At 60.0% G+C, this 110,407-nt stretch carries 116 protein-coding genes, 3 pseudogenes and 1 riboswitch; of the genes and pseudogenes, 51 read left to right on the forward strand and 68 right to left on the reverse strand.

Going from position 1 to position 110,407, the window contains the following annotated elements; genetic code table 11:
- A pseudogene (locus G0Q00_RS14685) lies at window positions 1–97 on the forward strand (electron transfer flavoprotein subunit alpha/FixB family protein); the annotation flags it as partial.
- Window positions 98–151: 54 nt separating this feature from the next.
- On the opposite strand, the gene G0Q00_RS14690 reads toward G0Q00_RS14685, so the two are convergent.
- A complete protein-coding gene (locus tag G0Q00_RS14690) occupies window positions 152–979 on the reverse strand; it encodes a DUF6473 family protein (protein ID WP_163040710.1) in 828 nt (275 codons plus the stop codon).
- A 194-nt stretch (window positions 980–1,173) separates the two neighbouring features.
- On the opposite strand from G0Q00_RS14690, the gene G0Q00_RS14695 reads away from it, so the two are divergent.
- Window positions 1,174–2,049: a 3-hydroxybutyryl-CoA dehydrogenase gene (locus G0Q00_RS14695; RefSeq protein WP_163040712.1), complete on the forward strand. Its 876-nt coding sequence runs from the start codon at window positions 1,174–1,176 to the stop codon at window positions 2,047–2,049.
- A 41-nt stretch (window positions 2,050–2,090) separates the two neighbouring features.
- Here G0Q00_RS14695 and G0Q00_RS14700 read toward each other — a convergent pair whose 3' ends face one another.
- The 7 genes from G0Q00_RS14700 to G0Q00_RS14730 all read right to left on the reverse strand — a co-directional run bounded on the left by G0Q00_RS14700 (window position 2,091) and on the right by G0Q00_RS14730 (window position 7,647).
- Entirely contained in the window at window positions 2,091–2,948 is an 858-nt protein-coding gene (locus G0Q00_RS14700) for a lysophospholipid acyltransferase family protein (RefSeq protein ID WP_163040898.1), read from the reverse strand.
- A 53-nt stretch (window positions 2,949–3,001) separates the two neighbouring features.
- On the reverse strand, window positions 3,002–3,274 hold the full coding sequence (locus tag G0Q00_RS14705) for an HPr family phosphocarrier protein (RefSeq protein ID WP_108857598.1): 273 nt from the start codon (window positions 3,272–3,274) through the stop codon (window positions 3,002–3,004).
- 6 nt (window positions 3,275–3,280) lie between these two features.
- The gene (locus tag G0Q00_RS14710; protein ID WP_163040714.1) at window positions 3,281–3,673 is read right to left on the reverse strand and encodes a PTS fructose transporter subunit IIA; all 393 of its coding nucleotides are present in this window, start codon (window positions 3,671–3,673) and stop codon (window positions 3,281–3,283) included.
- A gap of 1 nt (window position 3,674) precedes the next feature.
- Window positions 3,675–4,583, reverse strand: coding sequence for an RNase adapter RapZ (gene rapZ / locus G0Q00_RS14715; protein ID WP_163040716.1), 909 nt, complete (start codon window positions 4,581–4,583; stop codon window positions 3,675–3,677).
- Window positions 4,584–4,664: 81 nt separating this feature from the next.
- The gene (locus G0Q00_RS14720; RefSeq protein WP_163040718.1) at window positions 4,665–5,108 is read right to left on the reverse strand and encodes an HPr kinase/phosphorylase; all 444 of its coding nucleotides are present in this window, start codon (window positions 5,106–5,108) and stop codon (window positions 4,665–4,667) included.
- On the reverse strand, window positions 5,105–6,937 hold the full coding sequence (locus G0Q00_RS14725) for a sensor histidine kinase (RefSeq protein ID WP_163040900.1): 1,833 nt from the start codon (window positions 6,935–6,937) through the stop codon (window positions 5,105–5,107). Before G0Q00_RS14725 ends, G0Q00_RS14720 begins: the two co-directional genes overlap by 4 nt.
- Window positions 6,938–6,942: 5 nt before the next feature.
- The gene (locus G0Q00_RS14730; protein ID WP_163040720.1) at window positions 6,943–7,647 is read right to left on the reverse strand and encodes a response regulator transcription factor; all 705 of its coding nucleotides are present in this window, start codon (window positions 7,645–7,647) and stop codon (window positions 6,943–6,945) included.
- A 372-nt stretch (window positions 7,648–8,019) separates the two neighbouring features.
- Here G0Q00_RS14730 and G0Q00_RS14735 point away from each other — a divergent pair, with 372 nt between their 5' ends.
- Both G0Q00_RS14735 and G0Q00_RS14740 read left to right on the forward strand, forming a co-directional pair.
- Window positions 8,020–9,618 (forward strand): phosphoenolpyruvate carboxykinase, encoded by a 1,599-nt coding sequence (locus G0Q00_RS14735; RefSeq protein ID WP_163040722.1) that lies wholly within the window; start codon window positions 8,020–8,022, stop codon window positions 9,616–9,618.
- A gap of 126 nt (window positions 9,619–9,744) precedes the next feature.
- Entirely contained in the window at window positions 9,745–10,569 is an 825-nt protein-coding gene (locus G0Q00_RS14740) for an alpha/beta fold hydrolase (protein WP_163040724.1), read from the forward strand.
- Here the strand turns inward: G0Q00_RS14740 and G0Q00_RS14745 are convergent.
- A complete protein-coding gene (locus tag G0Q00_RS14745; protein ID WP_163040726.1) occupies window positions 10,566–11,333 on the reverse strand; it encodes a sulfite exporter TauE/SafE family protein in 768 nt (255 codons plus the stop codon). The genes G0Q00_RS14740 and G0Q00_RS14745 overlap by 4 nt on opposite strands.
- Before the next feature lie 189 nt (window positions 11,334–11,522).
- On the opposite strand from G0Q00_RS14745, the gene G0Q00_RS14750 reads away from it, so the two are divergent.
- Window positions 11,523–13,172: an acyl-CoA dehydrogenase family protein gene (locus tag G0Q00_RS14750; RefSeq protein WP_163040728.1), complete on the forward strand. Its 1,650-nt coding sequence runs from the start codon at window positions 11,523–11,525 to the stop codon at window positions 13,170–13,172.
- Here G0Q00_RS14750 and G0Q00_RS14755 read toward each other — a convergent pair.
- Window positions 13,169–13,591, reverse strand: coding sequence for a DUF3995 domain-containing protein (locus tag G0Q00_RS14755; RefSeq protein WP_163040730.1), 423 nt, complete (start codon window positions 13,589–13,591; stop codon window positions 13,169–13,171). The genes G0Q00_RS14750 and G0Q00_RS14755 overlap by 4 nt on opposite strands.
- Window positions 13,592–13,677: 86 nt before the next feature.
- Here G0Q00_RS14755 and G0Q00_RS14760 point away from each other — a divergent pair, with 86 nt between their 5' ends.
- A complete protein-coding gene (locus G0Q00_RS14760) occupies window positions 13,678–14,238 on the forward strand; it encodes a TetR/AcrR family transcriptional regulator (protein ID WP_163040732.1) in 561 nt (186 codons plus the stop codon).
- A gap of 38 nt (window positions 14,239–14,276) precedes the next feature.
- Window positions 14,277–14,672, forward strand: a complete 396-nt coding sequence (locus G0Q00_RS14765; RefSeq protein WP_163040734.1) for an META domain-containing protein — start codon at window positions 14,277–14,279, stop codon at window positions 14,670–14,672.
- Here the strand turns inward: G0Q00_RS14765 and recO are convergent.
- The 12 genes from recO to folK form a co-directional block, all read right to left on the reverse strand.
- Complete coding sequence (gene recO, locus G0Q00_RS14770; protein ID WP_163040736.1) at window positions 14,653–15,393, reverse strand: DNA repair protein RecO; 741 nt, start codon at window positions 15,391–15,393, stop codon at window positions 14,653–14,655. The genes G0Q00_RS14765 and recO overlap by 20 nt on opposite strands.
- Window positions 15,394–15,429: 36 nt before the next feature.
- Window positions 15,430–15,759: a DUF1491 family protein gene (locus G0Q00_RS14775; RefSeq protein WP_163040738.1), complete on the reverse strand. Its 330-nt coding sequence runs from the start codon at window positions 15,757–15,759 to the stop codon at window positions 15,430–15,432.
- On the reverse strand, window positions 15,759–16,676 hold the full coding sequence (era, locus tag G0Q00_RS14780) for a GTPase Era (RefSeq protein ID WP_163040740.1): 918 nt from the start codon (window positions 16,674–16,676) through the stop codon (window positions 15,759–15,761). Before era ends, G0Q00_RS14775 begins: the two co-directional genes overlap by 1 nt.
- A 3-nt stretch (window positions 16,677–16,679) precedes the next feature.
- Window positions 16,680–17,360: a ribonuclease III gene (gene rnc / locus G0Q00_RS14785; RefSeq protein WP_163040742.1), complete on the reverse strand. Its 681-nt coding sequence runs from the start codon at window positions 17,358–17,360 to the stop codon at window positions 16,680–16,682.
- Window positions 17,357–18,136 carry a signal peptidase I gene (gene lepB / locus G0Q00_RS14790; RefSeq protein ID WP_163040744.1) on the reverse strand — a complete coding sequence of 260 codons (780 nt, stop codon included), beginning with the start codon at window positions 18,134–18,136 and terminating at the stop codon, window positions 17,357–17,359. Before lepB ends, rnc begins: the two co-directional genes overlap by 4 nt.
- A gap of 115 nt (window positions 18,137–18,251) precedes the next feature.
- Window positions 18,252–18,650: a holo-ACP synthase gene (acpS, locus tag G0Q00_RS14795; protein WP_163040746.1), complete on the reverse strand. Its 399-nt coding sequence runs from the start codon at window positions 18,648–18,650 to the stop codon at window positions 18,252–18,254.
- Window positions 18,647–19,090 carry an ABZJ_00895 family protein gene (locus tag G0Q00_RS14800; protein ID WP_163040748.1) on the reverse strand — a complete coding sequence of 148 codons (444 nt, stop codon included), beginning with the start codon at window positions 19,088–19,090 and terminating at the stop codon, window positions 18,647–18,649. The genes acpS and G0Q00_RS14800 overlap by 4 nt, the downstream gene beginning before the upstream one ends.
- Window positions 19,087–19,839, reverse strand: a complete 753-nt coding sequence (locus G0Q00_RS14805; protein ID WP_163040750.1) for a pyridoxine 5'-phosphate synthase — start codon at window positions 19,837–19,839, stop codon at window positions 19,087–19,089. Before G0Q00_RS14805 ends, G0Q00_RS14800 begins: the two co-directional genes overlap by 4 nt.
- A gap of 36 nt (window positions 19,840–19,875) precedes the next feature.
- Complete coding sequence (locus G0Q00_RS14810; RefSeq protein WP_163040752.1) at window positions 19,876–20,523, reverse strand: DUF2062 domain-containing protein; 648 nt, start codon at window positions 20,521–20,523, stop codon at window positions 19,876–19,878.
- Between the two features lie 35 nt (window positions 20,524–20,558).
- Window positions 20,559–22,667 (reverse strand): bifunctional (p)ppGpp synthetase/guanosine-3',5'-bis(diphosphate) 3'-pyrophosphohydrolase, encoded by a 2,109-nt coding sequence (locus G0Q00_RS14815; protein ID WP_370458591.1) that lies wholly within the window; start codon window positions 22,665–22,667, stop codon window positions 20,559–20,561.
- A 61-nt stretch (window positions 22,668–22,728) separates the two neighbouring features.
- The gene (gene rpoZ / locus G0Q00_RS14820; RefSeq protein WP_163040754.1) at window positions 22,729–23,085 is read right to left on the reverse strand and encodes a DNA-directed RNA polymerase subunit omega; all 357 of its coding nucleotides are present in this window, start codon (window positions 23,083–23,085) and stop codon (window positions 22,729–22,731) included.
- An 80-nt stretch (window positions 23,086–23,165) separates the two neighbouring features.
- Window positions 23,166–23,762, reverse strand: a complete 597-nt coding sequence (gene folK, locus G0Q00_RS14825) for a 2-amino-4-hydroxy-6-hydroxymethyldihydropteridine diphosphokinase (RefSeq protein WP_370458585.1) — start codon at window positions 23,760–23,762, stop codon at window positions 23,166–23,168.
- 102 nt (window positions 23,763–23,864) lie between these two features.
- Between folK and G0Q00_RS14830 the strand changes: the two genes are divergently transcribed.
- The 4 genes from G0Q00_RS14830 (at window position 23,865) to rnhA (ending at window position 26,544) form a co-directional block, all read left to right on the forward strand.
- Window positions 23,865–24,422, forward strand: coding sequence for an NYN domain-containing protein (locus G0Q00_RS14830; RefSeq protein ID WP_163040756.1), 558 nt, complete (start codon window positions 23,865–23,867; stop codon window positions 24,420–24,422).
- Between the two features lie 106 nt (window positions 24,423–24,528).
- The gene (gene ispH, locus G0Q00_RS14835; RefSeq protein WP_163040757.1) at window positions 24,529–25,479 is read left to right on the forward strand and encodes a 4-hydroxy-3-methylbut-2-enyl diphosphate reductase; all 951 of its coding nucleotides are present in this window, start codon (window positions 24,529–24,531) and stop codon (window positions 25,477–25,479) included.
- A 6-nt stretch (window positions 25,480–25,485) separates the two neighbouring features.
- Window positions 25,486–26,073: a class I SAM-dependent methyltransferase gene (locus G0Q00_RS14840; RefSeq protein WP_163040759.1), complete on the forward strand. Its 588-nt coding sequence runs from the start codon at window positions 25,486–25,488 to the stop codon at window positions 26,071–26,073.
- 18 nt (window positions 26,074–26,091) lie between these two features.
- Window positions 26,092–26,544 (forward strand): ribonuclease HI, encoded by a 453-nt coding sequence (gene rnhA / locus G0Q00_RS14845; protein WP_163040761.1) that lies wholly within the window; start codon window positions 26,092–26,094, stop codon window positions 26,542–26,544.
- A gap of 10 nt (window positions 26,545–26,554) precedes the next feature.
- Here the strand turns inward: rnhA and G0Q00_RS14850 are convergent, their stop codons facing one another.
- Genes G0Q00_RS14850 through def (G0Q00_RS14865) form a run of 4 tightly spaced genes read right to left on the reverse strand, consistent with a single transcriptional unit; the run spans window position 26,555 to window position 28,762 of the window.
- Complete coding sequence (locus G0Q00_RS14850) at window positions 26,555–26,794, reverse strand: GlsB/YeaQ/YmgE family stress response membrane protein (RefSeq protein ID WP_163040763.1); 240 nt, start codon at window positions 26,792–26,794, stop codon at window positions 26,555–26,557.
- 38 nt (window positions 26,795–26,832) lie between these two features.
- Window positions 26,833–27,732 (reverse strand): methionyl-tRNA formyltransferase, encoded by a 900-nt coding sequence (fmt, locus tag G0Q00_RS14855; protein ID WP_163040765.1) that lies wholly within the window; start codon window positions 27,730–27,732, stop codon window positions 26,833–26,835.
- Window positions 27,729–28,226: a peptide deformylase gene (gene def / locus G0Q00_RS14860; protein WP_163040767.1), complete on the reverse strand. Its 498-nt coding sequence runs from the start codon at window positions 28,224–28,226 to the stop codon at window positions 27,729–27,731. The genes fmt and def (G0Q00_RS14860) overlap by 4 nt, the downstream gene beginning before the upstream one ends.
- Window positions 28,223–28,762, reverse strand: a complete 540-nt coding sequence (gene def, locus G0Q00_RS14865) for a peptide deformylase (protein ID WP_239058476.1) — start codon at window positions 28,760–28,762, stop codon at window positions 28,223–28,225. The genes def (G0Q00_RS14860) and def (G0Q00_RS14865) overlap by 4 nt, the downstream gene beginning before the upstream one ends.
- An 83-nt stretch (window positions 28,763–28,845) precedes the next feature.
- Between def (G0Q00_RS14865) and G0Q00_RS14870 the strand changes: the two genes are divergently transcribed.
- A complete protein-coding gene (locus G0Q00_RS14870) occupies window positions 28,846–30,018 on the forward strand; it encodes a MalY/PatB family protein (protein WP_163040769.1) in 1,173 nt (390 codons plus the stop codon).
- A gap of 59 nt (window positions 30,019–30,077) precedes the next feature.
- Here G0Q00_RS14870 and G0Q00_RS14875 read toward each other — a convergent pair whose 3' ends face one another.
- The 10 genes from G0Q00_RS14875 to G0Q00_RS14920 form a co-directional block, all read right to left on the reverse strand.
- Window positions 30,078–30,425 carry a hypothetical protein gene (locus tag G0Q00_RS14875; protein WP_370458586.1) on the reverse strand — a complete coding sequence of 116 codons (348 nt, stop codon included), beginning with the start codon at window positions 30,423–30,425 and terminating at the stop codon, window positions 30,078–30,080.
- An 85-nt stretch (window positions 30,426–30,510) separates the two neighbouring features.
- Window positions 30,511–31,956, reverse strand: a complete 1,446-nt coding sequence (locus tag G0Q00_RS14880; protein ID WP_163040773.1) for a deoxyribodipyrimidine photo-lyase — start codon at window positions 31,954–31,956, stop codon at window positions 30,511–30,513.
- A 65-nt stretch (window positions 31,957–32,021) separates the two neighbouring features.
- On the reverse strand, window positions 32,022–32,813 hold the full coding sequence (gene cobM / locus G0Q00_RS14885) for a precorrin-4 C(11)-methyltransferase (RefSeq protein WP_163040776.1): 792 nt from the start codon (window positions 32,811–32,813) through the stop codon (window positions 32,022–32,024).
- Window positions 32,810–34,609, reverse strand: coding sequence for a precorrin-3B C(17)-methyltransferase (gene cobJ, locus G0Q00_RS14890; RefSeq protein WP_163040778.1), 1,800 nt, complete (start codon window positions 34,607–34,609; stop codon window positions 32,810–32,812). The genes cobM and cobJ overlap by 4 nt, the downstream gene beginning before the upstream one ends.
- Window positions 34,600–35,301: a precorrin-2 C(20)-methyltransferase gene (gene cobI / locus G0Q00_RS14895; RefSeq protein WP_163040780.1), complete on the reverse strand. Its 702-nt coding sequence runs from the start codon at window positions 35,299–35,301 to the stop codon at window positions 34,600–34,602. The genes cobJ and cobI overlap by 10 nt, the downstream gene beginning before the upstream one ends.
- Window positions 35,298–36,497 (reverse strand): precorrin-6y C5,15-methyltransferase (decarboxylating) subunit CbiE, encoded by a 1,200-nt coding sequence (gene cbiE / locus G0Q00_RS14900; protein ID WP_163040782.1) that lies wholly within the window; start codon window positions 36,495–36,497, stop codon window positions 35,298–35,300. Before cbiE ends, cobI begins: the two co-directional genes overlap by 4 nt.
- Window positions 36,494–37,150: a precorrin-8X methylmutase gene (locus G0Q00_RS14905; protein WP_163040784.1), complete on the reverse strand. Its 657-nt coding sequence runs from the start codon at window positions 37,148–37,150 to the stop codon at window positions 36,494–36,496. The genes cbiE and G0Q00_RS14905 overlap by 4 nt, the downstream gene beginning before the upstream one ends.
- The gene (locus G0Q00_RS14910; RefSeq protein WP_163040907.1) at window positions 37,147–38,376 is read right to left on the reverse strand and encodes a sirohydrochlorin chelatase; all 1,230 of its coding nucleotides are present in this window, start codon (window positions 38,374–38,376) and stop codon (window positions 37,147–37,149) included. The genes G0Q00_RS14905 and G0Q00_RS14910 overlap by 4 nt, the downstream gene beginning before the upstream one ends.
- A gap of 21 nt (window positions 38,377–38,397) precedes the next feature.
- Window positions 38,398–38,625 carry a DUF6732 family protein gene (locus tag G0Q00_RS14915; protein WP_163040786.1) on the reverse strand — a complete coding sequence of 76 codons (228 nt, stop codon included), beginning with the start codon at window positions 38,623–38,625 and terminating at the stop codon, window positions 38,398–38,400.
- Window positions 38,626–38,852: 227 nt separating this feature from the next.
- Entirely contained in the window at window positions 38,853–39,674 is an 822-nt protein-coding gene (locus G0Q00_RS14920) for a protein-disulfide reductase DsbD domain-containing protein (RefSeq protein WP_163040788.1), read from the reverse strand.
- Between the two features lie 109 nt (window positions 39,675–39,783).
- Between G0Q00_RS14920 and G0Q00_RS14925 the strand changes: the two genes are divergently transcribed.
- Window positions 39,784–40,362 (forward strand): YqgE/AlgH family protein, encoded by a 579-nt coding sequence (locus G0Q00_RS14925; protein ID WP_239058478.1) that lies wholly within the window; start codon window positions 39,784–39,786, stop codon window positions 40,360–40,362.
- Here the strand turns inward: G0Q00_RS14925 and G0Q00_RS14930 are convergent.
- Window positions 40,359–41,315 (reverse strand): L-threonylcarbamoyladenylate synthase, encoded by a 957-nt coding sequence (locus G0Q00_RS14930; protein WP_163040790.1) that lies wholly within the window; start codon window positions 41,313–41,315, stop codon window positions 40,359–40,361. The genes G0Q00_RS14925 and G0Q00_RS14930 overlap by 4 nt on opposite strands.
- A 94-nt stretch (window positions 41,316–41,409) precedes the next feature.
- Between G0Q00_RS14930 and G0Q00_RS14935 the strand changes: the two genes are divergently transcribed.
- Entirely contained in the window at window positions 41,410–43,131 is a 1,722-nt protein-coding gene (locus G0Q00_RS14935) for an acyl-CoA dehydrogenase (protein ID WP_163040792.1), read from the forward strand.
- Entirely contained in the window at window positions 43,128–44,171 is a 1,044-nt protein-coding gene (locus tag G0Q00_RS14940) for an MBL fold metallo-hydrolase (RefSeq protein ID WP_370458587.1), read from the forward strand. Before G0Q00_RS14935 ends, G0Q00_RS14940 begins: the two co-directional genes overlap by 4 nt.
- 79 nt (window positions 44,172–44,250) lie before the next feature.
- On the opposite strand, the gene G0Q00_RS14945 is transcribed toward G0Q00_RS14940, so the two are convergent.
- Complete coding sequence (locus G0Q00_RS14945) at window positions 44,251–45,204, reverse strand: NAD(P)-dependent oxidoreductase (protein ID WP_163040794.1); 954 nt, start codon at window positions 45,202–45,204, stop codon at window positions 44,251–44,253.
- Between the two features lie 163 nt (window positions 45,205–45,367).
- Here G0Q00_RS14945 and G0Q00_RS14950 point away from each other — a divergent pair, with 163 nt between their 5' ends.
- The 3 genes from G0Q00_RS14950 to G0Q00_RS14960 all read left to right on the forward strand — a co-directional run bounded on the left by G0Q00_RS14950 (window position 45,368) and on the right by G0Q00_RS14960 (window position 46,677).
- Window positions 45,368–45,814: a DUF6173 family protein gene (locus G0Q00_RS14950; protein WP_239058480.1), complete on the forward strand. Its 447-nt coding sequence runs from the start codon at window positions 45,368–45,370 to the stop codon at window positions 45,812–45,814.
- A gap of 95 nt (window positions 45,815–45,909) precedes the next feature.
- The gene (locus G0Q00_RS14955; protein ID WP_163040796.1) at window positions 45,910–46,044 is read left to right on the forward strand and encodes an aa3-type cytochrome c oxidase subunit IV; all 135 of its coding nucleotides are present in this window, start codon (window positions 45,910–45,912) and stop codon (window positions 46,042–46,044) included.
- 36 nt (window positions 46,045–46,080) lie between these two features.
- Window positions 46,081–46,677, forward strand: coding sequence for a hypothetical protein (locus tag G0Q00_RS14960; RefSeq protein ID WP_203565023.1), 597 nt, complete (start codon window positions 46,081–46,083; stop codon window positions 46,675–46,677).
- Between the two features lie 8 nt (window positions 46,678–46,685).
- Here the strand turns inward: G0Q00_RS14960 and G0Q00_RS14965 are convergent, their stop codons facing one another.
- Window positions 46,686–47,018: an AzlD domain-containing protein gene (locus G0Q00_RS14965; protein WP_163040797.1), complete on the reverse strand. Its 333-nt coding sequence runs from the start codon at window positions 47,016–47,018 to the stop codon at window positions 46,686–46,688.
- Window positions 47,018–47,728 (reverse strand): AzlC family ABC transporter permease, encoded by a 711-nt coding sequence (locus G0Q00_RS14970; RefSeq protein WP_163040799.1) that lies wholly within the window; start codon window positions 47,726–47,728, stop codon window positions 47,018–47,020. Before G0Q00_RS14970 ends, G0Q00_RS14965 begins: the two co-directional genes overlap by 1 nt.
- A 47-nt stretch (window positions 47,729–47,775) precedes the next feature.
- Here G0Q00_RS14970 and G0Q00_RS14975 point away from each other — a divergent pair, with 47 nt between their 5' ends.
- Genes G0Q00_RS14975 through G0Q00_RS14985 form a run of 3 tightly spaced genes read left to right on the forward strand, consistent with a single transcriptional unit; the run spans window position 47,776 to window position 51,040 of the window.
- Window positions 47,776–48,666, forward strand: coding sequence for a formate dehydrogenase accessory sulfurtransferase FdhD (locus tag G0Q00_RS14975; protein WP_163040801.1), 891 nt, complete (start codon window positions 47,776–47,778; stop codon window positions 48,664–48,666).
- A complete protein-coding gene (gene mobA / locus G0Q00_RS14980) occupies window positions 48,663–49,283 on the forward strand; it encodes a molybdenum cofactor guanylyltransferase MobA (protein WP_163040802.1) in 621 nt (206 codons plus the stop codon). The genes G0Q00_RS14975 and mobA overlap by 4 nt, the downstream gene beginning before the upstream one ends.
- Window positions 49,280–51,040: a bifunctional molybdopterin-guanine dinucleotide biosynthesis adaptor protein MobB/molybdopterin molybdotransferase MoeA gene (locus G0Q00_RS14985; RefSeq protein WP_163040804.1), complete on the forward strand. Its 1,761-nt coding sequence runs from the start codon at window positions 49,280–49,282 to the stop codon at window positions 51,038–51,040. The genes mobA and G0Q00_RS14985 overlap by 4 nt, the downstream gene beginning before the upstream one ends.
- Before the next feature lie 91 nt (window positions 51,041–51,131).
- On the opposite strand, the gene smpB is transcribed toward G0Q00_RS14985, so the two are convergent.
- The 3 genes from smpB to dapA are packed head-to-tail and all read right to left on the reverse strand — an operon-like array spanning window position 51,132 to window position 53,016.
- Complete coding sequence (gene smpB / locus G0Q00_RS14990; protein WP_163040806.1) at window positions 51,132–51,614, reverse strand: SsrA-binding protein SmpB; 483 nt, start codon at window positions 51,612–51,614, stop codon at window positions 51,132–51,134.
- Between the two features lie 41 nt (window positions 51,615–51,655).
- The gene (gene tsaA / locus G0Q00_RS14995) at window positions 51,656–52,141 is read right to left on the reverse strand and encodes a tRNA (N6-threonylcarbamoyladenosine(37)-N6)-methyltransferase TrmO (protein ID WP_163040808.1); all 486 of its coding nucleotides are present in this window, start codon (window positions 52,139–52,141) and stop codon (window positions 51,656–51,658) included.
- On the reverse strand, window positions 52,141–53,016 hold the full coding sequence (gene dapA, locus G0Q00_RS15000) for a 4-hydroxy-tetrahydrodipicolinate synthase (RefSeq protein WP_163040810.1): 876 nt from the start codon (window positions 53,014–53,016) through the stop codon (window positions 52,141–52,143). Before dapA ends, tsaA begins: the two co-directional genes overlap by 1 nt.
- A gap of 146 nt (window positions 53,017–53,162) precedes the next feature.
- Here dapA and G0Q00_RS15005 point away from each other — a divergent pair, with 146 nt between their 5' ends.
- Window positions 53,163–55,124: a lytic transglycosylase domain-containing protein gene (locus tag G0Q00_RS15005; RefSeq protein WP_163040812.1), complete on the forward strand. Its 1,962-nt coding sequence runs from the start codon at window positions 53,163–53,165 to the stop codon at window positions 55,122–55,124.
- Here the strand turns inward: G0Q00_RS15005 and G0Q00_RS15010 are convergent.
- Both G0Q00_RS15010 and mnmD read right to left on the reverse strand, forming a co-directional pair.
- Window positions 55,114–55,977: a DMT family transporter gene (locus G0Q00_RS15010; protein WP_163040814.1), complete on the reverse strand. Its 864-nt coding sequence runs from the start codon at window positions 55,975–55,977 to the stop codon at window positions 55,114–55,116. The two genes, G0Q00_RS15005 and G0Q00_RS15010, sit on opposite strands and share 11 nt — an antisense overlap.
- A 9-nt stretch (window positions 55,978–55,986) precedes the next feature.
- Window positions 55,987–56,676 carry a tRNA (5-methylaminomethyl-2-thiouridine)(34)-methyltransferase MnmD gene (mnmD, locus tag G0Q00_RS15015; RefSeq protein ID WP_163040816.1) on the reverse strand — a complete coding sequence of 230 codons (690 nt, stop codon included), beginning with the start codon at window positions 56,674–56,676 and terminating at the stop codon, window positions 55,987–55,989.
- Window positions 56,677–56,731: 55 nt separating this feature from the next.
- Here mnmD and G0Q00_RS15020 point away from each other — a divergent pair, with 55 nt between their 5' ends.
- Together G0Q00_RS15020 and G0Q00_RS15025 are read left to right on the forward strand one after the other, a co-directional pair.
- Window positions 56,732–57,772 carry an FAD-binding oxidoreductase gene (locus tag G0Q00_RS15020; RefSeq protein ID WP_163040818.1) on the forward strand — a complete coding sequence of 347 codons (1,041 nt, stop codon included), beginning with the start codon at window positions 56,732–56,734 and terminating at the stop codon, window positions 57,770–57,772.
- A gap of 14 nt (window positions 57,773–57,786) precedes the next feature.
- Window positions 57,787–58,191, forward strand: coding sequence for a VOC family protein (locus G0Q00_RS15025; protein WP_163040819.1), 405 nt, complete (start codon window positions 57,787–57,789; stop codon window positions 58,189–58,191).
- Here the strand turns inward: G0Q00_RS15025 and G0Q00_RS15030 are convergent.
- On the reverse strand, window positions 58,182–58,727 hold the full coding sequence (locus G0Q00_RS15030) for an NADPH-dependent FMN reductase (RefSeq protein ID WP_203565024.1): 546 nt from the start codon (window positions 58,725–58,727) through the stop codon (window positions 58,182–58,184). The two genes, G0Q00_RS15025 and G0Q00_RS15030, sit on opposite strands and share 10 nt — an antisense overlap.
- Window positions 58,728–58,801: 74 nt before the next feature.
- Here G0Q00_RS15030 and G0Q00_RS15035 point away from each other — a divergent pair, with 74 nt between their 5' ends.
- Window positions 58,802–60,457 (forward strand): thiamine pyrophosphate-binding protein, encoded by a 1,656-nt coding sequence (locus G0Q00_RS15035; RefSeq protein ID WP_163040823.1) that lies wholly within the window; start codon window positions 58,802–58,804, stop codon window positions 60,455–60,457.
- A gap of 23 nt (window positions 60,458–60,480) precedes the next feature.
- Here G0Q00_RS15035 and G0Q00_RS15040 read toward each other — a convergent pair whose 3' ends face one another.
- The 3 genes from G0Q00_RS15040 to G0Q00_RS15050 form a co-directional block, all read right to left on the reverse strand.
- Complete coding sequence (locus G0Q00_RS15040) at window positions 60,481–60,792, reverse strand: YciI family protein (RefSeq protein ID WP_108857652.1); 312 nt, start codon at window positions 60,790–60,792, stop codon at window positions 60,481–60,483.
- Window positions 60,793–60,815: 23 nt separating this feature from the next.
- Window positions 60,816–61,424 carry a cob(I)yrinic acid a,c-diamide adenosyltransferase gene (gene cobO, locus G0Q00_RS15045; RefSeq protein WP_163040825.1) on the reverse strand — a complete coding sequence of 203 codons (609 nt, stop codon included), beginning with the start codon at window positions 61,422–61,424 and terminating at the stop codon, window positions 60,816–60,818.
- A 113-nt stretch (window positions 61,425–61,537) separates the two neighbouring features.
- A complete protein-coding gene (locus G0Q00_RS15050; protein ID WP_163040827.1) occupies window positions 61,538–62,743 on the reverse strand; it encodes a hypothetical protein in 1,206 nt (401 codons plus the stop codon).
- 162 nt (window positions 62,744–62,905) lie between these two features.
- On the opposite strand from G0Q00_RS15050, the gene G0Q00_RS15055 reads away from it, so the two are divergent.
- The gene (locus G0Q00_RS15055) at window positions 62,906–63,235 is read left to right on the forward strand and encodes a hypothetical protein (protein WP_163040829.1); all 330 of its coding nucleotides are present in this window, start codon (window positions 62,906–62,908) and stop codon (window positions 63,233–63,235) included.
- Here G0Q00_RS15055 and G0Q00_RS15060 read toward each other — a convergent pair.
- Window positions 63,211–63,675, reverse strand: coding sequence for a GNAT family N-acetyltransferase (locus G0Q00_RS15060; RefSeq protein ID WP_370458589.1), 465 nt, complete (start codon window positions 63,673–63,675; stop codon window positions 63,211–63,213). The genes G0Q00_RS15055 and G0Q00_RS15060 overlap by 25 nt on opposite strands.
- Window positions 63,672–67,373 (reverse strand): cobaltochelatase subunit CobN, encoded by a 3,702-nt coding sequence (gene cobN / locus G0Q00_RS15065; protein ID WP_163040831.1) that lies wholly within the window; start codon window positions 67,371–67,373, stop codon window positions 63,672–63,674. The genes G0Q00_RS15060 and cobN overlap by 4 nt, the downstream gene beginning before the upstream one ends.
- Window positions 67,374–67,436: 63 nt before the next feature.
- On the opposite strand from cobN, the gene G0Q00_RS15815 reads away from it, so the two are divergent.
- A complete protein-coding gene (locus G0Q00_RS15815) occupies window positions 67,437–67,601 on the forward strand; it encodes a hypothetical protein (RefSeq protein ID WP_203565025.1) in 165 nt (54 codons plus the stop codon).
- Window positions 67,602–67,608: 7 nt separating this feature from the next.
- Here the strand turns inward: G0Q00_RS15815 and G0Q00_RS15070 are convergent, their stop codons facing one another.
- Both G0Q00_RS15070 and cobW read right to left on the reverse strand, forming a co-directional pair.
- A complete protein-coding gene (locus G0Q00_RS15070; protein ID WP_163040833.1) occupies window positions 67,609–68,061 on the reverse strand; it encodes a GNAT family N-acetyltransferase in 453 nt (150 codons plus the stop codon).
- Window positions 68,058–69,170, reverse strand: coding sequence for a cobalamin biosynthesis protein CobW (gene cobW, locus G0Q00_RS15075; RefSeq protein WP_163040835.1), 1,113 nt, complete (start codon window positions 69,168–69,170; stop codon window positions 68,058–68,060). The genes G0Q00_RS15070 and cobW overlap by 4 nt, the downstream gene beginning before the upstream one ends.
- A gap of 31 nt (window positions 69,171–69,201) precedes the next feature.
- Window positions 69,202–69,402, reverse strand: a riboswitch (cobalamin riboswitch).
- Between the two features lie 202 nt (window positions 69,403–69,604).
- Here cobW and smc point away from each other — a divergent pair.
- A complete protein-coding gene (gene smc / locus G0Q00_RS15080) occupies window positions 69,605–73,060 on the forward strand; it encodes a chromosome segregation protein SMC (protein WP_163040837.1) in 3,456 nt (1,151 codons plus the stop codon).
- Between the two features lie 69 nt (window positions 73,061–73,129).
- Window positions 73,130–73,597, forward strand: a complete 468-nt coding sequence (locus G0Q00_RS15085; RefSeq protein ID WP_163040839.1) for a YbjN domain-containing protein — start codon at window positions 73,130–73,132, stop codon at window positions 73,595–73,597.
- Between the two features lie 39 nt (window positions 73,598–73,636).
- Here G0Q00_RS15085 and G0Q00_RS15090 read toward each other — a convergent pair whose 3' ends face one another.
- Genes G0Q00_RS15090 through G0Q00_RS15105 form a run of 4 tightly spaced genes read right to left on the reverse strand, consistent with a single transcriptional unit; the run spans window position 73,637 to window position 77,086 of the window.
- On the reverse strand, window positions 73,637–74,818 hold the full coding sequence (locus G0Q00_RS15090; RefSeq protein ID WP_163040841.1) for a lytic murein transglycosylase: 1,182 nt from the start codon (window positions 74,816–74,818) through the stop codon (window positions 73,637–73,639).
- Between the two features lie 44 nt (window positions 74,819–74,862).
- On the reverse strand, window positions 74,863–75,780 hold the full coding sequence (cbiB, locus tag G0Q00_RS15095) for an adenosylcobinamide-phosphate synthase CbiB (protein ID WP_163040843.1): 918 nt from the start codon (window positions 75,778–75,780) through the stop codon (window positions 74,863–74,865).
- Window positions 75,777–76,718, reverse strand: coding sequence for a threonine-phosphate decarboxylase (locus G0Q00_RS15100; protein ID WP_163040845.1), 942 nt, complete (start codon window positions 76,716–76,718; stop codon window positions 75,777–75,779). The genes cbiB and G0Q00_RS15100 overlap by 4 nt, the downstream gene beginning before the upstream one ends.
- Entirely contained in the window at window positions 76,715–77,086 is a 372-nt protein-coding gene (locus G0Q00_RS15105; protein WP_163040846.1) for a DUF1636 domain-containing protein, read from the reverse strand. The genes G0Q00_RS15100 and G0Q00_RS15105 overlap by 4 nt, the downstream gene beginning before the upstream one ends.
- Before the next feature lie 159 nt (window positions 77,087–77,245).
- Here G0Q00_RS15105 and G0Q00_RS15110 point away from each other — a divergent pair, with 159 nt between their 5' ends.
- From G0Q00_RS15110 to G0Q00_RS15125, 4 genes are read left to right on the forward strand one after another with little or no spacing between them, the layout of a single operon-like run.
- Window positions 77,246–77,653, forward strand: a complete 408-nt coding sequence (locus G0Q00_RS15110; RefSeq protein ID WP_163040848.1) for a response regulator — start codon at window positions 77,246–77,248, stop codon at window positions 77,651–77,653.
- A gap of 55 nt (window positions 77,654–77,708) precedes the next feature.
- On the forward strand, window positions 77,709–78,338 hold the full coding sequence (locus G0Q00_RS15115; protein WP_163040850.1) for an HAD family phosphatase: 630 nt from the start codon (window positions 77,709–77,711) through the stop codon (window positions 78,336–78,338).
- On the forward strand, window positions 78,335–79,249 hold the full coding sequence (locus tag G0Q00_RS15120; protein WP_163040852.1) for an ornithine cyclodeaminase: 915 nt from the start codon (window positions 78,335–78,337) through the stop codon (window positions 79,247–79,249). Before G0Q00_RS15115 ends, G0Q00_RS15120 begins: the two co-directional genes overlap by 4 nt.
- The gene (locus tag G0Q00_RS15125; RefSeq protein WP_163040854.1) at window positions 79,246–80,034 is read left to right on the forward strand and encodes a phytanoyl-CoA dioxygenase family protein; all 789 of its coding nucleotides are present in this window, start codon (window positions 79,246–79,248) and stop codon (window positions 80,032–80,034) included. Before G0Q00_RS15120 ends, G0Q00_RS15125 begins: the two co-directional genes overlap by 4 nt.
- 90 nt (window positions 80,035–80,124) lie before the next feature.
- Here G0Q00_RS15125 and rpsU read toward each other — a convergent pair whose 3' ends face one another.
- Window positions 80,125–80,331, reverse strand: a complete 207-nt coding sequence (gene rpsU / locus G0Q00_RS15130) for a 30S ribosomal protein S21 (RefSeq protein WP_007255353.1) — start codon at window positions 80,329–80,331, stop codon at window positions 80,125–80,127.
- Window positions 80,332–80,442: 111 nt separating this feature from the next.
- Between rpsU and G0Q00_RS15135 the strand changes: the two genes are divergently transcribed.
- The 3 genes from G0Q00_RS15135 to G0Q00_RS15930 are packed head-to-tail and all read left to right on the forward strand — an operon-like array spanning window position 80,443 to window position 82,753.
- Window positions 80,443–81,126 carry a COQ9 family protein gene (locus tag G0Q00_RS15135; protein ID WP_163040855.1) on the forward strand — a complete coding sequence of 228 codons (684 nt, stop codon included), beginning with the start codon at window positions 80,443–80,445 and terminating at the stop codon, window positions 81,124–81,126.
- Entirely contained in the window at window positions 81,123–82,106 is a 984-nt protein-coding gene (locus G0Q00_RS15925) for an NAD(P)H-quinone oxidoreductase (protein ID WP_163040857.1), read from the forward strand. Before G0Q00_RS15135 ends, G0Q00_RS15925 begins: the two co-directional genes overlap by 4 nt.
- Window positions 82,107–82,135: 29 nt before the next feature.
- Window positions 82,136–82,753 (forward strand): sulfotransferase family 2 domain-containing protein, encoded by a 618-nt coding sequence (locus tag G0Q00_RS15930; RefSeq protein ID WP_370458592.1) that lies wholly within the window; start codon window positions 82,136–82,138, stop codon window positions 82,751–82,753.
- Here G0Q00_RS15930 and G0Q00_RS15150 read toward each other — a convergent pair whose 3' ends face one another.
- Complete coding sequence (locus G0Q00_RS15150) at window positions 82,754–83,395, reverse strand: ribonuclease T2 (RefSeq protein WP_163040861.1); 642 nt, start codon at window positions 83,393–83,395, stop codon at window positions 82,754–82,756. It lies immediately after the preceding gene.
- Window positions 83,396–83,542: 147 nt separating this feature from the next.
- Between G0Q00_RS15150 and G0Q00_RS15155 the strand changes: the two genes are divergently transcribed.
- Together G0Q00_RS15155 and G0Q00_RS15160 are read left to right on the forward strand one after the other, a co-directional pair.
- Window positions 83,543–84,280: a DUF1013 domain-containing protein gene (locus tag G0Q00_RS15155; RefSeq protein ID WP_163040863.1), complete on the forward strand. Its 738-nt coding sequence runs from the start codon at window positions 83,543–83,545 to the stop codon at window positions 84,278–84,280.
- Between the two features lie 139 nt (window positions 84,281–84,419).
- On the forward strand, window positions 84,420–86,639 hold the full coding sequence (locus G0Q00_RS15160; protein WP_163040865.1) for an ATP-binding protein: 2,220 nt from the start codon (window positions 84,420–84,422) through the stop codon (window positions 86,637–86,639).
- Here G0Q00_RS15160 and yaaA read toward each other — a convergent pair whose 3' ends face one another.
- The 3 genes from yaaA to G0Q00_RS15175 are packed head-to-tail and all read right to left on the reverse strand — an operon-like array spanning window position 86,640 to window position 89,796.
- On the reverse strand, window positions 86,640–87,401 hold the full coding sequence (gene yaaA, locus G0Q00_RS15165; protein ID WP_163040867.1) for a peroxide stress protein YaaA: 762 nt from the start codon (window positions 87,399–87,401) through the stop codon (window positions 86,640–86,642).
- A gap of 1 nt (window position 87,402) precedes the next feature.
- Entirely contained in the window at window positions 87,403–89,445 is a 2,043-nt protein-coding gene (recQ, locus tag G0Q00_RS15170) for a DNA helicase RecQ (protein ID WP_163040868.1), read from the reverse strand.
- 60 nt (window positions 89,446–89,505) lie between these two features.
- On the reverse strand, window positions 89,506–89,796 hold the full coding sequence (locus tag G0Q00_RS15175; RefSeq protein ID WP_163040870.1) for a YggT family protein: 291 nt from the start codon (window positions 89,794–89,796) through the stop codon (window positions 89,506–89,508).
- 126 nt (window positions 89,797–89,922) lie between these two features.
- On the opposite strand from G0Q00_RS15175, the gene G0Q00_RS15180 reads away from it, so the two are divergent.
- From G0Q00_RS15180 to G0Q00_RS15220, 9 genes are all read left to right on the forward strand, one after another.
- A complete protein-coding gene (locus G0Q00_RS15180) occupies window positions 89,923–90,453 on the forward strand; it encodes an acyl-CoA thioesterase (RefSeq protein WP_163040872.1) in 531 nt (176 codons plus the stop codon).
- 69 nt (window positions 90,454–90,522) lie between these two features.
- Window positions 90,523–91,854, forward strand: coding sequence for an MFS transporter (locus tag G0Q00_RS15185; protein WP_163040874.1), 1,332 nt, complete (start codon window positions 90,523–90,525; stop codon window positions 91,852–91,854).
- A gap of 8 nt (window positions 91,855–91,862) precedes the next feature.
- Window positions 91,863–92,729 (forward strand): penicillin-insensitive murein endopeptidase, encoded by an 867-nt coding sequence (gene mepA / locus G0Q00_RS15190; protein WP_163040876.1) that lies wholly within the window; start codon window positions 91,863–91,865, stop codon window positions 92,727–92,729.
- The gene (locus G0Q00_RS15195; protein WP_163040878.1) at window positions 92,702–93,628 is read left to right on the forward strand and encodes an esterase-like activity of phytase family protein; all 927 of its coding nucleotides are present in this window, start codon (window positions 92,702–92,704) and stop codon (window positions 93,626–93,628) included. The genes mepA and G0Q00_RS15195 overlap by 28 nt, the downstream gene beginning before the upstream one ends.
- A gap of 116 nt (window positions 93,629–93,744) precedes the next feature.
- Window positions 93,745–94,365, forward strand: coding sequence for a queuosine precursor transporter (locus G0Q00_RS15200; protein ID WP_163040880.1), 621 nt, complete (start codon window positions 93,745–93,747; stop codon window positions 94,363–94,365).
- A 271-nt stretch (window positions 94,366–94,636) separates the two neighbouring features.
- Entirely contained in the window at window positions 94,637–95,056 is a 420-nt protein-coding gene (gene arfB / locus G0Q00_RS15205; protein WP_163040882.1) for an alternative ribosome rescue aminoacyl-tRNA hydrolase ArfB, read from the forward strand.
- 101 nt (window positions 95,057–95,157) lie between these two features.
- Window positions 95,158–96,435, forward strand: a complete 1,278-nt coding sequence (locus G0Q00_RS15210; RefSeq protein ID WP_163040883.1) for an aspartate aminotransferase family protein — start codon at window positions 95,158–95,160, stop codon at window positions 96,433–96,435.
- The gene (locus tag G0Q00_RS15215; RefSeq protein WP_163040885.1) at window positions 96,432–97,376 is read left to right on the forward strand and encodes a phosphotransferase enzyme family protein; all 945 of its coding nucleotides are present in this window, start codon (window positions 96,432–96,434) and stop codon (window positions 97,374–97,376) included. Before G0Q00_RS15210 ends, G0Q00_RS15215 begins: the two co-directional genes overlap by 4 nt.
- A 214-nt stretch (window positions 97,377–97,590) precedes the next feature.
- Window positions 97,591–99,231, forward strand: coding sequence for a TIGR04141 family sporadically distributed protein (locus tag G0Q00_RS15220; RefSeq protein ID WP_163040887.1), 1,641 nt, complete (start codon window positions 97,591–97,593; stop codon window positions 99,229–99,231).
- On the opposite strand, the gene pncB is transcribed toward G0Q00_RS15220, so the two are convergent.
- The 3 genes from pncB to G0Q00_RS15235 form a co-directional block, all read right to left on the reverse strand.
- Window positions 99,228–100,520: a nicotinate phosphoribosyltransferase gene (pncB, locus tag G0Q00_RS15225; protein ID WP_163040889.1), complete on the reverse strand. Its 1,293-nt coding sequence runs from the start codon at window positions 100,518–100,520 to the stop codon at window positions 99,228–99,230. The two genes, G0Q00_RS15220 and pncB, sit on opposite strands and share 4 nt — an antisense overlap.
- On the reverse strand, window positions 100,521–101,129 hold the full coding sequence (pncA, locus tag G0Q00_RS15230; RefSeq protein ID WP_163040891.1) for a bifunctional nicotinamidase/pyrazinamidase: 609 nt from the start codon (window positions 101,127–101,129) through the stop codon (window positions 100,521–100,523). It abuts the gene before it with no gap.
- 137 nt (window positions 101,130–101,266) lie between these two features.
- Window positions 101,267–102,355, reverse strand: coding sequence for a polysaccharide biosynthesis/export family protein (locus tag G0Q00_RS15235; protein WP_163040892.1), 1,089 nt, complete (start codon window positions 102,353–102,355; stop codon window positions 101,267–101,269).
- A 110-nt stretch (window positions 102,356–102,465) separates the two neighbouring features.
- On the opposite strand from G0Q00_RS15235, the pseudogene G0Q00_RS15935 reads away from it, so the two are divergent.
- Window positions 102,466–102,713: pseudogene (locus tag G0Q00_RS15935) on the forward strand (transposase); the annotation flags it as partial.
- Between the two features lie 78 nt (window positions 102,714–102,791).
- Here the strand turns inward: G0Q00_RS15935 and glf are convergent.
- Window positions 102,792–103,937: pseudogene (gene glf, locus G0Q00_RS15245) on the reverse strand (UDP-galactopyranose mutase).
- A gap of 356 nt (window positions 103,938–104,293) precedes the next feature.
- On the opposite strand from glf, the gene G0Q00_RS15250 reads away from it, so the two are divergent.
- Together G0Q00_RS15250 and G0Q00_RS15255 are read left to right on the forward strand one after the other, a co-directional pair.
- On the forward strand, window positions 104,294–106,354 hold the full coding sequence (locus G0Q00_RS15250; protein WP_163040894.1) for a calcium-binding protein: 2,061 nt from the start codon (window positions 104,294–104,296) through the stop codon (window positions 106,352–106,354).
- A 107-nt stretch (window positions 106,355–106,461) separates the two neighbouring features.
- Window positions 106,462–107,283: a DUF2793 domain-containing protein gene (locus G0Q00_RS15255; protein ID WP_163040895.1), complete on the forward strand. Its 822-nt coding sequence runs from the start codon at window positions 106,462–106,464 to the stop codon at window positions 107,281–107,283.
- Window positions 107,284–107,302: 19 nt separating this feature from the next.
- On the opposite strand, the gene G0Q00_RS15260 is transcribed toward G0Q00_RS15255, so the two are convergent.
- Both G0Q00_RS15260 and G0Q00_RS15265 read right to left on the reverse strand, forming a co-directional pair.
- Entirely contained in the window at window positions 107,303–107,941 is a 639-nt protein-coding gene (locus tag G0Q00_RS15260; RefSeq protein ID WP_239058481.1) for a sugar transferase, read from the reverse strand.
- A 47-nt stretch (window positions 107,942–107,988) separates the two neighbouring features.
- A complete protein-coding gene (locus G0Q00_RS15265) occupies window positions 107,989–109,323 on the reverse strand; it encodes a UDP-glucose/GDP-mannose dehydrogenase family protein (RefSeq protein WP_163040896.1) in 1,335 nt (444 codons plus the stop codon).
- 316 nt (window positions 109,324–109,639) lie between these two features.
- Between G0Q00_RS15265 and G0Q00_RS15270 the strand changes: the two genes are divergently transcribed.
- A complete protein-coding gene (locus tag G0Q00_RS15270) occupies window positions 109,640–110,131 on the forward strand; it encodes a CAP domain-containing protein (RefSeq protein WP_163040897.1) in 492 nt (163 codons plus the stop codon).
- The last annotated feature ends 276 nt before the right edge of the window (window positions 110,132–110,407 follow it).

Genomic DNA, 110,407 nt, shown 5'->3' on the forward strand with positions numbered 1-110,407 from the left:
CAACAAAGACGAAGAAGCACCGATCTTCCAGGTCGCCGATTTCGGTCTGGTTGCCGACCTCTTCGAAGCTGTGCCGGCACTGACCGACGCCGTCTAATCATACATCGCATAAGATACGAAAGGCCCGCCCCTCCGGCGGGCCTTTTTATTTTCACAGCTTTTGCGCCGACAAGCTTTCCATAAGTTTATTGGCTGCCCGCTTATGCGCCAGCGTACCCAGCATCATTTGGGCGGCGGCGGCGTCCATCTCGGAATGGACAAGCCCCTGCTGCCCGGTCGCGATCTCGTCCTGCGTCGGCACGACCTTGACCAAATCCCGCACGAAGGGGCGGACATTTTCGATCATCGCCCGATCCACAAACAGCGGGTCTGATCCAAGCGCATCATCTGCCACGCGCCCGATCACGTGGTCCGCCATCCAAACCAGCGTCACACGTTTATCCAGCCGCGCCAACAATCCCTTCAGCCGCCCAACCCACACCTGTTTTAGCTCGTTTCGCACCACCTCAAACCGCTGCGCACAGGCCGATTGCATCGCCCCCAGCAAATGTCCTGTGAAGTGGTAATCGGTGAAGTCCAGTTCGGGATAAAGGTACTTCAACATGCTCGAGGCCCGCAGGAACCGGTCGTTGCGGCGCGGGTGGACCGCATAGAACCGATTGCACAGATTGGGCGCACCGGGCAGTTGGATCACGATGTCCGTGGCGTTGTTACACATCTTCAGCAGCGCCGGATCGTGCAAGAACACGTCCAGTCCCGCATTCGGGCAGCCGAAATTCACCACCGTACGCCCCAGCTGAGCCTCTAACAGTTCGGGATAGGGATGCGCCATGAACCGACCATAGGTTTCAGTCCCCCCCAGAACCGCCACATAAGGCCCGCTTAGGTCGCGTTTTGGTCCCCGAAACAGCAATTTCGACATCTTATATCGACACGGAAAATAGTCCAACGTCCCTTTCCCAAGGATATCATAGGCCACGCTACCCACTCCTTCATATTCACCCAGGAAGCAGTTTCGGACCGAAGCCTTGTTAAATTGCTAATCTTAAAATGCGCGATGTTTCCTTCAGGCCCGCTTAACCCTTGCGCCTGCAACCGCGCGGCGCATAGTCTGTGCATAACCAAACGCAACGCGGGTTCCCGCCTGTGCGGCGTGACCAGAAGGAAATATATATGAGCATCGAGACAGTTGGCGTAATTGGCGCCGGGCAAATGGGTAACGGCATTGCACATGTTCTGGCCCTTGCCGGATACGAAGTTCGCCTGAACGACATTAGCCAAGACAGTCTGGATGCCGCCGTTGCTCGCATCACCAAGAACATGGATCGCCAAGTCTCGCGCGATTTGATCTCGGCGCAAGAGATGTCAGATGCGATGGGGCGGATCAGCACCACGTTGAAGCTGCCCGATCTAGGCCCGACCGATCTTGTGATCGAAGCGGCCACCGAGAACGAAGCGCTTAAGAAACAGATCTTCGACACGTTGTTGCCGCATCTGTCGCCTGACACCATTTTGACCTCGAACACCTCGTCGATTTCGATCACCCGTCTTGCCAGTGGCACTGACCGCCCCGAGCGTTTCATGGGGTTCCACTTCATGAACCCGGTGCCTTTGATGAAACTGGTTGAGCTGATCCGCGGCATTGCCACGGACGAACCCACCTATAAAGCCTGTCTGGCCGTGGTTGAAAAGCTGGGCAAAACCGCCGCCAGCGCCGAGGATTACCCTGCCTTTATCGTAAACCGCATTCTGATCCCGATGATCAATGAAGCCTGCTATGCGCTGTATGAAGGCGTCGGATCTGTCTCGTCCATTGATGCGTCGATGAAACTGGGTGCGAACCACCCGATGGGCCCGCTTGAGCTGGGCGACTTCATCGGCCTGGACACCTGTCTGGCGATCATGAACGTATTGCATGACGGGCTGGCGGACACCAAATACCGCCCCTGCCCGCTTCTGGTGAAATATGTCGAGGCCGGATGGGTTGGACGCAAAGCCGGGCGCGGCTTTTACGACTATCGTGGGGAAACACCGGTTCCCACGCGCTAAGCCCCCGAAAGACAAAAGGCCCCGCTGGGGCCTTTTTCATGTCACTTGCTAGACAACGCCAGGGTGTGTGCGCGAAGCCACGCCATGAACCCGCGCGGGTCGGATTGCAGCTTCTCCATCTCTTCGTCGTTCAGAACCTCGCCAACGACAGGCGATATCTGGCGATTACAGCTTTTGACAATCTCGTGCAGCAAAAGACCCTGACGCATGGTGGCCGACAGGCGGTTGGCGATTTGGTACCAACGCGTGTTCGCACCGGGAAAAAAGATAGGAACAACGCGGGCGCCGGAACGGCGGATCATCTGCGCGGTGAACACGTTCCATTCCCGTTCGATGGCCGGTCCCATCAAAGTATCGGACGACGCCACGACACCTGACGGAAACAGCGTGATTAGCCCGCCTTGCTTCAAAAACGTCATCGCCTCGGCGCGCATCTCGACCATCTTCTTCTGCGCTTCGGGATCGTGCGGGAAAGGCACCGGGATCATGTAGGACGATGCGACCTCGTCCAGCCCATCCAATACTGAGCGTGACAGGATACGATAATCGTCACGACGACGGCCAATCATCTCGGCCAAGACCATGCCATCCGTCAGGCCGTGCGGGTGGTTGGCGACGACCACCACGGGGCCCTCGGCGGGGATATTGGCAAGCTGGTCGTCCGGAGTCTTCACCTGCACACCCATCACATCCAGACACGCCCCCCAAAAGGCCTGCCCCTTGGGCGCGCCGCGGCGTTCCAACTTGCGCACCATGCGCAGGATAGACAGCTTCCCGGTCATCCACTCCATCACACGAATGATCAATCCCTGCACAGGATTATTGAACGAATTGGAATAGGTCAGGGTGCGCCGGTCATACTGCTGCGGGACCGGAGCCGTCGAATTGGCCTGCGCCATAGGAGTTTCCGCGTCATGCGTCACGTTCGTTCACCTTTGCCCTGTGTCAGAGCTTACATGCCTTCGCCGAACTTGTCGGCGACCAGCGCTTCCAACGCGTTCATCAGCTCGACCGCTTGTGGTCCAGATGTTTCGACTTGAATGCTTGTTCCCTGCGAGGCCGCCAGCATCAACAAACCCATGATCGAATCTCCGTCCGCGTCCAGTCCATCCTTAGACACGCGCGCACGGGCGTCGTGGTTCTCGACCGTGTCGACAAACTTTGCCGAGGCCCGCGCATGCAGACCCTTCACATTGATAATCTCAAGCTCTCGGTTCGTACTCATGGCGTGTCAATCCTCGCTCACGTCAATGCAGTCAATATACTTTCGACCCGCGGCCAGTGCTTTTTGTGTTGAAGCTTCGACCGACAGATGGCGGGTTTTTGCCAGCTTGAGCAACATGGGAAGGTTCGCGCCGTACAGGATCTTACGGTCGGATTTACAACAGGCGGGAAGTGACAGATTGGCCGGAGATCCACCGAACATGTCCACGACAATCACAACGCCATCGCCCTGATCGACGCTGTTGGCAGCGGCCGCAATCTCGGCCCGTTTGTCATCCCGATCACATTCAGCGGCCGTCGAAATAGCACGCATACCCGGCTGCTTGCCGACCACGTGTTCGACTGCCGCCAGATATTCGTTTGCAAGCCCGCCATGCGCGACGATCACGATACCGATCACGCTAAATCCTCGATGTTGATGCCGCAGCTGTCCCGGCGCGGCGTTCCATTTCCCGATGCCTAATTGACACCTGCCATCCCTTGGTTGCAAGCGACTTTGCCAAGTTTTCCGCCAAGGCAACCGACCGATGTTGGCCGCCTGTACAGCCAAACCCAATCGAAAGGTGCGCTTTACCTTCTTCCCCGAAGGCCGGGATCAAAAACTCAACCAGATTTTGCACCTGCTGAAAGAACTGATCAAAGCGCGGGTCTTGCGCGACATAGTCCGCGACCTCGCTGCTACGCCCATCCAACGCGCGCAGGGCGGGCTCCCAATGGGGGTTGCGCAGGAAACGGGCGTCGAACACCATGTCCAATCCCTGCGGCACCCCGCGTTTATATGAAAACGAGTGGACCGACACCGCCAGCTCTTCCGCGCCCGACACCGATAGCCAGCGCATGATTTCGTCTTTCAGATCGTGTGGCGACAGGTCGGAGGTATCGATCAACACATCCGCACGGCCCCGGATCGGAACCAGCAATTCAATCTCGCGGGTGATGCCCAGCTCGGGTGCTTCATCGGGGGCAAGGGGGTGGCGGCGGCGGGTTTCCGAATACCGTCGCACCAGCACATCCTGCGAGCAATCCATATACAGGACCTCGACCTCGAAACCATCATCCTCGCGCAGGTCTTCGATCACCTGCAGCAGCATCTCGGTCGAAAAGTCGCGGTTGCGCACATCCACGCCCAGCGCCAAGGGCTGGGTCAGCGCGGGGCCAGACAGGACACGGTCAATCAGCGACAGCGGAAGGTTGTCGATGACCTCGTATCCGATGTCTTCTAACACGCGAATTGCAGTGGTGCGCCCAGCCCCGGACGGGCCAGTGACCAGCACAATCTTTTGTCCAGTTTTCGTTTTACTATCCGTCATTGCCAATCCTTTAGAACAGGCGTCCCGCCGCTCGTGCGAGGCATATAACGCAATTCAGACCCGGACCAAAGTCCGACCAATCTATTCTGCAACGGCATGGCGTCCGTGACGCAACATGTTGAAGACTGCTATTGCGAAATAAGGTGCATCGACGCGGAACAGGCATTCAATCGCGCAACCGTTAACTTCTGTGATCGTAGGTGAGGCCGGCAGACGCGACATTTCGATCTGCCCCATATCGACCACCAGCCGCAACTGGGCCTTGGCGCAATGCGGTACGTTGATCAGACCGACGCCGCGCGCTTCAATGATACCGGGCAACGCGGGCGGCGCAATCACGAAAGGCGCCCCGTCCTGCAGCACAATCTGGCTTAGGTCGTCGGCCACAAGCTGCGCGCCCAGCCCGATCAGTTCCAACGCCAGCGCGGATTTTCCCGATCCTGACGGGCCGGTAATCATCACCGCCGCATCCCCAACAGCCACCGTTGTCGCATGATAGCGGTCGGTGACGGGTGTGTCGCTCATACCGGCAGTCCGACCACAAAGCGCGCGCCCAGGGGGTCCGAGGTCAGATCCGCATCGGTGGGCCGGATATTCTCGGCCCAGATCACCCCGCCATGTGCCTCGACTATCTGTTTCGAGATCGCCAGCCCCAGACCCGAGTTGTTGCCGAACTGGTTCTGCGGACGTTCGGAATAGAAACGATCAAAGATCTTGCCCAGCGCCTGATCGGGAATGCCGGGGCCCGTGTCCTCGACCACCACCAGCACCCGGTTTTCGCGGCGGCGGGTCCAGACGCGGATGGCATCTCCACTTTCACAGAAGCTGAGCGCGTTGGTGATCAGGTTCACGAAGACCTGCGCCAGACGTGCTTCCAGCCCGCTGATCATGATCGGGTTCTTGGGCAGATCGGTGATGAAATCGACGCCCTTGTTCTGCGCCTCGCCGCCCAGATAGTCCGACAGGCTGCGCAGCATCCGCAGCAGATCGAACTCTTCCTCGTCCTCGCGGACCAGCTCGCTGTCCAGACGCGAGGCGTTCGAGATATCGCTGACCAGTCGGTCCAAGCGCCGCGTGTCATGTTCGATCACATCCAAAAGCCGCTCGCGCTGCTCGTCCTTATTGGCCAGACGCAATGTGCCCACGGCCGACCGCAAACTGGCGAGCGGGTTCTTGATCTCATGGGCCACGTCAGCAGCGAACTGCTCGTTGGCATCAATGCGATCGTAGAGCGCTGTGACCATGCCGCGCAGCGCACCGGACAGGCGCCCGATTTCGTCTGGGCGGCCGGTCATGTCAGGAATGCGAACGCGACGGGTTTTGACGTTCCGCGGGTCATTCTCACCGCTCAGCTCGGCAGCGGTCGCCAGATCGGACAAGGGGTTCGCGATGGTCGAGGCCAGTACAAGGCTTAGGCCGATCGACACCAGAATGGCGATCACGAACATCTGCAGAAGCTGCTCACGTTCGGCGCGGACAAGCAGATCAAGCTCACCCGCTGCGCTGGTAATCGCAACCACCCCTTTGGGCGCGCCATCCAGTAAGATCGGCGTTGCCACGGAAAAGACAGTGCCACTGTTCTTGTCTACGCCGTTCGCGACCTGCGTGGCCCCCAGCATGGCGCGGAAATACAGGCTGCGCGCCATGCTTTCCGTATCCAAAGGCTGCTCCAACCCACGTTGGGTGTCCGCAAAGCCCGACGTGGCCTCCCAAATCGAGTTCAACAGGTCGGTAATCACCGTCGAACCGATGTCGCGTTGCAGCCCATCGACCGGCGTGGGTTCGCCCCGGTCCCGCCCAACGGATGTCGCCACAAGGTTCTCGGCATCATCAAAAACGAACACCTCAAGCCCGACAGGCAAGTGCAGGTTCGACAAAGTCTTTGCGAAATCGGACGGCGCGGATTCGGCCAGATCGGTTTCCAGCGTGTCGATCGTCTCTTGTTCGACCTCAACATCCCCGGTGACACTGTCCGTCGCTTCAGAAAGGGTTTCCTCGACGATACGTGCGGCTTCTTCGCCTTGCGAAAGCTGGGCCTCAAACACATCGGCGATCAGCTCGGCTTCGACCACCAGTCCGCGTTCGCGCTGGAACAGAAGGCTGTCCCGAAACGGGTTCAGGTACAGAACACCCGCCACAAGGATCACCAAGCCCAGAAGGTTAAAGGTGATGATCTTGCGCGCCAACGGTGAGCGGTTGATTGAAATCAGCCGACGATCAGCTTTGGTGTCCGGGAAAATGTCGTCATAGTCTTCCTGAGACGACATCCAGTCTTCACTCAGTTCGACGTCACCTTCAGGTGGGGTGCTTTGGGCCTTGTCGCGCTTTTGCTTCCGGCCAGATGCAAAAAGCATGCGGGTCATTCTTCGTTGTAACGGTATCCGATGCCGTAAAGCGTTTCGATGGCCGAGAAGTCTGGATCGGCCGTGCGCATTTTCTTGCGAAGTCGTTTGATGTGGCTGTCGATGGTCCGGTCATCCACGTAGACCTGATCGTCATAGGCCACATCCATCAGCTGGTCGCGGCTTTTCACGAAACCGGGGCGTTGTGCCAGGGCTTGTAGCAACAGGAATTCGGTGACCGTCAGGGACACATCCCGACCTTTCCACGTCACAGCATGGCGCAGCGGGTCCATACGCAGCTCGCCACGCTCCATCACGCGACCGTCTTGGACCTCGCCGGCGTCATCGCTGGCGATCACCTCTTGCCGGCGCAGCAGCGCGCGGATGCGTTCGACCAGCAGGCGCTGGCTGAAGGGCTTAGTGACATAATCATCCGCGCCCATGCGCAGGCCAAGCACTTCGTCAATTTCATCGTCTTTCGAGGTCAGAAAAATCACTGGCAGGGTAGAGGTTTTCTGGCGCACCCGTTGCAGCAGATCCATCCCGTCCATGCGCGGCATCTTGATGTCAAAGACCGCAAGGTCCGGCAAGCGTTTCGCAAAAGCGTCAAGCGCGCTTTGGCCGTCATTATATGTCTCTACTTCGAACCCTTCTGCTTCAAGCGTAATGGATACTGAAGTCAGAATGTTTCTGTCGTCATCGACCAAGGCAATCCTGGACATTGGGTTTCCTCGCACTGCTCGAGCCACGTTCATTCATGAACTCTTCTTAACATATTCTCGCGTTCCTAGTGCCGAATCAACTGAGAATTGCGATTCGACACCGAGGAGCGCAGCTTTCTTACGTCGCCGCCCGGAAATCAACGTGAATGTATCCGGCGATTATTTCGCATACGAAACTTTTTGATTGCGCAAACACAGGCTTGCTTGCGCTAACGCGACAATGCGTGCTGTTCCATCAGAAAGCAGTCGTGCTATAGGCCGGTCACCGGCCCTCGTTCACATGAGGGTTGGCGTGCAGGTGTTTTCCCTGCGCTCTCATGTGAAACAGATACGCCGGGGACTTACAGACGGACCGGCGACAGGAGCAAATAAATGACCACTGGACGGGTAAACCCAGCACGCCGCTTGGAAGATCAAGGCATCACCGGGCTGGGCAATGTCTATTACAACCTGATGGAGCCAGCTCTAGTCGAAGCCGCACTGGGCCGCGGCGAGGGCAAGCTTGGACAAGGCGGGACCTTCCTGGTCGAGACCGGCAAGCACACGGGCCGTTCTCCCAAGGATAAATTCGTCGTCAAGACACCCAGCGTCGAGCCGCACATCTGGTGGGAAAACAACCCGCCGATGGATCCGGCCAAATTCGACGTCCTGTACGAGGACATGCTGGAGCACATGAAGGGTAACGACTATTACGTTCAGGATCTGTATGGCGGCGCCGACCCGGCACACCGTCTGGATGTGCGCGTGGTGTCCGAACTTGCTTGGCACAACCTGTTCATCCGTCACCTGCTGCGCCGCCCCGACCGCGACGAGCTGGACGAGTTCGAACCCGAATTCACCATCATCAACTGCCCGACCTTCAACGCTGACGCCCAGCGTCACGGCTGTCGTTCGGAAACAGTGATTGCACTAAACTTCGACCGCAAGCTGATCCTGATCGGCGGCACCGAGTACGCGGGCGAGAACAAGAAGTCGGTCTTCTCGCTTCTGAACTACATGCTGCCCGAAAAAGGCATCATGCCGATGCACTGCTCGGCAAACCACGCCAAGGGCAACCCGGTCGACACCGCCATCTTCTTCGGCCTGTCGGGCACTGGCAAAACCACCCTGTCGGCAGACCCCGAGCGCACGCTGATCGGTGATGACGAGCACGGCTGGTCGGACACCGGCACCTTCAACTTCGAAGGTGGCTGCTATGCCAAGACGATCAACCTGTCGGCCGAAGCCGAGCCGGAAATCTACGCCACGACCCAGAAGTTCGCGACTGTAATCGAGAACATGGTCTATGACGAAGAGACCAAAGAGCTGGACTTTGAAGATGACAGCCTGACGGCCAACATGCGTTGCGCCTATCCGCTGCACTACATCGCCAACGCTTCGGACACCGCCATCGGTGGTCACCCCAAGAACATCATCATGCTGACCTGTGATGCGTTCGGTGTTCTGCCTCCGATCGCGCGTCTGACGCCGGCGCAGGCCATGTATCACTTCCTGTCGGGCTTCACCTCGAAAGTGGCGGGCACCGAAAAAGGTGTGACCGAGCCCGAGCCGACCTTCTCGACCTGCTTTGGTGCGCCCTTCATGCCGCGCCGTCCGGCCGAGTATGGCGCGCTGCTGCGTGACAAGATCGCAAAGCACGGCGCAACCTGCTGGCTGGTGAACACCGGCTGGACCGGTGGTGCTTACGGCACTGGCTCGCGTATGCCGATCCGCGCCACCCGCGCCCTGCTGACCGCCGCTCTGGACGGATCGCTGGCCGAAGCCAAGTTCCGCAAGGATGAAAACTTTGGCTTCGAGGTTCCGGTTAAAGTAGAAGGCGTTGCCGACCTGCTTCTGGATCCGCGCCGCACATGGCAGGACGCTGCGGCTTATGATGCGCAGGCTGCAAAGCTGGTGAAGATGTTCTCGGACAACTTCGTTCAGTACGAAGGCGACATTGATGACGACGTGAAGGCCGTCGCCATCGGCTAAGCCGCACAACAGACTCAGACAAACGCCCCGGTCCAGCGCCGGGGCGTTTTCTTTTGGGTTGACGCTCCGTGACCTAACGCAAAGTCACGCTTTACGCGAACGTAAGCTTTGCGCTTGCATGCACGTATGACCCAGACTGTCACCATAGATGGCCCTGCGCCGCTGACCGGCACGTTCTTCGCCGCCGACGCCCCGCGCGCGGTTGCGGTTCTGAACGGAGCGACAGGTGTCCCCCACCGCTTCTATCGCCATTTTGCTGCGTGGCTGGCCGAGACACAGAACGTCTCGTGTCTGACATATGACTACAGCGATTTCGGAGCCTCATCGCGCGGGCCGGTTCGGGATGTGACAGCGTCGATGCTGGATTGGGGACTACGTGACACCCAAACAGCACGAGATTGGCTTGAAGCACGCGCAGAGGGTTTGCCGCTTTGGCTCATGGGGCACTCATTGGGCGGGCTCATGCTGGCACGCCAACAACGCACCAAGGATATCGCGCGGGTGATCACTGTGTGCACGGGCCCGGTACACACCACGGACCATCCTTGGCCCTTTCAGGCCACGGTGCGCGCTTTATGGTTTGTGGTCGGGCCACTTTCGGCAGCAACCTTCGGCTATGTGCCAAGACAGGTCTCTGGCCTTGGCAGCGACATCCCCGGCCCTGTCTTCAAACAATGGAAGCGCTGGTGCACCACACGGGGATATCCGGCCAAAGATCCATGCGTTCCCGCAGCCCCAATGGCCGCATTTTCATGCCCTATACGTACGGTATCGCTGTCAGATGACACATCCGTCCCACCGATTGCCGTCGCGCGAATGACCGAGCTTTATCCCGGAGCCGACACCGAACATCTTGCGCTTACGCCACAACAGTTTGGCTTGAAGAAGGTTGGGCATATCGACGCCTTCCGACGTGAAAATGCCAAGCTCTGGCCCGCGCTGATCGCTTAACCCATCAGCCCGCGCCGGATCAGGTTCAGCCCGGCCACCGTCAACACGATCAGGGTTGCGCGCTTAAAGGTCTTCTGCGGCATCCGATCGTGCAGGCGATAGCCCAGCGCCATCCCCAGAAAGGCCGGAATCAACATGGCTGCGGATAAGGGCGCCGTATGGGCATTAAAGACACCCGACTGCATATGCGCCCCCACCAGCACCATCGCGCCGAACCCATAGACAACGCCCTGCGCCAGCATCTGTTCGGTCTTCGGAGTATTCGTCGCGGTCAGATAAGCCACAAGCGGCGGCCCCCACACCCCCGAAATCCCACCAACAAGCCCCGAGATGGACGCGATGACGCTTTCATCCCGCACCCGGTTCTCTGGGCGAAGGGTCGGCACCCAGCCCCGTAACTGCATAAGGCAGAACAGCACGACAGGGACCCCGATCAGGATAAACAGCAGCCGCTGCGGCATAAACAGAACCAGTTGCGCGCTGAAGACCAACGTCACGAACAGCGCCAGAAGATAGATGTGATATTTCCGCACAACCTCCCACGCGGGGCGCGCGCCCTGCCGAAGCGCTTGCCGAATGTTGGTGCTGGCGGTTGGCAGAATCAAAGCAGCCAAGGCGACCTCAGCCGGCAAAAAGGTCGCAAGCCCCGAGATCATGATCAGTGGCAGCCCAAATCCCACCACGCCTTTCACCACGCCAGCAAATACCGTGATTGCGACGGCTAGACCAAGCATCGACAGAGTAAAATCAGCCAGAATTCCCATGTGCGCCCTCCAGTTCACCCCCTTCTAACGGATTAAAATCCTTGCGGCACAAAAATCTCCCCTGCGTTATATATGTTCGCAATTGAGGTTTCTGGCGTATTTTTATTGCGCTGCACCTGCAAAAGGATTATCTCTCTGCAGACGCGAAATAAGCAGCCGAATCCCGGCCGTATGTGACAGGAGTTTTCCATGACCAGCGCCCTGATCGACAACCTTCTTGACCTGACCGGCGCGGCCCTTGCCCCGGTTGAAGCAACTTTTGACGCCGCCAAAGAAAATGTCCGCGCGCTGGTGTCCGAAGGCGACCGCGTGTCGGGCGCGAAATTGGAAGAACACCAAGCCGCCGCGCACGCCCTGTCGTGGCTGGCCACCTATGCCGAAAGCCTGCGCCAGATGAACGCTTGGGCTGGACGCCTGTCGGAAGACGGCAAGCTGGGCGAAATGGAAAAGCTGATCCTGCAAATCGCCTTTGGCGAATACCTCGCCCAGATGAAGGGCGGCATGATGATGAGCCAGAACGAAATGGCGCGTCTGGCCGACATGGGTGTTGATGGCACGGCTTTGGACACCGACGCGATCAATGCCCTGATCGCAAACGGCAACAATCAGGCTGCCCGCACCCGTCTGGTCGAGCTGATGCAAGACAACGCAGGCCATGCGACCTTCGGCGCCACCGGCTTGGATGACGAGTTGGAGATGATCCGCGAGCAGTTCCGCCGCTATGCGGATGAACGCGTGGTACCGAACGCCCATGAATGGCATCTGAAGGATGACTACATCCCGCTGGAAATTCTGGAAGAACTGGCCGAGATGGGCGTCTTTGGCCTGACCATCCCCGAAGAGTACGGCGGGCTGGGTCTGACGAAAGCTTCGATGGTTGTGGTTTCGGAAGAGCTATCGCGCGGCTATATCGGCGTCGGCTCGCTGGGTACCCGCTCGGAAATCGCCGCCGAGCTGATCTTGGCTGGCGGCACCGACGAACAGAAAGAACAGTGGCTACCCAAAATCTCGTCCGCCGAGATCCTGCCGACCGCCGTGTTCACCGAACCCAACACCGGCTCGGACCTTGGTTCGCTGCGCACTCGCGCGGTGAAGAACGCTGACGGCGACTATGAAGTGACTGGCAACAAAACCTGGATCACCCACGCCGCACGGACCCACGTGATGACCCTGCTGGCGCGCACCGATCCGGACAGCAAAGACCACCGCGGTCTGTCGATGTTCCTGGCCGAGAAAACCCCCGGCGACGACGAAAACCCGTTCCCGACCGAAGGCATGACCGGCGGCGAGATCGAGGTTCTGGGCTATCGCGGCATGAAGGAATTCGAGCTGGGCTTTGACGGGTTCAAAGTGAAGGGCGAGAACCTGCTGGGTGGCGTTGAAGGTCAGGGCTTCAAACAGCTTATGAAAACATTCGAGGCAGCCCGTATCCAGACCGCCGCCCGCGCAATCGGTGTCGCACAGAACGCGCTGGAGATCGGCATGCAATATGCCGAGGACCGCAAGCAGTTCGGCAAATCGCTGATCAACTTCCCCCGCGTGGCCAACAAGCTGGCCATGATGGCCGTGGAAATCATGGTCGCACGTCAGCTGACCTATTTCTCGGCTTGGGAAAAGGACCACGACCAGCGTTGTGACCTTGAAGCTGGCATGGCCAAGCTGCTGGGGGCGCGTATCGCATGGGCCTGTGCGGATAACGCGCTGCAGATCCACGGCGGCAACGGCTTTGCGCTGGAATACCAGATCAGCCGCGTGCTGTGCGACGCGCGCATCCTGAACATCTTTGAAGGTGCTGCTGAGATTCAGGCACAGGTTATTGCCCGCCGCCTGCTGGGCTAAAGCGCCGACCAAAAGCCTGCCGCCAAAATCAGGCAGAGCGGGCCATAGAACATCAGGTTGAGCCGTGCGAACGGCTCTTCCATCCTCACGCTGAACAGCGGCAGGACATAGCTGGCAAGCCCGCGCAGGCCAAAGACTGCGACCAAGGCCCAGCCTGCCCAGACCAGCAAACGGTCGGGAATGACAGCTATGCCCTGCGTAAGCCCAATCAGCACGATCCCCGAAATGCCCAAGGCAGCAGCCACGAGAGCCGCGGCCCAACCGGGCGGCATTCTGGTGATCCCGGGCGCCCCGACCACCGTGCGCGCCAGTCTTTTCTCGTCCCAAACGGGCCACCAAACGCCCAAGGCCCACAGCACATGTGCCAAAGCCATCCCCAACAGGATCAGATACGTAATCCCCAAGATAAACACCTGCATAGTACCCTCCATCACCTCAATACGCTTGCGTATGGTGCATAGGATGGATAGCCTGTCAATACGCTAGCGTATGGAGCGCTGAAACCATGGTTAAAACCAAAGAACGACTAAGCACAGAAAGCTGGCTAATGGCGGGGTTTCGCGCCCTTGCGCGGTCGGGCCCGCAAGCGCTAAAGGCAGAACCATTGGCGCGCGAGCTTGGGACGACCAAGGGATCTTTCTACTGGCATTTCAAAGATGTAGCGAGCTTTCAATCGCAGATGCTGGAGCTGTGGGAGACCCGCGCAGTTGACGATATCACGCGATATCTTGACCACGAAGCGGACCCCGTGCGTAAGCTGTACATGCTGGGTGAGATCTCGACATCTTCGAATCCGGACCATGGCGGGGACGCGGTTGAACCTGCGATAAGAGCATGGGCACAAAGCAACCATACTGCTGCGTATGTTGTTGAGCGTGTAGATCAAAAGCGTCTGGAGTATCTGCACGGCATTCTGACTGAACTTGACCTCAGCAACCCTGATTTTGCCCGCCTGATCTATGGCGCCTATATTGGCATGGGAACGCTGTCGGCGAAGGATGGGAACGACAACAAGGACGCCATGAGCACGCTTTTGGCCGCTCTACTGGCCCTGCGTGACGCCTAAGACTGGCATTCTCGGCCCGGCACCCCCATCTTGCTGCCATGAGACTTTTGCTTCTGATTCCTACCGCCGCCGTTCTTCTCTCCGCCTGCAAGGACGAAACGATCTCGGGCTACGCGGACTCAGGTGCAATCTGGTCGCTGGTCGAGCTTGATGGTGTTGCGTTTCCAGCAGAAGCAACACTCAGCTTTCCCGAAAAAGGTCGGATTGCGGGTCAAGCCCCGTGCAACAGTTACTCCGGATCCCAATCCGCGCCCTATCCGTGGTTTGAAACAGGGCCCATCCTGTCGACCAAACGGGCGTGTGCAGACATGAACGCCGAAGCCACATTCTTCACCGCACTCAGCGTTATGCGCATCGCCGAAGTGTCGGGCAGCACCTTGATCCTATCCAACGAAGATGGACGCGAGATGGTGTTTACAAGCCTGCCGCGTTAACGGCGTCGCGCTTCAGCCGATCCAGAAGCCGCGCCCGTGCCTCGGGCAGAGGTTTGTCACCAAGTGCGTGCGCAATGCCGTGGGTCAAGAAATGCCCCGTGGTCACCAACCCGTCCAGTACATTGGACAGCGATCCATCACCGACGCCCAGAAGCTCGGGTGGCAAGGGCAGCAATCGATCCGCCCACTCCCCTGCCCCTTCGGCAGACACCGCCCGACCGGTTTTGGGCGAGACATAGGCCAAATCGTCCCGCGCACCCGTCACCGCGCATTCGGTCAGGTCTAGGCCAAAGCCCAGCTCCTCCAATAGCGCCAGTTCCCATTTCAGATAGGCGGTCGGCCACGCTGCGTTGACACCCAGAAGATCCAGCATGGATTGGGTCCTGTCATAGAGCACCGGATGCGGTTCGCGTTCCGGCAACGCGTACGCCAACAGTGCGGTGATCGCATTCAGCCCAGCCAGCGCAGTACGGTCTGACAAGACCAGCGCACGACTACGCAGGGGTTCGACCGCATAGCTGCCGATATGCTCTTCCAGCCGCGCGCGCCAGGTGACATCCAACTGCGCGCCGGGTTGCAGGGTTGGGGCGATCTTTCGGCTGACGCCCCCGCGTACCACACCCGCGTGGCGGCCGTGTTCGGCGGTAAAAACGTCAATGATGACAGAGGTTTCGCCATGCTTGCGCACGGACAGCAACGCCCCCTGATCTCGCCAATCCATCGCGACCCTCCTGCGTGCAGCCTAGCGGGGTCTGTGTCAGTCGGAAAGCCCCGGTTCGTCCAGAAGATGGCGGCCCTGTTTGTCCTCGACTTCGATGATCCAAAGGTCCGGGTCAAAGCCCTTTTGGCGGGTCAGGGCGGCGTCGACGTCCGTTTCAACGCCCTCAGACAACACCATCCAACAGCGCTCGCCCGTCATCAGGTCAAAGCTACGTTGATAGGCCGTGGCCTGGCCGTCCAGCGTGTTCATTTTGACCAGAACGGCACCCGCCGTCGCGTCACCCTTCTGGGTCACGAAGGCGGGAATGTCAGACAGGCGCAACCGTGTCAGATAGGCCGAAACCCAGACATCCGCCGTCAGGCGCATCACTTATTCCCGTCGCGGAAATCGAGCCCCATTTCCGAGTAGCGCTCTTTTTCTTCAAGCCAGTTCGGGCGCACTTTCACCTGCAGGAACAGGTGGATTTTGCGGCCCATGAACTCTTCTAGCTCGGCGCGGGCCGATTGGCTGACGGCTTTGATCGTCTCGCCGCGTTTGCCCAGAATGATGCCTTTATGGCCGTCACGCGCGACATAGATGATCTGGTCTACGCGGGCCGAACCATCTTTGCGCTCTTCCCAGTTCTCGGTCTCGACCGTCAGCTGATAGGGCAGCTCCTGATGCAAGCGCAGGGTCAGTTTTTCGCGGGTCATCTCGGCAGCGATCATGCGCATGGGCAGATCGGCGATCTGGTCTTCAGGGTACAGCCACGGACCTTCCGGCAGATGCCCTGCCAGCCATGTGCGCAGATCCTTTACGCCATGGCCCTTCTCGGCCGAAATCATGAAGGTTTCGGCAAACTCATAACGTGCGTTCAGGTCCTTGGTCAGCGCCAAAAGCACCTCGGATTGCACACGGTCGATCTTGTTGATGGCCAGAGCAACCGTACGGCCCTGTCCGATCTCTTTCAGACCTTCCAGAATGCGCTCAACACCTTCGGTGACACCGCGATGTGCTTCGACAAGAAGCACGATCACATCGGCGTCCGAGGCACCGCCCCAGGCAGCTGCGACCATCGCGCGGTCCAGTCGGCGGCGCGGCTGGAACAGGCCGGGCGTGTCCACGAACACAATCTGCGCATCACCTTCAATCGCCACGCCACGAATGCGCGCGCGTGTGGTCTGCACCTTGTGCGTCACGATCGAAACCTTGGCCCCGACCATACGGTTCGTCAGCGTCGACTTGCCCGCATTGGGTTCGCCAATCAGGGCGACAAAGCCCGCGCGTGTGTTCGCATCCGACATCTTTTATCCTTCAACCTGCGCCAGAAGCGCTTTGGCCGCAGCTTGTTCGGCGGCCCGTTTTGAGTTGGCTTTCGCCTGCGCCGCACGACCATCGGGCAACTGCACTTCGATGGTGAAGACCGGAGCATGATCCGGGCCTTCGCGACTTGTTTCGATATATTTCGGTACAGCCATCTTACGCGCCTGCGCCCATTCTTGCAGCGCTGTTTTTGCATCGCGGGCGTCGGCCTCGACCTTGTGGATGCGATCGCCCCACAGACGAAGGATCATATCCCGCGCCGGATCCAGCCCGCCATCCAGATAGACAGCGGCGATGACCGCCTCCATCGCGTCGCCCAAAAGTGCCAGCTTACGGCGCCCGCCGGTCTTCATCTCAGACCGGCCCAGCTTCAGGACCGCACCCAGATCAATCTGCGTGGCCACATCGGCGCAGGTTTCCTTGCGCACCAGCGCGTTATAACGCGGAGCCAGCGTACCTTCGGGCGCGTTGGGATCATCAGCCAAAAGCTTTTCGGACATGACCAGCCCAAGCACCCGGTCGCCCAGAAACTCCAGCCGCTGATTGTCGGGCCGGGTGGCGGACGAGATCGACCCATGCGTTAGCGCGCGGATCAGCAGGTCGGGCTGCGAAAACTCGTACCCGATACGTGCCGTGAAGGCGATGAGATCAGCAGACAACTTCACTCGATTTCCTTGAAGAAGCGATCCGAGCGCCAGGTCCAGAAATAGAACAGACGCTTGCCAGCCGCCGAGAACATGATGCGGTCCGCACGGCCCAGCAGGTATTCAGCAGGTACGAAGCCAACGCCGCCAGCGTTCGGGCTGACACGGCTGTCGATCGAGTTATCGCGGTTGTCACCCATGAAGAAGTAATGACCTACAGGCACGGTGAACACGTTGGTGTTGTCGACGCTACGGTTCGCGAAGTTCAAGATCGAATGCGACACGCCACCGGGCAGAGTTTCAACGAACTTTTCTTTCAGGCACTCACCACCTTCACCAACCGGACGGTTGATACATTGCGGAATGGTGCGGAAACGTCCCTGCGGCAGCTTGATTTCCGAGAACATGCCATCCGGCACCTGTTTGGCCTCTTCACCGTTGATCCAAAGCACGCTGTTTTTGACCTGGATCTTGTCGCCCGGCAGGCCAACCAGACGTTTTACATAGTCGGTGCCAAGAGTCGGGTGGCGGAACACGACGACATCACCACGCTCTGGCTCTGAACCCAGAATCCGTCCCGAGATCGGGCAGCTTGAGAACGGGCAGGAGTGTTTGGAATAGCCATAGGCCATCTTGTTCACGAACAGAAAGTCACCGATCAGAAGCGTGTCTTTCATCGACCCTGTGGGGATCCAGAAGGGCTGAAAGAACAGGGTGCGGAAGATCCCGGCGATGATCAGCGCCCAGAAGATCGTTTTGACGTTCTCCCACAGGCCATCTTTCTGCTTCTCGGTCATGTAACTGCCTTTTATCTGTCAGGCCGCAATGGCCGAAATCTGTTGTGGGCGATATGGGCGGATGGGGGGCCGGAGTCAAGTTTAGCGCCGGGTTTCGGTGGGTTTGACCGGGGATTTAGACGGGCCGCGCCTCAATCACCACAAATGCCTGCGCCCAAGGGTGATCATCTGTCAGGGTGACGTGGATCACGGCCTGATGCCCGGCAGGGGTCAATTCGTCCAAACGGTCCTTGGCCCAGCCCGTGACCTCCATCACCGGTTGTCCCGTGCGCAGGTTCGATACCGCCATATCGCGCCAGCTGATCCCCATCGCAAGCCCGGTGCCCAAGGCTTTCGAGCACGCCTCTTTCGCGGCCCAGCGCTTAGCCAGCGTACCCGCTTCATCCTTGCGCCGCGCGGCCTTGGCCAGCTCACGATCCGTGAAGACGCGGGCACGGAACCGGTCTCCGAACCGATCCAACGTGCCTTGAATACGCTCGATATTCGCAAGGTCCGTGCCGATACCAAGGATCATTTGCCCGCCTTTTTGTCCAAGGCTTTGCGCTGGTTCTTATACCCCATCGTCAGGAAGAAGCGGTTGACCAGAAGGGTCAGCCCCATGATCCCGGCAAAAACCAGCACCCACGTCATCATCGAGATAGACGAGAACATCTCGCGCATCAGAGGCATCAGGATCAGCAGTCCGGCAAGCACGGCCACGGTGATGACGCCAACAACCATGGTCGCCAGCGAGGCAGCAGACCACGCTTCGGTGTTTTCATACTGGCCCAACCCGGCATCAGCGCGTTTCTGGCCTTCAATCATCGCCGCCATCATCGGAGGCAGCACCGTGGACAGGCCCGTCGGCAGCGAAAAGCCAAACAACCTTTGGAGCAGCAACCCAATGATCATCAGGCCAATCATGCTTAGGATATAAACGCCTGCATAGCGCTTCCAATTCAATGCTCCGTTCATCCTCGTGCCTCATCCATTAGGCGACGCATCTCGGCGATGGCGTCAGGCATGCCGCGGAAGATCGACTCACCAATCAGGAAGTGGCCTATGTTCAGCTCGACCACTTCAGGCATGGCCGCAATTGGGGCGACGGTGTCATAGGTCAGGCCATGCCCCGCGTGTACTTCGAGCCCCAGCGAATGGGCGAATGCCGCGCCTTCGCGCAGCCGTTCCAGTTCGGCATCGCGTTTGTCGAATTCGCCCTCAGCGTGGAAGTCGCAGTAAGCGCCGGTGTGCAGTTCGACCACCGCTGCGCCAATCCGCGCCGAGGCCTTGATCTGCTCGGCATCCGCATCGATGAACATCGATACGCGGCACCCGGCATCGCGCAAGGGCAGGATGTAATCGCCCAGACGATTGTCATTACGGGCAACATCCAAGCCGCCCTCGGTCGTCAGTTCCTCGCGCTTTTCAGGTACCAGACAGACCGCGTGGGGTTTGTGGCGCAGAGCGATCGCCTGCATTTCCTCGGTTGCGGCGCATTCGAAGTTCAACGGCGTGGTCAAAGCCGCCATCAACCCGTCGATGTCCTCGTCCCGGATATGGCGGCGATCTTCGCGCAAATGCGCGGTAATGCCATCGGCCCCGGCCTCTTCCGCCAGCTTTGCCGCCCGCACCGGATCAGGATAAGCTGACCCACGCGCGTTGCGCACTGTTGCCACGTGGTCAATGTTCACGCCAAGCCGAAGCTTGCCTGCGGTCTGGGTCATATTCGCGCTCCTGCAGCGGTTCCGTTTGGGAAAGTGTTACTTGTTTTTGTCGTGGCCGCCACCCTGAGAAAACCGTTCGGATATACGTTTTTCATACCGCGACTTCAGCTTGTTGATCCGGCGGCGCTGATAGGCGTGGATCACTGGGTTCGCCAGCACATAGGCAGCAATGCCCGCAATGATGCCGGGAATCAGACAGCCCACCAGATAGGGCAGAAACACGCGATCATAGAAGCTGTTGATCTTTGACCACTCTGCCACGTCATTGGTGAAGATCGACTTCAGGTTCGACCAAATGTCATTAGTGGCCGAGGCGAAACTTGCAACAATTTCAGGCAGATGGACCGTCACGTCCTGCCCCAGCATGGCGTGTCCCAGATTGACCGAAAGCTCGGCAATCAAAGGGAAAGTCAGCGGATTGCCCACGAAGGTCGCCAAAAGCGACGCCAACACGTTCCCGCGCATGAGCCAGGACAAAATGGCAGCGGTCAGAAAGTGCAGTCCGTAAAAGGGTGTGAAGGACGCAAACACCCCGGCTGCAATACCGCGCGAAATCCGATGTGCTGGATCAGGCAGACGGCGTAGGCGATGCACAACGTATTGCGCCGCGCGGTACCAACCGCCGCGCGGGTAAAAGAACTCCGCTACGATTCGCAGATACGATCGCGGATTTCGTTTAAACACCTGTACGTCCTTCCGCCTGCCCGGTCGGGGGTGGGTTATGGTTTGCGGCTCAAATCCCGATGCCGATGTACCGCTGCCACGTCGCTGTCAGCTTCAAGCGCCAGCATGATAGTATGCAGATGTTCGACATCCCTTAGCTGAACATCAACAATCAATCGGTAAAAATCCGGTTTCCGATCCACGAATCTTAGATCCGAGATATTGGCCTTCTGTTCCCCGATCAAGGTGCAGATACGCCCTAAGACACCAGCATCATTGGAAATCGTCAACTCTATGCTGACCACATGGATGGCCGGATGCTTGCCTGAATGCCAATGCAAATCGACCCAGCGCGAGCTGTCATCGTTCAGATCAGCCAGTGCATCACAGTCAATGGTGTGCACAATCACGCCTTTGCCGCGATAGGAAATCCCGACGATCCGTTCACCCGGCACAGGTTGGCAGCATTGCGCCGGAGCGAAATCCTGCCCGGCCTCCAACCCGATCACGGACGCATCAAGATCGACCTCATCGCCATGCGGATCAGCCTCGGGATAAAGAATGCCCACCACGTCGCGCGCCTGAAGTTCGGCCGATCCAAGGCGCGCCAAAAGCTCGTCCGTGTCCTTCAGCCGCATTTGTTTGGCCGCCGTCGCCAGCGCTTTGTCGCTGACTTTCCGTCCGACATGTTCGAACGCGAGGCGTGCAAGCTCGCGCCCCAGACGCACATAGCGTTCCCGGTCATCGTTGCGCAGTTTCTTGCGAATGGCGGCCTTGGCGCGGCCAGTCACGACGATGTCGATCCAAGTGGCCTGCGGGCTTTGACCTTCGGCGGTCATGATTTCGACCGACTGGCCATTTTTCACGCGCGTCCACAGGGGTACGCGGATGCCGTCGACCTTGGCACCAACACAGCTGTCACCAATCCGCGTGTGGATCGCATAGGCGAAATCCAAGGGCGTCGCGCCACGTGGCAGTTTGACGACCTCGCCCTTCGGGGTGAAACAGAACACTTGGTCCTGATACATCTCAAGCTTCACATGCTCGAGGAATTCATCGTGATCATCCGCCGTTTCGAACCGTTCGGTTAACGAGGCAATCCACTTGGCGGGATCGACCGCAAAGGGGTTCTCAACGCGGATCCCGTCGCGATACGACCAATGCGCCGCCACGCCGGTTTCGGCCACTTCATGCATCTCGCGCGAGCGGATCTGAACCTCGACCCGCTTGCCATCGCGCCCCGACACCGTGGTGTGGATCGATCGGTAACCATTTGATTTTGGTTGACTAATGTAATCTTTGAAGCGACCCGGAACCGCGCGCCAACGCTGATGGATCGCGCCCAGAACCCGATAGCAATCCGTATCACTTTCAGTGATCACCCGGAAGCCGTAGGTGTCTGACAGACGCGAGAAGCTTTGTCCCTTCTCTTCCATCTTACGCCAGATGGAATAGGGCTTTTTCGCACGCCCGAACACTTTGGCTTCGATGCTTGCCTTGTCCAGTTCCAAGCGGATGTCACTGGTAATCTTCTCGATCACATCGCCGCTTTCCTTCTGAAGCCGCAGGAACCGCCGCATGATCGAGCTGCGCCCCTCGGGGTTCAGCACGTGGAAGGCAAGATCTTCCAGCTCTTCCCGCATCCACTGCATCCCCATGCGACCTGCAAGAGGAGCGTAGATATCCATCGTCTCGCGCGATTTTTGGATCTGCTTGTCCGGGCGCATGGCTTTGATCGTGCGCATATTGTGCAGACGGTCAGCGAGCTTCACCAGAATGACCCGCATGTCCTTGGACATGGCCATGAACAGTTTTCGGAAGTTCTCCGCCTGTTTGGTCTCGGACGAGGACAGCTGCAGATTGGTCAGTTTGGTGACACCATCCACCAGCTCGGCAATCTCTTTGCCGAACAGTTCAGCGACCTCGCCATAGGTCGATCCGGTGTCTTCGATTGTGTCGTGTAGAAACGCCGTGACGATGGTGGCATCGTCCAGCTGCATATCCGCCAGAATGTCAGCCACGGCGAAGGGATGCATGTAGTAGGGGTCGCCCGAATGGCGATACTGCCCAAAATGCATTTGGCCGCCATATTCAAAGGCGGCCATAAGCAGGTCCGAATTGGACTTAGGATTGTACGTCGAAATGCGTTCGATCAGACCGTCGATATCGAGATCAACAAGCTCGTCTTTCCAGCTCGTCACTCGTGACGCCTCCGTTCGCTTTCGATCAGCCTTGGCCTTGCGCTTCCATCAGCGCGCGCAGCAGCTTTTCTTCCGACATGTCGTCGTCAGCGGGCTTGTCAGCGGCCTCGGCTCCCATCAACAGCGCCATGCTGTCTTCTTCGGGCTCGTCCACCTCGATCTGAGTCTGGTGGTCTTCGATCATGCGCTCGCGCAGTTCGTCCGCCGTCTGGGTTTCGTCCGCAATTTCGCGCAGAGCCACAACGGGGTTTTTGTCGTTGTCGCGATCCACAGTAATCTCGGCACCTGCCGAAATTTCACGCGCGCGATGCGATGCCAGCATCACCAGATCAAACCGGTTCGGCACTTTATCTACGCAATCTTCAACCGTCACACGGGCCATGTCAGTCCATTCCTTGCAAGGGGATGTGAAACGCCTATCTATGCGTCTGAACGGGCAATGACAAGCAGAAACGCCCTATATCAGCCCATTTCAAAGGGCGAAACCTCGTTTTTTGCCTCTTCCGACAGGGCGTCTGCCATCTCTTTGATGGTTTTACCTAAAATCGGATGGCGCCAGTTCGGCGCAACATCAGCCAGAGGAATCAACGCAAACCCGCGATCCTGTACCCGTGGATGCGGTAAAATCAGCTGATCCGGCGCCTGTTTCATCTGTTCTTCCAGCGGCAGGTTCATCCAATGCTCGAACGTTTCGCGATCCGGCGCGACACAATCCCCATAGGCGATCAGGTCAATATCCAGCGTGCGCTGCGCCCAACGCGAAGGCCGCTCGCGGCCAAATTCGTCTTCCACATCATGCAATTTTTGCAGCACAATCTCGGCAGGCTCATCCACCTCCAACGCTGCGGCAACGTTGATGAAATCCGGCCCGGCACCCGCCGGAAAGCAAGCTGTGCTATAATAGCGACTTAAGGAGGTGATTCTAACTCCACGCTCAGAAAGACAATTCAGCGCATCGCGTACCAGCTGCGCCGAATCTTCCAGCGCGAAAGTAATGTTACTTCCTAACAGTACTAATGCTTTAGTATGGGCATTTTGATGATTTTTAGCTTGCGGCACCGCGTGTGTTCCCTAGATTACGTCACATGTTTCTTCGTTAAGTGATTTTGACCCTACCACTCACGGAATTGCTCGGCGAAGTTAATTGGAAAGGAATAATTAATGTTCTATCGCGACGAGCGACTCGCACTCTTTATCGATGGCTCCAACCTTTATGCAGCGGCAAAGTCGCTTGGGTTTGACATCGATTACAAGCTGCTCAGACAAGAATTCATGCGCCGCGGCAAGCTGCTGCGTGCATTCTACTACACAGCACTTCTGGAAAACGACGAATACTCGCCCATTCGCCCTCTGGTGGACTGGCTCCACTATAATGGTTTCTCGATGGTGACAAAGCCAGCCAAGGAATACACCGATTCCATGGGCCGCCGGAAAGTCAAAGGCAACATGGATATCGAACTGACGGTCGATGCACTTGAGCTTGCCGACCACATCGACCACGCGGTTCTGTTCTCGGGCGACGGCGATTTCCGCCCGCTGGTGGCCGCACTTCAGCGTAAAGGCGTGCGTGTGTCGGTGGTTTCGACCATCCGCAGCCAGCCGCCAATGATCGCCGATGAACTGCGTCGCCAGGCTGACAATTTCATCGAGCTGGAAGAGCTGAAAGACGTGATTGGTCGGCCTCCGCGCGAATTTGACGGTCCCGAAGACCGCGATTGATCGAAACAGACAGGCCGGGGCAAACGCTCCGGCCTGTTTCCTTTTGGGGGCGGCTCTGGACGACCCGCGCGAAAACCCTTACCTCTGACCCAGATCGGAGGACGCCATGACCAGACCCGCCCTGACCCTATATCTTGCAGCCCCCAACGGCTTTTGCGCTGGCGTGGATCGCGCCATCAAGATCGTCGAAATGGCGATCGAGAAATGGGGTGCGCCGATCTATGTCCGCCATGAAATCGTGCACAACAAATTCGTTGTGGACGGGCTGCGCGCAAAGGGTGCCGTGTTCGTTGAAGAGCTGGACGAATGCCCCACTGATCGCCCGGTCATCTTCTCGGCCCACGGCGTTGCGAAATCCGTTCCCGCCGAGGCCTCACGCCGCGAGATGGTTTATGTCGACGCCACCTGCCCGCTCGTCTCGAAAGTCCATATCGAGGCCGAGCGCCACCACGACAACGGTCTTCAGATGGTCATGATCGGCCATGAGGGTCACCCGGAAACGGTCGGCACGATGGGCCAACTGCCCGAAGGCGAAGTCCTGTTGGTCGAAACCGCCGAGGATGTCGCCACGCTGGCCCCCCGCGACCCCGAGCAACTGGCCTATATCACCCAGACCACCCTGTCCGTGGACGACACCGCTGGGATCGTCGCCGCCCTTCGCGACCGCTTCCCCGCCATTGTCGGCCCGCACAAAGAAGACATCTGCTATGCCACCACCAACCGTCAGCACGCGGTCAAAGCGATCGCGCCGCAATCGGACGCTCTGCTAGTAATCGGAGCGCCCAACAGCTCGAACTCGCGCCGCTTGGTCGAGGTCGCGCGCGCCAATGGCTGCGACTATTCCATGCTGGTGCAGCGCGCGTCCGAAATTGATTGGCGCGCGCTTGAAGGCATCCGCACGGTCGGTCTGACCGCAGGCGCATCCGCCCCGCAAGTGCTGGTGGACGAGGTGATCGACGCCTTCCGCGACCGCTATGATATGACCGTGGAACTGGTCGAAACCGCGCAGGAAAACATCGAATTCAAAGTCCCGCGCGTGCTGCGCGTACCTGCCTGACCCGGCATGTCCGAGGATCGCCAGACCCTAGACGTCTATGACGCCCAAGCCGCGGAATACGAGGCGCGGGTGGCGGTCAAGGACACCCCGGGGTTGGACGATTTCATCGCGGCCCTGCCTGAAAACGCGCATGTTCTGGATCTGGGCTGCGGCCCCGGCCTGACGGCCAAGCAGATGATCAATCACGGCATAACGGTGGATGCCACGGATGGCTCTGACGCGATGGTGAAACGCGCCCGCGGTCACGGAGTGACCGCGCGACAGGCCTTGTTTCACCAGATTGATGGTCAAGCTCTCTATGAGGGGATCTTTGCCAATTTCAGCCTGCTCCACCTGCCCAGGTCCGAGATGCCCGCGATGCTGGCCCGACTGCACAAGGCGTTGAGATCACAGGGTGTTCTGCACATCGGTGTCAAGCTGGGCACGGGCGACGCACGCGATGATCTGGGGCGGTTTTACACCTATTACCAACAGGACGAATTGGAAGAGCTGTTGACCTTGGCGGGCTTTACAATCATCACCCGCATTCTGGGCAGCGGCACCGGGCTGGATGGCCATTCATCCGACTGGATTGTCCTGCACGCGCGCAGCTAAGGCGAAAGGAACACACTCATGGCTGAATTTTTCGCCTATACCGATGGCGCCTGTTCCGGCAATCCCGGCCCCGGCGGCTGGGGCACGCTTTTGCAGGCCAAGGAAGGCAACGCTGTCGTCAAGGAACGCGAGTTGAAGGGCGGTGAGGCGCTGACCACCAACAACCAGATGGAACTTATGGCTGCCATCATGGCGCTTGAGACTTTGGGAAAGCCCTGTGCGATCACCGTCGTCACCGACAGCCAGTATGTGAAGAACGGCGTGACCGGCTGGATCCACGGCTGGAAGCGCAACGGGTGGAAGACTTCGGCCAAGAAGCCCGTGAAAAACGCCGAGCTATGGCAGCGTCTGGACGCCGCCCAAGCGCGTCATCACGTGACGTGGGAATGGGTGAAAGGCCACGCAGGCCACCCCGAAAACGAGCGTGCGGACGAACTGGCACGGGCCGGTATGGCGCCATTCAAGAGCTAAGACTTTCTGCCTAGCTGCGGCCCGAGTATTTCTGCCACAGCCAGATCAGCAGAATGGCCCCCAACACGGCTCCGATTGCTCCGAAGGCAATACTGCCCACCATCATCAACGCACGCATCAGAAGACCACTGATCAACGCGCCACCGACACCAATGGCAATCGTGGTGGGCACATCGGTGCGCACATCCATAATGCGCGTGGCCAGAAAGCCCGCTGCTGCACCAACGATGATCAAAAATATAATCGACATGCGATCAATATGGGGTCAGTACCCGCGAATTGAAAGGTTCAACCGACCTGATCTGGCATGTCAAAACCGCGCAGGAAGTCTTCGGCCTCCATCGCGCGTTTGCCGGGGCGTTGGGCGCGTAGAACTTCGACCGCGCCGTCACCGCACGCGATGGTCAGCCCGTCCAGAACCTGTCCGGCCGCACCGCTTCCATCGGCCAAACGCGAGGCCAGAAGCTTCACTTGCTCACCCGCCATATCGCATTTCGCACCGGGGAACGGAGACAAACCGCGGATCAGGCGATCCACATCGACTGCAGGTCTAGCCCAATCCACCCGCGCCTCGGCCTTGTCGATCTTGGTCGCATAGGTAACACCGTCCTCGGACTGCACCTCGGGAGTCAGGTCCGTTAAACGCGCCAGAGCGTCAACGATCATCCGCGACCCCATGGCCGCAAGACGGTCATGGAGCAGCGCAGTGGTTTCCTCGGCCCCGATGGGGGTGGCTTCGCGCAGCAGGACGGGTCCGGTGTCCAGACCGGCCTCCATCTGCATGATGCAAATGCCGGTCTCGGCGTCGCCCGCCATGATCGCGCGATGAATAGGCGCGGCCCCGCGCCAGCGAGGCAGAAGCGAGGCGTGGATGTTCAGGCAGCCATGTGTGGGCGCATCCAGAATGGCTTGCGGCAGGATCAGACCATAGGCGACGACAACCGCAGCATCCGCGTTCAGATCGGCAAAGGCTTGCTGTTCCTCGGCACTCTTCAGAGATACCGGGTGACGCACTTCCAAACCCAGTTCCAACGCGCGCGCGTGAACCGGACCGGGACGGTCTTTCTTGCCGCGCCCCGCAGGACGTGGCGGTTGGCAATAAACGGCTGCAATCTCATGCCCAGCCTCGACCAGAGCCTCCAGCACCGGAACGGAAAAGTCGGGCGACCCCATGAAGACCAGTCTCATCGCGCCAGCTTCCTTGCCTTTTTCACCAGCATGTCGCGCTTCACCTTCGACAGGTGATCCACATACATCTTGCCGTTCAGGTGGTCGATCTGGTGCTGAACAGACGTGGCCCAGATGTTCACGAAATCACGTTCCTCGACCTCGCCTGCTTCGTTCAGAAACCGCACGGTCACAGCGCGCGGACGGCTGATCACGGCAGAGACGCCGGGCAGGTTTGGGCTGGCTTCTTCGTGCTCGCGATACTGGGTCGAGGCATGCAGGATTTCCGGGTTGGCCATGCGCACAGCCTGCCCGCGTTCATCGGACGCATCCACAACCGCCAAGCGCAGCATGATCCCCAACTGAGGGGCCGCAAGCCCGACACCGGGCATCGAGTCCATCGCAAAGATCATTTCGTCCCAGATGGCACGGGTCTCGTCCGTCACGGCCTCGATCGGCTCGGCGGCCGTGCGCAGACATTTATGCGGGTATTTCACATAGGGACGGTGGGTCACGACCGGGCCAGCTCGCGCTTCAGTTTCTGCATCTTGCGGGTGATCATCTGGCGCTTCAGCGGCTTCAGATAATCAATGAACAGCTTGCCGTTCAGGTGGTCAATCTCGTGCTGCACACAGGTCGCCCACAGCCCGTCGAAATCGCGCTCTTGCAGGTTGCCATCGCGGTCCAGCCACTGCACGCGCACCTCTTTCGGGCGAGTAACTTCTGCGAACTGATCCGGGATCGACAGGCAGCCTTCCTCGTACACGTTCAACTCGTCCGAGGACTGAATGACCTCGGGGTTGAACATGATCAGGGGCTGCGGAGCCTCGTCTTCGTCCCGCACACAATCCAGCACGATCAGACGCTTCAGAATGCCAATCTGCGGGGCGGCCAGCCCGATGCCCGGCGCGTCATACATGGTTTCCAGCATGTCGTCGGCCAACGTCCGCAAGTCATCGGACAGGTCCGGCACGGCATCGGCCACCTTTTTCAGGCGCGGGTCGGGGTGGATGAGGATCGGTTTGATGGTCATAAGCAGCATGTAGGACATGCGCCGCGTTGGTGCAATGGCTGGCTTGCGCCTGCCGTCAAAGCCGCTAACGTGCCCCCAAACGCCATCCCGAAGGAGACACCATGAATTTCGACAAGATGACCGAGCGCCGGGGCACGCACTCCTCGAAATGGGACAAGATGGAGCAGCTGTTCGGCGTGTCGCCGGAAGACGGGCTGGCGATGTGGACGGCGGACAGCGATTATGAAACCGCGCCCTGCGTGATCGAAGCGGCCCGCAAAGCTGTCGAGCATGGCGTGTTTGGCTATTCGTGGGAATATGATGCCTATAAAGAGGCCGTCGCCTGGTGGATGCGCACCCGCCACAACTGGGACGTGAACCCGGATTCGGTTCTGTCCAGCCAAGGGCTTGGCAACGCGATCGCCCTGTGCCTGCAAACATTTACGCAACCCGGCGACGGCATCATCATCTTCACCCCGGTCTACCACGAGTTTGCCCTGAAGATCGGCAAGAATGGGCGAAAAGTTGTGGAATGCCCGCTGAAACGTGTTGGTGACCGCTATGAGCTGGATCTGGAAGACGCGCAGTCGCGCCTGACGGGCAACGAGAAGATGATCCTGTGGTGTTCGCCGCAGAACCCCTCGGGCCGGGTCTGGACCGAAGCCGAGCTGAAAGCAGTCGCCGCGTTTGCCGAGAAAAATGACCTGATGCTTGTGTCGGACGAGATCCATCAGGATTTGGTCTATCCGGATCACAAGTTCGTCCCGACAGCCGTCGCCGCACCCGAGGTGATCTCGCGTCTGATTACGCTGACGGCTGCCTCGAAGACCTTCAACATTGCAGGCCAGCGCACCGGCAACATGATCATCCCCGATGATGACCTGCGTAACGCCATGCGCGGAAAACTCTATCAGTTGGACTACGCGCCCGGCATGCTGGCCGTGTCAATGATCACCGCGGCGTATTCACCCGAGGGTGCAGAATGGGCGGATGCCCAGATCGCGCATCTGGAACGCAACCGCAAAATGTTCGACGAAGCGATCAACGCCATCCCCGGTGTGAAATCCATGCCGCTTGAGGCGACCTATCTGGCGTGGGTCGATTTCTCGGACACTGGCATGACCCATGACGAAGTGATTGCCCGCATCCGGGACGACGCCAAAATCGCGGTCAGCCCCGGCCCATCCTTCGGCATCGGCGGAGATGGCTTCCAGCGCTTCAACCTGGCCACCCAGGGCGCGCGGGTCGAGGACGCCATCGAGCGCATGCAGCGCGCCTTCGCAGATTTGCAGTAACAAATACAAAAGGCCCGCGCAGATCTGATCCGCGCGGGCCTTTTGTTTCTATCTCGGTGTCACATGCCTTCGATCAGGGCGACCGGCGCATTGTCTTCACGCGCATAGTCACGCGGCACCGCATCATGGGCTTCGGCCTTGCGTTTGAATTCGTATTTCATCTGACCGTCTTCCTCTTCCGAGGCAATGATCAGGCACTGATACAGATGCCGTGATCCGTCATAGAGATCCACCAACCCGCGCAAATGCGGGGCGCGTTCGGCGTCCAAGGCAAATCCAGTCTCCCAGAACTTGAGCACCGGAAACACCTCTTCGTTCACGCGAATGCGCAAACGGCTCTTTTTCTTGAGATCTTTCTTGCGCGCAGCTTCCAGCCCTTCGCGCACCTCTTTCGGCAGATATTCCACGGTTCGTCCCCTCCCAACGCAGATGACTATCATGGCACAAGATATGTCTCGGTCAAGTAAACGGAGTGTTAACCATGAGTTACATTCAAGACTTTAGCGAAAGCCCGCCAAACGCATCAAGTGCGGCCGAGCGGGCGTTGGCATGGTCCACGATCGGGTGAGGATAGGACGCCCCCAAGCGCACGCACGCCCCGTGCAGCGCTGCCTCGGGTGCCTGCCACGGGGCGCCAAGATAGCGGTCTGGCAGGGCCGAAAGCTCTGGCACCCACTGTCGTATATACGCACCGCTTGGGTCAAATTTCGCGGCCTGCGTGATTGGATTGAAAATGCGGAAATAGGGCGCAGCATCCGCCCTGCAGCCCGCCACCCACTGCCAACTGGCCGCGTTCGACGCCACATCTGCATCCAGCAGCGTGTCATGGAACCACACCAGCCCCGTGCGCCAATCGATGCGTAGGTGCTTGGTCAGGAACGAAGCCACGATCATCCGCACACGGTTGTGCATCGTGCCGGTCTGCCACAGCTCGCGCATGCCGGCATCGACAATGGGGTATCCGGTTTGTCCGTGCTGCCACGCGATCAGATCATCGGGCGCGTCGCGCCACGGGAAGGGGGCGAATTTCGGCTGGAACTCTACATCCGGCAAGCTGGGCGTGTGATAGAGCAGATAGGCCGCGAATTCGCGCCAGCCGAGTTCGGCGAGGAATTTGGTCGCGTCCCGTTCGCCAATGTCTCCGGTCGCCTCGGCACGGCGTAGACTGGCCAAGATCTGGCGCGGTGTGACCTCTCCCATCTGCAAATGCGGGGACAGGTACGACACACGGGCTTCTGCTGGGAAATCCCGCCCCTCGGCATAGCCATGCGCCCGCGAACTCAGGAAGTGACCCAACCGCGCAAACGCCCCGGCCTCGCCCGGTGTCCACAGCGGGCCAAACCCTGCGGCCCAATTGGGGCGGGTTGGCAGCAGCCCCCAATCCGGCAGATCTTCACTCGGCAGTTGGCGATATAATTTCAAATCGGCAGGGATCGGCAAGGCAGGCGACACCTGATCCAACTGGGCCAGACAGGCGCGCCAAAACGGGGTGAACACACGGAAGTGTGTGCCGGATTTGGTTGCCACCTGCCATGGCTCGAACAGATACCGCCCCGCGTGGCTTTCCGCCCGAATGCCCTGCGCCTTCAACTGCGTCTTCAGGTCCGTGTCTGCGGCGACCGCCTTGGGGGTGTAGCGACGCGACCAGTGCACCTCGTCCGCGCCAGTTTCCGCGATCACCTGCGACAGCACCGTCTGCGTCGGACCCGAACGCAACACCAACTGCCCACCCAACTGCGCGATCTGCGCTGCCATGGCGCTCAACGCGTGATGCAACCACCACCGTTGCGCCCCACCCATCGGGTCGGCGGGATGGGGATCATTCACATAGAGACAGATAACGGAGCGACCGGCAGCGCAGGCAGCGGTCAGGGCAGCATGATCTGACAGGCGCAGATCATTGCGAAACAGAAGGATGGTGGGGCGGGACGTGCTCATGAAATCCTCGTGTGTTGGATCTAGAGTATACGTCCCGCCACCGTGTTTAGATCAGTGCTTTTAGATCACGTATTATGATCCTCGACCAGATCGACACCCACCACTGGACGCAACACGTGGGGCTTCTCAGGATCGTAAAGAGCCGAATCCTTGAAGTCCCGACCACGATCCAGCGCAGGACCGACCAGAATCAACGCGGTGCGTGTGATCTTTTCGGCGCGGACTTTCTTGCGGATGTCGGCGATGGTGCCACGAATGAACATCTCGTCCGGCCAGCCGACGCGATAGGCGACGACCACCGGGCAATCCTCACCGTAATACGGGGTTAGAACGCGCTCGATCTCGCGCATGTTGCGCACGGCAAGGTGAATGGCGAGCGTGGCACCGGTCTTCGCAAAGTTCTCCAGCGTTTCGCCTTCGGGCATCGAGGTCGACTGCATCGACATCCGGGTCAGAACGATCGACTGGGCGATTTCCGGGATGGTCAGTTCCTGCCCCAAAGCGGCCGCGGCGGCGGCATAGGCGGGCACGCCGGGGATGACCTGATAGTCGATGCCGTCCGCGTTCAGACGGCGGATCTGTTCAGCAATCGCGCCGTACAGAGACGGGTCGCCGGAATGTACGCGGGCCACATCTTCGCCGCGCGCGTGGGCGGCTTTGATTTCCGCGTGGGTGTCGTCCAGCGTCATCGCAGCGGTATCCATGACTTTCGCATCGTCAGGGGCACAGGCGACAACCTGCGGCGGGACCAGAGACCCGGCGTACAGACACACCGGACACTCGCCAATGACGCGCTGCGCTTTCAGGGTCAGAAGTTCGGGATCACCGGGGCCGGCACCAATGAAATAGACGGTCATGACAGATCTCCATCAATGCGGCGGGCATAGCCGCGCGGGGTAAACATACGGGGGCCTTCGCCCAGTTGCGCCAGACGCGAGTTCGACGACCCCACCAGCACCACGGTCAGCATGTCGACCTCGTCCACCTGCAATTCGTCCAGACGGCGATAGCGGATGTTTTCGGTCGGGCGGCCCAAGTTCGAGGCCAGCATGACGGGCGTATCGGCAGGGCGGTGCTTCAACAGAATATCGCGGGCTTCGGCCAGCAGGGTGCGGCGCTTCATCGACACGGGGTTATAGAATGCGATCACGAAATCGCCCTCGGCGGCGGCATGCAGACGCTTCACGATATCCTCGCGGTGGGTCAGAAGATCCGACAGCGAAATGGCACAGAAATCGTGGCCCAACGGTGCGCCTGCACGGGCGGCTGCCCCTTGCAGCGCGGACACGCCGGGTGTGGAAACAACTTCGACCCGACGCGCTGCATCGGTCACGCCCTTTTCCTCGGCGGTACGGTCCAGAAGTTCGTACACCAGAGCGCCCATAGCGTAGATGCCTGCATCACCCGAACAGACCAGAGCCACGTTCTTGCCCTTACCCGCCTGTTCCAGCGCGTAACGGCAGCGGTCTTCTTCGCCGCCCAGCGGAAAGTCGGACCGGGTTTTGCCAGCGGCCAGCGGGCCGATCAGGTCAATGTAGAGCCCATAGCCCACCAGTTCCTCAGCCTCTTGCAACAGGTGGCTGGCTTCCGGCGTGCGCCATGTGTGCTGGCCCGGCCCGATCGAGACGATGGACAGCTTGCCACGGGTGCGGCCGCGCATCTCGGTGATCGGTTCGGGTGCACGCGCGATAGCGCAGGTGGTGTTGGCGGTTTTGACTTTGGGGGCGACCAGTTCGGCGTCCGGTCCAGCCGCAGCCAGAGCCGCGCCTTCGGACACGCCGTGACAGCCAACTTCCTCGAACACGACGTCCGAAGGGTTCGCCAGACGCCCGGTTTCGGCTTCCAGTTCTTCCGCCGTGAACACGCGGAACGGCACGTCCAGACGGCGCGCCAATTCATTCATCGCGCGCTCGTCGGCTTTCAGGTCCAGAGAGGTCACACAGGCGATGGCCTCGGGCGCGATGTTGGCAGCGACCAGTTGCTCGGACACATTCTGCCACAGCTCTTCGGGGTCCGCATTGCGCGCACAACCCACACCCAGCGCGAAGCGTTGCGGGTGATAGGCCAGACGGTTCGGGCCGGTCTCGACCGGAGCCTCGGTCACAACCAGTTCGACCGAGCCGCCCGCGTCTTCGATGTCAAAAATGTTCTCGCCCACGATGGACACGCCAGCGCCCGACAGCAGTTCTGCCATGGCCTCTTTCGCGTCCTTCTGGTTGGCCAGACGATAGCCCACCGGCGGCTCGTCCAGCGCCACGCCCATCGACACGTCGCCTGCGGTGGTGACGGCAGCGGTTGCACCAATGTCGGCTGCGATTTGAGTTGCCAGACGATTGGCCCCGCGATGCCCGCCCAGCAACGGCAGCACGGCGGATCCATCATCGGCGACGGCCACAACGGGCGGTTCGGCCAGTTTGTTGGCGAGGATCGGCGCCACCGCGCGGATCAGAATACCCGCAGCGCAGACGCCCACAATCGGCGTGCCTGCGGCAAACAGCATCCGCACGTGATCCAGCGCGTTGGGGAAGAATGCATCGGCTTTTTCGACACGGCCTTCACGGCCATGCACCTGTGCGCCCAACAGGGCAGCGACCTTATGGGCCAGAGGTTCGCCTGAAGCATTCAAGCAGATAACAACAGGCGTTACAGCCATGGGTCGGTTCCTTTCGCAAGCAGGATCATCGAGAAATAGGGGGCCTTTTCAGGGGCTTCGGACAGGGGCAGCACGACCTCTTCCGGCAGGCTGGCGCGTTCCACGTAAGTGGCTTTCGCCGTCAGGCCGAGGTCATCAATCACGCTGCGGATCTTGGGCAGGTGACGGCCAACTTTCATGATCGCCACCGACTCTGCGCCTTCGATCCGCGACCGAAGCTCGGCCTCGTCCAGCGGGCCGGGCAGCACGGTCAGGCGTTCATTGCGCGCAACCAAGGGCTTCTGCGCCCGTGCGGCAACCGTGGTGATCGAGGTCACACCGGGGATGATGTCGCAGTCGAACCGGTCCGACAGGCGCGCAAAGAGATACATGAACGAGCCATAGAAGAACGGATCGCCCTCGCACAGCACGACCACATCGTCACCAGCAGCCAGACGCTCGGCGATCTGAGCCGCGCCCGCGTCATAGGCGGCTTGTGCAGGCGCACGTTCGACGCTCATCGGGACGGGGATGCGGATCTCAATCGCGTCTTCGGCAATCAGATCGGCGGCGATCGAGCGGGCAAAACTGTCGCCACGCTCGAGCGCCGGATAGGCCACAACCTTGGCCGCAGCAATCAGGCGCGCAGCCTTCAGCGTCATCAGCTCGGGGTCTCCCGGGCCAAGGCCAATCCCGTATAGGGTTCCGTTCATCGTTTAATCAGGCTCCATTGGGTGACAGGGCGCAGGGGTTTCCAGCCGGACAGCGATCCCAGCGCTTCCGCGCGTTCCACAGACAGTTTCACCAATTGGCCGCCGTGTTTCTTGTGCAGCGCAGTCAGGCACATCTCGCTTTCGATGGTGACCGCGTTGGCGACCAACCGACCAAGCGGGCGCAGGGCGGCCCATGCGGCGTCGAAAGTTTCTTCGGTCAGGCCACCACCGATGAATACCGCATCGGGGGCATCCAGTCCGTCGAGCGCCGCAGGGACCATGCCGTCGACAAGCTCCAGACGTGGCACGCCCAGCGCCAGCGCGTTCGCAGCCGCCATGGCGCGGCGTTCGGGTTTCGGTTCAATCCCGATGGCACGGGCATAGCGCGCCCCGCGCATCCATTCGACAGCGACCGAGCCGCAGCCGGTCCCGATATCCCACAAAAGCGCGCCGCGCATCGGCATCAGCTTCGCCAGCGTGATCGCGCGGACCTCTTGCTTGGTCATGGTGCCGTCGGATTGAAACAGCTCGTCCGCCAGACCCGGCACACGCGGCAAAAGGGCGGCGTCAGGGGCGGCGATACAGTCCACCGCCAGCGTGTTGAACTCGGGCACCTGATGGTCCCAGCTTTCCGCCAGCCCATCAAACCGCGCTTCCTTGTCGCCGCCCATATGGGCCAGCACCGTCATGCGCGATTTGCCAAAGCCGCGCTCGGTCAGGAAGGTCGCGATCTGGCCGGGGGTCTCGGCCCCGGTGGTCAGAACCAAAAGCCGCGCGTCGGGCTGAATGAAGGCAATCATCTGCTCGACCGGGCGACCATGCACGGTCAGGGTTTCCAGATCTGCCATCGACCAGCCCATCCGGGCAGCGGCCAGTTGGAACGCGCCGACTTGCGGATGGAAAACGATCTGAGACGCATCGAAGTGACGTCCAATCTTCGCGCCGACCGAGAACCACAAAGGGTCGCCCGTCGCCAACACCGCCACACGTTTGCCTCGGCGGGCTTCCAGCTCAGCAATCAAACTGTCAAACGGCGAGGGCCACGCAAGGCGTTCCGCCTCGGTGTCCATCATCTCGTGATGACGTTTTCCGCCCACGATGACCTCGGCCGCATCCAGAACCGCGCGGGTTGCCGGGGCCAGCCCGTCCACACCGTCTTCGCCGATGCCGATGATATGCAGCCAAGGTTGGGTCATGCGTTTTCCTCCGGTAGCCCCGCTGCCAAAGCGTTCACGGCGGCTGATGCAATTGCCGATCCACCGCGTCGTCCGCGCAGGGCAACGAACTCGCAGCCGCGTGGGTTATTTGCCAGTTCCGCTTTGCTTTCAGCTGCACCCACAAAGCCCACAGGGAAGCCAAGGATCACGGCAGGTTTCGGGCCACCCGCGTCGATCAGCTCCAACAGATGGAACAGCGCGGTGGGGGCGTTACCCACGGCAACAACTGCACCCTCCAACTTGTCGGTCCACAACTCGACCGCAGCGGCAGAGCGCGTGTTGCCAATCTCTTTCGCAAGCGGAGGTGTACGCGGGTCGTTCAGGGTGACAATCACCTCGTTCTCGGCGGGCAGATAGCGGCGGATGATCCCCGCGCCCACCATCTCGCAATCGCAAAAGATCGGCGCGCCAGATTTCAGCGCTTCGTGGCCGACCTCATAGGCGTCTTCCGAGAAAGCCAGACGATCCGCGACTTCGACCATGCCACAGGCGTGGATCACACGGGTCGCAAGCGCCGCCATGCCACCGGGGAAACGGTCCAGCCGGGCTTCGCGGCGCAGGGTCGCGAAGCTTTCGGCATAGATCGCCATTGGGTCACGCTCGTAGCGCAGAGGGGGACGGCCCGAGCTCATTTCGAGCGTGCCGATTCTGGGCCATGCGGGTGTTTCGCATGGGGGTATTCCGCGTGCACGTGGTCATGATCGTGGTGGTGGTGATGGTCATGGCCGTGATCATGGTGATGATGGTGGTGCCCATGGTCATGATGGTGGTCGTGATCATGGTTGTCGTGGTGGTGATGCCCGATATACAGACGGCATTCGCCGGTGCAGAACGTGTCACACATCTTACAATCCGCCACATTCGACCCCGGTGCCGATGCCCCCTGCCCTTCAACGTGGTGGTGGTGGCTTTCCTGAACGGCGCCGACTTCAGCCTCGAAGCCCAGAACCTCGACGCGGTATTTGCACATCACGCAGGTGGGCGGCGGGACGTCTGCGAAGGCCGGGTGCTTCTCGCGATCCTCGACAGAAATGGTTTTCTCTTCGCCGCCATCCATTGCCAAAACCTGCGTGCGATAGCCACAGGTGCCGCAGTTTGGTGGGCGCACATCGCCCAGTTGTTCGGTCACACGCTCGGCGAAGGTTTCCAGCACCTTGGGGTGGTCGTTCAGATAGCCCGCTTTGACGAAATGGATGTCCGGGTTTTCTGCCGCAACCTTGTCGGTGAAGCCGAAAATCCGGTCTACGAGGATACCCGTAAACAGGAAATAGGGGAACACGATGACGCGCTTGTAGCCCAGCTTGGTCACGTGGTTCAGACAGGGTTCGACCAGAGGGAATGTCACGCCGGAATAGCCCACTTCCAGCCAGCCAAAGCCCATACCTTCCTGCAAGAGACGCGCCACCTTGGCGACGTTGCCGTTGGCGTCAGGGTCCGAGGCACCACGGCCGATGACCACAAGGCAGGTTTCTTCCAACGGCACTTCGCCCTTCTCGGCGTTGGCGGCGTCGACGGCTTCTTGAATACGCGCCCCAGCGGCGGCGATCATTTTGGGGTCCACGCCCAGCTCGCGGCCATAGGTCACGTCGACCCCGTGCTTTTCAGCATACGAGTTCAGAACCGTCGGAATGTCGTTCTTGGTGTGCATCGCGGCAAACAGCATGCCCGGGACGGCCAGAATGCGGTCACAACCGGCGTCACGCAGACGATCCAGACCGTCGCGGATCACCGGGTTTGCGAACTCCAGATAGCCATAATCGGTCATCCAGTCGTCCGGGAAATACGCCGGAAGCTTTTCGGCCAGGACCGCGAACTCGTCGACGGCTTCCTGGCTGCGCGAGCCGTGCCCGCAGATCATCACACCAATTTTAGACACGGATCAGGCCTCCTGCGGCTCTTCGTCTACACCTTCTGCCGCTTGCTCTTCAGCGTCGGCATCTTTCCCTTTTTGACCTTTCAGCGCCGCCCACAGGCCAATGCCTGCTGCCAGACCAATCAGGATAATCGCCCCGATATGGTCATGTCCTGCGACGTCTCCGATATGGCTGGGGTGGGCAATGGCCGGGCCGGCCAGAAGGCCAAGAACAACAAGAGCAAAACGGGTCATGCGGCATCCTTTCACGCATAAAGCGGGCGCAAAGAGGTTGCCTCTTTCGTTCAACGACGCTGTGTCTGATCCCCTATCTGGGTCGATCGCCGACAGCCAACCTCTCTGGCCCATAAGGGCTTCGTTGAGGTTTCTATAGAAAGCGAGTGGGATGGACGCAATGGGAAAGACGGCACGGGAAGGCCGTTTGGCGACATTCGGTGGTAGGTTTTGTGGAGAATGGTGCCTTATCCGCCCGTGCAGCCGCGAATGTCCACACCACGCCCAGCCGCTAGAACGGTCAGGCGCACGTCCGAACGATTCAGCAAGAAGGGCTTTCCCGAGGTCGGTACAAGTTCAGCCACCGTGGTCAGAACACGGCCATCGCGCTTGGTCGACAAAGTGTTCACCCAAAGCGACGGGTCCGCGGTTTCCACCACGACGACCTCGCCCTTGCCAACGCGCGGCATGTCGATCTTTGCAGTCAGGCGTAGCCCGTCTTTGATGGGTTCGACCTGACAGATGGCTTTGCGCAACCCGGCTTCGGCAGCCGTATCAGGTCGTGCATTTAGCGCGCGTTTGATGGGCCGCACGGCCTTGGTGGCTTGGGCGGGCAGTGTGACCGAGATCTCGGCGTCCATCGGCATGCACACATCTTTGCACACGCCAAGGTTCACGCTGCCTTTCAACGTGATGGGCTTGCCCGTTTCACTGGGCGTCAGGCTCATCGGCAGGATCAGGTCCTGCGCATAGCCGATGGTCTGCATTCCGGAGGTATCGAACACCTCGGGCACCGGCCAATGAAAGGTCACGCCCGCAAGATTGCCCGACCCGCGCCAATCGAGGCTTGGGGGAATGCCGGCCTCTCCGGGGCTACGCCAATAGGTCTTCCACCCATCCGCCAGCCGCACGCGCAGCGCCGCCATGTGGTTGCCCGACGCATCACGCCACCCCGGCAGGACGTCGATCTGCGCCACATCTTCAAGCGCAGGCGGCATCTCTGATTGGGCCGTAGCCGGAGACACCAGCGATAGGGTCCCAAGGAAGGCGGCAAGAAAGGCGTGTTTCATCGTCATGCCTAAATACATAGGCAGCAAATCACACATGTAAAATCACAAATGCTGGATAAGTTGTGACGAGCCCTTGCAAAGCAACCGCTGGACCGCTTTTCTATTAAGTATGAGCGACACCGATAACACCGAAATGAACCTCAGCGGAAAGCTGTTGATTGCGATGCCTGGGATGGGGGATCCACGGTTTGAAAAGTCCGTGGTTTTCATGTGCGCCCATTCGCCAGAAGGAGCGATGGGGCTGATCGTGAACAAACCCTCTGCCGAGCTGTCTTTGGGCGATGTGCTGGCGCAGCTCGACATCGACGCAAGCTCGATCACCAAGGCAGGAAAGGTGTTTTTCGGCGGCCCTGTGGAAGGCGGGCGTGGGTTCGTGTTGCACTCGGGTGAATACAACAACGACGATTCGACCTTGAAGGTGGATGAAGTGTTCTCGATGACAGCCACGCGCGACATTCTTGAGGCGATGGCCCATGGCGAAGGCCCAGAAGAGGCATTGGCCGCACTGGGTTATGCGGGCTGGTCACCGGGACAGATCGAAGACGAGATCCAGCAAAACGCGTGGCTGACATGCGACGCCGAGAAAGCGATCGTCTTTGCCGCTGACGACGACAGCAAATGGACCGCTGCGCTGGCCCAACTTGGCATTGATCCGTTGTTGCTGTCAGCCGAGGGCGGGCACGCTTAATCGCGTGGAGCCGCCGCACGGCGCAAACGATCATTGATCGCACGACCAAGCCCATGATCCGGAATGGGTGACACCGCTATCGGCGCGTCACCGTCCGCATCCAGTTTGTGCAGATAGCCAAACAAGTTCGCTGCAGCCTCGACCAGATCACCCGAGGGCGACAGGTTCAGTTCTGCATCCACATGGCCAAATCCCAACAGACGTTCACCCGGCGCAACAGTGTCCGCATTCAACCGCATCCGCGCATTCGGTGCATAGTGCGATTGAAGCTGACCCGGCGCGTTGATCGCCTCATCTTGACCACGCGCAGCCATCGGACCGCCCAGTGCGGCCTCAAGCGCTTCAACCGGCAGACCGCCGGGGCGCAGCAGTGTGGGTTCAGGATCCCAACCAACAATGGTGCTTTCCAGCCCAACGCCACAGGGACCTCCGTCCAACACGGCCTCGATCCGACCCGACAACCCGTCCAGCACATGCTGTGCGGTCGAGGGGCTGATCCGTCCAGAAGGGTTGGCCGAGGGCGCGGCGACGGGAACACCCGCGGCCTCCAAAAGTTGTTGTGCCAGTGGGTGCGCGGGCACGCGGATCGCAACAGTCGGCAACCCGGCAGACACCAGCGCCGACAGCGGCCCATCCGGTTTCAACGGCAGCACAAGCGTCAGCGGCCCGGGCCAGAACGCCATCGCCAAATCATGTGCGATGCCAGACAGCTCGGCATACTCCGATACCGCATCGACCGATGGCAAATGCACGATCAACGGGTTGAAATGCGGGCGGCCCTTGGCTTCAAAGATGCGTGCAACCGCCCGGTCGTCCGTTGCGTTGGCTCCAAGTCCATAAACCGTCTCGGTCGGGAAAGACACCAACGCACCTGCGCGCAAAAGCTCAGCCGCGCGGGCAATCCCGTCTGCGTCGTCCTGCAAATGCTCGGTTTTCAACTCGCGTTCGGCCATGACGCTGCGTTTTCCTTTGCCCTTCAAATGACCTTCGGTAAGGGATCATCAAAGCCCTGTTAAGGGCCAATGTCCACGAAGCCAAGGATCGAACATGACTTATCGCGCCACAACTGATGACTTTCAATTCCTGTTCGACCACATCATTGGCTATGACGACATCGCCGCGACCGAGCTTTTTGCCGAAGCGCCGGGCGATATGGCGACCGCCGTTCTGACGGAAGCGGGCAAGATGTGCGAAGACAAGCTGGCGCCCTCGCACCGTGATGGTGACCTGACCCCGGCAGTGCTGGAAAACGGCGTCGTGCGCACCTCTCCCGGTTTTGCCGACAGCTACGCCGCGATTGCCGAAGGCGGCTGGATTGGCATGGCTGCGGACCCTGAGTATGGCGGCATGGGCCTGCCGTTGACCCTGCAAACCGCCGTGAATGATATGATGTCAGCCGCGAACTTGTCACTGCAGCTTTGCCCGCTGATGACCCAAGGCCAGATCGAAGCGTTGGAACATCATGCCTCGGACGAGCTGAAAGCGCTGTACCTGCCCAAGCTGATTTCCGGCGAATGGGCCGGCACCATGAACCTGACCGAGGCACAGGCCGGGTCGGACGTGGGCGCGCTGACTTCAAAAGCCAGCGACAATGGCGACGGCACCTATGCGGTCTCGGGCCAGAAGATCTTCATCAGCTGGGGTGACAACGACATCACCGAAAACGTCTGCCATCTGGTTCTAGCGCGTCTGCCTGATGGTGCTGCGGGCACCAAGGGCATCTCGCTATTCCTTGTTCCGAAATTCATCCCCGATGCCGACGGCAACCCGGGCGAAAAGAACGACCTGCGCGTCGTCAGCCTTGAGCACAAGATGGGCCTGCACGGCAGCCCGACGGCTGTTATGTCTTTTGAAGGTGCGCGCGGTTGGATGATCGGCGAGCCGCACAAAGGCATGGCCGCCATGTTCACCATGATGAACAACGCCCGTCTGGGTGTGGGCGTGCAGGGTCTGGGTGCTGGCGAAGGTGCCTATCAGAAAGCGCTGGAATACGCGCTGGAGCGCAAGCAGGGCCGTACGCCGCTGGGCGAAAACGGCACCGGCATGATCGTTGATTTCGCCGATGTGCGCAGGATGCTGACGCAGATGCGCTGCGAGTTGTTCGCCGCGCGCGCCATGGCACTGTCGCTGTCCAAAGCCATCGACATGGCCACCGCCACAGGGGATGACAGCTGGAAAGCCCGCGCCGCCCTGCTGACCCCGATCGTCAAAGCCTACGGGACCGAGACCGGCATTCTGGTCAGCCATCTGGGCGTGCAGGTTCATGGCGGCATGGGCTTCATCGAAGAAACCGGCGCCGCGCAATACTGCCGCGACGTGCGCGTGACCGCAATCTACGAAGGAACCAACGGCATTCAGGCGATGGACCTTGTGGGTCGTAAGATGATGGACGGGGGCGAGGCGGCCTTCCGTCTGCTGGAAGAAATCGAAACCCAGGCCGAAGGCGCCCGCGCCATGTTCCCCAATATGTCCGAAGCCGTCTGGTCGGCTGCTGAAGACCTTCGCGAAACTGTCGAGTGGATGGTCGAACAGGGCGACATGCAGGACCGCTTCGCCGGTGCTGTGCCCTTCCTGATGGGCTTTGCCCGCGTGTTGGGGGCGCATATGCATCTGAAAGCAGCGATTGCAGAAGGCGGCAACGGTCCACGCACGGAACTGGCTCGTTTCCACATCAACCGCCTGCTGCCCGAACACGTCGCCCAGTTCGCCCAAGCCCGCGCAGGTGCGGCGGGTCTCTATGCGCTTAGCCCGGAAGATCTAGCATCGTGAGCGACGTAACGACCGGAAAGCTGGACTTTCCTTTCCCCGACGCGCCCGGTGAGGGCGAGGTGATCGAGGTGGCAAAAGGAGTGCTTTGGGCGCGCTTGCCGCTGCCGATGGCCTTGGACCACGTGAACGTTTTCGCCTTCGAGGACCCCGAAGGCTGGACCATCGTCGACACCGGCTTTGACACCGGCAAGACCCGCCGCATTTGGGAAAAGCTGCTAGCGGGCCCCTTGGGTGGCAAGCCGGTGGTGCGCGTGATCGTCACCCATCACCACCCCGACCACGTAGGCCTCGCCGGTTGGTTCCAGCGCGATCATGGCGCGGAACTAGTTACGACGCGCACCGCGTGGCTCTTTGCTCGGATGCTACTGCTCGATGAACAGATGGAACCGGTGGACGAAACGCTCGCCTATTGGCGTGCGGCAGGAATGGACCGCGAGGTGTACGAGAAACGCCTGACCGAGCGCCCCTTCAACTATGCCGACATCGTCGCTGACATGCCCCTTGGCTTCAAACGCATCAAGGAAGGCCGCCGCATTCATTTCGGCGGGCGCGATTGGGACGTTCGTATCGGCAATGGTCACGCACCGGAACACGCCACACTCTGGTCGACAGATGGGGAACTGGTGATTGGCGGCGATCAACTCCTCGCCACGATCAGCCCGAACCTTGGCGTCTATGCGACCGAACCCGATGCCGATCCCGTGGGCGACTGGCTGGAAGCCAATGAACGCCTGAAGCAATACGCTACACCCGGTCAATTGGTCCTGCCCGGCCACAAGCTGCCCTTCACAGGCTTGCCCACACGGATGCGGCAACTGATCGACAACCACCACAGCGCGCTGCGCCGGTTGGAAGAGTTCCTGTCAGAACCCCACACCGCAGGCGAATGCTTCCCGCCGCTCTTCAAACGCGAGATCAAGGGCGGGGAATACGGGCTGGCACTGGTCGAGGCCGTGGGCCACCTGAACCACCTTCTGCACGAAGGCCGCGCCACCCGCACCAAACGAGAAGATGGCGCGTGGCTGTGGAAGGCCGTCTGACCTCCACGCGCTTTTTCTTGTCGAAAATATCCTGAGGGAGCGTGAAACCCACACGGGTTTCGCGCGGGGGCAAAGCCCCTTAACCCCGACCGCGCGCAGGCACCACCTCGTATCCCGGCTCTTCCGGTTCGTCATCCACCATCTCGGCCGGGAACCCGGGCGCGGTGATGTCCAGACCCGTGGCCTCTTCCAAACGGCGAATGATGTCGTCTGACTGCGCACGCTCGCCGTAACGCGCAATCCCGTCCTTGAAAATCTCGATCATCAGGGGCGAGATTTCCAACGGTACGCCGGTGCGCTCGGCAATCTCTTGAAAAAGGCCAATGTCCTTTTTCACAAGGTCCATCGTGAAGGAAATGTCGCGCGATCCGTTCAGGATCACCTGACTTTCAGTCTCGTGCACAAAGGACGTGCCGGATGAAATCTTGATCGCCTCATAGGTGGTCGCCAGATCCAACCCGGCAGCCTTCATCGTCACCAGCGCCTCGCAACAGGTCAGCAGGTTCGCGGTCGCCAGATAGTTGGTCATCACCTTCAGGACCGAGGCCGAGCCCAGCTCTCCGGTATGCAGCACGCGACGTCCCAGCACCGTTAAGATTGGCAGCACGCGCTCGAACGTCGCCCGGTCACAGCCCGCGAAGATCGAGATATTGCCCGTATCCGCCCGGTGGCACCCGCCCGAGACTGGGCAGTCCACCGCCGCGCCACCACGCGCGATAACCTCGGCACCTAGTCGTTTCACTTCGGCCTCGTCCGTGGTGGACATTTCAAGCCAGATCTTGCCCTCTCGCACCTCGCCCAGCATCTCGCTGACCACAGCGTTACAAGCCGCAGGCGAAGGAAGGCAGGTGATCACCACGTCGCAGTCCCGCATCAGGGCTGCTGGACTGTCTGCCGCCTTTGCTCCGCGTGACACGAACCCAGCGACGAACTCGGAATTCAGGTCCAGCACCGTCAGGTCCTTGCTATTTCGCAACAGGCTTCCCGCCAGTTTGCCACCAACATTCCCTAGCCCTACAAATCCGATCTTCATGCAAATCCTCCTGATTTCCGGTCAGGCTTTCAGCGACACCCCCACCTTTCTGTCCTGTTTCCGACATCGCGCCGGATTTGTGATCCTCATCATTTCGTGACGTGACGCGCGGCGCTCGCTGTGTAATCTTCGCATTGTGTAACTTTTGAAGAATGGTGCCTGAATGTCCGACGACGCCCCCAAAAACCCAGTACGCCAACCACGCGCGCACACAATTGATTGCAGCGAATCCGGGCCTGTCGCGGTCGAAGACAAACCGCTGCCCGCCAAGGTGGCAGAAACGCCGGTCGAGCAGAAAAGCCCCGCCCAATGGGCCTATGAGCGCCTGATTCTCTACATCAAGAACTTCGAAGAGCAGCTGGACAACGAACACGAGGTCGCCATGGGCTTTGCCGGCGGCGATGCGGGCGTTCTGCGGATCGAGGGGATCGGCTATTTCGACCCGGACATCATTACCTATTACGGATCCGACGGCGAAGGCACAAAAACCCAACTGGTACAGCATGTCAGCCAGTTGTCGGTCATGTTGCGTGCTCTGCCCAAACAGATCGAAAGCGCCGAACCGAATCGCATCGGGTTTCGCTTGGCCGCCCAACTGGAAGAAGAATAGACGCAAACTGTATGCCGAGGGGAATCCGGGCCGTGACAGAGGCCCGGAAATCCGTTATTCGGTGCAAAACGCAAACTCAGAACAGGATTTGAACAATGTCTGATCACGTGCATGGCACCATGGATACCAGCGCCCAGGAAAAAACCTATGCGGGCTTCATCAATGTAACCAAATGGTCGGTCATCGTTATTCTGGCCGTTCTGGTGTTCATGGCTCTGGTTGGCGCCTAAAACCACCCCCCATCATAGTTCAGGTTCGAGGGTTTCATGGTACGATTGCTTGCAGCGCTTTCGTTGATTGTCGCGCTTGCCGGTTGCGGTGGCGCAGACAACATCTGGGCCAGCGATCAGACTGTGGCGGATGCCGTGTATCGGCATGACGGTCCGCCGACCCTCACCCTGTTTACTGTGATCTCGAAGGCATCCGGGTCGGGCGCGCATTCGGCGCTGATGATCAATGGATCGCAGCGCCTGATTTTTGATCCGGCCGGCACGTTCCACCACCCCAATCTGCCTGAACGCCATGACGTGATTTATGGCATGACGGACCCGGCGGTGGATTTTTACATCGATTACCATGCCCGCGTGACCTATGACGTGGTCCGGCAGGACATCGTGGTGTCGCCGCAGGTGGCTGAAATGGCCAAACGTGCGGTTGAACAATATGGCGCGGTCCCCAAGGCGCATTGCGGCCAGTCCGTCAGCGCCATCCTGCGCAGCCTTCCGGGGTTCGAAACGATCCCGCAAAGCTATTATCCGAAGAAGATCATGAACGCGTTTGGCGCGCGCCCCGGAGTACGGACGAAAACCTTCAGCGACGACGACCCGCATAAAGGTGGTCAGATCAGAACGCGCAACATCTAAGCCCCGCGTTATCCCAGCAGAAACAGCAGCCCGTACAGCGTCGCGGCCCCTGACAGGATCGCGGCCAGAACGTTTTTGCTGAAATACCCCACCGCCAATGTCACCAATGCGGCCCCCAAGCGTGCGGGATCAGGGTTGCCCCCTGTCGCAGCAGGCCAAAAGACCAGCGGCGCGACCAACCCCGGCAGCACCGCTACGGGCGTATAACGCAGGTGCCGCAGCACCCATTCAGGCATTTGTCGATCACCGATTATTCCCAGAAAGCTGAAGCGGATCAGGAAGCTACCAATTGCCATCGCGAAGATGACAAACCAGACGGTGGTGTGGTTCAGTTCTTCCATCAGGCAGCCCTCCGTTCCATGTATAGCTCGATCTGCGCGCCCACGACCATCGCTCCGATCGCCGCCACCAACAGGCCCGAGCCATAGGGCATCCACGCCATCAGAAGCGCCAAGACAACCGAGGTCAGTGCCGAGGCCACATGCGCCATCGTGCGCAGCGCGGGCGCAATCATGGCCAGGAAAGTAATCGGCAAGGCGAAATCCAATGCGAACTCAGGAGGCACCTGCGCCCCGGCGACTGCACCAAGGTATGATGCGCCGTACCAGAACGGCGCCAGAGGGGCGACCGTTCCAACGTAATAGGCAAACCGCTCGGACACGGTCAGCTCGCGCTCCATCTCGAACTTAATCTGCGACAGGGCGTAGGCCTGATCCACCATCAGATAGGCCACCAAGCCACGCTGCCAGATCGGTGCGCTGCCCAGATAAGGGGTCAGTGACGCGCTGTACATTGCCATGCGCATGTTCACAGCCAACGAAGTCAGAATCACGATCACGGTGGGGGCGTTCTCGGTCATCAATTGCACAGCGGTGAACTGCGCGGCCCCCGCAATGACCAGGATCGAAAAGCCCATAACTTCGGCCACATTCATTCCCGCTTCGGTCGCCACCACGCCGAAAAGCGCGGCAAAGGGGATGATCACCAGAAGAAACGGTAAAGCATCGCGTGTTCCGCGCAGGAATTGTCGTTTCGGGTTGGACGTGGTCATCGGGAATTCCTAAGTTACCCCTAACGCTTACGGCGTCCGTGCAGGAGTTGCAATTGGCCACTGAACTAGATCTATCCGAATACCTTATCGCGCCCGACCCCGGCGCGGCGCGTTTGACCCGTGCTGTTGCAGGCCATGACGAAACTGGCGCGCCCGTGACCATCAAAGTGGTGGAAGAGCGCCCGTTGACCATTTTCCTGAACCGGCGCGAGATCGTGACCGCCATGACCATTGGCGACTATCCCGAATATCTGGCGCTGGGATTTCTGCGCAATCAGGGGATGTTGTCCGAGAACGACCAGATCATCGGCGTCGACTATGACGAGGACATCGATACCGTCGTCGTGCGCACCGCCACGGAAACGGATTACGAAGACAAGCTCGCCCGCAAAACCCGTACTTCGGGCTGTGCCGTGGGCACGGTTTTTGGCGACATGATGGAGGGGCTCGAGGGGCTGACCCTGCCCGCGACGCCGGTGAAAACCTCGTGGCTTTATGCGCTGTCGCAAAAGATCAACCGTACGCCCTCGCTGTATCTTGAGGCTGGCGCGATCCACGGCACGGTGCTGTGCGAAGGTGACCGCCCGCTGGTCTACATGGAGGATGTGGGCCGCCATAACGCCGTCGATAAAGTGGCAGGCTGGATGCTGGATCAAGGTGTCACCGGCGCGGACAAGATCCTTTATACCACCGGGCGCCTGACGTCCGAGATGGTGATCAAAACCGCACAGATGGGCATTCCCGCTCTGGTCTCACGATCGGGCTTCACCGCATGGGGTGTCGAGATTGCAAACGAGATCGGGTTGACCCTGATCGGTCGGATGCGTGGGCAGCGGTTTACCTGTCTGGCCGGAGAAAGCCGCCTGATCCGAGATGTGGACCCGGCCCATGTAGGGCACGAAGATCGCAAACATCGGCGCAAAGGAGCAGGCGCATGACCCGGCCCCTTGGCATCATTCTGGCAGGCGGTTTGGCCACCCGCATGGGCGGCGGAGACAAGGGGCGTCTGCCCTTAGGCGATGGCACGCTTTTGTCCCACGTAATCGACCGGCTGGCGCCTCAGGTCGATGGCATGGCCCTGAACGCGAACGGAGACCCCGCGCGGTTTGCCGACACCGGCCTGCCTGTCCTACCCGATAGCATCGACGGCTATGCAGGCCCGCTGGCGGGCGTCTTGGCCGGGCTCGACTGGGCCGCCGAACAAGGCGCGACCCATGTGGTATCCGCCGCCGCCGACACACCGTTCTTCCCGCGCGACCTTGTGGATCGCCTGCTGATCGCTGCACAGCGCGACGGCACGGACATCGCGCTGGCCGCCACGCTGGATCCACAGCGCGGTGCCATGCGACAACCGACCTTCGGCCTTTGGCCCGTGGTTTTGCGCGACGATCTGCGCGCGGCGCTAAACGACGGCTTGCGTAAAGTCGTCCTGTGGACGGACAAACACAGCGCAGCAACCGCCAGCTTCTCCCCCACGCCCTTTGATCCGTTTTTCAACGTGAACACCCCAGACGACCTTGCCCAGGCCGAACAGCTTTTGGAGACCGCTTCATGAAAATCTTCGGCGTCACCGGCTGGAAGAACTCGGGCAAAACGGGGCTGATGGAGCGTCTGATCACCCATTTCACCGCCCAAGGCCTGCGCGTCTCGACCCTGAAACACACCCATCACGGCGTGGATCTGGAAAAACCCGGAACGGACACGCACCGCCACCGTCTGGCGGGCGCGCAAGAGGTCGTGCTGGCCTCCTCCGCCCGCATCACCTCCCTGCACGAGCTGCGCGATGACCCCGAACCCCGGCTGGCCGAACTGATCGCAGGCCTGAGACCTTGCGACCTCGTACTGGTCGAAGGCTTCAAAGGCGCACCGCATCCCAAGATCGAGGCGCACCGATCCGAGACCGGCGAAGACCTTCTGGCACCAGACAACGACACGATCCGCGCCGTGGCCAGCAATGAAGCCCTGCCCGATTTGGACCTGCCTGTTTTCGATCTGGATAACACCGCCGCGATTGCAGCCTTCATCGCAGATGTCACCGGCCTTGCGCCCCGCGAACCGAAGGGGTTGAAGAACGACTGCTTTGCCCTGCCCCCTGGCGTGCATTGGACTCCGGTCGACGAAGCTCTCGAGACACTGCGTGACCGCCTATCGCCTGTGGTTGGAACCGAAACTGTGCCCACCGCAACCTCCCGCGGCCGCATCCTTGCAAGTGACCACATGGCCGCCCGCTCCAACCCACCCGGCGCAAACTCTGCCGTCGATGGATACGCCTTCGCCTACGCGGGGCTGCCCGAAGGCGACGTGATCGGACTGCCCCTTATGCCCGAGCGCGCCGCTGCCGGGGGACCGTTCACCGGCACCGTCCCGATGGGCCACGCCATCCGCATCCTGACCGGCGCGCTTCTGCCCGACGGCGTGGACACGGTGGTCTTGCAAGAGGACGTCCAAATCGATGGCCAAACCCTGCGCTTCCCTGCCGGCGTCAAACCGGGCGCCAATGCCCGCGCGGCAGGTGAAGACGTCGAAGCCGGCAAGCTGGCGCTTCCCATGGGCCACAAGATGCGCGCGCCCGATGTGGCGCTACTCTCGGCACTCGGTCTGCCCAACGTCCAAGCCTTCAAGCCACTGCGGGTCGGTGTCCTATCCACCGGCGACGAACTGGCCGAGCCCGGCACCACGACGGACACCGCCCGCACCTATGACGCCAACCGCCCGATGCTTCTGTCGCTGGCCGAGGGCTGGGGCTATACCCCCGTCGATCTAGGCCACGTGGCCGACGACCGTGACGCCCTGCGTGCGGCCTTCGACAAAGCCGCGACGCAAGCCGACGTCATCCTGACCTCTGGCGGTGCGTCCGCCGGGGACGAGGATCACGTCTCAGCACTTTTGAAAGAAACCGGTTCTCTGCACCACTGGCGCATCGCCATTAAACCCGGCCGCCCGCTGGCGCTGGCCCAATGGAACGGCACGCCTGTCTTTGGCCTGCCCGGCAATCCGGTCGCAGCCCTTGTCACTACCCTGATCTTCGCACGCCCGGCGTTCTCGGTCCTTGCAGGCGGCCCGTGGCTGACCGCGCCCGGAACCATGCTCCCCGCCGCCTTCAGCAAATCCAAGAAAGCAGGCCGCCGCGAATACCTGCGCGCGCGCCTGAGCGAAGACGGACAGATCGAAGCGTTCAAATCAGAAGGGTCTGGCCGCATCTCGGGCCTGTCATGGGCCACCGGGCTGGTCGAACTGCCAGACGAGGCGATGGACATCACTCCCGGCACCCCCATCCGCTTTATCAGCTATGACAGTCTCGGGATCACCTGATCCGCATTTTCTTGTCAAAAGTATCCTGGGGTGTATGCGCGCAGCGCAGAGGGGCAAGGCCCCGCAGGCTCACGAAGTCAGCCACCGGACGTTAGTCGCCATGACGCAGCAAGCGCTGCTTCTGACGACCCCAATCGCGCTTGGCTTCGGTCGCGCGCTTGTCATGGGCTTTCTTACCCTTGGCAATACCCACCTTCACCTTCACCAGACCTTTGTGATTGAAATAGATCACCAGCGGCACAAGGGTCATGCCCTTCCGGCTGGTCGCATTCCACATCTTGGAAATCTCGCGCTTCGATGCCAACAGCTTGCGCTTGCGGCGTTCCAGATGCCCCCAAGTCACGGCCTGTTTGTAGGGCGCGATATAGGCGTTGGTCAGGTAAAGTTCGCCGTCTTCCACAGCGACATAGCTTTCAGCAATATTCGACCCACCCTGACGCAGCGATTTCACCTCAGAGCCCATCAACACGATGCCGCATTCGATGTCTTCCTCGATCGCATAGTCATAGCGTGCACGCCGATTGTCGGCGATCACTTTGTAGTTTGCGTCTTCTTTGGTTTTTGCTTTAGCCATGTGCCGGATGTAGGGCTTGCACCGCGAACTGTCCAGACTGCTCAGGCAACCGGCGCATCAATCGTGGCGATCCATGGCTTCAAATCCACCACTGGGGTGGCGTCGAAACAGTCCAACGCATCAATGCCAATGACGCCAGCCTCGATATCCAGTGACACAATCTGAACCGTGCTCATCGCAATCGGATTCGGACGACTGGGCGAGCGCAGGGAAAATACCCCGCGTGGAGCGTCCGCGTGACGCGGGCTTTGCACGATCAGATCGCGACGCGCCTGATCCATCCAGTAGAGCACGATGATGTGCTGACCGACGGTGAAGTCCTTGATGCCGGGTTGATAGCCCTCGGCCAGTTCAATCCGAAACGCACCGCCCTCTTCGGCCACACGCTTGCGCGCGCCGGCCACGTTGCCCGGCGCATCGCCCGGTTGCCACGGGGTGCGGACATGCCCGATGAAGGCCACGCGCGGCCCGTCACTGTCGGCAGGGTCGAAGGCGAGTTGAACCTCGCCTTCGCGCCTATCACTCATCAGTTGATCAGCCCGGCATGACGCATGGCAGCGTCGATGGCGGATTTGGTCTCGTCCGACAGTTCAACCAGCGGCGAGCGGACTTCTTCGGTGCAGCGGCCCAGCTTGGACAGCGCGTATTTTGCGCCACAAGTGCCCGGCTCCATAAAGATCGCCTGATGCAGCGGCATCAGCTTGTCAGCGATTTCCAACGCCTTGCTGAAATCACCTTCCAGCGTTGCGGCCTGCATATCCGCGCAAAGACGCGGGGCCACGTTCGCCGTGACCGAGATACACCCCACGCCACCTTGGGCGTTGAACCCGTGCGCCGTGGCGTCTTCGCCCGACAGCTGGATGAAATCCGCACCACAGGTCATGCGCTGAAAGCTGACACGCGCAAGGTCGCCAGTGGCGTCTTTCACACCCACGATGTTCTTGTGCTTAGCCAGTTCGCCCATGGTCTCGGGTGTCATGTCGACAACCGAGCGGCCGGGGATGTTGTAGATCACAATGGGCAGGTCGACGGCATCGGCAATCGTCTCAAAGTGCGCGACAAGGCCGCGCTGGGTCGGCTTGTTGTAATAGGGCGTCACCACCAGACCGGCAGCAGCGCCAACACGCTTGGCGAACTCCATAAAGCGCAGGGCTTCGGCGGTGTTGTTCGAGCCTGCGCCGGCAATGACCGGCACGCGGCCCGCAGCGGATTCCACTACGGCTTCGATGACGGCTTCGTGCTCGTCATGGGTAAGGGTCGGGCTTTCGCCAGTCGTACCCACAGGCACCAGACCGCTCGAGCCTTCCTCGATCTGCCATTCGACCAAGCGTTTGAGCGCGTCGAAATCCACTGCACCGTCCTTGAACGGCGTAACCAGGGCAGGAAGAGATCCTTTAAACATGACACGCTCCATTTTTGTCTGTGTTTCCAATCACGTCTGCGAAGATCTGCTGAATCGCTCCGCAAACGCGGCGGAAACTAGCCGGGTTCGACAGAAATGCCAAGTTTGTGTGTTGCGTGTTAGCGCCATAAAGCTAGGTTTTGCACATGAACAGGATCAAATCGCGCCTCATACCGGCCCTGACGGTGGCCGCCAGTATTGGTTTTGCCGCAAGCACCCCCGCTTTCACACAGAATGCCGGGGCCGTTTCGGCCTTTAAAAAGGCTATTGAAAGCGCCCGTGCCGAGGAATGGGGCACCGCCCGCAGCCAAGCCGCGCAAGGCGGTGCGTTGGCTGCTGACATCCTGGAATGGCACCGCTTGCGGCAAAGCGAAGGCAGTTTTGCCGACACCCGCGCCTTTCTGGCCCGCAATCCCGACTGGCCCGGCCTAAAGCTTCTGCGCAAACGATCCGAAGAATCAATTCCGCGCAATCACACACCGACCGAGGTTCTGGAGTTCTTCCGCGACCAGCCGCCGCAAACCGGGCGCGGCGCGTTGCGTCTGGCCGAGGCGCTGAAGGCCACCGGCAACAGCGAAGAAGCGAAGGCGCAGATCATTCTTGGTTGGATTTCACTGTCGCTGGACGAAGACGAACACGATGCCTTTGTCTCGCGCTATGGCAACACACTGCGGTCCTATCATTGGGACCGGGCCGACATGCTGCTGTGGCGCGGCGCCACCACCGAAGCCGGGCGCATGATGCCGCTTTTGTCGTCCGGACAGCAGGCGCTGACCAAGGCCCGCATAGCGCTGCGTAAAAAGCAAAACGGCGTGGATGCGCTGATCAAAGCCGTTCCCGCCAGCCTGTCAGATGATCCGGGACTGGCCTATGAGCGCTTCCTCTGGCGCGCCTCGAAAGGGCGCAATCAGGATGCGGTGGATTTGATGTTGGAGCGGTCGACCTCGGCCCAGTCCCTTGGCGCGCCCGAGCGTTGGGGCAGTTGGCGCCGCGTCTTGGCGCGCTGGTCGATGCGCGATGGAAAGCCGAAGCAGGCCTATCGCCTGGCTACGTCGCACCACATTGCCGATGGCTCCAGCCGCAACGACTTGGAATGGCTGGCGGGATACATCGCCTTGCGCAAGCTTAACGATCCGGCGACGGCGCTAGAGCATTTCCAGACCTTCCAGCTGGGCGTCGAGACCCCGATCAGCCTTGGCCGCGCCGGATATTGGCAGGGCCGCGCCTATGAGGCATTGGGCGACAAGATCAGCGCGCAGGCCTCCTACGAATATGGTGGCGAGTTCCAGACCAGTTTCTATGGCCTTCTGGCGGCTGAGAAGGCGGGCCTTCCGATGGATCCCCGTCTGACCGGGTCCGAACCCTTCCCCGATTTCCGGCAGGCCCGTTTCTGGGGTGGATCGGTGATGGAAGCTGCCCGTCTTCTGCAAGCCGCAGGAGAGCTTTATTGGGCCGAGCGGTTCTCGGTCCATCTGGCCGAAAGCCTGACCCGAGAAGAGATCGGGCAGCTGACTGCATGGGCGGAAAGCGTAAGCGAGCCGCACCTGCAGGTGATGATCGCCAAACAGGCCGCACGGCAGGGCCACACCATCGCCCGCCCCTATTTCCCGACGCCCGACATCGGGCGCGGCAACCGCACCGTCCCGCGTGCCTTGGAGCTGGCCATCGCCCGGCGCGAAAGCGAGTTTGATCCCGAGGTCGTCTCGGGCGTCGGCGCGCGCGGACTGATGCAGCTGATGCCGGGCACCGCGTCTGACATGGCAAAACGGCTGGACATGCCCTATTCCAAAGCTCGTTTGACCGAAGACCCCGCTTATAACACGCGGCTTGGCTCCGAATACCTTGCAAAACTAATCGAAGATTTCGACGGCAACCCGGTTCTGATCTCGGTGGGTTACAACGCTGGCCCCAGACGCTCGCAAAACTGGACCGAGAGGTTCGGGAATGTGCGGTCTTCGTCGGTGGATATCATCGACTGGATCGAGCACATCCCGTTCCGTGAAACCCGCAACTATGTGATGCGCGTCACCGAAAGCCTGCCGATCTATCGCGCACGGCTGACGGGCAAGACACAACCGCTGCGCCTGTCGAAAGAGCTTAAGAAGTAGAGCGTCGGCTGCGGATCAGGGTGAAAATGCCCGCCGACACAACGATTACCGCGCCGATGACGACATTGGTGTGCAAGGTCTCGTTAAAGACCAAGACGCCGATGAAGCTGACGAAGACCAGTTGCAGATAGGCGAAGGGCTGGACGGTGCTGGCTTCGGCGAATTCATAGCATTTGATCAGCAGCCAATGGCCCAGCACGCCAGTGCAGCACAGAAGCGCCATCCACGCCCAATCGCCTTGTGACATAGGCTGCCAGAACCAGATGCCTATTGCGGTCATCACCACCGCGCCGATGACGCCGGTCCAGAAAAAGCTGGTCTGCGTGCTGTCCGTCTTGGCCGCCAACCGTGTCATCAAGCCATAGACGGCAAACATCGCAGCCCCCAGCAGCGGAATGATTGCGTAAGGCGAAAAAACGCCCGAGCCCGGCTGTAGAATGATCAGGATACCGATGAAACCAACCCCAATAGCCGCCCAACGACGCCACCCCACATGCTCGCCCAGAACACGGCCAGACAGTGCTGCAACCATCAGCGGGTAAACGGCGAAAATTGCGTGGCTTTCCACCAGCCCCAGCAGTGTGAAGGACAGAACGGTCACACAGATCTCCAGCGCCAGCAGCGCCCCACGTGAGATTTGCAGCCAGAGGCGGGCGGGACGCAGCGCCTGAGACAAAGCATTGTTGCGATGTGTGATCCAGATAACGAAGGCCGCGAAGAACCAATAGCGGATCATCACCACCATCCAGACGTTGTATTCGCCGCCCAAATGGCGCGAGATCCCGTCCTGCATCGCGAAGACGAAGGTGGTGGCCACCATCAGCCAGATGCCGATTTGATTGTTGCGCTCCATTGCGTCCCCTTAAGGTCGCAAAATTCCGCGGCTCATATGCCGCTTGCGCCCGTATCCGGGAACACGTTCCACGTCGAATCCCGCCGCGTCTAGGGCGCGACGGACAAAACCTGCGGCGGTATATGTCGCAAACGTGCCATTTGGCGCGGTGTGGGTTCCGACTTCGCCCATCAGCGCCTCGCCCCACAGCTCGGGGTTCTTGGCGGGCGAGAACCCGTCGAGGAACCACGCATCCGATTTGCCGTCCCATGTGGCGAGGGTTTCGCGGGCATCGCCCTCGATCACCTCGACGGCGAACCCGTCCAGATCAAACCGACGTGCACCTTCGGCCCATGCCGACAGGAAAGGACCTGCGACCGCGTGCGCCTCGGGGAAAGCGCGCAGGGCGCGGTCAATGTCGACCGCTTCCATCGGGAAAGCCTCGAAGGACGTGAACCCAGCCCCCTCGGGCGACCCCGCCGCAAGCCACGCGATGAACGCCGCCAGCATGTTCAACCCGGTGCCAAAGCCCAGCTCGGCAATCTGGAAACCGGGGCGAAACCGCGCTGCCAATTCATTGCCGTCGATGAAGACATGCCGCGTTTCGGCCAGTCCATCTTCCAGCGAGAAATAGGGGTCGTCAAACTGCTCGGCCACCGGCACGCCGCTGTCTTTCCACGTGATACTCGCCGTGGTGGTCGTTGTCTGGCGCTTTGTCATGATCTGCCCTAGAACGCTGATGAAACCCGCGCGACCATGAAGAAGGAACGGCCCAATGGCAATCGCTGATGTGACAGTTTACGGCGCGGGGATCTTTGGCCTGTCGGTCGCGTGGAGCTGCGCCAAGCGGGGCGCAAAGGTGCGGGTAATTGACCCGAACGGGCCGGGCGCGGGATCATCCGGCGGTCTGGTCGGTGCGCTGGCCCCGCATGTGCCTGAGCGCTGGAACGCGAAGAAAGCCTTTCAATTCGACAGCCTGATCATGGCGGAAGCGTACTGGGCCGAGGTCGAGGTGGTGTCTGGCAAATCCCCCGGCTATGCGCGGTCTGGCCGGTTGCAACCCATCGCGGACGACCGCCTGTTGGACCTCGCCAAAACCCGCGCGGTCGAGGCCGAAACCCTGTGGCAGGGGAAAGCGGTCTGGCAAGTCCGCCCGACCTCGGACTTCCCGGATTGGGCGCCAATCAGCCCGACAGGGTTCCTGATCTACGACACGCTGACCGCCCGGATGAGCCCCCGCCGCGCAGGCGCCGCCTTGGTCGCTGCGATCCAAGCCAAGGGCGGCGAAATCGTGACCGACGGCCCCTCGGAAGGGACCGAAGTCTGGGCGACCGGCTGGCAGGGCATGGTGAAACTGTCCGAGGAATTGGGCAAACCTGTCGGCAACGGCGTCAAAGGCCAAAGCGCGCTTCTGGATTACGACGCGCGCGAGATGCCGCAGCTTTTCGCAGATGCGGTGCACATCATCCCACACGCGGACGGTACCGTCGCAATCGGATCGACCAGCGAACGTGAATTTGACGATCCCTCTAGCTGCGACGAGGCCTTGGACGAAGTCATCGCCCGCGCCCGCGCCGCCTGTCCGGCCCTTGCAAATGCACCCGTAATCGAACGCTGGGCTGGCGTCCGCCCCCGCGCCAAATCCCGCGCGCCGATGCTGGGCGAATACCCCGGACGCCCCGGTGCCTTCATCGCCAATGGCGGCTTCAAAATCGGCTTCGGCGTGGGCCCGCGCGTAGGCGAGTTGATGGCGGATCTAGTACTGGAAGGACGTGACGACATCCCCGAAGATTTCCGGGTCGAGGCGAGCCTGTAGCGAGGAGAAGTTCGATGATCCCAACACTGAGCGCACTGGATCACCTTGTGTTGACGGTGGCGGACATCGACCGCACCGCCCAATTCTATTCGGATGTTCTGGGCATGTCGGCCAAACAGTTCGAGGCAACAGACGGTTCAATGCGCTGGGCGCTGAGCTACGGCGATCAGAAGATCAACCTGCACCAAGTAGGGAAAGAGTTCGACCCGAAGGCCTACTGCCCAGCGGCGGGCAGCGCCGACCTGTGTTTTCTGACCGAACATCCACTCGCTTCGTGGCAAGATCATCTTGCCATGCAGGGTGTGACAATCATAGACGGTCCCATCCACCGCAGCGGCGCACAGTTTCCAATTACGTCGATCTACATCCGCGATCCCGATGGCAACCTGATCGAAATCGCCCAGAAGCGTCAGGACTGATCGACAGCCGCGCGCAGCTTCTCCATCAGTTTTCCAAGATTGGCCTTGTAGCGCTCATTCGTCAAAACACCATCCGCATCGAACTCTTTTGAACTGCCTGCCACGGCGATCTCGGTCCCGATCACTAGCTTCGGCTGAAACGGCACCATTGCTGCCACCAACGACGCCTGCGCCCGCTCTCCGCCCGCGCGACCACCAGCGGCAGACATAACGGCAACAGGCTTTCCCTGCCAAGGATGAGGCTTCACCCGGCTGACCCAATCCAGCGCGTTCTTCAAAACGCCGGTCAGCATCTTGTTATACTCTGGGGTCGAAATGATCACCGCATCCGCCGCTGCAATCTGTGCCGCCAATTTTGCAACGCCCTCGGGGATCCCCTCGGCATCCTCAAGGTCACCATCGTAAAGCGGCAGGTTCAAATCTGCCTCGATATACTCTGCGTCGCCATAAAGCCGCGCAGCATTTCGCAGCAGGAACCGGTTCGTTGCGTCTTTACGCAGGGAACCGGACATGCCAAGCAATTGGTGTTTGGACAATGAAGCCTCCTTGTTCGCGTCCCAAGGATGTGGGGCGCGCGACATAAGAGGTCAAGATAAGACGAGACTTACCCATGCGCCACGGCGGACAAATCCTGGTCGATCACCTGAAAACCGAAGGCGTAAGCCGCGTCTTTTCCGTGCCCGGCGAAAGCTTTCTGGCAGCCCTAGATGGGCTTTATGACAGCGGGATCGAGAACGTGGTCTGCCGTCAGGAAGGTGGCGCTGCGATGATGGCCGAGGCACATGGCAAGCTGACCGGCGCGCCGGGTGTGCTATTCGTAACACGCGGGCCGGGGGCGACGAATGCCTCGGCCGGTATTCACGTCGCGATGCAGGATGCGACACCACTGGTGGTTTTCGTCGGTCAGATCGCGCGTGGTCACCGGGATCGCGGCGCGTTTCAGGAAGTCGACTATCGCGCCTTTTTCGGCCCGCTTGCCAAATGGTCCTGCGAGGTCGACCAGACCGAGCGCCTGCCGGAATACCTCGCCCGCGCCTTCCATGTGGCCCGCACCGGACGCCCCGGCCCCGTCGTGATCGCCTTGCCCGAAGATATGCTGAGCGACATGGCCGATGTGCCGGATCGCCCGGCAGTGCCCGCAACGCAAGGCAACGTCTCCAGCGCGGACGCGGGTGCGATGCTGTCCACGATCGGGGCCTCCGCGCGTCCGCTTTTGATCGCGGGCGGCCCAGGGTGGACGGCAGATGCAGGCGCTGCACTGATGGATTTCGCCGCCACAAACGACCTGCCCGTCGCGACGGCCTTCCGCCGTCAGGACTATGTGGACAACCGCCACCCGAACTATGTCGGAGACCTTGGCCTTGGCATCAACCCGGCGCTGAAGGCCATGTTCGACGAAGCCGACACGCTGGTCGTTCTGGGTAGCCGTCTGGGCGATATCGTCACCGGCAGCTACGAGATGCTGGACCCGATGCAGACCGGCAAGCGCATCGTGCATGTCTATCCCTGTGCCGAAGAGTTGGGCCGCGTCTATCACGCCGATCAGACCGTGCTGGCCACCGGCCCCGCAGCGGTTGAGGCGCTGAGCGCACAGCCCACGCTGAGCGCCACGCCGTGGGCCGAGTGGATGCAACAGGGCCGCGCGGCCTATGACGCATTCCAAACCCCGGTCGAAACCCCCGGTCCCGTCAAGCTGGAACGCATCATGCACTGGCTGTCAGACACGCTGCCTAACGACACCATCATGACCAACGGAGCCGGGAACTACGCCACATGGCTGCACCGTTACTTCCGCTTCAAGGAATACGGCACACAGCTGGCCCCGACCTCGGGCTCGATGGGCTATGGCTTCCCGGCCGCAGTAGCCGCCAGCCTGCAACATCCTGACCGCACCGTCATTGCATGGCTTGGGGATGGTGAGTTTCAGATGACCCTAAACGAGATGTCGACCGCCGTGCAGCACGGCGCGAAACCCATTGCGATCATCGTGAACAACGGGCGCTATGGGACCATCCGGATGCACCAAGAACGCACCTATCCGGCGCGCGTCTCGGGCACTGATATGGCGAACCCCGATTTCGCGGATCTGGCCCGCGCCTATGGAGGCCACGGCGAAACCGTCACCAGGGATGAGGATTTCGAGGCAGCCTTCCGCCGCGCCGAAGCATCCGGAAAATTGGCCGTGATTGAGTTGGTGGTAGACCAGCAGGTCGCCACGCCGGGGCTGACGCTGGATCAGTTGCGCGCGCAGGGCGAGGCGGGGTAACCACCGCGCCCTGTCGCTAAGGATCAGCCTTTCGGCATCTCCATCAGCTCGGCTAGATGGATCGTGCCCATCTGGATGAAGCTGTTTTCGCTGGCAATCGCCAAGGCCGTGTCCGCATCCGGTGCGTTGATCACACAAAACCCCATCATTGGCTGCTTGAACCCTTCGCGGTGGCCATCGCCATCCACGGTCCATTGCGCCTTGAACGGTGTCTCGGGCATTTCGAACACATCCGCGTATTTGGCAATCCATGCCTTATACGCAGCCTGCATTTCGGCCTTCTTGTCGTCCGGCACATCCGTCGGCTCGTGATAGGCCATGTAGAATTTCGGCATCGGTTCTCCTCCCGTTAACGGGATCAGTATTCGACCCCAATCTGCGCCTTGATGCCCGACCGGAACGGGTGCTTTACCAACTCCATCTCGGTCACCAGATCGGCAATCTCGATCAGATCGTCCGAGGCATTGCGCCCAGTCAAAACCACATGTGTCATCTCGGGCTTTTCTTCGACCAGAAACTGCACGACCTCGTTGATGTCGACATAGTCATAGCGAATGGCGATGTTGATCTCGTCCAGCAGTACCATCTTGTTCGACGGGTCGCGGATCAGCTCTTTGGATTTCTCCCACGCGGCCTGTGCCATTTCGATATCGCGGGTGCGGTCTTGGGTCTCCCACGTGAAGCCCTCGCCCATCGTGTAGAACTCGCAAGTATCGCTGAACTTGGCGTTGATCAGATCACGCTCGCCGCAATCCATGCCGCCCTTGATGAACTGCACCACGGCGCATTTCATATCGGCTGCAATACAGCGAAAAATCATCCCAAACGCGGCCGAGCTTTTGCCCTTGCCCTTGCCCGTATGCACGATAATCAGACCCTTCTTGTCGGTCTTCGTCGCCATGATCTTGTCACGGGCGGCTTTCTTCTTTGCCATCTTTGTGGCGTGGCGATCGGGATCTACGGTCATTCTGGCCTCACTTCTGAATGTCAGACCAGTGTGAGAGTACATGGCCCCAGATGCAAGTGCGGGCGCCCCGAAAATCAGGACGCCCGCATATTTTGGCCACCGTGAGTGGCGTGTTACTCGGCTGGTACGGCCGAGCTGTGTACGCGGCCAAAATGTTGTTTGTTCAGACGAACAACCAGAACAATCATGGCCATTTGGAACGCAATCGCAATGGCGGAAATCACCCAGTACATGACCGAGAATTTGTCAATCACACCAGCTTTCACCAGCCCCGAGTTCAGGAAGAAGTGCAACAGAACCGACAGGGCAACACCCGGGCAGACCAGCGCATAGGAACCGGGCGAAGTCCCGTTCCCGAAGACAAAGCTCTTCCAGTAGCCAACACGCGACAGCACAACCAGACCCAGCAGTCCGAACAGAACTTGGATGGCGATCAGGCGGGCAAGAAACATCATGGTTTCGGCACCCGAACCGTGCACATCAAAGGTGGCGTGCAGGCCGTGATCTTGGCGCAGGAACATGATGCCCAGAATGGTCATCAGCGGGATGACGATCATCAGAGTGGGCGCAGCTTCCTTGGCAGTCCCGTGATGCAGCATCGAGTTGAAGGCAGTGAACAGGGCCAGCGCGGCATAGACGATCGAGCCCACACCGAAGAAGGTCGAGCCGACCAGCGAGACGCCGACGACGATGGTATTGGTGCTCATTGCAGCCGGGGCGGCGAAACCAACAGCGGTCATGGCAAGGGCGAAGGCGGGCAGCATCTGGGCAAAGCTGTTATGAGCGGTCACGTCGAAGACGCCACCTTTGGACAGCACGCGGCCCAAGAAGTCACCGATGAAGCTCAGCGCCAGAATACCGATGGCAAGGAAAGCGGCCATGGCGAAGGGGAACAAGTATTCCACGATCGACCACAGGCCGGGTACGAAGACCAGACCGGCCACGAACAGACCGTTCACGCTCATCGCCAAGGCCAGCGGCATGGCAAGGATCGTGGTTTCGGCGTTCGAGTTCTTCAGGGCGGTGTAGGCATCTGTTTTGCGGAAGGCCGAGAAGCTTTTCAGGTTCCAGATCAGGTATTTCAGGTTCAGGAACACCATGGCGGCGATACCCGCCCATGCCACGGCAATGGCGATTTTGATGCCCATCGAGCCAGTGGTGAAGGCGGCCATGATATCTTCAAAGACCGGCACAGGCTGGCCCGGGTGCTTCACCCAGAACATCAGGTACATGAAGAAGGTGACCGACAGGCCACCGGCCCCGACCGAGGCGAGGAAGTAGAGCGGCGAATATTTATCCGCAGGACGAGAGGTTTGCATCGGATTTCTCCATTCATATTCGTTATCTTGAATATCTTATAATTGCAATTGCAACAGTCCGCAAGCCCCTGCCCGTGTACAGGTTGTCGCGGGATGAATTTGCTGAGATTTACCGATTGTTAACCAAGGCACCGCAATCTGCAGGGAAAGGAGATCCAACCCATGCGCCTTGCCCATTCCCTTGTTTTTCTGGCTCTTTCGGCCCTTGCTGCCTGCGACAGCCCCAGTCCGCAATTCATGCATCGCGACACCGCGACAACGCGGGTCGAGGTCGAAGGATCGACCTTCTCGGTGCATCAACGCGAGAACTGGGTCGAGGTCTATCGCATCGGATTCGAGGCCCTGCCCCGCGTTCCGGTGATTCTGGCCCGCGCGAAAATCGCGATTGAACAGGCCACGGGATGTCAGGTGGTCAAAGGGACGCTCAGCGGCGATCAGGCCATTCAACGGGCCAAGATTGACTGCGATCAAACCTCTTTGGAGAATTCATAAGAGGTCACGCGATCATATCCGGGATGGCAGCTTTCGCCGGTTTTCTTGAAGCCAAGCCGGGTGAAAATCTTGTGGTTCTCGACAAGTTCGATCCGCGTTTTAAGTGCAAGACGCGGAAGGTCCATGTCGCGCGCGCGTTGCTCGGCCAGATCTATCAAGGCGCGCGCATGGCCCTTCCCCTGCGCGTCTGGATGGACGGCAAGTTTTCCCAGATACAGTGCCGGAGGATCCATATCCGGGCGGGGCGTTAGAAACAGGCAGGCCTCATGGCCAATCAACCAGATTTCTCCGCTTTCGGCCTGCTGTGTAATGTCAGCGGCGCTGAGCCGATGCAGCGAACTTGGCGGATCAATCCGCCCCTCCATCTTGGCAAAAGCCGCATGAAGCAGCGCCAGTATCGGCGCGGTATCTTCTTGCGGATCAAGCCGTCGCGGGGTCACCGAATCTGGTCCAGCATTGCCCGGGCTGAGTTCGAGCGCGGCATCCACAGCCCGCGTTCAATCGCTTCGCGCAGACGTTCAGCGATCTCTTTCAGCGCCGGATCGTTATGCTCTTCGATGAAATCGCGGGTGTCGTCATCTTCGATGAACGCGCTGTAGACCAAATCGAAGTGATGGCTACGCACCGCGCCCGTGGTGGCCGCGAAGGCGAACATGTAATCGACCGTCGCGGCGATCTCGAACGCGCCTTTATAACCGTGGCGTTTCACCCCATCGATCCATTTCGGGTTCACCACGCGCGAGCGGACCACGCGCCCAATCTCGTCTTCCAGCGTACGGATCACCGGGCGTTCTGGGCGCGAGTGGTCGTTGTGATAAATCGGACGATCCCGGCCCTGAAGGGTCGATACAGCCGCCGCCGCACCGCCTTCGAACTGGTAATAGTCGTCGCTGTCCAGCAGATCGTGCTCGCGGTTGTCCTGGTTCTGGACGATGGCCTCGACCTGCCCCAGACGGGCCTCGAACCCTTCGCGGTCGCGGGTACCTTCGCTGCCTGCGCCATAGGCATAGCCGCCCCATTCCAGATAGGCCTCGGCCAGATCGGCCTTGTCGGCCCAAAGCCGCTCGTCGATCATCGCCTGAAGCCCCGCGCCATAGGCCCCGGGTTTCGAGCCATAGACCCGCGACGTGCCTTCACCCGCACGTACTCGCGCGGCGGCCGGGTTTACGTCATCGGGTTCGTCCAGCGCCTGCACAGCCCGCGCGGCACTGTCGACCAAGGCGATCAGTTGCGGGAAGGCGTCGCGGAAGAAGCCGGACACGCGCAGGGTGACGTCCACACGCGGACGACCCAGAGCCGAGGACGGGATCACTTCGAACCCGGTCACGCGGCGGTTGGCGCTGTCCCATTTGGGCTTCACGCCCATCAGTGCAAGCGCCTGCGCGATGTCGTCTCCACCCGTGCGCATATTCGCCGTGCCCCATGCGGTGACCAGCATCGTGCGCGGCCAGTCGCCATGGGTCTGTAGGTGCTTGTCGATCAACAGGCTTGCTGATTTCCAGCCCAGCGCCCAGGCGGTCGGCGTCGGCACCGCGCGGCTATCGACCGAGAAAAAATTCCGCCCCGTCGGCAACACATCCAATCGCCCGCGGGTCGGAGCGCCGGATGGCGCAGGAGCGACGAACTGCCCAGCAAGGGCGGTGAGGAGCCCCTCCCCCTCATCTGGCCCACAGGCCCGCACCGAGGGTAGAACTTGTGCGTGATAAGCATCCAGAACCGGGCGGGTTGCGGCGAAGTCTTCCGGCACCTCGCCCCACGCAACGGCCTTCTGGGCCAGCAACTCCAACCGCTCGACGGTGTCACCATTGCTGCGCCAGTTGCCTGCGTCGATCGCTTCAAGACGTTGGTGACGCGGGCCGTCATAAGAAGCCGCCATATCACAATCCAACGGATCAATATCTACGCCGCAATCCGCCGCCAAAGCCCGGATCAGTGACGCATCGCCCCCTTCACCCTGTCCACGCGGAACACGGACTAGTGCGATACCCAGATCGCGCTCCAGATCGCCGGTCGGAGACTGCCCGAACACGTGCAGACCGTCGCGGATCTGCGCCTCTTTCAATTCACACAGATAAGCGTCGAGCTTGGCCAGATCGCTATCCTCGTCCTCGCCCGACATGCCCACATCGGCGTCCAGCCCGGTGGCGTGCGTCAGGGTCAGGATCTCGCGGCGCAGGCGGTCGATGCGGCGGGGATCGACGCCGGCGGCTTCATAGTATTCGTCCACCAACGCTTCCAGATCGTGCAGCGGGCCATAGGTCTCGGCCCGGGTCAGAGGGGGCGTCAGGTGGTCGATGATCACGGCCTGCGCGCGGCGCTTGGCCTGCGTGCCTTCGCCGGGATCGTTAACGATGAACGGATAGACATGGGGCATCGGGCCCATCACAGCCTCGGGCCAGCAGGTCTCGGACAGGGCGACCGCCTTACCCGGCAGCCACTCAAGGTTCCCGTGCTTGCCCATATGGACCAACGCGTGCGCCCCAAAAACGTGACGCAGCCAGAAATAGAAGGCCAGATAATTGTGTGGAGGGACAAGGTCGGGCGAGTGATAGGTCTCGGTCGGGTCGATGTTATAGCCTCGCGCGGGCTGCACGCCGACGACGACATTGCCGAACTCTAGAACCGACAGCGCAAACGACCCGCAATCGACCTCGCCGGGGGTAAAGAACGGATCTTGTTCGGGCTTGCCCCAGCGGCTCTCAATCGCCTCGCGCATCTCCCACGGCAGTTGGCCATAGTTTATCTGGTAATCGGACATCGGCATCGAGACTCCGCCCGCGCGTGCGGCCCTGTCGGTCAGCCAGTTGGTCGGCCCTGCCATGACGGCTTGCATCAGCGCATCGCTGTCCGCAGGCGCGTCCGTGACCATATAACCCTGATCATTCAGCAGCCCGAGCGCATGCACCACGGCGGCGGGCGTATCCAGCCCCACGCCGTTGGCCAGACGCCCATCCTTGTTGGGATAGTTCGCCATGATCAGTGCGACTTTGCGGTCGCCCGTCGCAGCACGCCGCAGACGCGCCCAGTTGGCGGCAAGTTCCGCCACGAACTGCACCCGGTCGCCCAGCGCCTTGTAGGTGGCAATGGGGCATTCAGTGGCCTCGTCAAAGAAAGCTTCGCCCTTGAAGGAAATCGCGCGGGACAGGATGCGGCCGTCCACTTCGGGCAGGGCTACGTTCATCGCAATGTCACGCGCAGACAGTCCGGTCAGACCCTCGGCCCATGCCTCTTCGCTGGACCCAGCCAGCACGACCTGAAACACCGGCGCCGCGTTGCACCACGGGGCTTCGAACGGGTTCTGGCTGGGCGCGTCACCTGCGTGGGGCGAGCCGACGGCGAAAGAGGTGCAGTTTAGGATGACCTCGGGCGCCGCCTCGGTGAACAGGCTTTCCAAAGTCGCGACAGACACCGGATCTTTCAACGACGCCACGAACACCGGCAGCGGATTCAGCCCCTGCCGCAACAGCGACTTCACAAGACGATTAATCGGGTTCAATCCCGCACCCTGCACCAACGCACGATAGAAGACGACCGGCACAACGGGGGCGCCATCGGTCCACATCTCTTGCGCGACGGACAGATCGGCCACGCCCGCGCCGGGCCAATAGACACCTGCGCGCAGCAGGGGGCGCGCGGCTTCGGGCTTGTCGCCGCCGTCCATCATCACCTTGGCATAGTTCAGGAACCCAACCGAGTTCTCCGGCCCGCCCTCGACCAGATAGGCCCAGAGCGCATCGTAGTCCTCGTCCGAGACTGTCGACAGCGCACGCAGTTCCGCGTCCGGTTTGTCGTCGCCGGGTAGCAGCGCCAACGGCACGCCCGCGTCGCGCAGATGGGCGGCGTATTGCTCAGCCCCGTATTTCCAGTAACCGACACCACCCAACACCCGCGCCACAACCAGCCGAGACTTCGTCGCGCAATTGTCGATATGCAGGTCGACCGACATCGGGTGCGCCAGATGCATCATGTTGGCCAGACGCAGACCGGGGGTACCCGCCATCTCGGCCCGCGCTTGGGCAAGCCCCGCAAGTTCCGTGTCCGCGGCCGAAATAAACACCAGATCCGAGGGCGTCTGCCCCAGATCCACCGGTTCTTTCCCGTCATCAATGCTGCCCGGAGTGGCTGCCAGAAGATGCATGTCGCGTCCCTTGCGTTAAGATGTTATGGACCGGCCAAACATGACCCGATCAAGGTGAACCCTATGGATTATAAAGCTGCCGGCGCACCGAAACCTGCCAAGGGCAAGCCCCGCCACTCCGAACACAATGCCCGTGGAACCGCGAAGAACCCGCTGAACCGGAAGGACGACAAATCAGCGCTCTTGGCGCGAATGAAAGCGGCTGCCGACAAGGGCAAGAAGGCGTAAGCGCCGCTCACAGCGCTTTCTCCATAAAGAGAGAGCTGTTGGCCTCGGGGTAATCCCCAAACGGTCCGCATGTGGTAAATCCGGCCCGTTCGTAAAGACGGTGCGCCGCATAAAGCACATTGCCGGTTTCCAGCTTCATCGCCGTGTGGCCTTGAGCACGAGAGGTGGCTTCGATCTGCTGAAGCAGCGCCTCGCCCACACCTTTACCGCGCGCCTCCGGCGAGACGAACATCGACTTCACCTCGCCATACGCACCTTTATCCGCCAGCGCGCCAGTCCCCAGCACCGTATCGCCCTCACGCGCCACGAAGAACGAGATCTCGGGCACGCAGAGGTCGTCGATGTTCAGAAAGAAATTATCCTCAGGTGGAAACAGGCTCTCCATCAGGGCATGGCTTTGCTGAAGCAGCGCCGTGGCCTGCGGATCGCGCGGATCGCCGGGGACAACCTGAACCGTCATGCGGTCAGCGCCTGTGCAATGGCATCGCGGTCCAGACCCGACTGCCCAATGACCACCAGACGCGTTTCGCGGGTCTGGGTGCCGAAGGGCTGATCGAAATAGGTGTCGACGCGGGGACCGACAGCCTGCAGCGTCAGGCGCATCGGCTTGCCTTCAACGGCAGCAAAACCTTTCAGACGCAGGATATTGTTAGCACGGATCACGTCGGCGACCTTTTCGGCAAAGGCTTTGGGATCGGCGACCTCGCCCAGCGTGACCACGAAGCTTTCGAACGCATCATGGTCGTGATCGTGGTGGTGATGATGGTCATGGTCATCATCGTGATCGTGATGATGGTGGTGTTCGTCATGGTCGTGGTGGTGATCATCGTGGTGATGATGCCCCTTCTCGTGCAGCGACAGACGGGCGTCCATATCATCCTCGGCGCCCATGCCCTGCCCCAACAGAACCTCAACCGGCAGCGCACCCATGGTCGAGCGCACGACCTGCACGCCATCACGGCTGTCCCCAGACAGTTTCGACACCAGCTGATCCGCCTCGCCTTCCGCTAGAAGGTCGGACTTGTTCACGACGATCATGTCGGCACAGGTCACCTGATCCTTGAACAGCTCGGACAGCGGCGTTTCGTGGTCCAGGTTCTCGTCCAGCTTGCGCTGCGCTTCCACGGCGTCCAGGTTCGAGGCGAACTGACCGTCAAACACGGCCTTACCGTCCACAACGGTCACAACGCCATCCACGGTCACACGGGTCGAAATCTCAGGCCACTGGAAAGCACGGACCAGCGGCTGCGGCAGCGCCAGACCCGAGGTTTCAATCACGATGTGATCGGGCGGTGTGTCACGGTCCAGCAGCTTTTCCAGCGTCGGAATGAAGTCCTCGGCCACGGTGCAGCAGATGCAGCCGTTCGACAGCTCCATGATGTCATCCTCGGTGCAGGTCTCGTCCCCGCAGCCTTTCAGAATGTCGCCGTCTACGCCCAGATCGCCAAACTCGTTGATGATCAGCGCGATGCGCTTGCCCTTGGCGTTGTCCAGCATGTGGCGGATCAGGGTCGTCTTGCCCGCGCCCAGAAAACCGGTGACCACGGTGGCAGGGATCTTTGCTTGCATCTTATCCTCCTTCGCCCGTCTCCCCGACGGGTGGGTTGCGTGTGGGCATGGCAGGTCTCCTGGCTTCGCGGGTCGAAGCGCGCCGCCGCCTTCCCGACCCTGAGAGCCAGTGGCGCTGGCGGGCGCTCTCCGCTTACAGTCGCGGGGGCGGCTGCACCATCAGACCCCGGATTGGGTCGTCCCCGGTGCATTCCCTTTTGTCCCATTGGGAACCATGCAGAACGTCTTTGCCGTGCAAGGGGGCAAAGGGTCAAGATCGAAACCGACCTAGGACGGGGGAATGGCGGCACGGCAAATGCGCCCAGAAGGCGCCAAATGCGATATCTTGTGGATAACTAGCCCATTTCGACCACATATCGGTCACCGCCGTTGACTCCTGCAATTTCCCTTCGAACAATCATTGGACAGTAAGAATCAATAATGAGGCAGACCGCTTGCGGTTTTCAAAACTCCGTCTGAATGGCTTTAAAAGCTTTGTAGACCCGACCGATCTGGTGATCGCGGACGGGCTGACGGGTGTGGTGGGACCGAACGGCTGTGGCAAATCCAACCTGCTGGAAGCCCTGCGCTGGGTCATGGGCGAGAACCGCCCGACCGCCATGCGCGGCGGCGGGATGGAGGATGTGATCTTTGCCGGTGCTGCCTCGCGCCCCGCGCGCAACTTCGCCGAAGTCTCGCTCCTACTGGACAACAGCGAACGCCTTGCCCCTTCAGGGTTCAATGAAAGCGACAATCTGGAAATCATACGCCGGATCACCCGCGACGCGGGCTCTGCTTATAAGGTGAACACCAAAGATGTGCGCGCGCGCGACGTCAGCATGCTGTTCGCCGATGCCTCGACCGGGGCGCATTCGCCTGCACTGGTGCGTCAGGGGCAGATTTCCGAGCTGATCAACGCCAAGCCGAAGGCGCGTCGCCGCATTCTGGAAGAAGCGGCTGGCATCTCGGGCCTGTATCAGCGTCGTCACGAGGCAGAGCTGAAGCTGAAAGGCACCGAGACCAATCTGGCCCGCGTGGAAGACGTGATTGAACAGCTCGCGTCGCAGCTTGGGCAGTTGGCGCGACAAGCACGGCAGGCCGCACGCTATCGCACCATTGGCGACGATCTGCGCCGTGCCGAAGGATTGCTTCTATACCGTCGCTGGAAAGAGGCCGACGCCGCCCGCGCCGAGGCGCAAGCGCAGCTGACCGAGCGCGTCAAAGCCGCCGCCGCGGCCGAGGGTGCCTCGCGCCAAGCCACCAAAGCCCGACAGGAAGCCGAAGACCGCCTGCCGCCCCTGCGCGAGGAAGAGGCTGTTGCCGCCGCCATCTTGCAGCGCCTGCAAGTCCAGCGTGACCAGCTGTCGGATCAGGAAAACCAAGCGCGCGAGCGGATTGAGACTCTGACCAGCCGCATCGCGCAACTGGCCCGCGACATCGACCGTGAAAGCGGTCTGAACAAAGACGCCGGTGAAACGATCGAGCGTTTGGAATGGGAACAGGCGCAGATTGCCAAGGCATCCGAAGGCCATGACGACGCGCTTGAGGCATCCAATGCCGATGCCCGCGACAGTGCCGCGATCTTGCAGGAACGCGAAGGCGACCTGACCCAGCTGACGGAAGACGTCGCGCGGCTGGCCGCGCGCCACCAATCCGCCCACCGCCTACTGGATGACAGCCGCAAAACGCTGGAAAAAAGCGAAGGCGAGGCCACGCGGGCGCGGTCTGCGATGGACGATTCGAAGGGGGCCGTGGACAAGGCCGCAGCTGATTTCGAAGCAGCTGGCGTGGCGCAAACAGGGGCTGCGAAAGCCTCGGAAGAGGCTGAAGCGGCGCTTGTAGCTGCCGACGAAGCCCGGTCTGAGGCGCAATCCCGCGAAGCCGACGCCCGCGCCGCCCGCTCGTCCGCCGAGGGTGAAGTCAACGCGCTACATGCCGAGGTTCAAGCCCTGTCCCGTCTGGTCGAACGTGATGCGTCCGAAGGCTCGCAGGTGCTGGATACGCTGCGGGTGAAATCAGGCTACGAGAAGGCATTGGGTGCTGCGCTGGCGGACGACCTGCGCGCACCGGAAATTGACGGTGAGGCGCCTTCAGGCTGGGCGTTGCTGCCCGGATATTCGCAGGCGCAATCGCTGCCTGACGGTGTGAATGCGCTGTCCAACTATGTCACCGTGCCCGAAGTTCTGGCCCGCCGGATGAGCCAGATCGGCCTAGTCCACACCGAAGACGCCGCGCGCCTGCAAGCCGATTTGAAACCGGGACAGCGGCTGGTCTCGATGGAGGGGGATCTGTGGCGCTGGGACGGGTTCCGGGCGGGTGCAGAAGACCAGCCTTCGACCGCCGCGTTGCGTCTGGAACAGCTCAACCGCCTGCAGGAACTCAAGCAGGATCTGGAAGAAGCCACGGCTCGCGCCGATGGCGCCCGTGCTGCCCATGACGTGCTGAAAACCCGGCTGGTGGAAACGACCGAGGCCGACAAACGCGCCCGCGATGCCCGCCGCGATGCCGACCGCGCCGTCACCGAAGCGAACCGCGCCCTGTCGCGCGCCGAAGCCGATCGCAACATCGCGGAAGGCAAACTGGAAAACCTTGGGCTGGCCCTGAAACGCCACGAAGAGGAAGCCATGGGCGCGCGTCAGCGTTTGGCGGAAGCGGAAAAAGGCGTCGCCGATCTGGGCGATCTGGATGCAGCCCGCACGCAGGTCGAAGAGGTCAAAATGGCCGTCGAGGCCGCGCGGATGACCATGATGTCGAAGCGCTCGGCCCATGACGAGCTGCGCCGCGAGGGCGAGGCGCGGACCCGTAGATCTCAGGAAATCACCAAAGAGATTTCCGGCTGGAAGCACCGTCTGGAAACCGCGGGCAAGCGGATTGCCGAACTGGACGAGCGCAAGACCGAAAACGAGGCCGGACTGAAAGACGCGCAAGCCGCGCCGGACGAGCTGGCCGCCAAGCGCGACGAACTGGCCGATGCCATTGGCGAGGCCGAGACCCGGCGCAAGGCGGCAGGCGACAAGCTGGCCGAGGGTGAGACCGCCGAACGCGACGCCGCCAATGCCGAACGCGACGCCGAACGCGCCGCCGGTGAAGCCCGCGAGGCCCGCGCCCGCGCCGAAGCACGCGCAGATGCGGCCCGCGAGACCGTGCATCTTGCCGCCGAGCGTATTCAAGAAGAGATGGAGACCACGCCGGACGCCCTGCTGGAATCTCTGGACGCGGATCCCGAAAAAATGCCGTCGTCCGAGCAGATCGAACACGACGTGAACCGCCTGAAACGCCAGAGGGATTCCTTGGGCGCAGTGAACCTTCGCGCCGAAGAAGACGCCAAAGAAGTTCAGGAAGAACACGACCATCTGCTGTCTGAAAAGACCGATCTGGAAGAGGCGATCAAGGCCCTGCGCACCGGCATTTCCAGCCTGAACAAGGAAGGGCGCGAGCGCCTTTTGACCGCGTTCGAGCAGGTGAACGAAAGCTTCGGAACCTTGTTCCAGCACCTCTTCGGTGGTGGCGAAGCCAAGCTGGTTCTAGTCGAAAGCGATGACCCGCTGGATGCCGGTTTGGAAATCATGTGTCAGCCCCCGGGCAAGAAACTGTCGACACTCAGCCTGCTGTCAGGCGGCGAACAGACCCTGACCGCGCTGGCCCTGATCTTTGCCGTCTTCCTTGCCAACCCCGCGCCGATCTGTGTGCTGGACGAGGTCGACGCGCCCTTGGACGACGCCAACGTCACGCGGTTCTGCGACCTACTGGACGAGATGACCCGCCGCACCAACACGCGCTTTTTGATCATCACCCACCACGCCGTGACGATGTCACGGATGGACCGTCTGTTCGGCGTGACGATGGCAGAACAGGGCGTTAGCCAGCTGGTCAGCGTTGACCTGAAAAAGGCCGAGCAAATGGTCGCCTGATCCGGCAACACTCTTGCCCCATCCTGATCATCCCCCTAGGCTGAGCCAAAACCTGATTTGGAGAAGCATATGAAATCCATTCTTTTTTCCGGTGCGATGGCTCTGTCCTTGATGGCGGGTCACACCGCTATGGCCCAACAGGTCAAGGCCTCCGAACCTGAGAGCGTTCTGGCCTATTTTGAAGATCTGGGTGCGCCCGCGAAACTGGTTGAAGACAACGTCGGCGATCCGTCGGTCGAAGTGCGCTATTACGGCACCAGCATGGTCGTGTTCTTCTACGGCTGCCGTAACAACACCAACTGCAACTCGCTTCAGTTCTTCGCCGCCTATACCCCGGAAAGCGAGATTTCGCTTGAGGGTCTGAACGACTGGAACGCCGAGCAGCGCTATGGCCGTGCTTATGTGGCCGAAGACGGCCGCAAGATGCTGGAGTACGACATTTATACAGGTCAGGACGGCGTCAGCATGACCGACTTTGACGAGATCTTCGACATCTGGACCGAAGTCGTCGAAAGTTTCGAAGACTCACTGTCCTAAGACGTGTCGCCCCCACCCTGATGGATGGGGGCGAATTTCTTACAAAGCACTCAACAATTGTGCCGTCGGCCACGCGTCGGCGGGCAGGCCCAACCGGATCTGCTCTTGCTGAATGGCGGTGCGGGTTTTCGCGCCCAGAATACCATCGATCTTGCCCACATCATGCCCGCGCGCGGCCAGTTTCTTTTGCAGTGTTTTCATCTGCTGGCCCGTGAAGGCCGGGTCGGGATTGCCTGCATTGAAGACCGGCGCGCCTTCCAGCCGCGTGGCGAAATAAGCGGCGGTGGTGACGTAGACAAAGCTTTGGTTCCATTCGAAATAGACGCGGAAATTAGGGTAGGCGATGAAGGCCGGCCCTTTGCGCCCTTGCGGCAGGATGATCGACGCGGGCAGATTACCTGCACCCAGTTTTCCACTGCGGGGCGTCACGCCCAGTGCAGCCCAGTCAGACACGGATCTCGAGGTGTTCAGCCCGGTCTCGGCCCAATTCAAGTTTGACGGCACCGAGACCTCTTGCAGCCACGGTTCGCCCGCGCGCCAACCCAGACCCCGCAACATATTGGCCCCGGACAACAGCGCGTCCGCAGGAGTTTTGCGCAGGTCAATCTTGCCGTCGCCATTGCCGTCCACGCCGGCCTCGATGATGTCACCGGGCAGCATCTGGACCATTCCGATTTCGCCCGCCCATGCGCCGGTCGAGGTCGCGGGGTTGAAGGCGCCGGCCTCGTGCAGTTCCAGCGCGGCGAAAACCTGCGGTTGGAACAATTCCGGGCGGCGGCAATCATGCGACAGCGTCACCAGCGAGTTCAGCGTATTGAAGTCCCCTTGGAAGGCGCCATAGTCGGTCTCGAACGCCCAGAACGCAGTCAGGACACCGCGGCTGACACCGTAGTCAGCCTCCATCCGGTCGAAGGTCGCAGCGTGCTTGGTCAACATCGCGCGGCCCCGGTCAATCCGGTTCTGACTGATCAGACGGCGCGAGAAATCGACGAAGGGACGTTGGAAAATCCCCTGCGCGCGGTCGGCCTTCAGTGTCGCCGGATCCTGCCGGACAGACGCGAAGAACTTGTTCACGCTGGATTTGGAATGGCCCTTGGCGATGGCCGCATCTTTCATCGCTTTTACGAAGCCCGAGAAGCTTCCGCCACAGGCCACGGTTTGCGCCTGTGCGGGAAGAGCCAGTGTCATGGCCATGACCGCTGCGGAAATTAGTTTTTGCATGTGAATACCTTACTCTGCTCGGCGGGCAGATTACCGGATTCGCCTCACGTGACAACCGCCAGCAGGATCACGACGCCCAGCAGGACCAACCATGCCGACCAAAGGGCATCTACGGCCTGATCGACCTCTTTCGCGCCGATGTCACGCGCGCCTTCGCCGTTCACCCAGGGGAAGTCCCGCATTTCGCCGTGATAGGCACGGGGGCCGGACAGTGCGACATTCAGAGTGCGGGCCATGGCGGCCTCAGGCCAGCCCGCATTGGGCGAGCGGTGCAAGGGTGCGTCGCGGCGGATCACCGACCACGCGGACCATTGGCGGCTGGCAAGGATCAGGATCAGCGCAGTCAAGCGGGCGGGCACCCAGTTCAGCACGTCGTCCATACGTGCAGCGAACTTGCCGAACTGTTCATAGCGTTCGTTGCGATAACCGATCATGCTGTCGGCGGTGTTCACCAGCTTGTAAATCATCAGCCCCGGCAGGCCTGCGATCAGGAACCAGAAAGCCGGCGCGACGACCCCGTCCGAGAAGTTCTCGGCCGCGCTTTCAATTGCACCGCGTGCGATGGCGTCATCCGTCATGTCCTTGGTGTCGCGCCCGACGATCATGGCGACGGCTTTGCGCCCCTCTTCCGTCGATTGTCGGAGCGTGTCGGCCACGGCCTGCACATGCTGGGCCAAGGATTTCTGCGCCAGAAGGATTGCGGCCACGACTATTTCCAGTAGCCCGCCGAAGGGCAGATGCTGGATCACTTGACCAAGTATCCCCGCCACTGCAGCCAGCACGAACACGCCCATCGCACCGTTGAAGAAGCGGTTGTCGCCTTCGTTTAGATTACGCTCTAGCCACCCGATCGCACGGCCCATCAGGACTGCCGGGTGCGGCACACGTTTCCACGCCCAATCGGGCTCGCCCATGAAGGCGTCCAAGATTAGGGCCAGAACCAGAGGTGCTGCGTAGATCATAGGGCAGCCTCCAACTGCGCCCAGCGATCCGGGTGCGGCAAGCCAAGGCGGAGCCAGCGGGTCGAATAGGGGAAGATGCGCGACCAGACCTGGCGTTCGGCCAAGCGATCCTGCCACGCTTGCGCGTCGCCTACATCGTAAAGCCTGAACAGCGTGGTGCCTCCCAGCGCCTCGGCGCCTTTGGCGGTCATCAGCGCATCCAGACGGGTGGTGTCGTCCGCCAGCCGCGCGCGTGTCGTGTGCGCCCAGTCATAATCCTCAAGTGCCTGCGCGCCCAGCTCCAGTGCCGGGCCCGAGACCTGCCACGGCCCGATCGTGTCGCGCAGTTTGGCGATCAGTGTGGGGTCTCCGATCACGAAACCCAGACGCAACCCGGCAAGGCCCCAGAACTTGCCGAAGCTTTTCAGGATCAAAACGCCGGATGTGGTCGCGGCCTTGATCAGGCTTTGATCGGGCATCACGTCACAGAAGCTTTCGTCGATCACCGTCAGCGTGCGGTCCAGATCCAGATCCGGCCAAACGCGACCATCGGGATTGTTGGGATGCACTACGACGCGGGCGGGGGCGGCGTGATCCACGACCTCCCACCCCTGCGTGTGAAACCCGGCGGAGTGTTCGTTATAAGTCGGACCTTCGATCTGCACCTGATCGGCAGGCAGAAGCGAGGGGATGCGGGCGATCAGCGCGGATGCGCCGGGTGCGGCCAGAAACGCAGCGCCGTCGGGCACGTTCCAAAACTTGCGTGCCGCAGCCTCGAGCCGCGCAAACGCGCCCTTGTCGGGCAGCGCGGTCCATGCATCTGCCGAGAACGCCCCCACAGGATAAGGCAGCGGATTGATGCCCGTGGACAGATCCAGCCAGCCCGTGCGCGTGCCGCCAAACCGTGCAATGGCCGCGTCCAGCCCGCCCCCGTGATCGCGTTCTTTCGCTTGGGTCATGTGTCCTCCGGCAGGGGCGCGTGGCGGGTAACAAAGTGGCCTTTTACGGCCTGCGGCCATTCGCGATAGGGCACCTGCCCGGTCTCGCTACCGGCATGGGCCACGGCGTAGTCGACGATACCTTGGGCAGCGTCCTCGGACACCTCGAACCGGCCCAGCGTGTAGCACAGCTTACCATTCGCCTGGATCGCCACGTTACAGCTGTTGTCGCAGCCCATCAGGCAAGACACGCGGCGGGTTCGGACGGGCGTGCCATCGGCCTGTGCCTCGATTAGCGCAGCCAAGGCTTCGCCGTCGGTCTTCTCCATCCCGCGTTCGGCCCAATCGGCGTGTTTGCAAGTGTCACAGATGGTGATCCAGGTTGTCATGGCGCGCGCTCCTTCACTGTTGGGGATGGTTCAAACGGAAAACGCGCCGAAAGACAACGCAAATTGCGGCGAAGTGGCCCGGTTGGGCGACACCGAGGCAGCAACGGCAAGATTGGCATGTGATGCGGAACGTGCCATACCGCAGCGGCGGAGATTATTATGCAAATACTCATTGTTGAAGAAAACCCTGATCTGGCCCGGATTTGGTCGGCGCATCTGACGCGTCAGGGGATGAACGTATCACATGCCCAGTCGAAATCCGAAGCGCATGCGCTGGTCACCGAACGCGCGTTTGACGTGGTCATTCTGGACGCCGACATTGACGGCGGACGGCCGATTGCACTGGCAGATTTCATCTCGTATCGCCTGCCTAAGGCGCGGGTGATTTTCGTGACCAACACCAGCTTCTTCTCGGATGGGTCGATCTTCGCATTGGCGTCAAATGCCCATGCCTGTGTTTCTACGGATGCGGACCCATCTGACATTGTCAGCCTGGTCGACTACCACGCCCGCGCCGCGCGCCAGCAGGTAGGCTCCTCGGGGCCATCGGGCCCCTCGAACGGATAACACGCGCCCTCAGGTTTCGGCTTTCGTTTCCGGACAAACGCACTAAGGTCGCGGCATGACACAGAATACCCCCGTCTCCGCCGTGGTTTTTGACATCGGCAACGTCCTGATCCGTTGGCAGCCGGAAGAGCTGTATGACCAATGGATCGGCAGAGTGCGCCGGGAAGAGATGTTCGCCGCCGTCGACTTGCATTTCATGAACGAACTGGTCGACCGGGGAGGCGATTTTCGGCAGGTGATTTATGACACCGCCGACAAATACCCGACCTATGCGGAAGAAATCCGTTGGTGGCATGATCGCTGGCTCGATCTGGCCAGCCCTGCGATTGATCTGTCGGTTGCGACCCTGCGTGCCTTGAAAACCCGGGGCGTGCCGGTCTTTGCCCTATCGAACTTCGGCATCGGCACGTTCGAGGTTGGGGAAGCCGCTTATGATTTCCTGTCCGAATTCGACCGGAGATACATCTCGGGCCATATGGGCGCGACCAAACCCAGCGCACAGATCTATCAGATGCTGGAAGACGATTGCGGCCACGCACCCGGTGGCCTTCTATTCACCGATGACCGCGCCGAGAATATCGACGCCGCCGCCCAGCGCGGCTGGCAAACGCATCATTTCACCACGCCCCGCGCTTGGGCCGACACCCTCATCGCCCGCGACTTGATAAAGGAGAGCGACCTGTGACCCCCGAATTGATCCCGTTTGAGGCTGACAATCTTCTCAGCTGGCAAAGTCTGGCTGACGCATTCCTTGAGGACCACGCAAAACCGAAAGCCGAGATCGGCGACACGTTCCTCTATCGTGGCGAGGACACGATGCTGACCCGCTCGGCTTGGATCGACGGGTTAGGGATCGCCGTGAAGACCGCCAACATCATGCCCGGCAATCCGGGACGCGGCGAGCCGATGATCCACGGCGCGGTGAACCTGTATGACGATACCACTGGGCTGCTTGAAGCCATCGTGGATTTCCACCTTGTCACCAAGTGGAAAACCGCAGGTGACAGCGCACTTGGTGCGCGGCTTCTGGCGCGGCCTGACAGTAAGGTGGTGCTGATCGTCGGCGCGGGCACGGTCGGGCGCAACCTGCGCATGGCGTATGAAGCAATGTTCCCCGAGGCCCATTTCCTAATCTGGAACCGCAGCCCGGAAGGCGCGGCTAGGTTTGCGGACGATTTCGACAAAACCGAAACGGTTACCTCACTGGAAGAGGGCTTTGCGCAGGCGGACATCATCACCTCGGCGACCATGACGACCGAGCCGGTGATCAAGGGCGAGTGGTTGCGTCCCGGCCAGCATCTGGACCTGATCGGCGCCTATCGCCCCGACATGCGCGAGGCTGACGACACCGCCCTGAACCGCGCCCGCCTATTCATGGACAGCCGCGACACGGTGCTGGATCACATTGGCGAATTCAAAGACCCTCTGGCCCGTGGGGTGATCAGCCGCGACGATGTGGTGGGTGATCTTTACGACCACAAGGATGGCGTTTTTGAACGCGCGCCCGAGGATATCACGCTCTACAAAAACGGCGGCGGCGCGCATCTGGACCTGATGACCAGCCGCTACATCCTGAACGCTTGGAGGAACAGATGATCACGAAGCAGCATATCGAGGATTTCCAGCGCGACGGTGTGGTCGTGATCCGTGGCGCGTTCACCGACTGGATCGACACGATGATCGCGGGGGTGGATCGCAACATGGCCGAACCGTCGCAATACGCATCCGAGAACGCCGTGACCGAAGGCCGCTTCTTCGACGATTACGTCAACTGGACCCGTATCCCGGAATATGAACGCATCGTGCGCGACAGCCCGGCAGCCCAGATCGCCGCCGAGGTCATGCAAAGCGACACCGCGCAGTTCTTCCATGATCACGTGCTGGTCAAGGAACCCGGCACGCCCAAGCCCACCCCGTGGCATCAAGATGGCCCCTATTACTTTGTCGAGGGCGAGCAAACCGCCAGCTTCTGGATCCCGCTGGACCCGGTCCGCGAGAACTCGCTGCGGTTCATCGCGGGCAGTCACAAATGGGACCGTATGGTCCGCCCGGTCAGCTGGGCTGATGACAGCGACTTTTATGAGGGTGATCAGGAATGGACCCCAGTGCCCGATCCGGATGCCAACCCCGACGACATGAAAGTGTTGGAGTGGGAGATGGACCCCGGCGACGCGGTTATCTTCGACTTCCGCACCGCACACGGCGCACGCGGCAACCAATCTGCCAACCGCCGCCGCGCGCTCAGCCTGCGCTGGATGGGCGATGACGCACGATATGTGGAACGTCCTGGCCGCACCTCTCCGCCCTTCCCGGGGCACGAGATGACACAAGGCCAGAAACTGCGCGAGGACTGGTTCCCGGTGATCTGGCCTGCGGGCTGATCCCAGAAAAAACAAACCCCCGGAAGCGGCGCTTACGGGGGTCGTTTTGACGGACAGTTGACAACCTGCCCATCGAACACTGTTCAGATCTTAGAGAAGACCTTCACGCTGTGCTTTCTTACGAGCCAGCTTACGCTGACGGCGAATCGCTTCTGCCTTCTCGCGCGCTTTTTTCTCGGAGGGCTTCTCGAAATGTTGCTTGAGCTTCATCTCACGGAAGACACCTTCACGCTGAAGTTTTTTCTTCAGCGCACGAAGCGCTTGATCGACGTTGTTATCACGAACCGAAACCTGCATGTGGTTGTCACCACCTTTCTAAGTTAGAGTTTGCAAAAAGTTGCAGGAAGCTGGCTTCTAGCAGCGACGAAGTCTCTTGTCCAGTTCGCCCTCAAATGCGAGGAAATAACTATGATTGAAAAAGATAAATTACTTGAGGCGGCCCTGAACCACGTCCCGTTCGACGGGTGGTCGGACGCAACCCTTCTGGCCGCCGCCGAAGATTGCGACCTGACTGAAACAGATGCGCGCGCGATGTATCCGCGCGGAGCCGTGGATCTGGCGCTGGCCTATCACCGAGCGGGTGACGCCAAGATGGTCGACCGGCTGACCGCTGCAGACCTGTCCGAGATGCGCTTTCGCGACAAGATCGCGGCGGGTGTGCGGTTTCGGCTTGAGGTTGCGGACAAGGAACTGGTCCGCAAAGGCATGACCTTCTTCTCGATGCCGCAGAACGCCAGCGACGGGGCGGCAGCTCTGTGGCAGACCTGTGGACTGATTTGGGAGACATTGGGCGACAGCTCGACCGATCTGAACTGGTACACCAAACGCGCGACGCTGTCGGCGGTCTATTCGTCGGTCGTGCTGTTCTGGCTGGGCGATGAAAGCGAAGGGGACGAGGCCACATGGGCCTTCCTTGATCGCCGCATCGACGACGTGATGCAGATCGAAAAGATCAAAGGACAGGCTCGTGGCTCGGCACTGTACAAGGCGTTCATGTCAGGACCGGGCAAGATCTTGGACACGATCAAAGCCCCCGGCACCCCGAACCCGAACTACCCCGGCCGCTGGCACCTAGACGAGGACGACAAATGACCAACACCATGCGCGCAATCCAGATCACCGAGCCCGGTGGTCCGGAAGTCCTGCAACTGTGCGAAGAACCCATCCCAACCCCGCGCCCCGGCGAGATCCTGATAAAGGTGGCCTTCGCAGGTGTGAACCGTCCCGATGCGTTGCAACGCGCGGGCAGCTATGCGCCTCCCCCGACCGCCAGCCCCCTGCCCGGCCTTGAGGCTTCGGGCGAAGTTGTGGCGCTTGGCGACGGCGTGACACAGTGGGCCGTGGGCGACAAGGTCTGTGCCCTTCTACCCGGTGGCGGCTATGCAGAATACGTGACGACCCCGGCGGCCCACGCGCTGCGTATCCCTGAAGGTATGGGCATGAAGGAAGCCGCCTGCTTGCCCGAAACCTTCTTCACCGTCTGGTCCAACGTCTTCATGCGGGGCGGCCTGCAAGCGGGCGAGCGGTTCTTGGTGCACGGCGGCAGCTCGGGCATCGGCACGACGGCAATCCAGCTGGCCAACGCTTTTGGCGCCCGCGTGTTCACCACCGCAGGCTCGGACGAGAAATGCGCCGTCTGCACCGATCTGGGGGCCGAACGGGCGATCAACTACAAAGACGAAGACTTCGTCGAGGCGCTGAAGCCCGAGGGCGGTACGAACCTGATCCTCGACATGGTGGGCGGAAGCTATATCGCCCGCAACATCAAATGTTTGGCAGTCGAAGGCCGCATGGTTCACATCGCCTTTCTGTCCGGCCCCAAGGCCGAGATCAACTTTGCGATGATCATGGCCAAACGCTTGACCGTCACCGGATCCACCCTGCGCCCGCAATCCGATCTGGCCAAAGCCCGTATCGCCGAGGAGTTGGCCGAGAAGGTCTGGCCGCTGCTGGATGCAGGTCGCATCGCCCCCGTCATGGATCAGGTCTTCGCGCTGGAAGACGCCCACAAGGCCCATGCGCGAATGGAAACCAGCCAGCATATCGGCAAGATTGTGTTGGAGATTACCTAGCGCCCTATAACGAGCATGACGGGAAACGGATCCTTTTCGTTCATATTCCAAAGACCGGCGGCACCTCGGTCGAGTCGTGGATGAGTTCGATCTCGCCCCTGCGGCCATACAACCCGATCCCGACCGCTGATTTGCGCCTGACGCCACAGCATCTTCGTATGACGGATATCGAAGCCATGTTTGGCGCGGATTATTTCGATTTTGTCTTCGCCATCGTTCGTGCCCCTTACAAACGGATCGAATCCGAATTCAAGATGCGCACCGAACGTTCGGCGGACGCGATCACGCAGAAAGGGCGCTTTAATACTTGGCTTGATCGCGTGCTGAACATGGCGAAGTCCGATCCGTTTTTTCTGGATGGCCACCTGATCCCGCAGTGGGAATACCTGTCCGACAATTGCACCATTTACAGGTTCGAGGACGGAATCGAGGCGATCATCGAAGACGTAGCCGAGAAAACCGGGCTGCCCCTGCCGGATAAAACCCCGCATTATCGGGATTCCTCGGATCTCAAGATCGAGATTGAATGGGCCTCGAACAGCATCATGGCAGTGAACCAGAAATACCGGTCGGATTTCGAGCACTTGGGCTATGACATGCGTGAGCCCAACGTCAAAACCCGTATGATCCAACGCCTGAAGTCGTAACTACTTGATCGGATCCAACAACGCCCGCTGCGCCGTGCAATCACGCACCACATCGCGGGCGCATTTTCTGGGCTCTAGGTCTTTGGTCAGACACAGACGCGCCTCTTGGATACGGTTGGATTTGCAGGTGATGGTCAGCATGTCCGGGTGCCAGTCGGGATTGGCATGAAGAAAGGCCTCTTCCACGACGGATGCGGGTAGGCGCACGGGATTGTCGAGCTTGCGAAACACTTCTGGGCGGTTCACCGCACCATAAGCTTCGCGCACAAGGTCGTAGTAAACCGCTGCCTCAAGCCCCGCGCAGGAGCCGTGTTTTTTCCACTGATACCACGCTGCCCCGCTGGTGCCGAACAGGTCCGCCTGCGCCGCAGTCATCCACCGGGACGGCGCGCGCACGGCGGTTTTGCAATAGCTTGGCCAGCCGTTTTCGTATTGCGGCCACAGCCCATGCACGACCCAGCCCAGATCGCGCTCGGGGTCGCATTGTTCGGACCCACGCTGATCGCCAGTCGTGGCGCACCAATTGGGCGACCAGCTGAGCGACAGGACGTAGTAGTCGAAGTCCCCGGCGCGTTCGCCCTCGGCCACACAGGCACATGCTGCACTCAGCCAGATCAAGCCGCCTATGACCAGTTGACGCATTTGCCCTTCCCTCTTTCGCCTTCCTTCCTTATATAGGCCCCAAGTTCCCCGACAACGGAAACCCGTCTGGAAGGCCTAAAGGCGCCAGACAGCCCAGCCAGGGCGCGGGAAAGTTGTATCCGGGCCGATATTGTAAGGAGTGTTCAGATGAGCAAACTGATCATGGCAAAAGCCACCGCTGTTTGGCTGGTGGACAACACAACGATCAGCTTCAAGCAGATCGCGGATTTCTGCGACCTGCACGAGCTGGAAGTGCAGGGCATTGCCGATGGCGACGTCGCCACCGGTGTTAAGGGCTTTGATCCCGTGGCCAACAACCAGTTGGATCAAGAAGAGATCGACAAGGCCGAAGCCAACCCGCTGCACAAGCTGAAGCAAAAATTCTATGCCGCTGCTGCTGGCGAAGAAAAACGCCGCGGCCCGCGCTATACCCCGCTGTCCAAGCGTCAGGACCGTCCGAACTCGATCCTGTGGCTGGTGAAGTTCCACCCGGAACTGGCAGATGCACAAATCGCCAAGCTGGTGGGCACCACCAAGCCGACCATTCAGGCGATCCGCGAGCGCACCCACTGGAACATCCAGAACATGGAGCCCATCGATCCGGTTGCTCTGGGTCTGTGCCGCCAAAGCGAGCTGGATCAGGCCGTTCAGAAAGCCGCTGCCAAGCAGGCCAAAGAGGGTGGCGTTATGTCAGATGACGAACGCCGCAAGCTGGTCTCGACTGAGCAGAGTTTGGCGATGGACACCGAGCCTAAAATGCCCAGCGCCATCGAAGGGCTGGAAACTTTCTCGTTGTCGGATGCACCGGAAGAGAAAGAGGAAGAACTGCCCGATGCAGACAGCTTCTTCAACCTTCCGGACTCGAACGACGAAGACGACGAATAAGATCCAAAACCCCGGCCCAGCGCCGGGGTTTTTCGTTGCCGTACCCGTGCGCCTTAAATTTTCCGGGTCTCGTTAATTTCCTGTTCACCGTGATCGACGATGCTGCCTTGGACAGTATCGGAAGACCGGAGAACCGGGGATGAAAATCGAAGATATTCTTGCACAGGAACGGCGGGCCAGAATGGCCGCTGAACGGCTGTTGGCCCAGAAACAGGCCGAGCTGTCGGATGCCAACCGGATACTGTCTTTGCACGCGTTGTCCCTGTCGGACGAGATCACCGAGACCCGCGAGGTCGTCGAGGAAATCAGAGGGGAAAACACCCAAGTCCGCGCAGATCTTGAGCGCGCCAACAAAGAAATCGTGATCGCGAAGCGGCGACTGTGGGATTCGCTGGATACCATCGAGGATGGGTTTGCAGTGTTTGACCAGACCGATCGCATGATTGCTGCCAACAGCGCCTATCTGAAACCCTTTGACGGGCTGACCTGCGTGGCACCGGGCATTCGCTATGTCGACATCCTGAACATCGCGACCGAGGAAGGCATCGTCGACATCGGCAACCTGCGCCCGTTGGCGTGGCGCGATATGATGCTGGCGCGCTGGTATGCCCCCAAGCGCGATCCGCTGAATTTGCGCCTGTGGGACGGCACCCATATCCGGCTTATCGACCGACGTTCGCGCGACGGGGACATGGTTTGCCTTGGGCTGAACATCACCGAAACCATCACCTATCAAACCAAGTTGAAAGAGGCCCGCCACCGCGCCGAGGCCGCAAATCGCGCCAAGTCTGCCTTCCTGGCCAATATGAGCCACGAAATCCGCACGCCGATGAACGGTGTCGTGTCGATGGCCGAGCTGATGGCGGAAGGGGAGCTGGATGATGAACAGCGTCTCTATGTGGACACGATCCGCAAATCCGGCGAGGCGCTGTTGACGATCATCAATGATGTCTTGGATTACTCGAAGATCGAGGCCGCAAAACTGGCGCTCAACCCCGAACCCTTCGATCTGGAAAAAACCATTCTGGACGTTGTGACATTGCTTCAGCCCACTGTGCAGGAGAAAGGTATCCAGTTGTCGATTGATTTCGACCTGTTCCTGCCGTCCAAATTCATGGGCGATGCAGTGCGGTTGCGACAGGTTCTGACCAACCTGATCGGCAACGCGGTAAAGTTCACATCAAAAGGGCATGTGCTGGTCCGCGCGATTGGTTTGCCTGCTGAAGACGACAAGGATTACCGCGTCCATATCTCGGTCGAAGACAGCGGCATTGGCATTCCAAAAGACATTCAGGCCCATATCTTTGGCGAGTTCAATCAGGTCGAAGACGAACGCAACCGCCGCTATGAAGGCACCGGTCTGGGTCTGGCCATTGTACGGCGCTTGGTCAAACTGATGGATGGCGAGATCTGGCTGGAAAGCGAGGAAGGAGAAGGCTCGTGCTTCGGCTTCAACATCTCGCTGCCGGCGCTTGAACACATTGGCGAACCAAATCTGCCTGACGCACCCGGAAAAGCGGTACTTGCGCTGACCGAGGGGCTGAACAAGAGCATTCTGGGAAAGCGTCTCCGCGCGCTAGGCTATAACGTCGCGTTGGCCTCGGCGGCCACCGACTTGGCTGACATATGCAAAGGCGCTCAGGTGGTCTTTTTGGACGAGGCTCTTTGCACAGCTGTGCCTCTGGACGCCCATCCGCTACATGAACTGAAATCTGCCCACCCTGATTGCAATCTGATCGTTCTGACACCCCCGCAGAAACGCGCACCTGATTGCGGCTGCACGGCCATTGCCGCGTTTACCCTACATACGCCGGTTCTGCGTTCTGTGCTGTTCGACACGCTCAGCCAGCTCTGCCATGCGCCTGTCCCGACCCTGCCGGACACCATTGCCCACACTCCCGAACCGATCGCAGAGATGCACCCGGTCGATGACGCCCCTGCACCAACCGCCACCCGCCAGATGCGCGTGCTGGCCGCCGAGGACAACAAGACCAACCAATTGGTCTTCTCAAAACTGGTCAAGTCGCTGAACATCGACCTGCGCTTTGCCAATAACGGGCTTGAAGCCGTCGAAGCCTTTCTCGACTTCAAACCCGACTTGATCTTCATGGACATCTCGATGCCCGAGGTCGACGGCAAGGAAGCCACCCGCCGCATCCGGCTGATCGAGCAGGATCAAAACATGCCCCGCACCCGCATCGTCGCCCTGACCGCGCACGCGATGCCGGGCGACGCCGAAGAGGTCATGGCGCACGGGTTAGACAATTACCTGACCAAGCCGCTGCGCAAACCCGTCATATTTGACGAGATCATGGGAAGCTGCCCTGAGGATGCTGCGGCGCCTATGGATGACGTCTGATTAGCCCTCGTCGCGCAGGAACACGGGCTGGTCCGGGGTGCTCATCTCGGGCTGGTATTGGTAACCGCCCAGATCGAACTCGATCAGGGCGTCTGGATCGCGCAGCCGGTTCTGCATCACATAGCGCGCCATCGACCCACGCGCCTTCTTGGCATAGAAGCTGACCACCTTTGGCGTGCCGTTCTTCATCTCCATGAATTGGGGCGTGATCACGCGCAGGGCCAGTCGATCCTTCTGCACGGCAGAAAAATACTCGACCGAGGCGCAGTTCACCAAGACCTCGCTTTGGGTTTCGTCCGCGGCCGCATTCAGCGCATCCGCAATGCGCGGACCCCAGAACTCATAGAGGTTCTTGCCGCGTGGGTTCTGCATCCGTGTGCCCATTTCCAACCGGTGCGGCGCAATCTGGTCGCGCGGGCGCAGAAGTCCGTAAAGCCCAGATAGAAGACACAGATGGTCGTCGGCATAACGCAACGCGTCTTCGTCCAGACTGGGCGCGTCCAGCCCAGCATAGGTGTCACCCGCGAACATCTCGATTGCGGGTTTTTCACCTTCTCCGCTGCCAAAGACATTGAACCGATCGGCATTCAGCGCGCCTAGCTTGGGCGAGATATGCATGAGTTTTTCCAGCCCTTCCGCCCCGACACCCCGCGCGGTTTTAGCCAGAATTTCAGCTTGGTCCAAAAACCGAGGCCGCGTGCCAGCCCCATTCAGGGCCGGTTTTTCGTCCAATCGTTTGGCAGGGGAAACCACAACCAGCATGTCAGTCCTCTTCGCTTAGAATTTCCAGAAACGCGGGTCCGAACCGTTCGGCTTTGGCGTCATTCATCCCCGGCATACGGCCAAGATCGCCAATGCTCATCGGCTTGCGTTCAGCAATTTTACGTAAGGTGCCCGGCGCGATGGTCAAGTACTTGCCGGTGCCATCTTCGCCACGCAACAACTCGGTTGTGGCGTCCTGCAACCGGTCAAACAGGCTGCCCGCCGCGCGGCCTGCCAGCTTGCGACGGACGGGATGCATGTGCTCGACCTCGCCCGCGATGACCTGCAGAAAGTCGGTGCCATAGCTCTCCAACTTTTTTGCGCCAACGCCACCGATCCGCGCCATATCATCCAACGTAACGGGGCGTGTTTCGGCCATTTCAATCAGCGTTTTGTCGGTGAACACCACATAGGCGGGGACGCGCGCGGCCTCGGCCAAGGCTCGGCGTTTGGCTTTCAGTGCAGAGAGCAGCGGCGCGTCTTCTTCCGACACCAGCATCTTGGCGGCAGGGCGGCGTGTCGCCTTCAACGTATCGCGCCGGAGCGTGACTTGTGCCTCGCCGCGCAGGACCGGATGCGCCTTTTGCGTGATCCGCAGCGCACCGTGCCGTTCCGGGTCGGGTCGCACCAGATCAAGCCCCAGAATCTGCCGGAAAATCGCCTGCCACATGGGTTTCGTGTGATCCTGCCCCACCCCAAAGGTTGGCAAACTGTCATGGCCGCGCTCTTGCACGCGATCCGTCATCGTTCCGCGCAAAATATCGATCAGATGCCCCGAACCGAAACGTTCGTCAGTGCGCAAAATGGCCGACAGAGCCTTCATCACATCGACCGTCCCGTCGAACAGGTCCGGCGGGTTAGAACACAAGTCGCAATTCCCGCAGGGCTCGGCCTCCTCGCCAAAATAGGCCAGAAGCTGTTGGCGGCGGCAGCCGTGTGCTTCGGCCAGACCAAGCAGCGCATTCAGACGCCCATGATCCGCCGAGCGGCGTTCCGGAGGCGCGAGCCCTTCGTCGATCTGGGTACGGCGAAAGCGGATATCATCGGCGCCGAACAGAGTCAGCGTCTCGGCGGGCGCGCCATCACGACCCGCGCGTCCGATTTCTTGATAGTAGGCCTCGATCGACTTGGGCAGATCGGAATGGGCAACCCAGCGGATATCTGGCTTGTCCACGCCCATGCCAAAAGCAACGGTTGCGACCACGATCAACCCGTCTTCCTGCTGAAAGCGGCGCTCGACCTCGCGACGGTCATCAGGCTCCATGCCGCCGTGATAATGCACCGCCGCGTGGCCTGAATCGCGCAAGGCATTCGCCAAGGTCTCGGTCCGGGCGCGGGTGCCGGAATAGACGATCCCCGACTGCCCCTTGCGCGCGGCGGCGAAGGACAGAATTTGTTGCCGGGGGGAGTTCTTGGCAGCAAAGGCCAGATGAATGTTGGGCCGGTCGAAGCCATGCAGGAACGAGGCGGGTGGTGCGCCATCGAACAGTTTCTCGACAATCTCAGCCCGGGTTTCTTCGTCCGCGGTCGCGGTAAATGCCGCCAAAGGCACGTCCAGCGCGCGGCGCAGCTCTCCGATCCGCAGATAGTCGGGGCGGAAATCATGGCCCCATTGGCTGACGCAATGCGCCTCGTCCACGGCGATCAGGCTGGTGTCGATCCGGCGCAGAAGGTTCAACGTCCCGCCCGAGGCCAGACGTTCCGGCGCCATGTACAGCAGCTTCAGCTCGCCGCGATCAAGGGCTTCGAACACCGCATCGGTTTCTTCCTGCGTGTTGCCCGAGGTCAGCGCCCCAGCAGATACGCCCGCGGCCTGAAGCCCACGCACCTGATCGCGCATCAGGGCAATCAGCGGCGAAATCACCACCGTCACCCCGTCGCGCACCAGCGCAGGCAATTGAAAGCACAGGGATTTCCCGCCACCTGTCGGCATGATGGCCAAGGTGTTCTGACCATCACACACGGCTTGCACGATCTCGGCCTGACCGGGCCGAAAGTCATCGAAGCCGAAAACGGATTTCAGAAGATCAAGATCGCGGGGCATGTGTGTGCTGCTCGGTGTTTGAGATGCACAATCCCATGCCCGCGCGTGGGCAGCAAGGGATTAGTAGACCGCAGCGTGCAACGCATCTTTAAGAACAATCTGAATGGCAATCAGCGCGATCAGGGCAACCAGCGGTGCCAGATCCAAATTGCCCAGATTGGGCAGGAATGCGCGGATGCGCGAGTATACGGGCTCAAGCAGTTTGTTCAGGCCGTACCAGATTTGCGCAACGATCGGCTGACGCAGGTTCAGCACCTGGAAATTGATCAGCCACGACATGACGATATGCACGATCAGAATAAACCAAGCAATTTCGGTAAGCATCAGAAGGATTTTGAGAATGCTAATCATGTCGGCTCCTTGCATTTGATTTCACGACATCTAAGTCGCCCAACCGACAAGAGCAAGGGTGACGCGCGGTTGGCGTTGACGTTTGGGGAAAGTCACGGCAGGGCAACCACATCTAAAGGAGCCGCCATGTACCCCTTCGTCCGCATGATCAAAGAGATGATCAAATACGCCAAAGCCGAGCCGCTGCCCATCGATGGCGTCCATATTAGTCACCATCGCTGCTGGCCGTGGGACATCGACCTGTGGCGCGAGCTGAACAATGGCCGCACCCTGACCATGTACGATCTGGGGCGTATTCCGTTGGCGGGCCGCACAGGTCTAAGTCGTGCCTTGATCAAGAACCGCTGGGGGCTGACCATGGCCGGGGCCAGCGTCCGCTACCGCAAGCGCATCCGCACTTTCGCACGGTTCGAAATGCGCAGCCGGTTGGTCGGATGGGATGACAAATTTTTCTATGTCGAGCAGACGATGTGGCTGGAAGACGACTGCGCGAACCAGATCGTCTATCGCTCGGCCGTGACAGATCGCAACGGCATTGTGTCCACGGACAAGGTGCGGACCACCATTGGCCATTCCGGCCCGCCCCCCATTCTGCCGGAATGGGTGCAAGCATGGATCGCAGCTGACGCTACGCGACCCTGGCCACCAGAAATGTAATCCCCTTGCCCGCGCGCACGTTTCCCTGTTTGATCGACAAAAAGCACACAGGCATTCTCAGGGGCAAACATGGCAGAGATCTCGGCACGCAAGCGCATTTGGGGATGGTTCTTTTTCGATTGGGCCAGTCAGCCCTATAATACGTTGATCCTGACCTTCGTGTTCGCCCCTTATTTCAAGACCGTGGTTGGCGACGGGGCACAAGCGCAGGCCAGTTGGGGCTTTGCCGTTGGCACCTGCGGCCTGATCATCGCGATCCTCGCCCCTATTCTGGGCGCCTTCGCCGATAACTCTGGCAACCGCTTACGATGGATCTGGCTGTTTTCGATCATGTATGTGATCGGCAGCTTCGGCCTGTGGTACTCGGCCCCGGACAACTTCAACATGACTCTTCTGCTGATCCTCTTCGGCATCGGTCTGATCGGGATGGAGTTCGCCACGATCTTCACCAACGCGATACTGCCCGACCTTGGCTCGCGCGAAGAGATCGGCAGCATATCCGGCAATGGCTGGGCATTCGGCTATATCGGTGGCCTGCTGACCCTGATCATCATGCTGGCGCTGTTCGTTGAGCAGCCCAATGGCAAGACGTTGATCGGCATGACGCCCCCCTTCGGGCTGGACCCGGCAATGAAAGAGGGCACGCGATTTGTGGGTCCGCTGACCGCGATTTGGTTTGCGGTGTTCATGATCCCGTTCTTCCTGTGGGTGCGCGATCCAAAACCGGTCAGCAGCGACCCCTTACTGGTCCGCCACGCGCTGGCGAGCCTGTGGAAGACCATTCGGTCACTTCCGAAGTCCCCCAGCCTGTTTGCCTATCTCAGCAGCTCGATGTTCTATCGGGATGCGCTGAATGGGATGTACACGTTCGGCGGCATTTATGCGGCGGGCGTCTTGAACTGGTCGGTCGTTGACGTAGGCATCTTCGGCATTCTGGCGATCATAACCGGCGCGATATTCGCATGGATCGGCGGACGCGCGGACCGGCACTTTGGGCCCAAACCGGTGATCACCATCTGCATTCTTGTGCTGACCTTTGTGGCCATCTGCATCGTCTTCATCTCACGCGAGAGCGTGTTTGGCATGCCGGTCGAGCCTGACAGCAAGCTGCCCGACATTGGGTTCTACATCCTTGGCGCGCTGATCGGTGCCGCTGGTGGCGCACTGCAATCGGCCAGCCGCACCATGATGGTCCGCCAAGCCAACCCCGAGCGGATGACCGAAGCATTTGGCCTTTATGCCCTTGCGGGCAAGGCCACCAGCTTCCTTGCACCCTTCCTGATCGGCATCATCACCGCCGCGACAGGCAGCCAACAGCTCGGCGTCTCCCCGCTTATCGGACTGTTTGTTCTGGGACTTGTCCTATTGATCTGGGTTAAACCCAAAGGCACCCACGCATAGGTTTTCATATGAGACTGTTTCACAAACTGATCCTGATTGCTGGCCTCGCCCTGACCGGGGTGCCTGCGGCGGCCCAACAACCCGCGAAAGAGCTGTTCGGCGCGGCACGACAGGGAACGGCCAGCCGGTCGGCCTCGTTCGGATCGTATGCCAAAGGGTGTCTGGCCGGGGCCGAGCAACTTGCCGAGACTGGGCCGACATGGCAAGCCATGCGTCTGTCGCGCAATCGCAACTGGGGCCACCCCGAGCTGATCGACTTCGTGCAGAAACTGTCGCGCAAAGCCGCACAACAGCGCGGGTGGAAGGGGCTTTACGTGGGCGACCTGAGCCAGCCGCGTGGAGGCCCGATGCTGACCGGGCACCGTTCGCATCAAATCGGGCTGGATGCTGACATCTGGATGCTGCCTCCTAAACGCCTGAATCTAAGTGCGTCCGAGCGCGAAGGGCTCTCGTCCATCTCGACCCGTCGGTCGAAAGGCGCCTATGTAAACGAAAACTGGACCCGCGCGCATCACGAGATCATCAAGGCCGCCGCGAAAGACAAACGCGTCGCGCGGATCTTTGTCTTCCCCGGCGCCAAGGTGCAGATGTGCAAGGACGCCAAAGGCGACCGGCGCTGGCTTCGTAAAATCCGTCCTTGGTGGGGGCACCACTATCATTTCCATGTGCGACTTGCCTGCCCCAAAGGCGTGCAAGGTTGTGTAAATCAGGCTCCGCCCCCCACTGGAGATGGCTGTAAAGATGCGGAAAAATGGGTGCATGATATACTTCATCCCAAGCCCGCACCGAAACCAGCGACGCCGCGCAAACCACGCGGCCCACTGACCCTTAAGGATCTTCCCAACCAATGCGGACCCGTTTTGTCATCGCGATAGCGGCGCTTGCCGCGCTTCTGGCGCTTGATCTTGGGGCGCAGCCGGTGTCGGACGCCCAATTGGTGTCCGCCTATCGCTGGCATGGCACGGGCGAGCATTTCGGCGGGTTTTCGGGGCTAGAGGTCAGCGAAGACGGCAAAAATTTCATCGCAATCACCGACCGTGGCTATGTCGCCCGTGGCAGCTTCAACCGCGAAGAGGGCGTCATCAAAGGCCTGAACACCACCCGCCTCGGCCCGCTGAAGTCCCCGAAGGGCACCCCGTTCGGTCGTTTCCGGGCTGACAGCGAGGGGCTAGCCACCCATATGAACGGCCCGCTTTACGTAAGCTTTGAAGCTAAACATCGCGTGATGCGCTTTTCCAGTATCCGGACCAAGGGCCGCACCTTGAAAGGGCATCCGGACTTTAAGGAATTGCAAAACAACTCGTCGCTCGAGGCCTTGGCCATCGACCGCAACGGCACGCTCTACACCATTCCCGAACGCACCGGCGTCGAAGGCTCGCCCTTCCCTGTCTACCGCCTGCGGGCGGGCAGCCAGACATGGGACAAACCTTTCTCGCTCCCGCGTTTCGCGCCCTACCTGCCGGTCGGCGCCGATATCGGGCCCGACGGGAAGTTCTATCTGCTGGAACGCCACCTCAGCGGCATTCTGGGCTTCACCAACCGCGTCCGCCGCTTCGACATCACCCCGGCGGGCCTCAAAAACGAGGTCGAACTTCTGCGCACCCCCGTTGGCCTGCATGACAATCTGGAAGGTCTTGCCGTCTGGCGCGACACCGACGGCAACATTCGCCTGACCATGGTGTCCGACGACAATTTCAAGTTCTACCAGACCACGGAATTCGTTGAATATGTGGTCCCGACTCTTGCGAAACCTGCGGGAGAGGTCGCGAACTGACGCGACATCCCCCTTGTTTACAAGGGTTGATATGTCCGTTTCGTCCCTGTAAGAGACCTCCGTCCCTGATCGGCAGGGGCCAAGTCTCCGCGACCTTGATAAAACGGACCAACAACATGACCCGACTTCTTCCTGGCGTGATCGCCATGGCTGCCATTGTGGTGGCCTCAAACATTCTGGTGCAATTCCTGTTCGGCAACTGGCTGACCTGGGGCGCCTTCACCTATCCGCTGGCATTCCTTGTCACCGACGTGATGAACCGCGTTTATGGCGTGTCCGCCGCACGCAAAGTCGTCTTTGCCGGCTTCGTCACCGGCGTGATCTGCAGCTTCATCGGCACCCAGATCATGGGCGAGTTCGGTCCGCTTGTGACCCTGCGCATCGCAATGGGATCCGGCCTAGCCTTCCTGACCGCACAGCTTTTGGACGTCGCGATCTTTGATCGTCTGCGCGAAGGTCGCTGGTGGCGCGCACCGGTCGTTTCGACCCTGATCGGCAGCTCGGTGGACACCGCAATCTTCTTCACCATCGCCTTCTCGGGCACGCTGACCTTCCTTGAACCGGCCAACGACGTCAGCTGGGCGGGCGAGGTTCTGCCGCTTCTGGGCGCAGGCCCGATGGCCCCGCTGTGGGTGTCTTTGGCCGTTGCTGACTGGATGGTGAAACTGGCGCTTGCGCTGCTGGCACTGGTGCCGTTCCGCGTTCTGGTCACAAAACTTTCACCAAATCCTGCGTGAAAAGTTTTGACAAACGCAAAATATGTGGCACGCTCCTAGATATAGAAACAGCGAGAAAGGAGGTGTCCATGTCAAGAGATGCAACGGAGCGAGGTGCTGGGACAATCTAGGTCGCGGTGGTTCGAGGCAGCCCTCGAACTGAAACGCGGGCCGAGTTGACCCAAGTCTAACCGGCCCCACCTCCAATATTCTCGAAAGGGTCGTTCCGATGGAACGGCCCTTTTTCGCATCTGCCATTCCCGTTGGCCAAGCGATTGGATAGGGTGCCCACATGATCCGCGTGAATGACGATATCACCCTGCAAGACTGGGAGCTCAGCGAAAGCTTTTCACGCTCGTCCGGCCCCGGCGGGCAAAATGTGAACAAGGTCTCGACGGCCGTTGAGTTGCGGTTCGAAGCCGCACGCTCTCCCCATCTGTCGCAAGCCGTGAAGGCGCGGCTGAAGCGGATCTCCGGGCGGAAATGGGCGCACGATGGCGCGATCACCATCCGGGTCGAGGATACGCGCAGCCAAGCCCGCAACCGAGAGATCGCCGCCGAACGTCTGGCCGAAATGGTCCGCAAAGCGCTGGTCGCGCCCAAGCGGCGCATCCCAACCAAGCCCACCAAAGGGTCTCAGCGCCGACGCATGGATGCCAAGACCAAACGCGGACAAGTGAAGGCTTTGCGTGGGAGGGTCACGGATGATTGACTCTTTTACTTAATAACGCAATTACTTCGACGTAGCACCCCCACAAGGGCAAGGTCCGTACACCGAATGGACCGTACCATCCAAACACAACGGAGCATGACATGGCGGATACCTCTTCGATCCTGGAACGGCGCGCGCGGCTTCTTGGCCCGAACATGACCACCTTCTATCGCACGCCGGTTCATATCACTCGCGGCAAAGGGACATGGCTATGGGACGCGGATGGAAACCGCTATCTGGACTGCTACAACAACGTCCCGCATGTCGGCCACGCACACCCGAAAGTGGTCGAAGCGACCACCAAGCAGGCCGCGACCCTGAACACCCACACGCGTTATCTGCACGAAGGCATTCTGGATTATGCCGAGCGCCTGACGGGCACGATGGATCACGGGCTAGATACGATGATCATGGTCTGCACCGGATCCGAGGCCAACGACATCGCCCTGCGCATGGGCCGCGCCATGACCGAAAAGGTGGGCATCATCTGCACCGACAACACCTATCACGGCAATACGGATCTGGTCAGCCATATGTCCGCGAAACGCACGCCGATTGGCGGGCCAGTGGACTGGGTCAAGAAGGTGCCTGCGCCGGATACCTTGTTCCCATTGGGCGGCAGCGCCGAGGCGCAACCACAGGCGTTCGCCGACGAGATCCAGCGCGCCATCGACGAGCTGGAGGAGGCAGGATACGGCTTCGGCACACTGATCCTCGACCCATTCTTCGCCAATGAGGGCTTCCCCACCCTACCCAAGGGCTTCCTCGATCCGACCGTCGCGGTTGTTCGCAAGGCCGGAGGCATCATCATCGCGGACGAGGTGCAGCCAGGCTTTGGCCGCACCGGCCGAAATTTCTGGGGCCACGACCGGATCGGGTTGGTGCCCGACATCGTAACCATGGGCAAACCGATGGGGAATGGGCATCCGGTGGCAGCCGTCGTGACACGACCCGAGATCATGGCCGAATTCCGCACCCGCTTTGGCTATTTCAACACGTTCGGCGGCAACCCGGTGTCTGCGGCTGCCGCGATGGCGGTTCTGGATGTGCTTGAGGAAGAAGAACTGGTTCAGAACGCATGCGACACCGGCGACTATGCGTTGGGACTGCTGAAAGAGCTGTCGCACCCGATGATCGCCGACACCCGCGGCGCGGGGCTGTTCATGGGGATCGAGTTCACGCGGGACGGTGACCCGGAAGAGGCGGCTGGGTTCTGCAAAGATCTGGTGGAAGAGATGCGGAACCGAGGCGTGTTGCTGCATCTTGTCGGACGGCACTACCACGGGATAAAAATCCGCCCGCCGATGTGTTTTAACCGCGCACAAGCCGACTTGCTGGCCGAGACTCTGGACGCCGCATTGAAAGCCGTTCCCGCATGACTACCGTCTTGAAACAAGCCCTCAAGGCATGGGGCGCACAGCATGTGCGGATGATCAAGGATCGCGAGAACGCGGTGCATGAGGTGCGGATTGCCGGGAAGCCGGCCGCGCTGCGGTTGCACCGGCCGGGGTACCAGTCCGAGGCCGCCATTCGCTCGGAACTCGACTGGATGGCCGCACTGGCATCGAAGGGCATGCGGGTGCCGTCGCCGATCCCGACGAGTGATGGCGACCTTGTGTTTTCGCTGGGGTCAGATCAGTGCGCGACGATGGTGTCGTGGGTCGATGGAGCACCGATTGGGGAAGGTGGCGAGCCGCTGGGGGGTACGGCCGAGGATCAGGTCGCGCTGTACCGCAAAGTCGGCGCCGAGCTGGCGAAGCTGCACAATCTGACGGATGACATCACCCTGCCAGACGGGTTCACGCGGCACCGCTGGGACATCCCCGGTCTGCTGGGGGACGACCCGTTCTGGGGGCGGTTTTGGGAGTGTCCGGCACTGAGCGAGGACGACCGGAACATGGTGCTGCGCGCGCGGGCTGTAGCGCATGATCTGGCGACAGTTTACCTTGAGAATGGCGCGGATTTCGGGCTAATCCACGCGGACGCCCTGCGCGAGAACGTGTTTGTTCACAATGACCGACTGACCTTGATCGACTTCGACGACGCAGGGTTTGGGTTCCGGCTTTACGACCTTGCGGTGATGCTGTCGCAGAACGAAGACGAACCCGCCTATGAATCGATCAAGGCGGCGGCGCTGACGGGGTATCGAGACCACCGTGCGCTGAGCCAAGAGGCGGAAGACCTGCTGCCCATGTTCCTAATGATGCGCCGCTTTGCGTCGATGGGCTGGGCGGTTCCGCGATACGATCCGACCGGCCCCGAGGTCGCCAGCTATACCCAAAAAGCCGTCACCGCCGCCCGGAATTTCCTTGGGGGATAAGGGGCCGCGTGACGGGCGGAAATGTTTAAACCTTTTAACGCAGGATTGGCCGGGGTTTTAAAGTTTTTAATGGTGTTTTGGGGTGGGTTTTAAAGGGTTTAAGGGTGGGTTACCTTACGCTCCACCTATCCGATCCACCTACCAGTTCAGATAAACCTTGAGGAGATGGATTCGATACTTATTGTGATTCATATTCCAATTTCGGAGTTTCACTTTGCCAAAGAAAAAAAGCTTCACATTTCATATCGCCAAGTCTTCCAAAAAGGACTTCAGAGATTACCTTTCGGAAAACGCACGTGCAAACCTAGCTGCACTCAACTCACAAAGCCTAGGGATTAAAGGTTTCGGCGAAAGGGCGGCACTGTTCATCTTTCGCGGTCCCTCAAGCCCACCTAAATGGCTCAAGCAACTCTCAGCCGCTTTTAAGGGAATAGAAGAGTTTTCAACATCTTCAGGCGCTGCCGTTTTGTTGTTCGAATCTAACAAACGGGTATTGGCCGTCACATTCTCTCATGGCTGGATGTATCTCGATCAAAGGCAGTTCGCAGCCGATTTCGGTATAAAGGTCGCCGTAAACGCACTTGATGTTGGCAAACTCAGAAGACTTGATAGATCAAACTTAGGCGACGCCCTCCAAGGAGTTTCGCAATCTCCCTTTCAACGAGAGTTTCGATCGCTTTGGACTTCGGACGCTCTAGATATCGTTTCTAGACTGAGCGGAAAAACAAAGGATGACGTAAGCTCAGATGCAATGACCGGCTCCAAATCTCTAAAGATCACCGGGGAATACGAAATCGCAGATATCCCTGATGTTTCATCCGAATTGGTAGAGTTATTTGAATCGAAGGCGTACAAAGGCACGGATTTCGCAATTATCGACTTCGTTCGACCAATTTTGGATCGAGAAGAGATCTCAAAATTAGATGAGTTGGCAGCTAAAAGCATCGCCAAGGGTGAGCAGAGTTTCGAGCTTTCACTTCCTCTCGACGTTTCGGCCGATGCCACCGCGTTTACCTTCAAAGGAGCTAGAACAAAAAGGACGTACCCTGACTTAATGCTTGGTCACTACCAAAAGAGTCTCGGAACTAAACTACCTGATGTCAGGCCCAAAACGCTTAAATCACACAAGGTTGTGGCTCATTTCGATGACATGCGTCCCTCTCTTAGTATGTCCATTAAAGACGCTCTTGTTGGTTCGATCGAAATGGGGACCAAGAGATATGCAGCCAACGAAGGCAATTGGTTTAGGATTGACGAAACATTTCGGCAGACGATGGAAGCCCGCTTTGACGAACTTAAAACCAACTGGTCTGATAGCGTGCCCCCAGTAATCATTTACAAATACGACGAGAAGAAGAACGGAAAACTAGAACGAGAAGACGACTACAATAAAAGACTGTCTAAGCACTACGGCTTTGCGTTGTTAGACAAAGAAGAGATAGTTATTCCGAACGCCCCCCATTCTGGTTTTGAACCGTGTGACCTGCTCGATGTCGCGGGAAAAAGGTTCATCCACGTGAAAAAATCCTCAAGGCGCTCAGCGGTGCTGAGTCACTTCTTCAAGCAGGGATCAAATTCCGCTCGTCAGTTCAGTGGCGTACCGTCGTGTTGGGCACAACTAGGTAAAATGCTAAGAAACCAAAACCGTGTCGAAGAGGCAAAAAAAGTTGAAGACAAATCGTATCGCAGCGGGTGGACGGTCGAGTATTGGATAGTCGATTACCCTAGGAAAAACGGAAAATTCAACATTCCTTTCTTTAGTAAGATTTCTCTTCACGACGAAGCACAAGATATTGAGTCTAGGCAGTTCTCCGTTGCACTAAAGTTCATTCAGAGACCGAATGTAGTGCTCTAAACCACAACCTCCATCCCAACCTGTTCGCCGACCCCAAACACACGCTTATAGCGAACAATCTCGTCCTCCGGACCCATCGCCTTGTTGGGGTTGTCAGAGAGCTTCACCGTCGCCCTCCCGTTCGCTTTCACGGCCTTACAGACCAGCGAGAACGGGGCGAGGGCGTTGTCGGGGACGAGGTCTCGGAAATCATTCGTCAGCAGCGTGCCCCAACCGAAGCTGGTACGCACTCGGCCTGCGAATTGCTGGTGCAGTTCGATGATTTTGTCGGTGTCCAGACCGTCCGAGAAGATGACCATTTTCTGGGTAGGATCCTCGCCGCGGGATTTCCACCAATTGATGGCGGTCTCGGCGCCTGTGGCGGGGTCTCCGCTGTCGATGCGGATGCCGGTCCAGCCGGCCAGCCAATCGGGCGCGTTGTCCAGAAAGCCCTTGGTGCCATAGGTGTCGGGCAGGATGATGCGCAGGTTGCCGTCGTGCTCCTGCTGCCAGTCGGCAAGCACGTCATAGGGGGCTTGGGCCAGCGCCGCGTCGTCCTCGGCAAGGGCCGCGTAGACCATGGGCAGTTCGTGGGCGTTGGTGCCGATGGCTTCGATGTCGCGCTTCATGGCGATGTGGCAGTTCGAGGTGCCGACGAAGTTTTCGCCCAGCCCCTCCATCGCCGCCTGCACGCACCAATCCTGCCAGAGGTAGGAGTGGCGGCGGCGGGTGCCGAAATCGGCAAGGCGGAGGCCGTCGAGGGTGCGGAGTTGCGAGATCTTCTCCCACGCGCGGGTCATGGCGCGGGCGTAGAGGACTTGTAGTTCGAACCGGCCCATACCCCGCAGTACAGCGCGCGAGCGGAGTTCCATGAGGACGGAAAGCGCAGGGATTTCCCAGAGCATGACCTCGGGCCAGGAGCCTTCGAAAGTCAGTTCGTATTGGTCGCCTACGCGTTCAAGATGGTAGGGCGGCAGGCGCATGTTCTCGAACCACTCCATGAAGTCATGGCGGAACATCTGGCGTTTGCCGTAAAACGTATTACCGCGCAGCCATGTGCTTTCGCCGCGCGACAGCGACAGCGAGCGGATGTGGTCCAGTTGCTCGCGCAGCTCGCCCTCGTCGATGAGATCGGCGAGGGGCACGTGTTTCGAGCGGTTGATCAGGCTGAAGGTAACCTGCGCGTCGGGCTTGTTGCGGAAGACCGACTGGCACATGAGCAGCTTGTAGAAATCGGTGTCGATCAGCGAGCGGACGATCGGATCGATCTTCCAGTTGTGATCATAGACGCGAGTGGCAATATCAACCATTTACGCCTCCAGTTTCACGCCTGCGGCGCGCATGTTGTCACGGGCGGTAGCCAGCGAGCCGTCAAGGTCGATGGCACGGCAGGCGGCTTCCAGAACGGTGACGTCGAAACCCAGTTTGGCACCGTCGATGGCCGAGTAGGCGACACAGAAATCGGTCGCAAGGCCGACCATGGTCAACTTGGTGACGCCACGGGTGCGCAGGTAGCCTTCCAGCCCGGTGGGGGTCGTCTGGTCATTCTCGAAGAAGGCGGAATAGCTGTCGATCTGCGGGCGGAAGCCTTTGCGGATCACGAGGTCGGCGGGGGCCGTTAGAAGATCGGGGTGGAAAGCGGCCCCATCTGTGCCCTGCACGCAGTGGTCGGGCCATAGGACTTGGGAACCATAGGGCATCTCGGTCATCTCAAACGGGGCTTTCCCATCGTGCGACGACGCGAACGAGCTGTGACCCGCTGGGTGCCAGTCCTGCGTGAAAACTTTCACGGCAAAGTCGGGCAGCATGGCATTGATCAGGGGCACAATCTGGTCGCCTTCGGCGACGGCAAGGGCTCCGCCCGGGCAGAAATCGTTCTGCACGTCGATCACGATCAGGGCTTCATCTGCGGTGCGCATGGGCGGTCCTCCTTGAACTTCAATGGGTAAGGACCGCGCGCAGAAGGGTCAAGCAACGAGCGCCAAGGATGCATGCAGCCACACGAAAAAGGGGCGCGCACCACGCGCACCCCTTCAAAAGCCACATTCGGTCAAGCCTAGAGCCTACTGATGTCAAACGTGATCCCGGTCAGCTGGCGGACCAGTCGCACCAAGGTGTTGCTTGCCGCGATCGCGCTTTCGGTAACAAGCACAGTATCCTTGCTGTGGATCTGGAACTTGCCCGCACTGAACAGCCCGTCAGCAGTGGTCAGGTCGATCACAAAGACGCTGCGCACATTGTCTGGCCCCTGATCGTCTGCGCGCACGGCGGTTTGCGGATACTCGCGCAGGATCAAGATCCCTTTCGGGTTGGCGCGTTGATCCGTCAGACCACCAATCAATGACATCGCATCAAGCGCGGAAATCTCGGGTTTCGAGAACGGGATCAGCGCCTCTTTCGAGGCTGCCCCCAGCGAGCGGAAATAGCGGCTGTCACTTTCGACGGCCAGCTTGTCTCCGGGACGCAAATAGGTGTCATAGGACGCGTTGGACATCACTTCCGACAGGGGACGCTGATAGGTTTGGTTTCCCCGGATCAGTTTGACGCTGGGGTTCTTCAGACTTTTGTCCGGGCCGCCCGAGGCTGCGATGGCGTGCAACACGGTAAAGCTGGGGTCATCAAGCGTAATCGGACCGGGACGCGAAACGCCCGACACCACCGAAACCGTGCCGCGTGTACCCTGCTTAACATTCAGCTGCACCTGCGCCGAGGGGATCGCCTCGACATACTTACGCTGGATGCGGGCGCGGGCCGCCGAATGGGGCATGCCTGCGATATGCACGCTGCCGACGAAGGGCAGGAAGATGGTGCCGCCGGAAGAAACAAGCATATTCTTCATCTCGACCGTGTTCTGGCCGGGCGAGGACAGAAGCGAGGATTCCTCGCTGTCCCAGACAATCACGTCCACGCGGTCAAACGGCCGGATCGGTTTGTCGACGCTCGCGGCCCCGCGCGATGGCCAAGTATAATCGCCGTCCGCGTTGGGGGCAGGCCAGCTTGCAATGGCAGGCAGGGTCGCCTTGGACACGGTGTATACAGCCAGATCAGCACTGCTGTCAGCGGGTCCGCCAACAATCTCGGATTGAAGGGCCGCACCGCGTGGCGCGTCACAGCTGGCCAAAGCAAGGACAGAAACCGCAATCAAAACAAAACGCCTCCGCGCAACCCCCAAGGATTCTTTGTGGTTCAAGGTGACCTGAGCCCCTGTATCTCCTCCAGTTATGTGTAGAGTCCGCCCAACTTAAGGACGGACAAATGAAGACGAGGTTCACCGACGAACAGATCATCCAGAAGATCAAGGAGCAGGAAGCAGGCGAGCGGACTGCAGATGTGTGCAGGCGCTATGGGGTTAGCTAGGGCACCTTCTGCAAATACACATCGAAGTATGGCGGCCTGGAGCCTTCAGAGGCCAAGAAGCTGCTGGCGGAACAGATGTTGGACAACGCCACGCTTCGGGATGTGAACTCAAAAAAATGGTAACGCCCGATGCCAAGCGGATGGCGGGGTCAGACGGATTGCGCCATCGAACCTTGCGCCCCCACACAGACGTTTTGAAACTGGCCGATCGCTGATCGCGCGCTTCAGGGATCGACCGCGAAAACCGGCATCTTGTCACCGCCCTCGACGGACTTGCGGAACATCTCGGCAGTGTCCAACGCCTCGCGAATGGTGACGTCCATATCCAGATAGCGACAGGTGCCCAGACGGCCCACGAAGGTCACGCCCGTGGTGGTCTTGGCAAGATCCACATAGTCCGCCAGCAGGGCTTTCTCATCGACCTGAAGGATCGGGTAATACGAAATATCCTCTGGCCCACAGGCGCACGAGAATTCGCGGTAGCAGACCGAGCCTTCATGCTCTTCCCACGGGCTGAAATGCTTGTGCTCGGTGATGCGGGTGTAGGGAATGTCCTCTTCCCCATAGTTCATCACCGCTCAGCCCTGATAGTCACCGTCATAGGTAAAGCGTTCGAAGTCGAGCGTACGATAGCCCAGACGTCCCAGCTCGAAATCAAAATATCCATCCAGCGGACCAGAGTAGAAAACGTGGTCGTATTGGTCGGCCTGATCGCGGGTAAAGCGGGTGTTCAGATGGACGGTGATCGTGGAATGATCCAGAATGCGGTCGACCATCGAGGTATAGCCGTCTTCCGGCACCCCTTGGAATTTATGGGAGAAATAGTTGTCGTCGTAATTGAAGCGCACCGGCAGGCGTTTCAGGATGCTGGCGGGCAGTTCGGACGGCTGCATACCCCATTGCTTGATCGTGTAGCCTTTGAAGAACGCCTCGTAGAGATCCCTGCCGACAAACCGCAGCGCCTGCTCCTCAAACGTCTTGGGATCCTCGACCGAGGTATCGGCCTGCTCGTTGGTGATGAACTCCAACGCTTCGTCCGGGCGCATCGACCGGCCGAAGAACTAGTTGATCGTATGCAGGTTGATCGGCAGCGAAAACACGGTCCCCTTCGAGGTCGTTTTCACGCGGTTCTTGAAAGGCAGGAAATTGGCGTGCCGGTTCACATAGCCCCAGACCTGTTCGTCATCGGTATGAAAGATATGCGGACCATAGACATGGACCATGACCCCGGTATCGGCGTCCCGTTCAGTGTGGCAATTGCCCGCGATGTGGTCGCGGCTTTCCACAATGATGACCTGATGCCCATCTCCCGCAAGCTCGCGCCCGATGACGGCACCGCTCAGACCAGCTCCGACAAGTAAGATGTTCATCGCTATCTCCGACGTGAATGCCCCCGCGTTGTTCCACACCGCGTTTTTTTTGGCGAACAGGAATGGGCAGGTGTGGTTGCATTCAGCCGAGTGCCCGGCGTCACAAGGCAGCCCACGCCCTGCGACTAGGCCTGACGGGAAATGCAGTTATTACAAGAGCTAAGGCAGCGCGACGGCGTGCAACGTTGGTCACTGCGCAGCGTGGCGCCGCAATCATTAGCAAGCCATTAAGATTCAATTGCTTACAATTCCTAAACAAACTCCTGACGACAGATAAACAGTCGTTAACCTCCAACCAACACACTCGAATTGCGTTCTTAAGCGCGTGGGTGAAATCGAGGGTGGTTGGGGTGACCATGTTTAGTTTCGCTGGCACCAGCTTCGGTGCCAGTCAGTTATATGAATCAGGAGTTACAGATCTGAAGATCGTCTGGCAGGATGGCCAGGCGCATCTTGTATCGATCAGCGCATCCGCTGGCGGGTCCATGATACAAACCATCGGCGCGGGCGGCACACTGACGCTGTCAGATCAGGTCTGGACCGGAGGGGGGGCGGTATCTTCGTCCGCTCCTGTCCTGGAAACCATCACACACCAAGGCGCAACTGTCCTGCTGGCCTTTGGGCAAAGTGACTGGGGGATTGCGGGCCTAACTCTAGCCCCCGACGCGGCATTGTCGGATCCGGTATTCTATCAGTGGGGTCCAAGTGGGGTGGGGCTGCTCACGGCCCTGCATGCGACAGTCATCGACGGCGAGACACATATCTACGCAGCCAGCATCACCGGCGAAGGCTTTTGCCACTACACGCTTGATGGCACGAACACCCTCATATTACAGGGTAATTATAGCCAGCCTGCGTCTCTGTCCGAACCGGATTTGATCGACATAGAGACCGTTGATTTCGGCACGCATCAGGTGCTGATCACGGCCTCGTCCGCAGGGGATGGCATCGCCAGCTATCTGCTAGACGCCACGGGCGCGCCGACTTTGGTGTCCGAGCATTCCGCCGCCACAGTGCTGCCGGTTGGTACGCCAACCAAGCTGGCCACCGGGACGGTTGGAAGTCAGAACTTTGTCATCTTGGCCAGCGCGGGCAGCTCGTCCTTGACCGTATTTGCGGTCGACGCGACAGGCACGCTAACCCCGGCGGACCATGTCATCGACAACAAATTCACGCGCTTCTCGGATGTGACCGAGCTGACCACCGTCGAACACCATGGACGCCTGTATGTCATCGCGGGTGGCTCTGACGATGGGCTATCACTGTTCACGCTGCTGCCTGACGGCAGATTGGTCCATCTGGACACCGTCTGGGACACGAACACAACCGCCCTTCAGAACGTCGCAGCCCTTGAGGCCGCCAGCGTGAATGGGCAAATCGTTGTCTTTGCGACCAGTGAGACCGAACTGGGGATCACCCAATATACGATCGACCCAGACCCGGCAGGCGTGACGCTGATAGGCGGTATCGCGGGGGATACATTGACCGGAGGCGCGGACAGCGACGTCATTCTTGGCGGCTTTGGCGACGACACTTTGGCTGGCGCGGGTGGCGCAGACATGCTCAGCGATGGCGCGGGCGCGGACACAATGACGGGTGGGGCCGGCGCGGACCTGTTCATCCTTGGTGACGACGGCAATCTAGATACGATCACGGATTTCGATCCGACCGAGGACTCCTTGGATCTGAGCAGCTATCACATGCTGTATGACGCAAGCCAGCTTGACGTCACCTCGACCCTCTGGGGGGCCATACTGACCTATAAGGACGAGGTTCTGCACGTCTATCGTGCGGGTGGTGGGGCGCTGGATGCCTCGCATTTTCAGACACCGGACATATTGGCGCTGGACCGCCCCCCGAACGGGTTCGAATTTATCCCAGGAAACTTGGACGGCACCCCGACTGACGGCAGCGCCCCGGACATTGAAACCGTTTGTTTTTCAAAAGCAAGTTCCGGCACCCTGACCGGCTTCCGCAGTAGTAAGATCGAACAGGCTGCCACGGACAACCAAGCTCGTTCCATCGAAAGCCTGACCGAAGTGGTATTCAGCAACGTGTTCGTTAGCGACCGCAACGGCATTGCTAGCTACATCGATATGACGGACGAATACCTCGTCAGCAACGCAACATCTACTTACATCATGTCTGCGGATCACGGCCTGAATAGCGACGTTGATCAAGGCAATTTTGCATTCAACGACAGCGTCGAACGCATTCTCGAGTTCGCTTTCGCAGATGACGAGTTCATGTTTGACAATGCACTTTGGAACGACCGGCATCTATCAGATGAGCCGGTTTTCAGGTCCGCAATCACCAGAGAAATCGGGGAACTGGTTGACTTGGGCGACTGGGACCTACTGGCGGTTCTCGGGGTTAACGACCTGTCACATTTTGAGGGGCTTGTTGATTTCTGGTAGGCGGACCATTCGTGGTGCCTACGTAATGCAACGCACGCTTGGGTGCGGCCCCGTTAAGTATTTTCGCCAATCACTTGGACGGTAACGACCTTTTCGCGGAGAGCCCCATGAGCCAGTCCCCTATCCTGTCCCTACCCCTGATCCAGCCGTCTCAGGCGCAAAAACATGTCACCCATAACGAAGCGCTTCGGGTGTTGGATGTGTTGGTCCAACTGACAGTCCAAAGCGCCGACGGGACGGTGCCCCCCGCCTCACCAGCCGAGGGGGACCGCCACATTGTCGCCAGCGGGGCAACAGGTGACTGGGCCGGGCGGGATCACAACATTGCCCTTTTGGAAAGCGGTGTCTGGCAGTTTTTTGTGCCATCGGAAGGTTGGCACGCCGATGTTCAAGCCACAGCCAAAACGATGCGGTTTGACGGCAGCGCCTGGGTCGAGATGACACTCGACACCAACAATCTGGACCATGTCGGCATCAACACAAGCGCCGATGCAACCAACCGGCTGGCGGTGTCCTCGGACGCCACGCTTTTGACCCATGCGGGCAGTTCGCATCAGCTAAAGGTCAACAAAGCTAGCAGCGGCGACACCGGTTCCTTGCTGTTTCAGACCAACTGGTCGGGGCGCGCGGAGATGGGGTTGGCGGGGAACGATGACTTCTCGATCAAGACCAGCGCGGATGGGTCCAGCTGGCACAGCGCGGTCGTGGCCACCGGGAACGGAGACGTTGGAATCGGCAAAGCCCCGGTGGCCAAGCTGGACGTGGACGGGGTGATGAAGCTGACCCCGGCTCTGACAGCCGACCTTCCTGCTGCAGCAACCATTGGGACGGGCGGCATCGCCTTCGTGTCGGATGCGACCGGAGGCGCTCAGCTGGCCTATAGCGATGGCGCGGCGTGGCTGAAAGTGGCGGACGGCAGCGCGTTGTAACCAGTAGTACTGCTTTTGATCACTGCCCGCGAATACGGGCAGCGCGACGCCCTGGCAGCGGCACCGATTTCGCCGCTGTCAGATACAGTACGTACAGATCCAGCATCAGCGACTTGTTCCGGTGATAGATCATATCCAAATGCGCTTTGCGTGGAATGCAGCGACGCAAGTAAACGTCTTCCGCTTCTTTCTGCGAATGGCACTCGGCCAACATTTTTTCTTCGTGGGAATGAAAGATGATCGAGGCCATCCCGGTGATGCCGGGGCGGTCCAAAAGCACCTGCTGATAAATTGCGGGACAGGCGGCGACATAGCGCGGCTCGGGCGGGCGCGGGCCCACGAAACTCGTCTCGCCTTTCAGCACGTTCAGCAGTTGCGGCAGCTCATCCAGACGATGGTCGCGAAGATACCGGCCCAGCTTGGTAATCCGACCTCTTTTATGCCCACCGGTGATGCCCACGCTTTCATGCGCAGGGGCCGTCCGCATCGTGCGAATCTTCATCTGGTCGAACACTTGGTCAAATGCGGTGTTACGACGCGAGCGGTAAATGAATGGGCGTCCATCCTTGGCTAGCACCACGACGTACAGACCCGCCAGAGCGGGAATCACCGGCACCATAAGCACAAGTGCCAATACGATGTCGAAAAGCCGTTTCAACCTGTGCCGGTTCCTTGCCTGCTTCCTCCCGCTGCAGGAAGGGGGCCTTAGTCATGCCATTCCCCGGTGCCGAACCCGCGACGCCCGACGGCACAATAGGTCGTGAACCCCGCTCGCTCCGCATCCGATGGCGAATAGATGTTGCGCAGATCGGCCATCGCTGCCGTGTTCATACCTTCGGCCAGACGTTTCAGGTCCAGCGCTCGGAACTCATTCCACTCGGTCAGAAGCACAACCGCATCCGCATTCTCGGCAGCCTTATATGCATCTTCGAACCAATGTGCACCCGGCAAAAGCGCTTTGCCCTCGGCAAGGCCCTGAGGGTCGACGACACGGACGGTTGCCCCACCGCCGATCAAAGCCGGAACGATGGTCAGGCTGGGTGCATCGCGCATGTCATCCGTGTTGGGTTTGAAGGTGACCCCGAGCACGACAATGGTCTTCCCCGAAACACCGCCGCCACACATATCGACCACCTTGTCGATCATCCGGCGTTTGGCGCCGTCATTCACGTTGATCACAGCCTCGGTGATCTGCATCGCCATGCCGTTTTCCTGACCAATGCGAGCAAGCGCCTTGGTGTCCTTCGGGAAACAGCTTCCGCCATAGCCCGGACCCGCGTGCAGGAATTTGTTGCCGATCCGACCATCCAGCCCGATGCCTTTCGACACTTGCTTCACGTCTGCATTCACGCGCTCGCACAGTGCGGCGATTTCATTCATGAAGGTGATCTTGGTCGCCAGGAACGCGTTCGCCGCGTATTTGATCATCTCAGCGCTTTCCAGATCGGTGGTGACAATCGGAAAATCACGCAGGAACAGCGGGCGATAGATCTCGGCCATCACTTGCGCAGCGCGGTCGTTCTCGACGCCGACTACCACGCGATCCGGCCGCATGAAGTCATCAATCGCGGCACCTTCACGCAGAAATTCCGGGTTCGAGGCCACGTCAAACTCCAGTTCCGGATTGGCCCTCGCGATCACCTCGGCGACGCGGCGATTGGTGCCGACGGGTACCGTGGACTTGGTGACGACCACGGCATGGTGGTCCAATGATTCGGCAATCTCTTCTGCAGCTGCGAAAACATAGGTCAGATCCGCATGGCCATCACCACGACGCGTGGGCGTGCCAACAGCAATAAAGACAGCATCCGCCCCTGAAACGGCTTCTTTCAAGTCTTCAGTGAAGGTCAGGCGCCCGGCCTGAACGTTTTTCGCCATCAAATCTTCCAACCCGGGCTCATAGATCGGAACCTTGCCCGCTTCGAGCATCCGGATCTTGCGCGGATCCTTATCGACGCAAACGACTTCATGTCCAAAATCAGAAAAACAAACCCCCGATACGAGCCCAACATAGCCCGTTCCAATCATTGCGATTTTCATCGGTCATTACTCTCATGTATTTAATAAAACTGCATAACTTTGGTGCGAGAAACACCGCTGCAAGTCAATGGACCGCGCCATATAATTGCCAAGAAATGGTCTCGCATTCCTCAATTACTTATTGAACAATAGAACCTAGGATCCGTCATTCCCACTCAGATCGGAGACAAAAATGTTGCGCCCCTTGTTGCCCGTCATGCTGACCGCATGCCTTGCTGTCTTCCTGTCACCTGCCACAGCGCAGGCCAAGTGCTCTGTTCAGCGCGTTGCAGGTGAAGAAAAATCCATATCCTACAAACAGTTGAACCAAGCGATTTTGGATGCCGCGATCTTGGCGGAGGTGAACTTTTACCGGTGCAAACACGGCCTACCAAAGCTGACTGCGGCAAGCGGTTTGCGCACACAAGCCAGCAAACACTCGAAGTGGATGGCGAAGTCCGGCAAGCTGAGCCATAAGGCGTCGAGCGGGAAAACAAGCAGCCTGAAGGGGCGGCTCAAGTCATCGGGCGTGAAGTATAAAACGGGTGCTGAAAACATCGGCGTCATGCGTTTGTACAATATCGACAATCGTCAGTTTCTGATTCGATCCTCTGGGAAATGCGTGTTCACAACGCCTTCTGGCCAACCCATCGGGCGGCACAGCTATCGCAGCCTGGCCAAATTGGCCGTACGCGAATGGATGGAATCTCCGGGTCACCGCAGGAATATCCTACGCCGAAACCTTCGCTACACCGGCGCGGGTGGCGGGATCCGCCCGAATTCTCAGTACTGTGGTGCGGTTTTCCTGACCCAGATATTTTCGGGCTAAGATGCGAGTATGGCAACCAAGCCACATCGGCCAAACTTCGCTGATCGAGCAGGGGTGGCTGGCAGTTCATCCTTCCAAAATCACTGCTTCTATGAGAAATATAGCGTGACGGCACGCTAAAGTAGTGAGCCCGCGCACCATTATGGAGTATGTAACATGAAAAAAGTCATGACCCTTGCCGCTGCTGGCATGATCGCTTTGTCCGCCCCCGCTTTTGCTGGCGGCTACAGCGACCCGATCGTTGAAGACGTTGTTGTGGTTGAAGAAGCTGCAAGC

The sequence above is a fragment of the Aliiroseovarius sp. PrR006 genome (assembly GCF_010500215.1).
In the GTDB taxonomy this organism is placed as follows: Bacteria; Pseudomonadota; Alphaproteobacteria; order Rhodobacterales; family Rhodobacteraceae; genus Aliiroseovarius.

Bases quoted from the DNA above. Each gene is read 5' to 3' on its own strand.
- G0Q00_RS14695 (WP_163040712.1), top strand. From the start codon at position 1,174: ATGAGCATCGAGACAGTTGGCGTAATTGGCGCCGGGCAAATGGGTAAC.
- G0Q00_RS14700 (WP_163040898.1), bottom strand. From the start codon at position 2,948: ATGGCGCAGGCCAATTCGACGGCTCCGGTCCCGCAGCAGTATGACCGG.
- G0Q00_RS14705 (WP_108857598.1), bottom strand. From the start codon at position 3,274: ATGAGTACGAACCGAGAGCTTGAGATTATCAATGTGAAGGGTCTGCAT.
- rapZ (WP_163040716.1), bottom strand. From the start codon at position 4,583: ATGACGGATAGTAAAACGAAAACTGGACAAAAGATTGTGCTGGTCACT.
- G0Q00_RS14720 (WP_163040718.1), bottom strand. From the start codon at position 5,108: ATGAGCGACACACCCGTCACCGACCGCTATCATGCGACAACGGTGGCT.
- G0Q00_RS14725 (WP_163040900.1), bottom strand. From the start codon at position 6,937: ATGCTTTTTGCATCTGGCCGGAAGCAAAAGCGCGACAAGGCCCAAAGC.
- G0Q00_RS14730 (WP_163040720.1), bottom strand. From the start codon at position 7,647: ATGTCCAGGATTGCCTTGGTCGATGACGACAGAAACATTCTGACTTCA.
- G0Q00_RS14735 (WP_163040722.1), top strand. From the start codon at position 8,020: ATGACCACTGGACGGGTAAACCCAGCACGCCGCTTGGAAGATCAAGGC.
- G0Q00_RS14740 (WP_163040724.1), top strand. From the start codon at position 9,745: ATGACCCAGACTGTCACCATAGATGGCCCTGCGCCGCTGACCGGCACG.
- G0Q00_RS14745 (WP_163040726.1), bottom strand. From the start codon at position 11,333: ATGGGAATTCTGGCTGATTTTACTCTGTCGATGCTTGGTCTAGCCGTC.
- G0Q00_RS14750 (WP_163040728.1), top strand. From the start codon at position 11,523: ATGACCAGCGCCCTGATCGACAACCTTCTTGACCTGACCGGCGCGGCC.
- G0Q00_RS14755 (WP_163040730.1), bottom strand. From the start codon at position 13,591: ATGCAGGTGTTTATCTTGGGGATTACGTATCTGATCCTGTTGGGGATG.
- G0Q00_RS14760 (WP_163040732.1), top strand. From the start codon at position 13,678: ATGGTTAAAACCAAAGAACGACTAAGCACAGAAAGCTGGCTAATGGCG.
- G0Q00_RS14765 (WP_163040734.1), top strand. From the start codon at position 14,277: ATGAGACTTTTGCTTCTGATTCCTACCGCCGCCGTTCTTCTCTCCGCC.
- recO (WP_163040736.1), bottom strand. From the start codon at position 15,393: ATGGATTGGCGAGATCAGGGGGCGTTGCTGTCCGTGCGCAAGCATGGC.
- G0Q00_RS14775 (WP_163040738.1), bottom strand. From the start codon at position 15,759: ATGCGCCTGACGGCGGATGTCTGGGTTTCGGCCTATCTGACACGGTTG.
- era (WP_163040740.1), bottom strand. From the start codon at position 16,676: ATGTCGGATGCGAACACACGCGCGGGCTTTGTCGCCCTGATTGGCGAA.
- lepB (WP_163040744.1), bottom strand. From the start codon at position 18,136: ATGACCGAGAAGCAGAAAGATGGCCTGTGGGAGAACGTCAAAACGATC.
- acpS (WP_163040746.1), bottom strand. From the start codon at position 18,650: ATGATCCTTGGTATCGGCACGGACCTTGCGAATATCGAGCGTATTCAA.
- G0Q00_RS14800 (WP_163040748.1), bottom strand. From the start codon at position 19,090: ATGAACGGAGCATTGAATTGGAAGCGCTATGCAGGCGTTTATATCCTA.
- G0Q00_RS14805 (WP_163040750.1), bottom strand. From the start codon at position 19,839: ATGACCCAGACCGCAGGCAAGCTTCGGCTTGGCGTGAACATTGACCAC.
- rpoZ (WP_163040754.1), bottom strand. From the start codon at position 23,085: ATGGCCCGTGTGACGGTTGAAGATTGCGTAGATAAAGTGCCGAACCGG.
- G0Q00_RS14830 (WP_163040756.1), top strand. From the start codon at position 23,865: ATGTTCTATCGCGACGAGCGACTCGCACTCTTTATCGATGGCTCCAAC.
- ispH (WP_163040757.1), top strand. From the start codon at position 24,529: ATGACCAGACCCGCCCTGACCCTATATCTTGCAGCCCCCAACGGCTTT.
- G0Q00_RS14840 (WP_163040759.1), top strand. From the start codon at position 25,486: ATGTCCGAGGATCGCCAGACCCTAGACGTCTATGACGCCCAAGCCGCG.
- rnhA (WP_163040761.1), top strand. From the start codon at position 26,092: ATGGCTGAATTTTTCGCCTATACCGATGGCGCCTGTTCCGGCAATCCC.
- G0Q00_RS14850 (WP_163040763.1), bottom strand. From the start codon at position 26,794: ATGTCGATTATATTTTTGATCATCGTTGGTGCAGCAGCGGGCTTTCTG.
- fmt (WP_163040765.1), bottom strand. From the start codon at position 27,732: ATGAGACTGGTCTTCATGGGGTCGCCCGACTTTTCCGTTCCGGTGCTG.
- def (WP_239058476.1), bottom strand. From the start codon at position 28,762: ATGTCCTACATGCTGCTTATGACCATCAAACCGATCCTCATCCACCCC.
- G0Q00_RS14870 (WP_163040769.1), top strand. From the start codon at position 28,846: ATGAATTTCGACAAGATGACCGAGCGCCGGGGCACGCACTCCTCGAAA.
- G0Q00_RS14880 (WP_163040773.1), bottom strand. From the start codon at position 31,956: ATGAGCACGTCCCGCCCCACCATCCTTCTGTTTCGCAATGATCTGCGC.
- cobM (WP_163040776.1), bottom strand. From the start codon at position 32,813: ATGACCGTCTATTTCATTGGTGCCGGCCCCGGTGATCCCGAACTTCTG.
- cobJ (WP_163040778.1), bottom strand. From the start codon at position 34,609: ATGGCTGTAACGCCTGTTGTTATCTGCTTGAATGCTTCAGGCGAACCT.
- cobI (WP_163040780.1), bottom strand. From the start codon at position 35,301: ATGAACGGAACCCTATACGGGATTGGCCTTGGCCCGGGAGACCCCGAG.
- cbiE (WP_163040782.1), bottom strand. From the start codon at position 36,497: ATGACCCAACCTTGGCTGCATATCATCGGCATCGGCGAAGACGGTGTG.
- G0Q00_RS14905 (WP_163040784.1), bottom strand. From the start codon at position 37,150: ATGAGCTCGGGCCGTCCCCCTCTGCGCTACGAGCGTGACCCAATGGCG.
- G0Q00_RS14910 (WP_163040907.1), bottom strand. From the start codon at position 38,376: ATGATCTGCGGGCACGGCTCGCGCAGCCAGGAAGCCGTCGACGAGTTC.
- G0Q00_RS14915 (WP_163040786.1), bottom strand. From the start codon at position 38,625: ATGACCCGTTTTGCTCTTGTTGTTCTTGGCCTTCTGGCCGGCCCGGCC.
- G0Q00_RS14920 (WP_163040788.1), bottom strand. From the start codon at position 39,674: ATGAAACACGCCTTTCTTGCCGCCTTCCTTGGGACCCTATCGCTGGTG.
- G0Q00_RS14925 (WP_239058478.1), top strand. From the start codon at position 39,784: ATGAGCGACACCGATAACACCGAAATGAACCTCAGCGGAAAGCTGTTG.
- G0Q00_RS14930 (WP_163040790.1), bottom strand. From the start codon at position 41,315: ATGGCCGAACGCGAGTTGAAAACCGAGCATTTGCAGGACGACGCAGAC.
- G0Q00_RS14935 (WP_163040792.1), top strand. From the start codon at position 41,410: ATGACTTATCGCGCCACAACTGATGACTTTCAATTCCTGTTCGACCAC.
- G0Q00_RS14945 (WP_163040794.1), bottom strand. From the start codon at position 45,204: ATGAAGATCGGATTTGTAGGGCTAGGGAATGTTGGTGGCAAACTGGCG.
- G0Q00_RS14950 (WP_239058480.1), top strand. From the start codon at position 45,368: ATGTCCGACGACGCCCCCAAAAACCCAGTACGCCAACCACGCGCGCAC.
- G0Q00_RS14955 (WP_163040796.1), top strand. From the start codon at position 45,910: ATGTCTGATCACGTGCATGGCACCATGGATACCAGCGCCCAGGAAAAA.
- G0Q00_RS14960 (WP_203565023.1), top strand. From the start codon at position 46,081: ATGGTACGATTGCTTGCAGCGCTTTCGTTGATTGTCGCGCTTGCCGGT.
- G0Q00_RS14965 (WP_163040797.1), bottom strand. From the start codon at position 47,018: ATGGAAGAACTGAACCACACCACCGTCTGGTTTGTCATCTTCGCGATG.
- G0Q00_RS14970 (WP_163040799.1), bottom strand. From the start codon at position 47,728: ATGACCACGTCCAACCCGAAACGACAATTCCTGCGCGGAACACGCGAT.
- mobA (WP_163040802.1), top strand. From the start codon at position 48,663: ATGACCCGGCCCCTTGGCATCATTCTGGCAGGCGGTTTGGCCACCCGC.
- G0Q00_RS14985 (WP_163040804.1), top strand. From the start codon at position 49,280: ATGAAAATCTTCGGCGTCACCGGCTGGAAGAACTCGGGCAAAACGGGG.
- smpB (WP_163040806.1), bottom strand. From the start codon at position 51,614: ATGGCTAAAGCAAAAACCAAAGAAGACGCAAACTACAAAGTGATCGCC.
- tsaA (WP_163040808.1), bottom strand. From the start codon at position 52,141: ATGAGTGATAGGCGCGAAGGCGAGGTTCAACTCGCCTTCGACCCTGCC.
- dapA (WP_163040810.1), bottom strand. From the start codon at position 53,016: ATGTTTAAAGGATCTCTTCCTGCCCTGGTTACGCCGTTCAAGGACGGT.
- G0Q00_RS15005 (WP_163040812.1), top strand. From the start codon at position 53,163: ATGAACAGGATCAAATCGCGCCTCATACCGGCCCTGACGGTGGCCGCC.
- G0Q00_RS15010 (WP_163040814.1), bottom strand. From the start codon at position 55,977: ATGGAGCGCAACAATCAAATCGGCATCTGGCTGATGGTGGCCACCACC.
- mnmD (WP_163040816.1), bottom strand. From the start codon at position 56,676: ATGACAAAGCGCCAGACAACGACCACCACGGCGAGTATCACGTGGAAA.
- G0Q00_RS15020 (WP_163040818.1), top strand. From the start codon at position 56,732: ATGGCAATCGCTGATGTGACAGTTTACGGCGCGGGGATCTTTGGCCTG.
- G0Q00_RS15025 (WP_163040819.1), top strand. From the start codon at position 57,787: ATGATCCCAACACTGAGCGCACTGGATCACCTTGTGTTGACGGTGGCG.
- G0Q00_RS15035 (WP_163040823.1), top strand. From the start codon at position 58,802: ATGCGCCACGGCGGACAAATCCTGGTCGATCACCTGAAAACCGAAGGC.
- G0Q00_RS15040 (WP_108857652.1), bottom strand. From the start codon at position 60,792: ATGCCGAAATTCTACATGGCCTATCACGAGCCGACGGATGTGCCGGAC.
- cobO (WP_163040825.1), bottom strand. From the start codon at position 61,424: ATGACCGTAGATCCCGATCGCCACGCCACAAAGATGGCAAAGAAGAAA.
- G0Q00_RS15050 (WP_163040827.1), bottom strand. From the start codon at position 62,743: ATGCAAACCTCTCGTCCTGCGGATAAATATTCGCCGCTCTACTTCCTC.
- G0Q00_RS15055 (WP_163040829.1), top strand. From the start codon at position 62,906: ATGCGCCTTGCCCATTCCCTTGTTTTTCTGGCTCTTTCGGCCCTTGCT.
- cobN (WP_163040831.1), bottom strand. From the start codon at position 67,373: ATGCATCTTCTGGCAGCCACTCCGGGCAGCATTGATGACGGGAAAGAA.
- G0Q00_RS15815 (WP_203565025.1), top strand. From the start codon at position 67,437: ATGGATTATAAAGCTGCCGGCGCACCGAAACCTGCCAAGGGCAAGCCC.
- G0Q00_RS15070 (WP_163040833.1), bottom strand. From the start codon at position 68,061: ATGACGGTTCAGGTTGTCCCCGGCGATCCGCGCGATCCGCAGGCCACG.
- cobW (WP_163040835.1), bottom strand. From the start codon at position 69,170: ATGCAAGCAAAGATCCCTGCCACCGTGGTCACCGGTTTTCTGGGCGCG.
- G0Q00_RS15085 (WP_163040839.1), top strand. From the start codon at position 73,130: ATGAAATCCATTCTTTTTTCCGGTGCGATGGCTCTGTCCTTGATGGCG.
- G0Q00_RS15090 (WP_163040841.1), bottom strand. From the start codon at position 74,818: ATGCAAAAACTAATTTCCGCAGCGGTCATGGCCATGACACTGGCTCTT.
- cbiB (WP_163040843.1), bottom strand. From the start codon at position 75,780: ATGATCTACGCAGCACCTCTGGTTCTGGCCCTAATCTTGGACGCCTTC.
- G0Q00_RS15100 (WP_163040845.1), bottom strand. From the start codon at position 76,718: ATGACCCAAGCGAAAGAACGCGATCACGGGGGCGGGCTGGACGCGGCC.
- G0Q00_RS15105 (WP_163040846.1), bottom strand. From the start codon at position 77,086: ATGACAACCTGGATCACCATCTGTGACACTTGCAAACACGCCGATTGG.
- G0Q00_RS15110 (WP_163040848.1), top strand. From the start codon at position 77,246: ATGCAAATACTCATTGTTGAAGAAAACCCTGATCTGGCCCGGATTTGG.
- G0Q00_RS15115 (WP_163040850.1), top strand. From the start codon at position 77,709: ATGACACAGAATACCCCCGTCTCCGCCGTGGTTTTTGACATCGGCAAC.
- G0Q00_RS15125 (WP_163040854.1), top strand. From the start codon at position 79,246: ATGATCACGAAGCAGCATATCGAGGATTTCCAGCGCGACGGTGTGGTC.
- rpsU (WP_007255353.1), bottom strand. From the start codon at position 80,331: ATGCAGGTTTCGGTTCGTGATAACAACGTCGATCAAGCGCTTCGTGCG.
- G0Q00_RS15135 (WP_163040855.1), top strand. From the start codon at position 80,443: ATGATTGAAAAAGATAAATTACTTGAGGCGGCCCTGAACCACGTCCCG.
- G0Q00_RS15925 (WP_163040857.1), top strand. From the start codon at position 81,123: ATGACCAACACCATGCGCGCAATCCAGATCACCGAGCCCGGTGGTCCG.
- G0Q00_RS15150 (WP_163040861.1), bottom strand. From the start codon at position 83,395: ATGCGTCAACTGGTCATAGGCGGCTTGATCTGGCTGAGTGCAGCATGT.
- G0Q00_RS15155 (WP_163040863.1), top strand. From the start codon at position 83,543: ATGAGCAAACTGATCATGGCAAAAGCCACCGCTGTTTGGCTGGTGGAC.
- G0Q00_RS15160 (WP_163040865.1), top strand. From the start codon at position 84,420: ATGAAAATCGAAGATATTCTTGCACAGGAACGGCGGGCCAGAATGGCC.
- yaaA (WP_163040867.1), bottom strand. From the start codon at position 87,401: ATGCTGGTTGTGGTTTCCCCTGCCAAACGATTGGACGAAAAACCGGCC.
- recQ (WP_163040868.1), bottom strand. From the start codon at position 89,445: ATGCCCCGCGATCTTGATCTTCTGAAATCCGTTTTCGGCTTCGATGAC.
- G0Q00_RS15175 (WP_163040870.1), bottom strand. From the start codon at position 89,796: ATGATTAGCATTCTCAAAATCCTTCTGATGCTTACCGAAATTGCTTGG.
- G0Q00_RS15180 (WP_163040872.1), top strand. From the start codon at position 89,923: ATGTACCCCTTCGTCCGCATGATCAAAGAGATGATCAAATACGCCAAA.
- G0Q00_RS15185 (WP_163040874.1), top strand. From the start codon at position 90,523: ATGGCAGAGATCTCGGCACGCAAGCGCATTTGGGGATGGTTCTTTTTC.
- mepA (WP_163040876.1), top strand. From the start codon at position 91,863: ATGAGACTGTTTCACAAACTGATCCTGATTGCTGGCCTCGCCCTGACC.
- G0Q00_RS15195 (WP_163040878.1), top strand. From the start codon at position 92,702: ATGCGGACCCGTTTTGTCATCGCGATAGCGGCGCTTGCCGCGCTTCTG.
- G0Q00_RS15200 (WP_163040880.1), top strand. From the start codon at position 93,745: ATGACCCGACTTCTTCCTGGCGTGATCGCCATGGCTGCCATTGTGGTG.
- arfB (WP_163040882.1), top strand. From the start codon at position 94,637: ATGATCCGCGTGAATGACGATATCACCCTGCAAGACTGGGAGCTCAGC.
- G0Q00_RS15210 (WP_163040883.1), top strand. From the start codon at position 95,158: ATGGCGGATACCTCTTCGATCCTGGAACGGCGCGCGCGGCTTCTTGGC.
- G0Q00_RS15215 (WP_163040885.1), top strand. From the start codon at position 96,432: ATGACTACCGTCTTGAAACAAGCCCTCAAGGCATGGGGCGCACAGCAT.
- pncB (WP_163040889.1), bottom strand. From the start codon at position 100,520: ATGGTTGATATTGCCACTCGCGTCTATGATCACAACTGGAAGATCGAT.
- pncA (WP_163040891.1), bottom strand. From the start codon at position 101,129: ATGCGCACCGCAGATGAAGCCCTGATCGTGATCGACGTGCAGAACGAT.
- G0Q00_RS15250 (WP_163040894.1), top strand. From the start codon at position 104,294: ATGTTTAGTTTCGCTGGCACCAGCTTCGGTGCCAGTCAGTTATATGAA.
- G0Q00_RS15255 (WP_163040895.1), top strand. From the start codon at position 106,462: ATGAGCCAGTCCCCTATCCTGTCCCTACCCCTGATCCAGCCGTCTCAG.
- G0Q00_RS15265 (WP_163040896.1), bottom strand. From the start codon at position 109,323: ATGAAAATCGCAATGATTGGAACGGGCTATGTTGGGCTCGTATCGGGG.